Below are 114,184 nucleotides of genomic sequence, written 5' to 3'. Positions count from 1 at the left end.
TTGAAGCGCGGACCACATAATGTTTTTCACATTCAATATTCTCATCAAACTCATAATTACCGTTGGATTCTGTAACCAATTGTGAAATAATATTGTTGTCTTCGTCCAAAAGGTACACCATTGAGCCTTGGAGTGGATCACCGGTATTTGCATCGGTTATCGCTCCATAGATGATTGGATTACAATTCTCTGATATGGCGTAGATATCATCCGAACTGCTGCCACTGTTTCCTTCCCTGTTTGAAGAAAAGTACCCCAGTTTTTCATTTTCTTTTACAATGATTCCAAAATCATCTTGGTTAGAGTTAATAGGTTGCCCCAAATTCACAATACCTCCTGAATCGATGTCATTGGCACTGGAAACCTTGTAAATGTCCAATCCTCCAAGTCCAAGATGGCCGTCACTGGAAAAGAACAGTGTATTTCTGTCGCTTATAAATGGGAATGTCTCCCGTTGTTCGGTGTTAATATTGGGACCCAAGTTGATGGGTTCACCATACTCATTGGCGTTAAGAATGTCCACATACCATAAATCGGATTCACCAATGGACCCCGGTCGGTTGGAGGAAAAATACAATCGGGTTTCCTCGATGTTCAAGGCGGGGTGGGCGGTAGAGTAGGAGTCATCATTAAATGGAAGTTCTTGTACGTTGCCCCAAGTTCCATCATCATTCTTTGTGGCTTTATAGATTTTTAAGCTCACCAAACGTTTTTTGCCCCTTTTCTTTTTACCATCGATAAAATTATTTCTCGTAAAGTATACCGTTTTCCCATTTTTGGTAAATACGGCAGAGGATTCGTGGTAAGGTGAATTGATATCCCCTTTCAATGATTTAACATTGGTCAGTTTTCCATTTTCATTGATTTCAGCTTCAAACAGATCTAAATAGGGAAGACCGTTCCAATCATGCACCTTATTTCCTTCCGTATTGATGGATGAGGATGCAAAGACAATTTTATTTCCATAAAATGAAGGGCCAAAGTCCGAACCCGTCAAATCCGTTGTAATATTGGTTACTTTAAATTTTTTGTTTTGATGTTCTTTAAGCTCTTCAAAGGACTTCCAGTTATCCATTTGCCCATTCGCTATATTGGAAGGTGAAGATTTCCAGAACTTTTCCATCATCGCCTTGGACCTATCATATTCCCCAACACTTTTCAGCGTTCGTGCTGTGCGGTAATAGTATTCGGGCTTAATATTATTTGGGTATTTTTCCATGAGTTTACCGTACCATTGGTTGGCCTCGGCATATTCACTATTGAAGTAGTAGGTATCTCCCAATTTTTCGAATACTTGTACAGATTCATAACCATCCTCCACCACGCTTAGATATATTTTTCGGGCATCTATGAAGTCGTAACTATCGAACTCTTCATTGGCTTTTTTTATTTTGGTCTCTTGTGCGAATGTGTTCCCAACCAATAAAAAGATGGAAAACACATGTATTAGAATACTTCTTTTCATGGTGATTGTATTAAAAGAATCTTGGGGTTATAATTCGGTCTGACTTTTTGAAAATGTCGAAACGAAGGAATACTTCGTAGGACCCATCGCTGTACATTTCAATATCGGTAGTTTGATAATCGTAGGCTATACCTGCGAAGAAGTTCGGTGATATTTGAAATCCGGCCAACGCACTTAACGAAGCAGTCCATCGATAAGATGCCCCCAAAGTAAACTTTTCATTGATCAGAAAATTTGCGGATACATCCCATTGCAATGGAGAACCACTTACGTATTTTACCAAGGTTGCAGGTTTAAACTTCAGGTTTTCGTTTAAATCAAAAACATAACCGGTAATGAAGAAATAGTGCAAGCGTTCGATAGCTATGTCATTAGTGTCCGCATTTTCCAATGCACTTTCATCATAATGTCGGGAATTCAAAAAATTGGGAACGGAAAGACCAGCGTAGAATTTATCTGTGTTTAAATATAAACCAGCACCGATTTGCGGTCTCAGTTCATTATCCACATTGGTCTGAAAGTAAGCATCGTTCGGATTAAAAATGTTCAATTTACTATAGTCCACATCCAACATATCCAACCCTGCTTTTACACCAAAGGCCAGTTTTGTTTCGTAAGAAAGATTAATGGAGTATGAGTAATCCACTACCACGTTGGATTCCATTGCCGGACCTATTCGATCATAAACAATGGATAATCCAAGACCCATATTATCGTATAACCCTATAGGGGAGTTGACCGTGAATGTTCCGGTTTCTGGAGACCCCTCGAGACTTACCCATTGTGTTCTACCCAAAAGGCCAAAACTCAATACTTCCCTGTTGCCGGCATATGCCGGGTTTACCACCTGGGTATTGTACATATATTGAGTGTACTGTGGATCCTGCTGGGCCTTTGTTGTCACTGTTGCGGATAGAAACAGGAGTGCCAGAAGCCCAAAGTTTCTATAATTTTTAAGATGTATCATCCTCTTGATAAAATTCTAGATTTGTGATTTTTTTATTTGGTCGGCCGTATTAATTCCTGTTGATATATAGGTAGCCCGAATAGCTTTCTTTCCCAGGATTATCTTCAGCGGTAAATGTTAGTATGTAGAAATAGGTTCCACTGGGCAACTCCCTATCTTGCTGGAGCGTAGCTCTACCTTCGGAAATTCCGTAGAATAGGTTGTTCCCTTGTCCATAACCATTGACTTCATAGACTTGAACCCCCCAACGATTAAATATTTTCACATTGTTGTCCGGATAGTTTTCTATACCCAGAATTCGAAAATAATCATTGATGCCATCCCCATTGGGCGTAATTCCGTTGAAAATTTCAAAACCAATACCTCCTCCGGAATATTCACAAAAGCCGCTTACATTTATGGAAGTAATGTCGTTTTCTTCATAACTGTTATCATCGGAATTATCAAAAACGGAATCCGTGGTATCAATTATATCTGCGGTTACCACGGCTTGGTTATCCACGAAGATGCCATCGATATCCACTTGTGCAAGATTATATATTGCAGTATACAACCATTCCTCACCAGGCTCCAATATGCCATCTTGCGATTCTTCGGTAACTTCCAATCCATTTACGGTTCCACCTAGTAGCTGGTCTGTAAGGACTACATTTTCCAAGTTGATCGTACCTGTATTTATTACGGTAAAGTCATACCTTATACTATCATCGCAACCATCGTTGTCCAAGTCAATGCCAGTTCCAATTTTGATTACTGCGATTCCGAACAGTGGAGTATCGTTACCCCCTCCGTCACCAGGGCATGCATCGTTGGGAATTTCTGTTCTAGTTGGGGTATCCTCGAAGTTGCTATCATCATCGGATAAATCAAAGACAATGAAATTTGAGTCTATTAACTCTGCGTAGACAATGGCTTGGTTGATTACAAAACCATTGTCAATATCTTCTTGTGTGATAGGGTAAATAGCAGTGTATACCCATACTTCATCGACTTGAAGTATTCCATTTTCGCTGATACTCTCAGAATCTGGACCTGGTATTTCTTCTTGTCCAAAGAGTACTTCGTCTTTTAGTGAAACATTTTCCAAGTCGATCCCTCCAACATTTGTAATAGTGAAGGTATAACGGATACTTTCTATACAACCATCCTGGTCAATATCGATGAATTCAGCTTCTTTAATCAATCCAATACCTCCTCCATCAGTACAAGAATCGTCCGGTACGGCCGTCCTTGTGGGCTCATTCTCAAAAAGACTATCCTCATCGGACAAATCGGATACTACAATTTCTGTGTCAATGATCTCTCCGTTCACCTCTGCTTGGTTGACCACTGCGGCATTGTCTATGTCTTCTTGGGTAATGGCATAAATGGCCTCATAGGTCCAAGTTTCGCCTACGGATAGGATACTGTCATCATTGATGTCGGATCCATCTACAGGGCCGGACACCTCGCCGCCAAGGAGTTCGTCTTCCAACATGATTTCATCAATATCTACATCACCGATATTGGTCAAAGTGAAGGTATATAGGATGCTTTCCTGACAACCATCACCATCAACATCAATTACTGTACCTTCTTTAATAAGCCCAATGCCTGGTGCTCCTTCGGTACAGGCATCATCTGGTACTTCTGTGCGAGTTGGACTATCTTGAAAATTACTGTCATCATCCGACAGGTCGGATATTTGATTTTCTGTATCCACCACTTCTGCCGTTACTGTAGCTTGGTTGATTACCAGAGTGGCATCAATATCTTCTTGCGTAATAGCATATATTGCAGTATACACCCTTACTTCACCTACTTCGAGGATTCCATTTTCTAGAATGCTTTCCGAGTCCGGGCCTGCAATGGCCCCATTGAACAAGGGGTCTTCGAGTATGACTTCATCTAAGTCCACATCGCCCAAGTTGGTAACGGTAAAAATATATAGGATACTCTCAATACATCCATCGGCATCAATGTCCAACAGAGTACCTTGTTTTATCAGTCCTATATCCGGTACTGCGCAAAAAGACAGATCTACAACTGTTGGGTCGTTTTCAAGTACGCTATCATCGTCTGAAAGGTCGATAGCCAGCTCATTGGGCAACCCTAGAAGATTGGCGGAGACAGTTGCTTGGTTTTCAAAATAGCCATTGATCAGATCTTGTTGGGTAGTTAAGTAGACCGCAGAATAGATCCAAACTTCATCTACATCCAAGAGACCATCATTATTTTCATCACCTGTTAATGGTCCGGCTATATCACCTCCGAGCAAAGGGTCATTTAAAACCACATTCTCCAGAATATCCACACCTTGATTGGTTACGGTAAACTCATATAAAATCAAGTTACATCCAGGACCTGCCTCTACATCTTCCAAAGCAACCCCTTGCTTAACAACGGCAATATCTGTTTTTGATGGACAGGATGGTAAAATCGTAACGGTCTCGTCATTTTCCAAAACGCTGTCATCATCGGATAAGTCGAGAACTATGGCATTTAAATCTCCCTCAATATTTGCTGTTGCCGTTGCTTGATTGACGACCTCTTCTGCAAATTTATCCTGAACCGATGTTATGTATGGTACGGTATATATCCATGTTTCACCGGGTTCTAATATGTTATTGTTGTTATCGTCGCCACCATCAGGACCAACTAAATCCCCACCCAGTAAAGGGTCATTTAGCACTACATTTTCCAAATTGTTTCCTCCCTCACTGGTAACACTAATTTGATACAGTACCAAATTACATCCGGGGCCTCCTTCTAGCGCATTCAAGGGTACGCCTACCTTGACAACGGCAATATCTGTATTTGAAGGACATGCAGGTAGTACAATTACCGTGGAATCATTATCATTGACCATTTGATCGGGCTGTCCTTGAACATTTGCTGTAACCACAGTAGCAGTTTCCACTTGTTGGGCCACTTTTTCCTGTACCGTTGTTACATGGGCGACAGTATATGTCCATTCCTCACCAACCTCCAAGATATTGTCTTCTGTTAAACTTTCCGTTGGACCAACAAGATTTCCATCAAATAAATCATCGAATATTTCTATGTTCACAAGATTGTCGTCACCCGTATTGGTTACTGTTATCTCATATAAAATCAGATTACAGCCTGGATTTCCCTCAATAGCATCCAAGGGATTGCCACCAACGGTTATGGAGATATCGGGAACAAATGGTTGATCGGTATTTACAAGGACAGGGTTCTTTCTTGATTCGGCTTCATTTGCCAGGATGAATACTTTGTCAGTGATTATGGCAAAACCAAATTGTAATGTTAATAAGGTTAGAACGAGTGTTGCTAAAATCAAAATAGGTTTGATAAATACCTTGGAGTAAGTAGTATTGTTCATGCTGAATGGTTTAATACTCTTGCAATAAAAGTGGTTGTGTTTTTAGGTGTGTAAACCTATCGACCCTAGTTTATAGGCTGATCGTAAAACATGTACAAACCAATATTATTAGGTTGACTAGAACACACAATTTGAGGGCAAATATCTTCTTTACCAAGCAGTTTTTAGGTAACGAATTGACGTGTCATGCGGCTCAATTGACGTATGGCCGTTTTGAGTTTATAAATGACATTATATGCTTAGGAGAACAGGCAGATATCAATAGCAAATCCTGATCAAGTAAGTAATATGATCAGTTAATTATTGTAAAGGATATTAAATAATGTTATGTGGTTTTAATACAGACTCTTCTTTAAATAATGTGCCGTATAGGACCCGACATGGTTAACAATTTCCTCCGGAGTGCCTTCGACTACCAAGTTCCCACCTTTTTCACCGCCTTCGGGGCCTAGGTCTATAATGTAATCAGCACATTTTATGAGCTCCATATTGTGTTCGATAACAATAATGGAATGTCCTTTGTCCAAAAGTTCTTCAAAGGATTTGAGCAGTTTCTTGATATCGTGAAAATGAAGACCCGTAGTGGGTTCATCAAAAATGAACAAGGCTTTTTCCTTGGTATGACCTTTCACCAGGAATGATGCAAGTTTTATACGTTGTGCCTCGCCGCCAGATAGGGTGGAAGAGGATTGCCCCAAGGTAACATAACCCAATCCTACATCTTGCAACGGTTTTAGCTTGGTTACGATCTTGTTCTGATTGTACTTGGTAAAGTGATCAATGGCATCGTCAATGGTCATGTTCAAGATATCATCTATGTTCTTACCTTCGAACTGTACTTCCAGGATTTCCTTTTTAAAACGTTTGCCGCTACATACATCACACTCCAAATGTACATCGGCCATAAACTGCATCTCTACGGTAATCTCTCCCTCTCCCTTACATTTTTCGCAACGACCACCATCTACATTAAAGGAAAAGTGTTTGGCCTTATAACCACGTAGCTTGCTCAGTTTTTGCGAAGCGAGCAGACTTCTTATATCATCGTAGGCTTTAATATAAGTGACCGGATTGGAGCGCGAGGAACGGCCAATCGGGTTTTGATCTACAAATTCCACATGTTTGATATGGGCATACTTGCCATACATTTCCGAGAACTGTCCGGCCTTTTCACCATACCCCCCTGTTTCCTTCAAAATAGAAGGATACAGAATTTTACGGACCAAGGTACTTTTTCCACTTCCCGACACTCCGGTGACCACTGTGAGTACATTCAAAGGAAAAGTAACATCTATGTTTTTGAGATTGTTCTCTCTCGCTCCTTTAATTTGAATGTAATGCTTTGAGTTTCTCCGTTCTGAAGGAACAGGGATTTCCATGGTTCCATTAAGATAGTTTGCCGTTAACGAATCGGCCTGTAAGATGGTTTCCCAATCCCCGGTAGCCACTACGTTTCCGCCCAGGGTCCCCGCTTCTGGGCCAATATCGATAATTTCATCGGCAGCCTTCATAATGTCTTCATCGTGTTCTACTACAATAACGGTATTCCCCAGATCACGAAGTGATTTTAATACTTCGATCAAATTTTCGGTGTCCCTGGGATGAAGTCCAATGCTGGGTTCGTCCAAAATATACATGGACCCCACTAAACTGCTTCCCAAGGATGTGGCAAGATTGATCCGTTGACTTTCCCCTCCGGAAAGGGTGTTGGATTTTCGATTTAATGTAAGATAACCTAGACCGACCTTGTCCAAAAACTCCAATCGGGTGGTAATTTCCTTGAGCAATCGTTTGGATATTGCCGTGTCGTGCTCGGACAGCTGTAAGCCGTTAAAAAACGGCATTAATTGTTTAATGGGCAGCTCTATTAGATCTGAAATGGATTTATTGTCCACTTTTACAAAGTTCGCTTCTTTGCGCAGGCGTTTTCCTTTACATACGGAGCATTTGGTTTTACCTCGGTATCTGGACAACATTACCCTGTTCTGGATTTTATAGCTTTTCTCCTCCAGTTGCTCAAAAAATTTATGTATACCAATAAAATGTTCGTTGCCGTCCCAAACCAATTGTTTTTGGGAATCCGAAAGTTCGAACCAAGGTTTATGTATGGGAAAGTCGAACTTGTATGCCGAATTTACCAATTGATCCCTGTACCAGCCCATACTTTCGCCACGCCAAGGGAAGATTGCATTTTCATAAACGGATAAAGAGGTGTTGGGAATTACCAGGTATTCATCAATACCTATTACATCACCATATCCTTCGCACTTTGGGCATGCACCGTAGGGATTGTTAAAACTGAACAAGTGTACATTGGGTTCCAAAAACTTCATTCCGTCCAACTCAAACTGGTTGCTGAATGTTTTGATCTCGCCAGTCTGAAGGTTTTCTATGGCACAGGTTCCCTTACCTTCAAAAAACGCATTGTCCACTGCATTGGCCAAACGGTTCCAGAAATCCTCATCATTCTTCACTATAATACGATCTACTACAAGATCGAATTCCCTACCGATATCTTCCGGGGCTTGATCAATACGGATGACTTCTCCCTTATATTTTATCCTGGCATACCCTTGTTTGGAAAAAAGCTCCAACGATTTTAGCGGTTCTCGTTCGTCGGATATGGTTATGGGGGACAACAAAAGAAGTTTGTCCCTTTCGTTCAACTGCTTTATGTAGTCGATAACATCGGTTACGGTATGCTTTTTAACCACTTTGCCAGAAATAGGGGAAATGGTTTTCCCAATACGTGCGTAAAGCAGTTTTAGGTAATCGTATATTTCCGTGGTAGTGCCCACCGTAGATCTTGGGTTGGTGGAATTTACTTTTTGTTCTATGGCAATGGCAGGGGCTATACCTTTAATATAGTCCACTTTGGGTTTGTCCAATTTTCCCAAGAACTGTCGTGCATAGGAGGAAAGACTTTCCACATATCTACGCTGTCCTTCGGCATAAAGTGTATCAAAAGCCAAACTCGATTTTCCAGAACCGGATAATCCTGTGATAACCACCAACTTATTTCTTGGTATCACAACATCGATATTCTTTAGGTTATGCAGTTTGGCACCTTTGATTATAATATTCTGCTTAGGATCTACGTTGATATTGATTGCCATATGTTAAAATTAGGGTTCCAAAGATACGATACACTGCACTTTATACGTATATTGTATCAGTTAACATATAAAAATCGTCAACTCACAACATAGATTTTTAGGTCGCCTCCCTATTTATCTATATTTGAAGTGTAATTAAAATCCTGATAGGCCTATACAGAATAATTACTTTTTAAAGATTAAAAACTGAATAACTAAAGTCTTTCTTGACAAAGGAAGGGCTGTGATTTTAACCCAAAAAAGTAATTTGTATGGAACAGCTACAGATTAATGACTCGATTTTAGTAAAGAACTACATTAACGGAGACGAAAAGGCTCTTGAAATCCTGATCAACAGACACAACCAAAGAATCACCAGCTTTATATACAGCAAAGTTTTGGATAGAGATGTGGCAGAGGACATCTTCCAGGACACTTTTATTAAGGTGATCAAAACCTTGAAAAAAGGAAGCTACAGCGAAGAGGGTAAATTTTTACCTTGGGTAATGCGAATTGCCCACAATTTGGTGATAGACCATTTCCGTAAAAACAAGAGAATGCCCAAATTTGAGGGAAGCGACGATTTCAACATCTTCTCCGTAATCCACGACGAGAAATTGAACGCCGAAAAACAGATCATTAAAGATCAAATAGAAAGTGATCTTACCCTTTTGATCGATGAGTTACCGGACGACCAGCGCGAAGTACTTATCATGCGAATCTACAAGGACATGAGTTTCAAAGAGATATCCGAAAACACCAACGTTAGTATTAACACGGCTTTGGGCAGAATGCGATACGCTCTTATTAACCTTAGAAAAATAGTTGAGCGTAAGAACATCGTTTTAACGAATTAATCGGCATTACGTCGAACGCTGCAATATTTCCAATCTAGCGCCGTTATATAATGGAAACAATTACTTACGCTAGAATATGGAAAACATTTACTCTGAAGAACAAAAATCCGTAAAAACGGTAAAAGCGAGCCAGAAAACTGTTGATTTCTTACTTAGCTTTTCAAAATCGATTCATGTAGTTGACTACAAAAAACACCAGTTTGAAGTAACATTGAATTAATTTAAGGATCAAACTGACGAAAAGAGCCGCAATTAGCGGCTCTTTTTGTTTTTATAGTATTCGTTGATCACCGATTTGCGCCCAATAGTCTTGGTGATAATATCCTTTTCCAAGTCCCAGCCCCTGGCAGGCGAATATTCCCGGCCATACCAAATTATTTGAAGATGCAACCTGTTCCAGATTTCTTTTGGAAATAAACGTTTGGCATCACGTTCGGTCTGTACCACATTTTTGCCATTGCTAAAACCCCAACGGTACATCAACCTATGAATATGGGTGTCCACAGGAAAGGCTGGAATCCCAAAGGCTTGTGAAACCACTACACTTGCGGTTTTATGTCCCACTGCAGGCAATTCTTCCAACAAAGCAATATCCCTGGGTACCTTGCCATTGTACTTTTCTATCAGTATTTTGGAAAGTCCATAAATACCTTTTGCTTTCATAGGGGATAGACCCACTGGCTTAATGATCTCCCGAATCTCTTCCTCCGATAACTTTACCATATCGTATGGATTATCGGCCTTTTCAAATAAAAGAGGGGTAATTTGATTGACACGAACATCGGTACTTTGTGCGGATAGCAAAACTGCAATCAACAAGGTATAGGGATCCTTATGATCTAAAGGTATGGGAATGGTAGGATAAAGTTCATCCAAGGTTTTTACGGCGAAATCAACCTTTTCTTGTTTGGTCATATTTGTTTAACTTTGCTTGTATAAATATTAAACAATAAATTCAATCACAAAGATCATGAATATGTTAAAAATAGGAGATAAAGTACCTGATTTTTCAGCAAAAGACCAAGACGGCAATACAATTAATCTTAGTGATTACAAAGGCAAGAAGTTAGTGGTATTTTTCTACCCTAAAGCAAGTACTCCTGGATGTACGGCCGAAGCCTGTAATTTACGGGACAATTATAAGGAATTGCAAGATCAAGGTTTTGAGCTTTTGGGCGTTAGTGCAGATTCAGAAAAAAGACAATCCAATTTTAGGAACAAATACGAGTTTCCTTTTCCCTTATTGGCAGACGAAGACCATACCGTAATCAACACCTTTGGTGTTTGGGGGCCAAAAAAATTTATGGGAAAAGAATACGACGGTATCCATCGTACCACTTTTATTATTGATGGGGATGGAGTGGTAGAAAACGTTATCAGTAAAGTAAAAACCAAAGACCACGCTGCGCAGATATTGTCTTAAAATACTTTTTTTCTCATCGAGCGTAGTCGAGATGTCAATAAACAGGAGGCATTTTAAAGTTCTCGATTTCGCTCGAACGGACAACAAAAACGTAATAAAGTAAAAAAGGCACTGAAATCAGTGCCTTTTTGCTTATTCTTTTTTCTCAAGAACCTTTCTGGTAAATAAGTTTTTTTCTTTGATTATTTCAGCAATACCCTCCGGTAATTCTTCTTCCCATCCATCATCCTTGTTAATGATTCTTTTAAGAACATCCCTGGAGAAAATATGGAGCACATCCGGGTCATAATCAATAATGTCCATCACCTTTCCGTTATATTTAAAGAATTTGTACAATTCTTTCATTCTTGGATGAACCTTTACATTGTTGCTGGTAAGCACCTGTCCCGTTTCTGGATCTTTCATAGGGTAGAGGTACACTTTTAAATCCTTAAAGAACAGTTTGCCGAACGCTTCAAGAATACCACCGCTCAAGTGACGATAGTATTTTTCATCAAAAACATCTACCAAGTTGTTCACGCCCATGGTCAATCCAATTTTGGCCTTGGTGTAGCTGTTAAAGTATTCCACCAACTTATAATATTCCTGAAATTTGGAAATAAGCACCGTATGCCCCAGGGAACAAAGAAGCTCCGCACGATCCATAAAGTCTTGCTCATCTATTTCACCCGAAGCTTTTAGGTTGGACAAGGTAATTTCGAAAACTACAATGGCATTGTCCATATCTACTGTTTGCTCCCGAATAAAAATATCGTACGATTTCTGGAACATATCCATATTCACCTTGGTCACCGGTCTAAAACTACCGCGAAGAGCCAAAATGTTTTTCTTGTAAAGCACGGCCGCAGGCAAAAGGTTGTGCCCATCGGGGCCGAACATTACCGCATCCGTCATATCGTTTTTAATAAGTTGAAGACTCATTAAACGGTTGTCGACCTCGGAAAAATTAGGCCCGGTAAAGTTGATCATATCAATCTCCAAAGTATCGTGGTCGATATGGTCGTATAGATATTTTAAGAGCTTTTTGGGCTTATGGAACTTAAAAAAGGCGCCGTAAATTAAATTAACACCTAAAATACCGAGGGTTTCCTGTTGTAATCTGGCCTCGTTTTGTTTAAATCGAATATGGAGAATAATTTCGTCGTACTCCTTTTGGTCCGGGTCTAATTGAAAACGAAGACCGACCCAACCATGCCCTTTGTATCTTTTTGAAAAATCGATGGTGGCCACAGTATTGGCATAACTAAAGAACAGGTAATCGGGGTTGTTGTCCCTACTGATCCGTTCTTCCACCAAACGCATTTCGTGGTCCAACATCTTTTTTAATCGGGATTGTGTAACGTAACGGCCATCCTCTTCGATTCCATAAATGGCATCACTAAAAGATTTGTCGTAGGCGCTCATTGCCTTTGCAATAGTTCCGGACGCGCCACCAGCTCTAAAAAAATGTCTGGCGGTTTCTTGTCCCGCTCCAATCTCGGCAAAAGTTCCGTAAATATCTCGATTCAAATTTATCCTTAAGGTTTTCGCCTTTATGGAAGGAATATTTTCAAAAGAATTTTCTTTGCTTGGTACGCTGGGCATTTCCAAATTTTTAAACTACAGCAAAGTTACACTCTTCGGGCAATCTATTAAATAAATAAGTTATAATTTTGGTTTTAATGGATGATAAGATGACCATTACTTTTTTAGGCACGGGCACTTCGCAGGGCATACCCGTGATCGGAAGCAACCATCCCGTTTGTCTTAGTACAGACCCTAAGGATAAAAGACTGCGTGTATCGGTATTGATTTCTTGGGAAAAATATAATTATGTTATTGATTGTGGCCCTGATTTTCGACAGCAAATGTTGACCAATCCCATTGAAAGACTGGATGGCATTCTTTTTACCCACGAGCATGCCGATCATACTGCGGGCATCGATGATATTCGCCCATTTTTCTTTAGGCAGGGAGATATTCCCGTTTATGCCCATCCACGGGTTTTGGATTCGCTCCGTAGGCGGTTTGATTATATTTTTGCCGATGAGGACCGATACCCCGGAGCCCCGGCGGTAGAAGTGCACGAAGTCTTTAAAAATAAGAATATCCCATTGGGCGATTTAGACGTGGTACCTATTGAAGCCTACCATAACCGTTTACAGGTTTTTGGTTATCGCTTTGGAGAGTTTGTTTACATGACCGATGTTAAAAGAGTGGAGGAGGAGGAAATCAAAAAAATAAAAGGGGCAAAAATTTTAGTGGTCAATGCACTGCGTATTGAGCCCCACCATTCCCATTTTAATTTGGAAGAAGCATTGGAATTTGCAGAAAAAGTAGGCGCGGAACAAACCTATTTTACCCATATTAGCGCTTTGTTGGGTTTTCATGAAGAAGTTGAAAAAAAACTGCCAGAAAATGTACATTTGGCCTACGATAACCTAAAGATAAAAATATAGAAGTTCTTAATTCGTTATCATGGCAGGATTATAAAATAACAGATTGTCATTTTGAGTCCGACTTAATACTGGACGCAACATCTCGACTGTGTTCCATGTGACATTAATTGGAATTAAGGATTCATATAATTTTCAAATACATGAAGAAAAACATATTTCTATACCTATTTGTTTTTGCCGCTCTGTTGGCACTTTTTCAATACGTTACTGGTAGTAACATGCAAAAAGCATTGAGCTCTGATGTGGAAAAATTGGAAAACCAGGTAGTAAAACTCGAAGATTCCCTACAAACCATGCATCTAAAGGTACTGGATATGCAATACTTTACCTTGGAGAACAACGACGATGCCTTGGCCTATTACGACCACATGAAACTGGAGAACCCATCGCTCTACATCCAGGATAAATTACTGGAAACCAACGAACAAAAAGGAGACAATCCTTTAATTCCCTACGAAGGGATGGAAAGTGATTTTAAGATAAACAAAATCAAAGTACTAAACCATAAATGGATTTTGGCCGATTTCTCAGATGGAAAATACTGGGGGGATATGATTATCAAATATGAGCTAAAAGATGATCTAAGCGTAGATTTTACTTTGGCCGAACATTTACTTTACGCACCACAGGACTATTAATTTGCCTCAAGTCAGTACTAAGCTCGGCATGCAAAAAATATATCATCTGTAACGCATTTCTGAATTCTTAAGTTTTCTTCTCAAAATTGCTCAAATCTGTTGTTGCAACCACTTTTTAAAGGAAAAAAAGTTTTGCTGGGAAACCCCGTGCCCCACCGGAAACTCTTCGTAAGTAGTTGGGATATTTAAGTTTTTGAGGAATTCAGGGGATTTTTGGGCCCATTCCAAAGGGATAACTTGGTCCACTTGACCGTGTGAAGCATAAAAACTCAACTTACTATGGTCTTTTTGTCCATAATCTTCCACCAATATATTTTCATTGATGTAACCGCTGAGCGCAACAACATTCTTTATTTTTTCGGGATACGATAATGCTACCGAATAACTCAAAATTGTGCCTTGGCTAAAGCCCAGAAGAGAAATATTATCCTCATCCAGGTCATAAGCTTCGATGGCCTCATCAATAAAGGCTACTATCTTTTCCCTAGATTCCTTCGCTTGCTCATCGTCGCTCCATTTGCCTTGTTCTGCATCAAAATTGATGGCATACCAAGCATGCCCAAAAGGTTCTAGATCATACGGGGCCTTTACGGAAAAAACCATTAATTCTTCTGGTAATTCCGAAGCAAAAGAAAATAAATCCTCCTCGTTGCTTCCATAGCCGTGGAACATAAACAGCGCCGGTATTTTGCCGGATTGTATAGAGGAAGGGCGTAATAAATATGTTAAGGATAGGGGTTTAGGAGACATTTTTCTATTTTATGATATGAAAGTAAACCATTGTTGAAAATACTTGCCCAAAACCGGCAAAGGCTTTGTGTTCTCGTTTAAAACCTGTAAAAAACCAAAAACCCAAATAACCAAATAAAAAAGATAGATGGGTATGGACAAATAAGCTAATCCGGTATAGGTCAATAATATGGCGAGGGCATGGAAAAGTATGTGAATTCCAAAGGCTTGCCTAATGTGGAAACGGGCAAATGTATTTTTTGGTTCCATGTTCATTGTTATTGCGATCAAACAACCCACAATGGTAAAGTAAGATACTATTGCGGCGGTTTTTCCAGGTTGGGGCTTACTCATTATAAATTGCTTTGGCCGTTGTTAATGATTCCGTAAACTTTTCCTTTTAAAGAAGTACCGATAAACATACTGTTCTTTGAAGTGGATAAAATATCCTTTACTTCAAAAGTGTAGGTCTGTTCTGGGTCGAACAAGGTAAAACAGGCTTTGCTCCCTTCTGTAAATTGTGGTTCCTCGATAAGATATCTGTCCCGTCCTTTGGTCAATAACCTAATGGTTTCCTCGATTTCGAACAGGGTGTTCAAAGCGCCAAAAGCAGATTCCAGACCAATACTGCCGCTTTTCGCATTATCAAATTCAACTCGTTTGTGTTCTACATCCAACGGTATATGATCTGAGGTCACAAAATCTATGGTTCCATTTTTAACCCCCTTGATCAATGCCTTACAATCGGATTTTGCACGAAGGGGAGGGGACACTTTAAAATTGGAATCAAAGCCCTTTAGGGTCTCATCCGAAAAAAATAGATTATGTACGGCAGTACTGCAGGTGACGTCCAAGCCTTTTTTCTTGGCTTCTGCTATTAGTTTTACCGACCCGGCCGAGGAAATGGTCGGAATATGCAATTTTCCACCGGCGTATTCCAGAATAAACAAGTCCCGGGCCACCTGAAGCTCCTCCGCCAATGCGGGAATTCCTTTTAGGCCCAACATGGTGGATATTTCTCCTTCGTTTACCACTCCTTTGCCCTTAATGTTGTTATCCTGAGGAAAGGAATGAACCAAACCATTAAAATTTTGCGCATACAGCAGGGCAATTTTCAGTAGATTGGGATTGGCTATCTGCTTTTTAAAATCATAAAAAGCCACTGCACCTGCATTTTTCATATCGTATAGCTCTGCAAGGTCTACACCGTCGGAATTTTTGGTCAGGGAGCCAATGGGATGAACTTGTGTAGCTTTTCCCTGTCCTCTTTCTTTTAAAAAAACTATATCGGAACTGGTATCGGGAACTGGGTTCGTATTTGGATTTAATACAATATCCGTAAATCCGCTCTTCCCCGCAGTAAAAAGTCCATTGGCAATGGTTTCACGTTCTTCAAAGCCAGGCTCACCAAAACTTACACTGCTATCGAACCAACCTAAGGACACGTGTAGATTATCTTTTTCCACAACTTTTGCATTCGAAGGGGCTTCCAAGGACACACCGATCTTATCAATTATACCTTTTTTAATGAGAATATCACGCTTTTTTAAATGCAGACCCTTGTTATCCGGACACACAATTTTTGCAGACTTCAGCAGAATGTTCATGTAACAAATTTTTGAATGAGTACCTCTATAAGTGCCAGAAGCAACGCTAAAATAACAAACCATTTCCAATAAGCGTAAATGTTATTCTCCGCTTTTAGCTGTTTAAAAAGTTCTGGAATTGAATCCAGGGTGTTTATGTTTTGCAATGTCCCCAAATCCAGGTATTTGAGCTGACTTTCCGTTCTTGGGTAATTAAAGCTGATATTTTGTAAAATCTCATTATCCCGTACTATGGAATAAACCCCATCTTCTGTTGGATTCTGATCGAAGGTGAGCTGAACCCTCGCGGGAAAACTCTGTTGTAACGGGATAAACTCGTACCCTTCCTTGGTCACTTTTAAAATATCATCATTGTCCAATTCTACAACAACATCCACGGTAGATGCACTGCCCAATGTGTTAAACAACTTTGGCAATCGTAAGCTCGATTGTGCCATATTATAAAAAGTGGGCACGATCAAAGGTGAATTAACAAAATTGGAGTTTGCCAGCTCCAAAGGCGCCGTAAATACATATAATCTATTGTCACCAATTAAAAAAGGGTTTCCTCCGTCCATGGCCAAAGCCGTAGCAAGGTTGGTCCGTACATTAAAATATACACTTGTGGTGGGGTATTGAAAATTGGTCACTTGTTGTTCAAAGACATTTTGGTACAAAGGATGATCGAACGAAATCGTGGTCAACTGGGCTTCCGATGAGACTTTTTCTATAAAACGCGTAGAGGATAAACTGGATAGTAAGGAATTGTATGAAGATAGATCACTGTTAATGGAGGGAACAATGATCACGGTGCCTCCAGTATTGAAAAACGACCGCAGCACAGTCTGCAAACTACTCGGAATAGCGTTCAAATTATCCAATACTATAACGTTTTTATCATCCAAAACACTATAATCGAGTCGATCTGGTGAGAACTTGTTAAAATCGAACTCATCGCCTCGGAACAGACGGTTCAAATAATCACTTTCCGATTCGCTTACGGCCAACACTTTTATTTTTTCCCTGGCATTGATATTGAAATAAAATCGGTTATCGTAGGCCAAAGCATTGTCCATAATACTCAAGTGGCCATCTAATTTTTGATGGACAGGGATGGAGAATTCAACTTCGGCATTTCCGTTCGATGTAAATTTTGCTGCCGTTTTGGCGATTAGTTCCCCATTGTTGTACAACGAAATCGGCATGGGGTCATCCTCGTTTCCTCCTGAAAGCAGCACTTTAAGACGCCCCTGATCGTTTACACTATCATCCATAAAAACCGAATCTATGGACACGTTTGGGACTTGCCGTGGTCGTACGGGAACAAAATGGGCATTCATGGTAGAATCCAAAACGTTGTTTTGCGAAGCTAATCTTTCTTGAAAATCAGAAATTACGATCAAATCCTTAATCGATGTTTTGCTTGTAGAAAACAAACTATTGGCCTTTAAACCAATCTCATTCAGGTTGAGCTGTTTATAAGAGTAGGGTAGTGCCAGCAGGGTATTCTGAATATCTCCTATTCGGATGTTGGTATAGGTTTTATCGTTGGTGAACAAGCTGAATTCCGTGTCACTCCCCACATTTTTGATAAAATCCTGAACAGCCTTTTCCAAAACTGGAATCCCATTTTGCTTGCCTTGCATACTAAAGGAATCATCCAAATAAACCACGATCTCTTTTTCTTGAAGAGCGGTGCTCGAGGAACTGAAAGGTTGTGCAAAGGCAATTATTATAGCTGCCAGTAGCAACAACCGTGTAAACAATAACAACCATTTTTTAAGGCTGTTGCTTTTTCTGGATTCGGAAACTACCTTTTGTAGCATTGCCACATTGGTAAAAGGTGTTTTGGTAAATCGACGTAATTGAAATAAATGGATCAATATGGGTATTACGAGAAGAAAAAGTGCCCAAAAAATTTCTGGATGTTTAAACTGCATTCCCAATTTTGCTTGATCAAAGATAGGGATTAAAATATTTGGATTTTAGTATTGATTTGCCAATTGTCCGTAATCCTTGGGCAAAACAGTAAAAGTGTAATCATTTTTGGCCATGGGGAACCATCTTTTCAACACTGATCGCACCGTTTTTATACTCTATTTTTGTATTTGGTATGTAAACGATACCTTTTACCGTTTCAATTTTAAATCAACAGAAAAAGAAATAATCCTGCATCGGGGATTGGCCCAATTCAGTAAAATAACTTCGAATTTCCTCTTGTGCTTCCTCGTTGGCAACAGTTATGATGCTTTGTGGATTTTTTAATTTCTTCAATGCATTAAAATGTACCAATTCTTTACCATAAATGTTTTTTCCGATTTTTTTGGGATTATCGCACAGCCAAACAAAATCCAAGTTTTGTTTTTTAAGGCCCTTCGCAATCTTTTTTCCCTTAAATCCCGCACCCCAGATCACTAGGGGTCTATTGGGTGTACGATTCAACTTTAAAAAATAATGGAGCTTGATCTCCAAAAAATAATTTTGTGCGTAGTGCTCATGCGTTCGAGAAGTTCGTGTATCATAGTCTCTCCATAAATGGAGTATTTGGTTACATGGGATTATTTGCAAACCGTTTTCGTAAAATCGGAACGTAAGGTCGTAGTCTTCCGGATATCTGTCCGGTATAAATCCTTGGCATATTTCAAAATCTTGGCGATGGACCATCCAGCATGGGGAAGGAATTGAGCATTCTTTGTAAATCTCTTCAAAATTGGCCCCTCTTTCCGTAAGATGATTAAGCCATTGTTCGTATCTAGCGTAGCCATTACTAATTCCCCTATGTGAAAAATATTTTACCTGCCCTACGGCCACGTGCCCCATTCCTTGTTTTTTCAATGATGAAACCATTACCTCCAATCGTTCTGGCTTCATTATGTCGTCGGAATCCATGCGGGTTACATATGCGCCAATACTGTGGGCATATCCCGTACGTAACGCTGGTATTATTCCCTGCCCCTTATTTTCAAAAACCTTGATGCGTGAATCTTTTGTAGAATAGGCGGTTAAGAGCTCTAAACCAGTATCGGTGGAATGATCGTTTACTGCTAAGATTTCCCAATCCGGATATGTTTGGTTTAAAATGGAATCTAGGCATTCGGGCAGATAGTGTGCAGTGTTTTTAAAGGGTATTATAATGCTGACCTTGCCGTTTTGCATAAAATTAAGGACTAGTTCTTTTATTGATATTGCAAGACCTGATCTATGGTTTCCTTGACCATTTGCTCCATAATTTTGTAGCCAGCCTTGGTTACATGTACCTCGTCCGTAGTCAATTCGGGTGGCAATCCATTTCTGTCATCTGCCATTTTAGAAAAATAATCCAAATATACGGCACCCTTGTCACTAGCCATATTTTTGAGCATTCTGTTAAGTTTTGGGATTTTAATATTGGGCTGCAAACCGGGGCTCCACGGATAATCAAAAGCAGGAAGAACTGAACATACAATGGGTATGATCTGGTTGGCTTGGGCCAGTTCCACCATGGATAGGATGTTGTCGTGAATTTGTTTCAAAGTCATAGGACCTGTGTTGCCGGCAATATCGTTCGTACCGGCTAAAATTACCACCGCTTTTGGGTTCAGGTCAATTACATCTTGCCTAAAGCGCAATAACATTTGAGGCGTTGTTTGTCCACCGATACCACGGTTTATGTACGGGTTTCTATCAAAAAAATCCGGATTGGCGCCCTTCCACATCTCGGTAATGGAATTACCCATAAAAACTACACGGTTTTCGGTTCCGTTGGAAGTCGAAATACAAGTATTCTCCTTTTTATATTTTTCCAAATTGGGCCAATCCTGAGCATTTATTTTTGATGAAATGGATAATCCTAAAAATGAAAACATGATCCAATAAATGGTTAGATTCTTCACAAGGGATGGTTTTGGTTAAAAATAGAAAAATATCAGGGTATTAAAAGTAAATACAGAATAAAAAAGAAGATAATAGTGGCTATAACAGCATAGATCATATGCCTTTTCTCTTTTTCTTTTTGAATAAACATTTTTTTACGAATACGAGCTATATCCCTTTGGGTGGTTTTGTTACATCATAATTTAATCCACAGAGAATTATTCAATAAAAAAGCGATATAACTAAAAATGTTATACCGCCTAATTTTGGTTTAATAGTATTGGGATTAATATTTTGCGCTCTTGCCTTTTGCCTGTGTTCTTAAAATAAAAGCCCGTATGTCTTCATTTGCGGCCTTTAGGTCTTCTCTCCTCAAATACATCATGTGGCCGGAACGGTACCCTTTAAATTCAAAACGATCTTTCATTCTACCACTTGGATCAACTTGGGACATGGTGTATTTAGCTGCAAAATAGGTGCAAGCACCATCGTAATATCCCGATTGCACCAAAACATTCAAGTACGGGTTTTGTGCCATGGCCTGTCTTAGATTGTCACGCACATTGTCGTTTTCATTGTCCCATGGGTGTACAGGACCGAACATATTGTATTTTATATCGGTCTTGAAGTTTAGCTCTTCCTGCAAATAATAGTTAATTGCTGGGGTGAAGCTATGCAACCAAGAAGTCAGTTCTGGAGAGTAATCCGGGCGCGTACCTGCCAATGTTTTATCTATTCCCAAATAGCGGCTATCCAATCGGCCAACGGTATATCCTCCTTTTTCCCTTAAAAGGGCCTTCCAAAAAAACTGTGTGGGAACATCCAAATTATGGTCTAGGATATCTTTTGCTTTTAAACCTGAGTAGCGGGCCATTTTATCGGCGATGGAATTCCGTTCCGCATCTGCAATAAACCCACCCTTGGCAATGGCCGGTAATAATTCGTTTATGGTGAACGCTTCAACTTCTGGCAAAACTTCCAACAAATCCTTGCTTTGCAAATCGGAGGGCAAAGCTTTGTGGTGCCATGCCGCAGCTGCAAAGTATGGCAAGTTCAAAGCACTGGAAACAGGATCATTGTCGCGGAACACCTTGTAATCCGCAGGTGAAACCATGATTACACCGTTCAAGTACATCCACTGTTGGTTTTGCAATGCCAAGGACAATCCCATAACACGTGTTCCACCATAGCTTTCACCCACAATATATTTTGGGGAGTTCCATCTATTGTTCCGTGTTACAAAAGTATTCAGCCATTCTGCCAAATATTTAGTATCGGCATTGATCCCAAAGAATTTTTTTCGGTCTACTTCCTTTCCGGTTTCCGGTATGGTTCTGGAATAACCTGTGTTTACCGGGTTTACGTAAACAATATCGGTAACATCCAAAACAGAATATGGATTTTCCTTTACGCCATAGGGCTGAACAGGGTAACCTTCGTCATCAATTTTTAGGATTCTTGGACCGGTGTAGGCCAAATGCATCCAAACGGAACCAGAGCCCGGACCTCCATTGAACGAAATCAACAATGGACGGGAAGATCTGTCTTTTACCCCATTTTTGGTATAATAGGTATAATGTAAGGATGCAACGGGCTCTCCCATTTCGTCCCAAACAGGTTGTGTGCCCGTAGTAGCTGAATAATCGATTCGTGCACCATTTATGGTAACGGAGTGCTGGGTAGTAATGGTAGTGTCTACAGGAAGTTTTCTTTCTTGGGCAAAGGTGATGGTCGCACAGAACGCCATACCCAATAATAAGAGTTTTTTCATTTTATATGGTTGAATTAGTCTAGTTCATAAAAATAAGGAATTTGATAATGGTTTCCTTAAATCTAGGTTTGAAAAAAATCACCTATCGTATTTATATCTCTCTTTGGATTTAATAAATACAAGATATAAATATGTACAATTAGCTTTTTGATAGGTATAATCAGAATTAACTGATGATAGTTTCTTAAGGGTTTAGAATCTCTCAAAAACTCCCAACCCAAATAGGGCAAAATCATATTTTACAGGGTCGACGGAATCCAGTTTTCTCAGGTTTTTGTCCAGTTCCTGTAATGCCTTGGCATCGTTCTGTTTACGCTTTAGTAATTTGAGTTTGCGGGCCACATTGCCAGAATGCACATCCAACGGGCAGGATAATTTGGAAGGGGCAATGCCTTTCCATAAGCCAAAATCAACTCCCGTACTGCTATCACGGACCATCCATCGTAAAAACATATTGATGCGTTTTGCCGCGGATCCCTTTTTGGGGTCGGACACATGTTTTTGGGTGCGATTTTGATGAGGGAGTTCAAAAAATAGTTGTTTGAACTCCGAAATTGCGGGCTGCATGGAATCCTTGGTCTGGTATTGGGTAAAAATCGTCTCCAAACCTCCATGTTCTAGGTAGATGTTTTGGAGACTGGTTACAAAGTAACCAAGATCAATACCATTAAAAGTGCGGTGTACAAATGTCGAGAGTTCACTAAGGTCCTCCTCGGTATGGGTCATCACAAAATCGTAGGGCGAGTTGCCCATTAATTCCATAAGTTTGTTTGCATTGTTTATAATGCTCTTACGGTTGCCCCAGGCTATGGTAGCCGTTAAAAAAGCGCTGATCTCAATATCCTCTTTTAATGCAAACTTGTGCGGGATCTGTAAAGGGTCGTCCTCTAAAAACTTGGGATGATTGTATTCCTCTACCTTGGCATCGAGAAATTCCTTGAGTTCTGCTTTGGTCATACTAATTCTTGGAGACAATCCGCCCATCTACCATGGTTAGTTTTCGGTCCGCCATATCGGCAAGGTCCAGATTATGCGTTACTAGAACAAAGGTTTGTCCAAACTCTTCCCGTAGTTGAAAAAACAGTTTGTGTAGATTGTCGGCACTTTCAGAATCCAAATTACCACTGGGCTCATCTGCCAAAACCACCGATGGTTTGTTCATTAAAGAACGGGCAACTGCCACTCGTTGCTGTTCCCCACCGGACAGTGCGTTGGGTTTGTGGTCGTAACGGTCCTTTAATCCCAGAAAATCCAAAAGCTCTTTGGCGCGTTGTTCAGCTTCGGTACGGGATGTTTTTTTAATAAAGGCAGGTATGCATACATTTTCCAATGCGGTAAACTCGGGCAATAATTGATGAAACTGAAAAATAAACCCGATATGCTCGTTGCGAAATTGGGCCAAGTTTTTGTCATTCAATTGGTTTACGTCCGTGTCATTGATCAAAAGAGCACTTTCTTCCTTGTTGGTAGGGGTGTCCAAGGTTCCCAGAATTTGTAGCAGGGTCGTTTTTCCTGCTCCGGAGGCGCCAACAATGGAAACAACTTCACCTTTTTTAATATCGAGGTCAACTCCCTGCAATACCTTGAGGTCTCCGTAACTTTTTTGAATATTTGTAGCCTTGATCATAACTAATTGTTCGGTGTTCGAAGATAATGATTACTGTTGTATTGTAAAGTTTGATCGAAGTGGGATTTTTTTTGCAAATACCATTTAAAAGTAATGGCCGGGCAACCCAGTTCGACTAAGTTGCATATAAATATTTGTTATAAATCGTAATACAATATAAATATTGTTTAACTTTGGAAAGAAATGAATAAACAAAATGATTCAATATTGGAAACTGCAATTTTAGCAGGAGGTTGTTTTTGGTGTACCGAAGCCGTATTCCAAAGGCTAAACGGAGTAGTGGAAGTAGTTTCCGGATATACAGGCGGGACTATAAAAAACCCAGCGTACCGCGAAATTTGTACCGGTCGTACGGGCCATGCCGAAGGTGTAAAAATAACATTTGATCCATCGATAATATCCTATGCCGAACTTTTGGAGGTGTTTTTTGCTACACATGACCCCACCACGCTAAACCGACAGGGAAACGATGTTGGCACGCAATACCGAAGCGAGATTTTCTATACTTCGCCCGAGCAAAAACAAATTGCCGAGGATTTTATCAACTTGTTGGATAACGAAAGTATCTTTGAATCTCCTATTGTAACCCAAATATCCGAGGAAAGACCTTTTTATTTGGCAGAAGAAGAGCATCACGATTATTACAACGGACATAGAGAGCAACCGTATTGTCAAATTATAATAGATCCCAAGATCAAAAAATTAAACAATTATTTTTCAAAAAAGCTAAAACATGGCACCATATAGAAACCTCGAAGAATATAACATAGAGATTACCAATGAGGTAAAAGACCATTTTTCCAAAATTGTGGACGATATCGGGGAAGATGTAACCAGGGAAGGTTTGATCAAAACACCAGAACGTGCGGCGAAGGCCATGCTTTTCTTAACACAGGGGTACAAGCAGAATGCAGAAGAAATATTAAAAGGGGCCATGTTCGCGGAAGAATATGACGACATGGTAATTATAAAGGATATCGAATTGTATTCCTTGTGCGAACACCATATGTTGCCTTTTTTCGGGAAAGCCCATGTTGCTTATATTCCCAACGGCCACATTGTAGGATTGAGCAAAATTCCCCGCGTTGTGGATGTTTTTGCGCGCAGGTTACAGGTTCAAGAACGGTTGACCCACGATATCCTGGAGTGTATCAATTCTACTCTAAAACCTAAAGGTGTCGCTGTGGTAATTGAGGCTTCCCATATGTGTATGATGATGCGTGGGGTGCAAAAGCAAAACTCTGTTACCACAACTTCGGGTTTTAGAGGACAGTTCGAGAAAATTGAGACCCGTAACGAGTTTTTGAAACTTATTAGTGCCGATTTGTCCTAATCCCTTTTCAAATTAATCGGGAATTGCTATTTTTCCCATATGGCAGAAGAAAAGGACAAAAAATACCGTAATCTACTTTTAGGTTTACTTTTTGATGGCATTGGTATGCTATCTTTTGCAATTCCGGGAATAGGAGAGTTTTCCGATGTAATTTGGGCGCCCATTGCTGGTTGGCTGATGACGCGTTTGTATAAAGGCAGGGTCGGTCAAGCTGCCGGTCTGATTACCTTTGCGGAAGAGTTGATCCCAGGGTTGGATGTTATTCCGACCTTTACCTTAACATGGATATATACCTATTTGTTGGGCAAAAAAAGGGTCGACCCTAAAAAGATTGACCCTTAATTCTTGAAAACTTATGTCCTGCACGCTACAAGGGCAAATGCAAACTGAAAGAGATATTTCTTCCCATATTGGCTATACCGTCAGCTTTTAATCTGGATAGGTGAGAAATATAATCCTTGTTGAACAGGTTGTTTGCTGTAATCGAATACCCAACTTTTTGATTGAAAATATTCAAGTCTCCTCCGATGCCCGCATTGAACAAATTATATCGGGGCGTTCTTGTTTCAAAATCAGCAACCTTGTTCTGATCAAAAAATGTTTGAAGCGTTACAAAAGCATAGCATTTGTAGTTCTGATTTCTTTTGTTCCATTCCACTCTAAAGGTATTGGTCCAGCGATTGGCAGGTATTAGCGGCAAATTGGATTTATCATCCAATTGCCCATATACAATATCGTAACTGCTTTCCAGGTGCAGCCAATCAATAGGGTGGGGGTGTAGGTGGAACCCAAACTCGCCTCCATACAAAATGGCATCTTGTTGTTGGAAATTATAAATGGGATCCAGTTCCCTAAATTCACCGGTAGGCTCCAAATAAATATAGTCGTTTACAATATTATAAAACGAATTAATATAGGCTTCCACATGTTTGTTCCCGTACTCTAGGGCAAGATCTATCTGAAAGTTTTGTTCGCTATCTAGGTCCGGATTTCCTATTTCTACTCGATTGGCGCCACTGTGCAGGCCATTGGAAGACAGTTCGGATAGGTTGGGGGCCCTAAAACCGGTCGCCAAGTTTAAACGTCCTATAATAGTTTTGGCAAGGTCCGTTCGGTAGCCCAAGGCCGCATTAAAATTATTAAAATTTCTGTCCAGTGCCGGAATATATTCCTCATCGCCCTCAATGCCACTTGCTTCACCGTTTATAGACCTTAGATCATAACGCAATCCAATTTGCAGATCACTTTTATCAAAATGAATGTGAGAAGTGGCCAAAACCCCAAAATCGTTGGTCACGGCATCGGGAACCAAGATTTCCTCCCCAAAGTTTTCGTTGGTTTGATGCATGCCCTGCACCCCAAAAATAGTTGTTATATTTCCCCACTGCGGGTTAAACTGTATGTTGTAGTTAAAGGTTTTCAGCTTCATGTCCAGGGCAGCGCCTTCTTCCTCTTCTTCATGTTCTTCTTCGTGTTCTTCTTCATGTTCCTCGCCTTCTTCGTGCTCATGTTCGTGCCCATCTTCCTCGTGGTGATGCTCTTCAAACTCCTTTCTGTTGTTTATAGTGTACCCGAACGTAGCCTCCAAGCTCGATTTTTTAAAAAACAAATTGTTTTTGGAGCTTAATATATGTGTGGAGAGCTCTTGGTAGGGCAACAAAGGGTCGCGATCGTTGTTTTGAACCCCGATTTCTTCGGGAATGCCCAATTCCGTAGTATTGTAGTTATACCTTAATTCTGTTTTAAATTTGGACGCTTGGTAGGCAAGTCCCGTTTTTAAATCGGCTTCATTAAACCTCGAATTGGTAACGCTTGTGCCATCGCCCGTTTCGTAATCGGCATTGGATGCGTATGCACCTCTTACCAAGAATTTTAATTTTTCCCCTGACGTTTTAAAACCTGCGTTTGCATTATAACCCAAAGTATTGGTAAAATACCTCATGTTTATATCTCCAGAGCTTTCACCTGCTATTTCAAATTTCTCGGGATTTAAGTACAAAACACCTCCTAGGGCATCCGAACCATATAGTAATGAGGCAGGACCTTTTATAACTTCTACACTTGAAATTCCGGCGTCGTTGAGTCCCAGCCCGTGCTCACCGCCAAACTGCTGGTTCTCCAATCTAACCCCTTGGGTATACACCAAAACCCGGTTAAAACTTAAGCCACGTATTACAGGTTTTCCAATACCGACACCGGTCGATACCGAGGAAACCCCTGGAATGTTCGTTATTCCTTCTGAAAGGGTAATTCCTCCTTGTTGTTTGAGCTCCTCCATGGACTTTTGCTCCACTTTCATTACATTTTCGCGCTGTAATTTGTGAAAAGGCGTGGAGAGCACCACTTCGTCCATTTCTATGGCCGATGGTTCCATTTTATAATCGAACCGGTTATTTCCTTCACTGATCTCAATGGATGTGGAATAGGTTTCAAAACCTATATAGGAAACAACCAACTTATAGATACCTTCTGGCAAGTTTTTTAAGGAAAAGTCCCCATTTTTATCGGTTACAGTACCGTTTTCAAGTTGTGGAACATATACGGATACTTGTTCCAAGGGCGCTCCCGTTTCCATATCTGATATATTTCCGGAGAGTGTATGTTGTGAATAACTACAAACTACCGTAAATATCATTAATAGAGTGATGTATAGTTGTTTCATTTTAAACTAATAAAGGTTGAACATATGGTTCCGTACATTTCAAAATTTGTCGTGAACGAACCAAAAACTTATCTAGCTCTTAAAAATTTAATTTTCCCCGGTTATCGCAAAAATGAGCCCAAGCCCATGCGTTTCAGCATTTTTTTTTCAAAATTCCAGAAAAATTGATATTGTCCAAACAGCCAACCGATCAAAACAAGTAAGATTTGATAGATAGGAAATATCAATAGGATCCGAAGGGTCCAATATAAGGCACCAGGTATATTCTCCGCATCCAATCCAAGCCAATGAATCAGAGGGCCGGCCAATTTACCGGATAAACTACCTGTTATGGCAAAAACAATAAATATGGCGATCATTTCCCATTTGTAGTCCACTCTCCATTTATTCTCCAGTTTTTTGAAACACCATAGAAAAAACTTGATTAGTACCAGATGAATGGCAAGCATAACCCCTAGGGTAAAAAACCATTCGTAAATAGTATTGTTCAAATTAAAAATATGAAGCAGACTTCGAGAAATAAGATAAGCTGTAAGTAAATTTAGGAATGTACCCAAGATCGGAAACAAGAACTGCCAATTCTTTTGGATTTCCCAACGCTGTTTTATTTTTTGCATTTTTAATCTCGTAATTGATGCAAAAATAGCACTTTAAATCCGTGGTAGAAAAGGGCCTAGCCTTTGATTGTACTTTCTTTGAAAATAAATGAAGTAATTGTACAATTTATAGTTCACCTCGTATCCATAATCAATACTTGGGTCGTAGTTGATCTGCAATTCGTACAAATTTGGGTTGAACCTGTTGGGTTGCAATACTCTCTGGTTCCAGGTAATTACCATAATGGCATTTCTATTTTCCAAAAAAGATTGGGAATAGTAGCCTTCCGGCCTGGCAATGGAGTTTAGCCATGTATAAAACCCTGGCTCAATAATAATGATCTCGTATTCGGATTCTGCATCCTTGATTTCTACCGGTTCCTCATCATCAGAATCAAAAAGGGTTTGTTCCTCGTTGGACACATCCAATGTAGCCTTTTGAGAAGTACACGAAACAAACGCGATACAAAACGTCAAACCAAAAAGTAATATTCTCTTTTTCATGATATTAATTTACAAAAAAAGCCACTTGAATATTCAAATGGCTTTGTTAAATATTGATCGATTTGACCTTTATTTTCCAAAAAGTCCTCCCAGCATACCGCCGAGTCCACTTTTTTTGCTGCTTCCACTGTTAAGCACCATACCTGCTAGATCATCGATGACACTACCGTCACCATCGCTGTCCAAAAAGCTTTCTACTAAAGATTGTTGCTTGGATGCCGCGGCACCTCCGCCCATTAAGCCGCCCAATAGACCGTTGAGTCCTTCAGGGCTGCTTACGTTTTGTTGTCTGGTCTGTTTTCCCAAATATCCCAAAAGGATTGGTGCTGCTATTTTCAATATTTGGGCAATCGACCCCGCATCGATCCCTGATTTAGAACTTAGCGCATTCTCTACCTGTGGTTGTTTGGCCCCAAGGATATGGCCCAATATCCCGGCACCATCATCCATTACATTCTGATCTACACCTCCACCGAAAAGACTTCCTAAATCATCCAAAATACCACCATCGTGCTTGGAGGATAGTGCATTCATCAATCCTTGGGCTCCACCTGGTGTGGATGCATTCTTTTTCATGGCTCCCATAAGCAATGGCATGGCCATACTCAATACTTCTGCCGTCTTATTTTCCGATTGCCCTGTTTGTCCGGCAACCCCGCTGACCAACTGTTTTCCCATTGGGCTGTTGATCATGTCTAGTAATCCTGTCATTATGTTAGTGTTAAGGTTAAAGGTGGCAATGTACAAAAAAGCAGGTTTTGTCTTCTTTCACAAGCCTATAAAAGTTGTTATTTAAGCAGGTCAATTACGTTTTGTGCCAGTTCTTTGCCTATTCGCTGTTGCGCCTCCAATGTAGAACCGCCAATATGGGGACTAAGGGATATCTTCGGATTCATAAGTATCTTGATTTCTGGAGTGGGCTCGGATTCAAAAACATCCAATCCTGCGAATGCCAGGTGATTGTTTTCCAAGGCCTCTACCAAAGCTACTTCGTCCAGTACTCCACCTCGTGAGGTATTGATTATTCCCGCTCCGGGTTTCATTAGGCCCAATTCTTTTTTCCCGATCAGGTAGGTGTCCTGTGAAGGTACGTGTAGACTCACAAAGTCTGAATTGGCCAGAACATCTTTCAATTCACTTTTTTGAAGGGAAAAGTCTATAGTCTGTCCGTTGTAAAAAGAAAGGGTCAAGGTTGTTTCGTCTGCATGATGGTCGGTGTACAAGACCCCCATGCCCAAAGCAAGTGCCATTTTTGCAGTAGCTTGTCCAATTCTTCCAAAACCAACGATACCCAAGGTTTTGCCTTTGAGCTCGACACCGGCAGAATAACTTTTTTTAAGTTGTTTGAACTGGCTATCGCCATCCAAAGGCATATTACGATTGGAATCGTGCAAAAACCGGACACCGTTCAACAAGTGGGCAAAAACCAACTCTGCAACGGATTCGGAGGACGCTTCTGGTGTATTGAATACCTTAATTCCTTTTGATTCGGCATATTTTACATCGATATTGTCCAAGCCTACGCCACCACGACCGATCAACTTTAGATCGGGGCATGCATCGATAAGTTTTTTATCCACTCTGGTAGCACTGCGTACCAAAAGGGCATCGACTTTATTTGTGTTGATATAGTTTGCCAACTGTTCTTCGGCAACCCTGGTATTTTTGACTTGGAATCCTTCCTTTTCCAGTAGAACAATTCCTTCCTGGGCAATTCCATCATTCGCCAATATGACCTTCATAAATGTTTTTATTTAAAAATTTGAGTACTGCATTTCTTTTTGGGTATTGTCCTCTGGGGCCCATCACCATCAATATGGCAAGTACTGGTAAGTGAAGACGTCCGAACTCGAACAACGTCCAAAATTAAGTACAGTTATCCTTTCTTTTCGAGTTCGCTCATTATATCGACCAATACGCCGACACTTTCCATTGGCAGTGCGTTGTACATGGAGGCTCTGTAGCCGCCAACCGATCTATGTCCATTGATACCGCTTATTCCAGCTTCTTTGCACATTTCGTCGAACACATCCTTTAACTCATCATCTGTAATATTAAAAGTAGCGTTCATACTAGAGCGATCCTCTTTGGCGGCAATGCCAGAAAAAACTGGGTTCAGTTCTATTTCTGAATAAATAAGGTTGGCTTTACGCTCGTTAATTTCTTCTATGGCGGCTATACCTCCCAAATCTTTTAACCACTGCATGGTAAGCATGGATACATACACCGCAAAAACAGGTGGCGTGTTGAACATGCTGTCCTTGGCAATATGTACCGAGTAATCCATCATAGAGGGGATTTTGCGCGATACTTTTCCCAAGATATCTTCTTTTACCACCACCAGCGTTGTTCCGGCAGGCCCCATATTCTTTTGCGCTCCGGCATAGATCAAATCGAACTGGGAAAAGTCCATTTGTCTGGAAAATATGTCGGAACTCATATCACAGACTAATGGAACAGCTGTTTTTGGAAACTCCTTAAACTGCGTTCCATAGATGGTATTGTTGGAGGTTAAATGAAGATAATCCAGATCAGTTGGGATCTCGAATCCCTTTGGTATGTACCTAAAATTATCTTCTTGAGACGAAGCCACTTCTACAATATCTCCGAACATTCGGGCTTCCTTGATCGCCTTCTGACTCCATGTTCCCGTGTTCACATACCCGGCTTTTGCATCCAAAAGGTTAAAGGCGGTCATTAAAAATTGCATACTGGCCCCACCTTGTAAGAACAAGGCATGGTATCCTTTGCCCTGCAGTCCCAAAAGCTCTAGGGCCAGGGAACGGGCTTTTTCCATTATTTCAACAAATTCTTTGCTGCGATGGGATATTTCAATCAGTGAAAGTCCAATGCCATCCAATTCCAGAACGGCTTCGGAAGCCTTCTGCATTACCTCTGCGGGCAGAATGCAGGGGCCGGCGCTAAAATTATGCTTTTTCATTTCCTAGGTTTAAGGGGTAAAGGTCTTAAAAATTGTTGTATCTAAAAATGGCTCCAACGGTTGGGGACTTTCTTAAAGTCCCAATAAAAATTCCATGGTATCAATTCCGTCGGCGTAGTCGCTCAAGCTTGGTTTTTGGGTTTGTCCAAAATTTATGTCTCCTTCCTTTTTGGAGACCACACATTGAATTTGCTTTTCCATCCTCCGTAAATCCAATTCCAAGCTGACTTCATCATCATAAAATGAATAGAACAATGCGGAAATGGGAGAGGAAAGACTTTGATCCTCTTTTAAGATCAAAAAACCGTTATCCAAAATCTTGAACTCACTCATCAAATAAACAGCTTTGTTGTAATCGTAGTTATTGGCATATTTATGTTGGTGGATAATATCTTTATAAGTGTAGAGTGCTTGGAACAGCCTGTCAAAATTGTATCCCTTGGGTACAAATATTTTGGATACGTTGCGGCAACCCAGCCCATAATATCTAAAAATATCCTCGCCAAGTGCCTCTAGCTCTTCTTCGGTTTCATCTCCGGTGAGCACTGCCACCGAATTTCTATTTTTTCTGATGATATTCGGCTTCTTTCCAAAATAATATTCAAAATAACGACTTGTATTATTGCTCCCTGTAGCGATCACTGCATCGAAATTTTCTAGTTTTTCGTCTACAAATTCGATTTTATCTGCGAGCGAGGGCTCTTGTTCCATTAAGTAATCGGAGAGAAATGGGAGAAGCACTTTGTCATTGGAGGACTGCTTAATCAATACAGAATTACCGGAAAGCAATACACATAAAAAATCGTGAAAACCTACCAATGGTATATTGCCCGCCATTACTACCCCCACTTTTTTAATGTTTTCTCCACTTTTAAAGGAGTATTGGGACAACCAATCGTTTATATGCGGCCTGGACAGGATATTTCCCCATTGTTCCAGGGAAAATAAAATGTTTTCCTCCGTAAACCATCCGTTATGATGACCTGCTCTTGCCACGACCTCTTTTAGTCCCGGGTCGGTTTTTGGGCTTTTTTGAGAACAATCTTGACAAAATTCCGTTAGGTATTTTCCAAGTTTAACAAAAGCATCTATGGTATTTGTATCTGGTGCCATTAAATTTGTACACTAATTAACTAGGGTTTATTTTTGTCAAAAGTAAGCATGCTGATCAGAATCAACCCAAAAGGAAAAGAAAATTATGGCAATAATAATTACGGATGAATGCATAAATTGTGGTGCTTGCGAGCCAGAATGCCCAAATACAGCAATTTACGAGGGAGCGGACGAATGGAGATATAGCGATGGAACTTCTCTTAGCGGTGATGTGGTTTTGCCAGATGGTAAAGAAGTCAATGCCGATGAAGTTCAAGAACCGGTCAGCGATGAACTGTATTATATTGTACCCGATAAATGTACGGAATGCAAAGGCTTCCACGAAGAGCCACAGTGCGCGGCCGTATGTCCGGTAGACTGTTGTGTGCCCGATGACGATCATGTAGAAACAGAGGAGGAGCTTTTGGGCAAGCAAAAGTTTATGCACCCAGAAGGTTAAGATGTAAAAAACTTATAATTTTGCCCCGGACCAAGGTTCGGGGTTTTTTATGCAGGAAAAAGAAAAGGAATATAACGGTTTTTGGAAACAGCTCGGCTGTATATTGTCTCTTGTAGCCATTTTTGGAATTATAGCATTGCTAATTATTGGCTTCTATCTACTGATTGGCAATTATTAGGTCGCAGTACCAAAACTTCAACTTATATTTGCACCCTCAAATCGGTATTTGGTAGGTTATCGGTGTTTTATATTGACAGCACCATACCTAAAATACTGTTTTGTAATCTGAACTCTTAAATCTAATTTCTAGCGAATGAAAGCAGGTATCGTAGGATTGCCGAATGTAGGAAAATCAACGCTGTTCAATTGTTTGTCCAATGCAAAGGCACAAAGTGCCAACTTTCCTTTTTGTACCATTGAGCCCAATATTGGAGTTGTAAATGTGCCCGACCAACGATTGGAGAAGTTGGAAGAGTTGGTCAATCCTGAACGCGTAATTCCGGCCACCGTGGAAATTGTGGACATTGCCGGTCTGGTAAAAGGCGCCAGTAAGGGAGAAGGGTTGGGAAACCAGTTCTTGGGAAACATCCGAGAAACCGATGCTATTCTGCACGTGCTACGCTGTTTTGACAATGACAATGTAGTTCACGTTGACGGCTCCGTAGACCCGATAAGGGACAAGGAAACCATTGATATGGAATTGCAGTTGAAGGATTTGGAAAGTGTAGAAAAAAAGCTTGACAAAGTAAAACGTGCCGCTAAAACTGGAAACAAAGAAGCCCAAAAAGAAGAAGCGGTTCTGATTAAATTGAAAGATGGTTTGGAAGCTGGAACTTCCGTACGTGCCATTGAATTTTCAGACGATGAACGCCTTGAGTTCGTGAAACCCTTGCAACTGATTACGGACAAACCCGTAATGTACGTTTGCAATGTAGACGAAGCTGCCGCCGTAGAGGGCAATGCCTACGTGGAGAAAGTAAAAGAAGCAGTAGCCCACGAAAATGCCGAGGTCATTTTTTTGGCCGTCGGTACAGAAGCAGATATTACCGAATTGGAAACCTACGAAGAACGTCAAATGTTTTTGGAAGATCTTGGACTATCCGAACCAGGTTCCGCCAAATTGATTCGTGGGGCATATAAACTTCTGGACCTGGAAACATATTTCACCGCAGGTGTAAAAGAAGTGCGGGCCTGGACCATACCTGTTGGTGCCACCGCACCACAAGCCGCAGGAGTAATCCATACGGATTTTGAAAAAGGATTTATCCGAGCAGAAGTAATTGCCTACGATGATTATGTGCAATTTGGAAGCGAAGCCAAAGTTAAAGAAGCTGGTCGTATGCGCGTAGAAGGCAAAGAATATATCGTAAAAGATGGTGATGTTATGCATTTTAGGTTCAATGTGTAAGCACTGGCTGTTGTAATCCATAAAATTTCCGCCACAGTAGTTTCCGGACGCAGAATAACTTTGCTGTATGTCCAGTAAAAGTTTAGGGGTTTTATACGGGGTCTTGGGAGTTGTGCTGTTTTCCTCCAAAGCTGTATTGGTAAAGTTGGCCTATCGGTACCATGTCGACACACTCGACCTTTTATTGTTTCGGATGTTGTTCTCATTGCCCTTTTACATCCTTATTTTATTTTTGATTCGCAAAAAATCAGCAGAAACAAAAGTTTTGCCCAAAGATTATGTTTGGTTGTTTCTTTTTGGGTTTGTTGGTTACTATTTGGCCAGTTATTTCGATTTCTTGGGCCTCAATTACATCAAAGCCGGCCTGGAACGTATTATTCTTTTTGTGTACCCGACCATAGTGGTGTTTCTTAGTTGGCTGATTTTTAGACAGAAAATTACACGCGTACAGCTCACTGCAATACTTATCACATATTTAGGTGTGCTGATCACGTTCTGGGAAGAATTGGATATGTCCGGTAACAAAGTGCTCATGGGTGGTTTTTTGGTTTTATTGAGTGCAATTACCTATGCTTCGTATTTGGTGGGCAGTGGATGGTTGATTCCAAAATTTGGGGTCTTACGGTTTACATGCAATGCCATGATCGTATCCACCCTTTGTATTATGGTCCACTATTCAATAGCCGGTAATTGGACATTTATGGATTACCCATGGCCCGTGTATGCATATGGTGTGGCCATGGCCATTTTCGCCACATTGATTCCTTCTTTTTTGGTTTCCGCGGCAATAAAGCGATTGGGCGCCTCCAACTTTTCAATTTTGGGAAGCTTGGGCCCCATTTCCACAATTTTGCTCGCTTTTCTGTTTTTGGACGAAAAACTCACTCTCGGACAACTGATCGGAATGCTTGTGGTAATATTCGGGGTAACATACCTCTCCATCCAAAGCAAAAAGAGGGCTAAGGACTAATATATATTAACAATTATTATTTTTCATTGTTGATTACTTTCTAGCGTTCACCCTTTTATTTTTGCCCCGAAATTTTATATTGCAATGATTAACCCTTAACTAATGGCAGATACCCAATATACTGAGGATAACATCCGTTCGCTTGACTGGAAGGAGCATATTCGAATGCGTCCGGGAATGTACATTGGAAAATTGGGAGATGGTTCCTCCGCGGACGACGGAATTTATATTCTTCTAAAAGAAGTCCTCGACAACTCCATTGACGAATTTGTGATGGGGGCAGGAAAAACCATTGAAATCAATATTAAGGAAAACACCGTTCACGTTCGAGATTATGGTCGTGGTATTCCACTTGGTAAAGTGGTAGATGTAGTTTCCAAAATGAATACCGGGGGAAAATACGATACCCGGGCCTTTAAAAAATCCGTAGGCCTTAACGGGGTAGGGACCAAAGCGGTCAATGCGTTATCCACCTATTTTAGAGTGGAATCCAACAGGGACGGCCAATCCAAGTCTGCAGAATTTGAGACCGGTAACTTGGTGAACGAGGAACTTTTGGAAGAATCATCCAGGAGAAAGGGAACCAAAGTAAGTTTCACTCCAGATGAAACTATTTTCAAAAAATACAAATACCGTAACGAGTATGTGGAACGCATGCTCAAGAATTATGTATATCTAAATCCTGGATTGACCATTGTTTTTAACGGGGAAAAATTCTATTCCGATAACGGATTAAAGGATTTGCTCGAGGACAACAATAACCAAGAGGATTTTCTGTACCCGGTGATCCACTTAAAAGGGGATGATATCGAGGTGGCCATGACCCATAGCAAAACCCAATATAGCGAAGAGTACCACTCTTTTGTCAATGGACAACACACCACACAGGGCGGAACTCACCAGGCTGCTTTTAGGGAAGCCATTGTTAAGACCATACGTGATTTTTACGGAAAAAACTACGATGCTTCAGATATACGAAAATCCATTATCTCGGCAATTTCCATTAAAGTGATGGAGCCCGTTTTCGAGAGCCAGACCAAGACCAAATTGGGTTCCACCGATATGGGGGGCGATCTACCAACAGTGCGCACCTATGTCAATGATTTTATTGGCACCCATCTGGACAACTACCTCCATAAGAATCAGGCAACGGCAGATGCGCTCCAAAAGAAAATTGTACAGGCCGAGAAAGAGCGCAAGGAACTTTCAGGCATACGGAAATTAGCCAGAGATCGTGCCAAAAAAGCGAGCCTTCACAATAAAAAACTACGGGATTGCCGAATTCATTTGCAGGATATGAAAAAGGACCGACGCTTGGAAACCACCCTTTTTATTACCGAGGGAGATTCCGCATCTGGTTCCATAACAAAATCCAGGGACGTGAACACACAGGCCGTATTCAGCTTACGGGGAAAACCGTTGAACTCCTACGGCATGTCCAAAAAAATCGTTTACGAGAACGAAGAGTTCAATCTCCTGCAAGCCGCGCTCAACATTGAGGACTCTATGGAGGACTTGCGCTACAACAATATCGTAATAGCTACCGATGCCGATGTGGATGGGATGCACATTCGTTTATTACTGATTACGTTCTTTTTACAATTTTTCCCAGAATTGATCAAAGAGAATCACTTATACATTTTACAAACCCCGTTATTTCGGGTACGCAATAAAAAAGAAACCATTTATTGCTACAGTGAAGAGGAAAGAAGACAAGCCATTGAAAAATTGTCCGGTAAACCGGAAATTACCCGATTTAAGGGATTGGGCGAAATTTCCCCGGACGAGTTCAAAAACTTTATCGGCGATGATATCCGTTTGGAACCTGTGATGCTGGACAAAGCCATGAGCATAGACGCCCTATTGAAATTTTATATGGGCAAAAACACACCGGACCGTCAGGAATTCATCATCAACAACCTTAAAGTAGAGCTTGACCTTGTTCAAGAAAACCAACTACAACCCAAATAAATGCCACCTTTCTAAATGGAAGAGAACGAAGAACTGAACGATGAAAGTTTAGAAAACCAAGAAGAGTCCCAAGATAGCCTGGTCAAGGTGACCGGAATGTACAAGGATTGGTTTTTGGATTACGCTTCGTATGTAATATTGGAGCGAGCAGTACCCGCCATCGAAGATGGATTTAAGCCAGTGCAAAGAAGAATTATGCACTCGCTCAAAGAATTGGACGACGGTCGCTACAACAAGGTCGCGAACGTAGTGGGGCACACCATGCAATACCACCCTCATGGCGATGCCAGTATTGCAGATGCCATGGTACAGATCGGACAAAAAGATCTGCTGATAGACACTCAAGGTAACTGGGGCAATATTTTGACCGGCGATGGAGCAGCCGCACCACGTTATATCGAAGCAAGACTTTCCAAGTTCGCCCTTGAAGTAATTTATAGCCCAAAAATTACCGAATGGCAGCTAAGTTATGACGGCAGAAAAAAAGAACCCGTTAATTTACCGGTAAAGTTCCCGCTTTTGCTCGCGCAAGGGGCGGAAGGAATTGCAGTGGGCCTTTCCACCAAGATACTGCCACACAACTTTAACGAGCTTATCGATGCCTCGATAAAACACTTGCAGGGCAAGCGGTTCACCATTGTTCCAGATTTCCCTACAGCAGGGATTATTGATGTGACGAATTACAACGATGGTATGCGAGGCGGCAAGATCAGGGTAAGGGCCAAAATTTCGACTTTGGACAAGAATACCTTGGTCATCAACGAAATACCTTACGGCACCAACACATCCTCTTTAATTGACTCCATCTTAAAGGCTAACGATAAGGGGAAAATCAAAATAAAAAAGATTGAGGACAATACCGCAGCAGAGGTAGAAATCTTGGTGCATTTACCAAACGGTATCTCACCGGATAAAACCATCGACGCACTTTACGCCTTTACCGCTTGCGAATCCTCCATCTCACCATTAGGTTGTGTTATCGAGGACAACAAGCCCTTGTTTATTGGAGTAAAAGAAATGCTTCAAAGATCTACGGACAACACGGTAGAGTTGCTCAAAGCCGAGCTCCAAATTCAATTGGATGAACTGGAAGAACAGTGGCACTTTTCTTCATTGGAACGCATTTTTATCGAGAATAGGATTTATCGGGAAATTGAAGAAGAGGAGACATGGGAAGGTGTTATCGATGCCATAGACAAAGGTCTAAAGCCGCATATAGCCCATTTGAAAAGAGCCGTGACCAAAGATGACATTGTGAGATTGACGGAAATCCGAATCAAGCGTATTTCAAAGTTTGATTTAGATAAGGCACAGCAACTCATTGAAAGTCTTGAAGATAGGATAAAAGAAACCAAACACCATCTAGAGCATTTGGTGGACTATGCCATTGCGTATTTTAAAGAGCTCAAAAAGAAATATGGAGCAGGCCGGGAACGGAAATCAGAGGTCAAGATTTTTGACGACATCGAAGCCACCAAAGTGGTTATCCGCAACACAAAGCTCTACGTAAACCGTGAAGAAGGCTTTATTGGCACCTCCCTTAAACGCGACGAATACGTTACGGATTGCAGCGATATTGATGACATTATCGTTTTTACCCAAAAAGGGGATATGATGATTACCAAGGTGGATTCCAAAGTATTTATCGGAAAGAATATTATACATGTTGCCGTTTTTAAAAAGAAGGACAAGCGAACCACCTACAACATGATCTATAAAAGCATGAAAGGTGGCCCGAGCTATGTAAAGCGGTTTAATGTAACCAGCATTACCCGGGATAAACTTTACCCCCTGGCCGGTGACAAAACCTCTTCCGAAGTACTTTATTTTTCCGCCAATCCAAACGGTGAAGCCGAAGTTGTTACCGTAATGCTACGGCAGTCCGGCAGTATTAAAAAGCTGAAATGGGACCTTGACTTTTCCGATGTGTTGATCAAGGGGCGCAGTTCCAAAGGAAATTTGGTTACAAAATATGCCATTAAACGCATTGAACTCAAAGAAAAAGGAGTGTCAACCCTGAAACCAAGGAAAATTTGGTTCGATGATGTTGTGAACAGATTGAACGTTGACGGTAGAGGAGAACTACTCGGTGAATTTAAAGGAGATGATCTTCTTTTGGTGATCGACCAAAAAGGCATTGTAAAAACCATCCCACCGGATATGCTCACTCGTTTTAATGACGACATGATCGTACTGGAAAAATGGAATCCAGAAAAACCCATTTCCGTTGTACACTATGTTGGGGACAAAGAACGTTTTTACTTAAAAAGATTTCTGATAGAAAATCCAAACAGGGAAGAAGTGGTGATCGATGAAGATCCCAAATCGTATTTGGAGCTTGCATCAACCGATTGGAGGCCCAGACTGGAAATTGAATTTGTTAAGCCCCGCGGAAAAGACCCGAAGCCAAATCTTGAGGTTAACGTAGAGGATTTCATTGCGATAAAAGGAATTAAAGCCCTCGGAAATCAGCTTACTCCAGAGAAAGTGAAAAATATAAACACCATGGAACCATTGCCCTTCGAGGAACCCGAAGAGCAAAAAACCGAAGAAATCGAAGTAGTGGACGAAGAACAGATAGAAACCGATGATAACGATATAGGCACAAAGAATGATAGTTCCGATCAAACCTCTTTGTTTTAATTCTTTTTATGTCTAATTTTCCGAACAACACACACCTAGAGCTTAAAGCTTAATATTGCTATATGGATTTTACAAACCCCCTGGTATATGGAGTACCAGTTTTTATTGCCTTTATTTTACTCGAATTAACTTACAGCAAAACTCACGACGACGACCATCTTTACAACTGGAAAGATCTCGCCGCCAGTAGTTTTATGGGCATAGGCTCCGCCATTTTGGGACCTTTGTTCAAAGTTGCCTTCGCCATCCTCCTTTTTGAAGGGACCTATGAGCTTTTTAATCCCGAGATAGACGGGGTCAGAACCAACATTATGGGATACCAATCCTTCGGGTATGCTTGGTATATTTGGATTTTATGTCAATTGGCCGACGATTTTACCTATTATTGGTTTCATAGGGCCAATCACGAGGTCCGTATTCTTTGGGCGGCCCATATCGTACACCACTCTTCGGACAATTTTAATTTAGGTACCGCAATTCGCAATGGATGGTTCACCATATTGTACAAACCTTTCTTTTATATTTGGATGCCAGCTATTGGTTTTCCACCGGAAATGGTGGTGGTCTGTTTGGGCATTGAAGCATTGTGGCAGTTCCAGCTACACACTGTTTATGTGCCTAAACTCGGCTTTTTGGAGAAAATATTCAACACCCATACCATGCACCAAGTGCACCACGCTCAAAATGTGGAGTATTTGGATAAGAACCATGGGGGCTTCTTAAATATTTTCGATAAAATGTTTGGGACCTGGAAAGAACTTGATGATAATATTGATGTAAAGTACGGCGTAATCCACGCCCCTAATTCCTATAATCCAGTGGTTATCCTAACCCATGAATTCAAAGATATTTGGAACGACGTTAAAAAAGTGGACAAACTATCGCACAAGCTGATGTATATTTTTGGACCTCCGGGATGGAGCCACGACGGAAGCACATTGACCGTTAAACAGCAACAACGATTGTTCAAAAAACACAAAGAGTCCAGTCCGGAACTGGCATATCAAAGACCCAATTAATAGAAAAGCAAGGATTTAACCCTTATTTTAACCTTCGAAGAAATCATTTCTGTCGGAGGTTTTTTTTAAACAACATAAGCGAAAGACGGTCAATCAATCAAATTGAAAAAGGTCGTATTTCAATTACAATACAAACTGATTGTCATACGTCAATCTATTTTATGGGCAGTACCTTTGAACTTTTTGCTTTCACTGACAATATTGTATTCAAAAGTGTAGGAAGACCCTGAGGTCGTCAAGATCTTAATGTGAATAGGTTTTTCTTCTGCCTTGCTTTTTGGATTCAGATTTTTTAAAACATATTCGCAGTCATTTATCCAGCGGACCGAAGAAGAATCTGTTTTACCCTCGAACTCATCAACTTCCAAATCCATTGTTCTTCGGAAAATCGTCTCTTTTTCCTCCCCATTTATGGTAGCTTTAAAAGAAAATGTTCCCGTTTTAAAATCTTCGCAATTCCGCTCCGGTGGTTGACCACAAGAGAAACACAATAGAATAACGGCAGTTGTAAGTAGAAATCTTGTCATAAGTGCAAAGAAACGGAAACTAGTCGAAAGGTTCAATCCTTTTTTGGATCAAAAGTCTTAAAGCTACCATCCCTGTAGAGCAATATAATTTGAGCAGGGTTCTCTTTCCTTGAGCTGGATTTTTCAATTTGCGCTGAAGACATAGCTTCCGTGTATTTTGCATCTGTACTTTCAACAATAGATTGTCCTTCTCTGACCCGGACAGGATCCTCCGTATCGCTCTCTATTGGAAAGGAACCCTTACCTTTCAACAACCAATATAGGTCAACCTCAGGGTAGGTATCGACCAACTTCATAACAAAGTCCAAGCTGGGTTTGTTTCTACCGCTCAACAAATGGGATATACTGGATCTTTGCACGCCAATAGCATCGGCAAAAGCGGAAACGGACAACCCAAAATGATCTATGACCTGTTGTATGCGCAATATTAAATCGGAATTCACATCTGTAAATTTATATAAAACAAAAGTAATACAAGTAAAATTCCCCACAATGATATTCACTTAAAAATCACCTTTATACTTGTACTATAGATTTAAATAAATAATATTACACATCTGATATAAAGAGATATAACCTAATTAAAATACATTCTGTTTACATTTGTATAAAAAGCACTGTTATTAGTAAATTTTACAGTTTACAAATGTGTAATTATTTTACAGGCATACATTACATTTGTAAACTCATCCTATGGTATTTTTGTACGCTTTAATTAACGGTATACATGATTCACTATTCAAAGTTTAAAGAAGGCTCTATTCAAGGCAGGTGCATAAACATGGACTCTATCCAAAAATGCTTTTCCAAACTTTCGGAGCCTCTTATTGAAATCGGCAAATCGGTCAACCAAGTTCAAATTCATGCTTTTCAATTGGGGAATGGCCCTATCAAGGTACTCTTGTGGTCTCAAATGCACGGTAACGAATCCACGACCACTAAAGCGTTATGGGATTTGGTGAATTTTTTACGGTCTAACGACCCCTTGGCCTATACTATATTAAAGGAATGCAGTTTAATGGTCGTACCCATGTTAAATCCAGATGGGGCAAATGTTTATACTCGAGAAAATAGTAATGGTGTGGATTTGAATAGGGACGCCAAGATGCAATCACAACCCGAAAGCGTTGCGCTTCGTAGATTGTTCAATTCTTTTCAACCAGATTTCTGTTTTAATTTACACGATCAACGCACACTGTTCAGTGCCGGGAACACCAACAAACCTGCAACAGTGTCGTTTTTATCTCCTGCGAGTAATAAAGAACGTGAGATTACCCCAACACGAGAAACAGCAATGAAATTAATAGCTGGGATGAATGTAATGCTGCAAGAACACATTCCCGGTCAAGTTGGGCGGTACGATGATGGTTTTAACGATAACTGCGTAGGGGATACGTTCCAAATGCTCGGTGTACCAACTGTATTGTTCGAGTCTGGACACTATCCGGGGGATTATGATCGGGAGATTACCCGGAAATACATGTTTCTTTCCTTACTGGAAGCTTTTAAAATTATTGCCCAGCATCAGGTAGATGAGTTTTCTGTTGGAGATTATTTTTCTATTCCCGGAAACCGTAAATTATTTTTTGACATCATCATTGAAAATGCCGGAATAGTCAATCCAACAATTTCTGACATTCACAAAGTTGGTGTCCGATACAAAGAAGTTTTGGTCGACGGCACTGTAGTTTTTGAGCCTCAAATAACGGAAGTTGGCACGCTAAATGGATTTTACGGTCATAGAACCATTGAATGTATTGATACCAAGGGATTTGGATTTACATACGCCGATACACCCTTACTGGATTTACTTAAAAACACCAAGGAATAACCGTTAATACGAACCTGTTCTTGCATTTTATTTAAAAAAAAACCATTTTTATTACGTAAATTTCCTTTTTTAACTAATTTTGCTGCAAAATCAATGTAATGAATAAAGTCAAATTAGACGAAATAGACCACCAGATATTGGACATGTTAATCGACAATACCCGTACACCGTTCACGGATATTGCCAAAAAATTGCTGATTTCTGCGGGTACTGTACATGTACGCGTTAAAAAAATGGAAGAATCCGGAATCATCAAAGGATCTTCTTTAACCTTGGATTATGTGAAGTTGGGCTATTCCTTTATCGCATATGTGGGTATATTTTTGGAAAAAACCCATCAAACCAAATTCGTGCTCGAACGTCTAAGTCAAATACCTTACGTGACCGTGGCCCATATTACCACCGGGAAATTCAATATTTTCTGTAAAATTAGGGCCAGGGATACAACACACGCAAAAAACATCATTTTTAAAATAGATGATATTGACGGTATCAGTAGAACGGAAACTATGATTTCTCTTGAAGAAAGCATCAACGATAAAAGACGACTGATGCACACCATCTTCAACGAGCTGTAATCCAAACCTCTTATATGTTGCTTTCGGAACTGCCTTCTTCTGAATACAATCCATTTTACCGAACCTATATTATGGCTTTGGGAAACGTGGATCTCTTGGAGGAGCTAAAAATGGGCAGAACCGCTTTTTTGTCTCTTTTTGATGAAATTACAGACAAAAAATTGAGTTTTGCCTATGCCGAGGGCAAATGGACGTTGGCAGAGTCGATTGTCCATATGATCGATACGGAAAGAATCTTTCAATATAGGGCACTATGTTTTGCCAGAAAAGACAAAACACCGTTGCCCGGGTTCGATCAAGATGATTATGTCCCAAACTCCAATGCCCATCTGAGGACGAAGCAAAGTCTGATTGAAGAATATGCGGCTGTAAGAGCTGCAACCATCACCCTGTTTTCCTCTTTTGATGATGAGGCGATGAACCAAATAGGTGTTGCCAGCGATTCCAAAATGAGTGTAAGGGCATTAGGGTTTATCATTAGTGGCCACCAGGCCCATCACCTAAAAATTATCCAAGAAAGGTACTTGGTGTAGATCAATAGTCGGTTTCACCATCCAATTCGTCGGAAGCGGATTCCATACCATCCAAACCATCTTCCTCAAATTCAGAAGCAACCAAGTCGTTATCCAACTCCTTTTCAATGGCTTCCTCGAAATTGGCTATAAAATTGGAAAGGCTTTTGCTGATTTTTACCATATAAATAGTGTCGTCCGTTTTAACTTCCACTGCCTCGATCACTTCCCCATTCGGTTTTTTTATGGTAATTATGTCATCGTCGCCATAACCGTCGGGATAGGAATCGATCAAAGTGGCCGCAACGTGGTGGTCCAACTTTTTGTAGTCTATCAAAATTCGTTTCATAATGGTTAGTTATAAATTCCAATCCTAAACTAGAAATTTTTAAACTTGATAGGTACAGAGAGTTGCGTAAATTAAAAAAAAGTAGGTGAACGGCTTATTCGCTGTAGTATGCAAATGCTTTGTGGAACAATTCCTCGGGCACTTTTATATCGGTCACTGCCTCGCCAATCGCCTGCAACAGCACAAAATTGACATTCCCGTGAGAGTTTTTCTTGTCATATTTTAGCAATTGTAGAATGGCGTCAATATCATCTTCGGTAAACTCTACACGGTCAAAATGCTGCAAAAACCCCATTTTTATCTCGTCCAGGTCTAACTTGGAGAGACCTCGAAGTTCGTGAGACAAGTATCCTTCCAAGATCATACCAACGGCAATCGCCTCACCATGTAGCAAGGTTGTTCTATTTGGGTTGTCCAAACAATACGACTCAATGGCATGCCCCAAGGTGTGACCGTAATTCAATATTTTACGGAGTCCCTGTTCTGTGGGGTCCTGCATAACCACTTCATTTTTAATGGCTATGGATTTTTGAATACAGCTAGCTTCGGCAAAATTACCTTCTAAGGTGAGTTCTTTCCAATATTCCTTGTTTTGAATAAGCCCGTGCTTCAACATCTCGGCATAGCCACTTTTGATCTGCCTTGAATCTAATGTTTTAAGAAATTCAGGAAAAATCAATACCATTTGTGGCTGGTTGATCACCCCGATCTGGTTTTTCAAAGAACCTAGGTCTACCCCCGTTTTACCTCCAATAGAGGCATCTACCATAGAAAGCAGGGTAGTGGGTATATTAATAAAATCTATCCCTCTTTTAAAGGTAGAAGCAACAAATCCACCCATGTCGGTCAAAACGCCACCTCCCAAATTGATCAAAAGGCTTTTTCTGTCTCCATCCAACTGCGAAAGCTCCTCCCAAAGTTGTAAACAAGTCCTAATGTGCTTATTTTCTTCACCGGATGCTATTTCCAATATGGCATCCACCGGTCCATCAAAAATATTTTTAAGGACAGGCAAACAATGTTCCTTGGTATTTTCATCTACCAAAAGAAATATTTTTGAATATTTTTTTTGGGCAACATGTTGATTGAGAGCAGCTTTTGCCAATTCGTTGATGTGTACCTCGTAGGATTGTGATTTAACCGACTCCATAATTTTATTTACACCGCTAAATAAAGACTAATTTTAATTATATGGTTATAGATTCCGTACTTATCTTTGAATCTTTAATGTATTGTAAATAATGCGACCAAATTTTGAGAATACTGCAATAGCATTCGAGCTAAAGTCGGACTCCCAGCTGGAGCGAGCTTATTTTCTTTTTAAAATGATTTCCAAAGAACCCCTGGTACGAATCGGTACTGCGGTCACGAATTTTGCCATAAAGGCGCATCTTCCCGTAGAAGGGTTGATTCGGGCAACGGTATTCGACCATTTTTGTGGTGGGGTAAGCGAAAAAGACTGTCTGCCGATCATAGATAATATGTACGGTAACGGGGTATATTCCATTTTGGATTATTCCGCCGAGGGCAAGGAGGTGGACAATCAGTTCGATTTTACCATGGAAAAAACCTTGGAGATCCTAGATTTTGTAAAAGAAAAAGACGCCATGCCCTTTGCCGTGTTCAAACCCACGGGTTTTGGTCGTTTTAAGCTTTTTGAAAAAGTATCTGCACGAAAGGAACTTACGGAATCTGAGCAAGCAGAGTGGGGGAGAATTGTACAGAGGTTTGAGAAAGTATGCCAAAAAGCATACAATTTGGATGTTGCCCTTTTGATAGATGCAGAAGAAAGTTGGATGCAAGATGCCGCGGATGACCTGATTTTGGACCTAATGCGCAAATACAACAAAAAGAAGGCCGTTGTATTCAATACCTTTCAAATGTACCGTTGGGACCGCATGGAGTATATTAAAAAAATATATGGACTGGCCTCCTCGGAAGGATTTAAAATTGGGGCCAAGGTAGTGCGCGGCGCTTACATGGAAAAGGAAAACGATCGTGCCCATGAAAACGGATATGAAAGCCCGATCTGCAAGTCCAAAAAGGACACGGACGAAAATTATGATGCTGCCATTGCATTTATGATGGAGCATTTAGAACATTTTATCATCTTCGCAGGTACTCATAACGAGCAGAGTAGCCTTAAACTGGTAGATCTTATGGAAAAGAATGGAGTTCCATCGAACGATGAACATATTTGGTTTGGGCAGTTGTTTGGCATGAGCGACCATATTACCTATAATTTGGCCGCAGAAGGTTATAACTCTGTAAAATACTTGCCCTACGGTCCTGTTCGCGACGTAATGCCCTATCTGATCAGAAGAGCAGAGGAAAACACTTCGGTTGCCGGGCAAACCTCTAGGGAATTGGCCCTGATTACCAAAGAACGGAAGCGGAGGAAGTTGGGGGATCAGTAACCAAACTGTAACAATTCTCTACTTTTGGACACTTATAGGTCAAATCCCATTTTTATGGAACTGGACCTACTAAAAAAGAGTTGGGAAAAATTAAACTTTGAAACAGGTGAAGATGCAGTGCCCGATTTTTCTATTATCAGAAAAAAAGAGTCTGTTTTAGCTTTAAATACCGCCCGAAAGCTATTTGTTTTTTCAATGTTAGAGTTCGCTCTTTGGGGTGTTCTGGGAATAGTACTTCAAGTTTATTTTCAAAAAGACATCCCTGAATCTTTCTTGCAGTTTAAGCCATTGATTATTTTGGAAAAAATAAATTACTTGGTCTTGGCTGTTTTTATTGCTGCATTTTTATGGTCTTACAATACAATTAAAACAAATATCGGGGTTAGAGAGATGCTATCCCGAATATTGCAAAGCAAACAACTTGTCACGTACTATGTAAACTATAACATCATAGTGTTTGGTTTAACGTTTTTAACAAGTTTTGTTTGGGAGCTTTTTAACAATGAACAGCTTGTAATGTTGTTGCAAAACAAGCATGGGCTGGTGATTCCCGGGCTTATAGTTTTTGGTACTGCATTGACCCTTATCCTTACCGTGCTGGTTCATAAGGCCTACATGTTTTTTTATGAAAGATTCATTCTAAGCTTTAATACGCTACTGAAAAACCTTAAAGAACTGGAAGGATAATAGAATTTTTAGTCAATAGTCGGTTTTACTGCCTGAACTTCAATGTCTTTATCACAATTCTTTACTTTTAGTTCCAATTCTTCCCCATTGTAATCGTGTGAGATAAAATAGGTTTTGCATGGCTTGGATTTAGTGTCGCTTTTACTAAAATCCACATCGCCATCCTTAAAGAAAGATTGGATAAGCAGAGTGTCTCGGTACTGCTCGGGTAGGGATTCAGAAAAAGTCAAGGGTTTAGATCGCAAGTCCTTGAGCACCCTGCAATTGGGTAAATAGCAGAAATCGATTCCCCCTTCACCTGATTTTTTCTTCAAAAAGAATACTAAAAATATCAATCCAATGGACAGCCCTACCAAGTACCACCCCAATCGTTTCAAAAAACCCATCTACATTAAAAAATAAGAAAATTAATATCGTTGTAATTTAACCCAAACCAATCCCCGACCGATTTATTGGTCAAAATACCGTGGTACATATAAAGTCCGTTGCGCAACCCTTTGTCGAACCTAAGGGAATGTTCCAATCCCCCTTCTTCACCAATTTTTAATAAATACGGCGTAAATATATTGCTAATGGAAATCGAAGAGGTACGAGGATATCTTGATGGAATATTGGGAACACCGTAATGGATCACGCCGTATTTTTCGAAGGTTGGTTTCCGATGTGTGGTCACTTCGGAAGTTTCAAAACAACCGCCCATATCAATACTGACATCTATAACTACTGCGCCTTTTTTCATGTTTTCCACCATGGAACTGGATACAACAACCGGCGAACGGTCCTTGCCTCGGGTCGCACCAATGGCAACATCGCAACGTTTTAAGGATTTTATCAGGTTCTTGGGCTGCACGGTAGAGGTGTACAGGGTCTGGTTCAGGTTGGTCTGTAATTTTCGCAGTTTACTGATGGAATTATCAAAAACTTTTACATTGGCGCCCAAACCCAAGGCCGAACGTGCTGCGAATTCACCTACGGTTCCAGCGCCTATAATCACAACTTCTACAGGCGGCACACCACTTATGTTACCGAACATTAAACCGTTCCCCTCGCTGGGCATGGCCATTAACTCCGCAGCTATTAAAATAGAGGAAATCCCAGCGATCTCGCTTAGGGATCGAACTGCAGGATAATTACCATCGTCGTCCCGAATGTATTCAAATGCGATGGCCGTCAATCGCTTTTTGGCCATAACCTCAAAATATTCCTTGTTCTGCGTCTTGATCTGCAAGGCAGAAATAATAATGGTCTGCGGATTCAGGTAATCAATTTCGGTAAGGGTAGGTGGCTCAACTTTTAAGATTATAGGGCAAGAAAACACTTTTTTGGTATCGCGGGTAATTTCTGCGCCTGCGTTGGTATAATCTATATCCAAAAAATTGGCCCCTTCACCGGCCCCGGATTCAATTAAGACCCTATGCCCATGTGCCGTGATGGCATTAACGGCATCTGGTGTAAGGCACACCCGCTTTTCTTGATATTGATTTTCTTTTGGGATACCTATAAAAAGCTCACCTTTTTGTTTATCGATCTCTAAAGTTTCTTCTTGTGGAAGTAACTGTTGTTTGCTAAATGGAGAGGAAGCTTGGCTCATATAGGGTAAATCTATTCTAAACGCCCCAAGGGCATTTGAGCAAATTTACATTTTTTTTGAAGTAGTCTTTTGGCGTTGCTCCAATTTCTCACGTTCCTTGCGCAATTCCTCTTTTTCCTTAAGAATTTGAAGTTCGGTATCCATAGCCTCCAGATCGATGCCATGTACGTGTTTATCCACCAACTTGACCCTAATAAAATAAACAACGGGAATCACTACCATGGTTACGGCAATTATGTACAAGATTTCATTTTCATCCACAATACCCGATTCAAAGGTTAAGACAGAAAACAATTGAAAGCTGTACATGGCAATCGGAATCAAGATGGTGTAATACCACCATTCTTTTGAGGTAATAAACCAAATTATCAACAACAGCAATGGTACAATTTTACCAAAATAGTAATAAAAGGAATCTGCTACATCATTAAAACCATTGTTTCCAAATTCAATTCCTAAAAACGAATATGACGTACTACCTACGGGAATGTATTTATACCAATAAAACATAATAGGGGTTATAGCAATTAAGATTGCAAATATTCCCTCCAAAATGAATTTTTTTCTGATACTTTTTTTGCTGCTCATTACTGGTGATAACATAAAAAAGTTCAAATTATTGTAAAAAAAATGACCCTATTTAAAAAACAGGGTCATCTCATTCTTACAAGGATATCAAAATTATAATTTTTTGATATCCTTTTTCTTGATGCTAGTAGTTTGATCTTTGTCAACTTTAACAACATCTGTAGAAACAGCTGTCATTGCCAAAAATGCAACAGCTAGCAATCCAAAAAAAACTTTTTTAGTGTTCATCGTAAAAGAGTTTTTGGTTAATAAATGAATTCATTCTTCAGAACAAATGTAGGAAAATATTTCAACCTTCCATGCCATTTATCGATAAAATTGGTTTTTAAACGCAAAAAAACAACACTTTGTCGAAAATGACCCGTCCAGAACAATAATTTGTTTGAATATAGACCTATTGCGTTTTAAGAAATATTTAACTCGATTGAACGTGTGTTTTCATCGATAAAATGCAAGAATACCCCCACAGCATCTTCCGGTAGTAGGGACGATATTTTATCGGGCCATTCTATAAATAGCCAAGCATCCGAGTTCAAGTAATCATCAAACCCCATATCCAACGCCTCCATTTCATCGTTGAGTCGATAAAAATCGAAATGATAGGCCAGGGGAGTGTTATTTTTATCCGAATATTCGTTAACCAAACCGAATGTAGGGCTGTTGGCCACATCGGCCGCGCCAAGTTCCTTTACCATGGCCTTTACCAAAGTGGTTTTGCCCACGCCCATTTCGCCATAGAGGCACAGCACTTTGTTCTGGGCTTTTTGCAAAACTGTCTTGGCAATTTCATGGATCTCCTTCAATTGAAACGTTCTCTTCGACATAACTTTATTTTGGGTCCAAAACTACAAAAGGAACGATCATTTCTTCCAATGAAACCCCACCATGTTGATAAGTGTTGCGGTAGTAACTTACGTAATGATTATAATTATTGGGATAGGCAAAAAAGAGGTCGTTCTTGGCAAAAATAAAGCTGCTGCTCAGGTTAATGTTGGGCAAATGTATTTCTTGTGGGTTCTTTGTTGCCAGCACTTCTTTTTCTTGATAAGTTAGGCTTCGCCCGGTTTTGTAGCGCAGATTTAAGCTAGTTTCTCTATCGCCGATAACTTTGGAAGGTTGCTTTACATTAATGGTACCATGATCAGTGGTCAGGATCAGTTTCATTCCCAAGTCTTGTGCTTGTTGAATGATTTCCAGCAAAGGGGAATTTTTAAACCAGCTTAGGGTAAGGGAACGATAAGCCTTGTCATTCGAAGCAAGTTCCTTTACCACTTCCATTTCGGTTTTGGAGTGGGAGAGCATATCCACAAAATTATATACCACCACGGTTAAGTCGTTGTCTTTTTGACATTTAAAATTTTGGGCCAATTGTTTTCCTTGCTTTAGGTTGATAATTTTATGGTATTCCCAATTTAAATCCAGCCCCAAACGCTGTAATTGTTCGCCCAAAAACTCTGCTTCAAAAAGATTTTTCCCTCCTTCGTCCGTATCATTTTTCCACCAATCCGGATAACGCCTTTCCATTTCCGAGGGCATTAGGCCAGAAAAAAGGGCGTTACGGGCATACTGCGTAGCCGTTGGCAAAATGCTGAAATACGCGCATTCCTGTTTTTTCTTGTAATGCACGGATAAAGATTTCTCAAATGCCAACCATTGATCGTATCTTAAGTTATCTATGACCACCAAAAGGGTTTTACTGCCTTCCAGCTCCGGTTGTATTTTATTTTTGAACAAGGTATGCGACATAATGGGAGCGTTATCGCCCTTGAACCATTCCTTATAGTTTTTGTCCACAAATTTTCCGAATTGCGAGTTGGCTTCCACTTTTTGGGATTCCAGTATTTCGAACATTCCGGAATCCTCGATCTGTTCCAGTTCCAATTCCCAATAAATCAATTTTTTGTACAGCTCCATCCACTCCTCATATGTATTGATCATGGAAAGGTCCATAGCAATCTTTCGAAATTCCTGTTGATAATTGGCTGTAGTTTTTTCCGATACCAATCGGGAGTTGTCCAAACTCTTTTTTAGGGACAATAAAATTTGGTTGGGATTTACGGGTTTTATAAGATAGTCGGCGATTTTGGATCCGATCGCCTCGTCCATGATGTATTCTTCCTCACTTTTGGTGATCATCACCACAGGAATGGAACCATCGTATTTTTTTATTTCGGTCAAGGTTTCCAAACCAGAAAGACCTGGCATATTTTCATCCAAAAACACAATATCAAAAAAGGTCTCCTTGATCTCCTCGATGGCATCTTGTCCACTCTGGCTCGTAACTACATTGTACCCTTTACTTTGTAAAAATAATATGTGTGGTTTTAACAGGTCTATTTCATCATCGACCCATAGAATTGTAATCTTGTTCATATAGTAGTTATCTTTGTGGGAAATAAAACAAAAAACTTTGGTAAAAACCAATAAGCTTAATGTTTTCAACGATCCAATTTACGGTTTTATTGGAACTCCCAACGAACTAATTTTTAGTCTGATCGCACACCCTTACTTTCAAAGGCTGAGGCGAATATCCCAAATGGGACTTTCTTATTTGGTTTACCCGGGAGCACACCACACTCGGTTTTCACATGCCTTGGGCAGTATGCATTTAATGACGAAGGCCATCCAGGTACTAAAAATAAAAAACGTTCCCATAACCGAAGAGGAAGAAAAAGGCCTTCTGTGCGCCATATTGCTTCACGATATTGGTCATGGACCATTTTCCCACGCCTTGGAGGGCTTTGTTGCCAAGGAAATTAGCCATGAGCAGATTTCCTTAAAATTTATGCAGGAGCTCAACAAAGAGTTCAATGGACAATTGGATACGGCCATTGCCATTTTTAAGGGGAATTACCCAAAAACCTTTCTAAACCAATTAGTATCCAGTCAACTGGATATGGACCGATTGGATTATTTAAAGCGGGACAGTTTTTATTCTGGGGTAACGGAAGGCAACATAAATTCTGAAAGGCTTATTTCCATGCTCAATGTAGTGGAAGGAAACTTAGTGTTGGAAGAGAAAGCCATATATGCGGTGGAAAAATTTTTGATGGCCCGTAGATTTATGTACTGGCAAGTGTATTTGCACAAAACTGGATTGGTAGCGGAACAATTATTGGTCCGGGTCATGCAACGCGCCCGCCTTCTCTTGAGTAAAAACACCGAACTTACCTGCAGCAAGCCCTTATTGTTTTTTTTAAAGAACAATGGCACGTTGAAATTTAATGCCGAAATTTTAAAGTCCTTTGCCGATCTTGATGATATGGATATCCTGGGAGCTCTGAAAACTTGGCAATTCCATGAAGATTTTGTCCTATCCAAACTTTGCAAAATGCTATTGGAAAGAAGACTGCTCCATGTTAAGGTAAAGAAAAGGGCCCTTTCCACAGAAAAAATGGAAGAGAAATTGAATTGGATCATGGAAAAACACGATCTTTCCATAGAAGAAGCTTCCAATTTTGTGTTTCAAGGGGAGATATCCAACAAGGCCTATAGCAAAGATGAAGCCATCAAAATTTTAAAGAGTAACGGCAAAATATCGGATGTTCTCAAGGAATCGGACCAACTCAGCTTAAAAGCACTGGCAAAAACCGTGACCAAATATTATAGCTGTTATCCTAAGAAAGCCGTTTAACAAATTTTGTTACTTTTGCACCAATGAAATTTACAGCTACCCAAATTGCCGGAATCCTAGAGGGGGAAGTTGAGGGAAATCCTCAAATCGCTGTCCATAAATTATCTAAGATCGAAGAGGGTGAAAAAGGGTCGTTGACCTTTTTGGCCAATCCTAAATACACCTCTTATATTTATTCCACCAAGGCATCCATTACCATAGTAAATAAGGATTTTGTTCCAGAGCAGTCCATTACAACAACATTGATCAAAGTTGATGATGCGTACAAATCCTTTTCCAAATTATTGGAATACTATAATCAGGTTAAAAATAACAAAGTGGGTATAGAAAACCCCTGTTATATTTCGGAAACCGCAAAGTACGGCGAAGAATTTTACCTGGGAGCGTTTGCTTACCTCGGAAACAATGTGAACATTGGCAATAATGTAAAAGTCTATCCCAATGCCTACATTGGCGATAACGTGACCATTGGAAACAATGTAATCGTTTTTGCAGGAGCCAAAGTCTATTCCGAAACCATAATCGGCAACAACTGTGTAATCCATGGTGGTGCCATTATCGGTGCGGACGGATTTGGATTTACGCCCAATGCCAACGGAGAATATAGTAAAGTGCCCCAAACAGGCAACGTTATTATAGAGGACAACGTTGATATTGGTGCAGGAACTACAATAGACCGAGCAACCCTAGGGTCCACTATATTAAGGAAGGGAGTAAAACTGGACAATCAAATCCAGATTGCCCATAACGTGGAAATTGGTGAACATACAGCCATTGCGGCCCAAACAGGTGTGGCTGGTTCCACCAAAATTGGCAAAAACTGTTTGATCGGCGGCCAGGTAGGTATCGTAGGGCATATTACCATTGGCGATAGGGTTCGTATACAGGCACAATCCGGAATAGGCAGAAATGTAAAGGACGATGAAGTACTCCAAGGATCTCCTGCCTTAAATTATGGTGATTTCAACAAATCGTACGTACACTTTAAGAATTTGCCAAAATTGGCAAATCAAATCTCCAACATAGAAAAAAAAGTTGAAGGTGAGCAAAACAAGTAACAAACAACGCACAATAGCCAAAAAAGTAACCCTACAAGGTGTAGGTTTGCACACTGGGGAAAATGTAACAATGAGTTTTCTTCCTGCTGACGAAAACCATGGTTTTGCGTTTAAAAGAATAGATCTCGAAGGTGAACCCATAATAGAGGCCGATGCCAATTATGTGGTAAACACCCAACGTGGGACCAATCTGGAAAAGAACGGTGTCAAGATCCACACATCGGAGCATGTTTTAGCAGCTTTGGTAGGTTTGGATATAGACAATGTTCTCATAGAGTTGGATGCACCGGAACCTCCGATCATGGACGGTTCTTCCAAATTTTTTGTCGAAGCTTTGGAAGAGGCCGGAATTGTGGAACAAGAGCAGGAACGTGAAGAGTATGTGGTAAAAGATGTGATTTCTTATAAAGATGAGACCACGGGAAGCGAAATCACCATTATTCCCGCAGAAGAATACCAAGTAACCACCATGGTAGACTTTGGCACTAAAGTTTTGGGAACACAGAATGCCACATTGGAAAAAATGTCGGATTTTAAAGAAGAAATAGCCGATGCCCGCACATTTAGCTTTCTACATGAACTCGAAATGTTGTTGGAGCATGGACTAATAAAAGGTGGAGACCTAAACAATGCCATTGTGTATGTGGACAAGGAAATCTCCGAATCCACCATGAAAAAATTGGAAAAGGCCTTCAATAAAGAAAAACTCTCCGTTAAGCCCAACGGTATTTTGGATAACCTGACTTTGCACCACCCAAATGAAGCTGCACGTCATAAGTTATTGGATGTGATCGGCGATTTGGCACTTGCCGGAACCCGGATCAGAGGAAAAGTAATCGCCAACAAACCCGGGCATTTTGTGAACACCCAGTTTGCAAAAAAACTCTCCAAAATCATAAAGATCGAGAAAAGGAACAAAGTTCCCACATACGACCTGAACCAAGAACCATTGATGGATGTGAACGAAATTATGGCAAGACTGCCGCACAGACCTCCATTTTTATTGGTCGATAAGATTTTGGAACTATCCGACACACATGTGGTGGGCGTAAAAAACGTGACCATGAACGAGCCGTTCTTTGTGGGCCATTTTCCTGGTGCACCGGTAATGCCAGGGGTATTGCAAGTGGAAGCAATGGCTCAAACAGGAGGAATTCTTGTATTGAGCACTGTTCCCGACCCTGAGAACTACCTCACATTCTTTATGAAGATCGATAAGGTAAAATTTAAGCAACAAGTAGTTCCGGGAGATACCTTAATTTTTAAATGTGATCTAATTTCGCCCATCCGAAGAGGAATTTGCCATATGCAGGCCTATGCCTATGCCAACGGGAAGTTGGTTTCGGAAGCAGAACTAATGGCGCAGATCGTAAAAACAAAAAACACAGATTCGTAGATGAACCAACCTTTAGCATATGTTCACCCCGGGGCCAAAATTGCCAAAAACGTGGTAATTGAACCCTTTACCACCATACACAACAATGTTACCATAGGTGAAGGCACATGGATAGGCTCCAATGTGACCATTATGGAGGGCGCCCGTATCGGGAAAAACTGTAATATATTCCCCGGTGCCGTAATTTCGGCCATGCCCCAGGACTTAAAATATCAAGGAGAAGATACCACGGTCCAGATTGGCGACAATACCACCATTCGTGAATGCGCCACTATCAACAAGGGAACATCCGATCGGATGAAGACTGTAATCGGCAACAATTGTCTAATTATGGCCTATTGCCATATTGCACACGATTGTTTGGTGGGCGACGGTTGTATATTTAGCAATAATTCCACTTTGGCAGGACACGTCACCATAGGTCAAAATGTAGTTCTGGCAGGTATGGTGGCAGTTCACCAATTTGTATCCATTGGAAACCACGCATTTGTAACAGGTGGTTCCTTGGTTCGTAAAGATGTACCTCCTTATGTAAAGGCTGCGAGAGAACCACTTTCCTATGTTGGCATCAATTCCATTGGATTGCGAAGAAGAGGTTTCGAATCCGATAAGATTCGTGAGATTCAAAATATTTACAGACTACTTTATCAACAAAACTATAACAATTCCCAAGCTGCGTCCATTATAGAAGCAGAAATGGAGGCAACCCCGGAAAGGGATGAGATTCTTCAATTCATTAGAGATTCGCAGAGAGGAATTATGAAAGGATATTTCAGTTCAAACTAAAATTTATGGCAAGTACTTCAGATATAAGAAAAGGATTGTGCATCAAGTACAACAACGACATCTACAAAATTGTGGAGTTTCTTCATGTTAAACCAGGTAAAGGGCCTGCATTTGTCCGTACCAAATTAAAGAGCGTAACCACCGGAAAAGTAATCGACAACACTTTTTCCGCCGGTCATAAAATTGAAGACGTCCGTGTAGAAACACGCAGCTATCAATTTTTATACAACGAAGGTGAAACATATCATTTTATGAACACCGACGATTACACTCAGATCGCATTGCAAAGAGACGCATTGGATGCTTACGATCTTTTGAAAGAAAGTGAAGTGGTAACCATTATTTTCAATGCTGAGGACAACATGCCGCTTTCCGTTGAAATGCCCGCAAGTGTAGTTTTGGAAGTTACCCACACCGAGCCAGGTGTGAAGGGAAACACGGCTACAAACGCAACAAAACCGGCAACGGTAGAAACTGGGGCCACGATCAATGTTCCTCTTTTTATCAACGAAGGCGATAAGATAAAAATCGATACGGAGAAAGCTTCCTATTTGGAGCGCTCCAAAGAATAAGGCTGAATGAAATTCCCAAAAACCTATACCTTAAAAGAAATTTCGGAACTTATTGATGCCGATTTTGTGGGGAATAAGGATTTTCCTGTTTTAGGCATGAACGAGATCCATGTGGTGGAAGAAGGTGACATTGTATTTGTGGACCATCCCAAGTATTATGACAAAGCACTGCAGTCAAAGGCTACAGTAGTTCTCATCAATAAAGAGGTGGAATGTCCAGAAGGCAAAGCATTGCTGGTCTCGGATGATCCCTTTAGGGATTTCAATAAGTTAACGCGTCATTTCAAACCTTTTGAAAGTGCTGTAGTATCCATAGCGGAATCTGCAAAAATAGGGGAGGGAACGATCGTACAGCCCAACGTATTTATCGGCAACCATGTAGAAATTGGTAAAAATTGCGTAATTCATCCCAACGTAACCATTTACGATGGATGCAAATTGGGCAATAACGTAACCATACATGCAGGAACCGTGTTGGGGGCCGATGCGTTCTACTATAAAAACAGGCCCGAAGGTTTTGACAAATTGCTTTCCGGTGGGAATGTCGTGATAGAGAACAATGTGGATATTGGAGCCGGATGCACAATTGACCGTGGCGTAACAGGCTCAACTACCATAAAAGAAGGGGCTAAATTGGATAACCAAATCCAAGTGGGGCACGATACCGTTATCGGAAAAAAATGTTTGATCGCATCCCATGTAGGTATCGCTGGTTGTTGCATTATTGATGACGAAGTGACACTGTGGGGCCAGGTGGGTATCACCAGTGGTGCCACCATTGGGAAAAAGGCGGTAATATTGGCCCAATCGGGTATATCCAAATCCCTGGAAGGCGGTAAAACCTATTTTGGTTACCCGGCCGAGGAAGCTCGGGAAAAACTCAAACAAATTGCATACATCAAAAAGATTCCAGAAATCTTGAAAAAACTAAAAAAGATTTAAGAAATCAATAGAAAAAAACTTTAGTAAACCATATTTTTGTATCTACATTAAGTTAAATATATGAGCGTCTTAGTAAACAAGGATTCAAACATAATTGTACAAGGATTTACCGGTAGTGAAGGAACTTTCCATGCCGAACAAATGATTGAATACGGAACCAACGTAGTCGGTGGTGTGACCCCAGGAAAAGGTGGTCAGGAACATTTGGGAAAACCAGTTTTCAACACCGTTGAGGAAGCTGTAAAAGAAGTTGGTGCCGATACCACGATTATTTTTGTTCCACCCGCATTTGCTGCGGATGCCATTATGGAAGCTGCCGATGCAGGAATCAAGGTGATCATTACCATTACCGAAGGTATTCCCGTAGCGGATATGGTAAAAGCCAACGATTACATCAAGGATATGGACTGTACGTTGATCGGTCCAAACTGCCCAGGAGTAATTACTCCGGGTGAGGCAAAAGTTGGTATTATGCCAGGATTTGTCTTCAAAAAAGGAAAAGTAGGCATTGTGTCCAAATCGGGAACATTGACTTATGAAGCTGCCGATCAAGTTGTTCGCCAGGGATTGGGAATCACAACAGCCATTGGAATTGGTGGTGACCCTATTATCGGGACCACGACAAAACAAGCTGTTGAATTGTTGATCAACGATCCGGAAACCGAATGTGTGGTAATGATCGGTGAAATTGGTGGCCAATTGGAGGCCGAAGCGGCAAGATGGTACAAAGAAAGCGGTAGCAAAAAGCCTGTTGTAGGTTTTATTGCTGGTGAAACTGCTCCTGCCGGACGTACCATGGGACACGCCGGAGCTATTGTAGGCGGTAGTGATGATACCGCACAGGCCAAGAAAAAAATCATGCGCGACTGTGGTATCCATGTTGTGGATTCTCCCGCAGAAATTGGCGTAAAAGTGAAAGAAGTGGTTGGATAATCAACCGTTAAATCCATACTAAATCCCGTTTTATGCGGGATTTTTTTTCGTCTAAACATAAAACAACGACTATATTTGGTTAATAACCATTCAAACACCATCGATTTATGAAACTTTTGGAAGGGAAAAACGTAATTATAACAGGAGCAAGTAGGGGCATTGGAAAAGGAATCGCAGAAGTATTTGCCAAACATGGAGCAAATGTGGCGTTTACTTACAGCTCTAGTGAAGCTCCAGCATTGGAACTGGAACAAGAATTGACCAAACTTGGCGTCAAAGCCAAAGCCTATAAAAGTAACGCCGCAAGTTTCGAAGAGTCCGAAGCACTTGTTGCCAAGGTCTTAGAGGATTTTGATGGCAGGATTGATGTACTCATCAACAATGCAGGCATTACCAAAGACAATTTATTGATGCGAATGGGAGAGGACGATTTTGATAAAGTAATCGAAATCAACCTAAAATCAGTTTTCAATATGACCAAAGCAGTGCAACGTACTATGTTGAAGCAACGTAAAGGCTCTATAATCAATATGAGCAGTGTGGTTGGAGTAAAAGGCAATGCGGGTCAGACCAATTACGCAGCTTCCAAAGCAGGAATGATCGGGTTTACAAAATCCGTTGCCTTGGAACTAGGGTCTAGGAATATACGTTGCAATGCCATTGCGCCAGGTTTTATCGAAACTGAAATGACCGAAAAGTTGGACGAAAAAACAGTTCAAGGTTGGAGGGAAGGTATTCCTTTAAAACGAGGTGGTAGCCCCGAGGATGTTGCCAACGCCTGTGTTTTCTTGGCATCGGACTTATCTGATTATGTCACCGGACAGGTATTGAACGTTGATGGAGGAATGTTAACATAAGTGAATGGAACTGAGCACGGTACTTCTTATTGTTTTAGCAGTTGCTGCCGCGCTTGCCCTTGTCTATTTTCAATATTACCATAAAGACTCGAGAAAGGGTTCACTTAAATTTATATTGGCCGCACTGAGGTTTGTCACCTTGTTTTGCGGCCTTTTACTTTTGGTAAATCCAAAGTTTGTCAATAGGGATTATTTTATCGAAAAAGCCAATTTGATTCTATTGGTGGACCATTCCGAATCCATGCAAGAAGCCTCATCAGAGGGCGAAATTTACCAAGCCATACAACAAATAAAGCAGGATGAAGCCATAAACGAAAGGTTTGCTGTGCATCAATATGGTTTTGGCGATATTGTTTCAGTAACCGATTCCATTCGTTTTGATCAAGGAAATACGGATCTTTCCAAAGCGTTGACTACCGTAAATGATGTATTTGTAAACGGAAACAATGTTATTGCATTATTTTCTGATGGGAACCAGACCTTGGGCAAGGATTTCGAATACATCAACTTAAAGGACAATTTAACTGTAAATCCCGTAGTTGTAGGTGACACCACTCAATACGAGGATATCGCCGTAGACTTTATCAACGTAAATAAATACGCATTTTTACGTAATACCTTTCCGATCGAGACCTCTGTCCGTTATCAAGGAAACAGTTCAGCATCCAGTACCATTTCTATTTATCTAGATGGCAGTAGGGTTCACCAGGAACGTATTGAACTGAGCGCGGAAAATAATAGCCGGACGATTACAACTTTGGTCGAGGCAAAAAGTGTAGGGGTTAAAACCATAAAAATAGAAATCAGACCTTTGGACAGTGAACGAAATGTTACCAATAACTCCAAAGAAACGGCCATAGAGGTCATCGATGAAAAAACCAATATTGCGATTGTTTCGGATATACTTCATCCGGATATCGGTGCGCTCAAAAAATCCATTGAATCCAACGAACAACGCTCCGTAATCCTTCTAAAGCCAGATGCCACCCCATCCGAGTTGGAAGAAATAGGTTTGTTCATCCTATATCAGCCTAACAGGAATTTTAAAACTATATACGATTATTTGGAAAAATATGGGGGAAACTATCTCACTATTGTAGGGACAAAAACAGATTGGAATTTTGTGAATGCCTCGCAAAATAGCTTTACGGTATCCGGCAGTAGGCAGCAAGAGGATGTTTTACCCGTTTTAAACAATGCATTTGGGTTGTTTGGATTGGGCGAATTTTCGGTTGACGACTTTCCGCCCCTGCAAGGAACCCTGGGTGAAATAGAACTTAACAAGGAGAGCGAAACCTTAATGTACCAACAGTTACAAGGTGTAAATTTGGATAAACCCCTATTCACCATTCTTACTGAGCGCAATAAAAAGGAAGCGATATTGTTCGGGGAAGATATTTGGAGATGGAGGGCCCAAACGTACAGAAACGAGCAAAATTTTAAAAAGTTTGATGACTTTATAGGGAATTTAATGATCTATCTAGTTTCCAATAAACAACGGAATCGACTGGAACTGGACTACGAACTTGTATTTGACAATGCCAATATGGCCAAGATCAGAGCTACCTATTTTGATGAAAGCTACCAGTTTAATGCCAACGCAAGTATTTCTATCAAAATAGAAGGAGAAGACAATGGTTTTACCAGAGTATCTCCATTACTTCTTAAAGGGGGCTTTTACGAAATCGATCTGAGCAACTTAGAGGCTGGCACCTATAAATTTACCGTCATGGTGGAAGATGAAAACTTGAATAGGTCCGGGACATTTAGAATCTTGGACTTTAATCCCGAGAAGCAATTAATCTCCGCCAACTATAAAAAAATGGGTCGTTTGGCATCCAAAAGTAACGGACACCTTTACTTTTTGAACAATCTGGACGATTTACAATCGGAATTGACCACTTCCGGAAAATTCTTGCCCGTACAAAAGACCAAGGAGAATGTCGTATCTTTAATAGATTTCCGTATTTTATTGGGATTGATTGCTCTATCCCTAACGTCGGAGTGGTTCATCAGAAAATATAATGGATTAATATAAATAGAAGTAAAAATGGACAAATTGCCCAAGATTGCGTTGCCTGCACTGGCAACGGTTATTTTCTTAATTATCATCATTTCAAAATCTGCAGTGACCATAGGTTCCGGTGAAGCAGGTGTATTGTATAAAACCTTTGGTGGCGGTGTTGTTACGGATGCCCCACCCTTGGGAGAAGGCTTTCATTTAGTAGCGCCCTGGAACAGGGTATATATTTACGAAGTAAGACAGCAGGAAAAAACCGAAAAAATGAATGTGCTATCGTCGAATGGACTGGATATTAAATTGGAAGCTTCCGTATGGTTCCAGCCTAAATACGATGAATTGGGAAAACTACACCAAGAAAAGAGCGAACAGTACATCGACCGAGTACTTCTTCCCGCTATACGCTCTGCGGCAAGAAGTGTTGTTGGAAGATATACGCCCGAACAACTTTATTCGAGCAAAAGGGATGCCATACAACAAGAGATATTTGAAGAAACCCAAAAAATAGTTGAGGATCAATACATCCAATTGAACGAAGTATTGGTAAGGGATGTAACATTGCCTCCCACTATTAAAGATGCCATTGAACGCAAATTAAAACAAGAACAGGAATCTTTGGAGTACGAATTTAGATTGGTCACAGCAGAAAAAGAAGCTGAAAAAGTTAGGATAGAAGCACAAGGTAAGGCAGATGCCAACCGTATTTTAAGTGCTTCACTTACCGATAAAATATTGCAGGACAAAGGCATAGACGCAACAATAAAACTATCCGAATCACCAAATACCAAAGTAATCGTGGTAGGATCGGGAGACGACGGCCTACCATTAATTTTGGGAAATAACTAAATAACTCTTTTTTGATATAAAAATATATCCTACTTTTGACGTATAATGAAAACGAATAACATACATCATCATCATTTTTATACTTGCTCTCAAGCGAGATAGGAATGTATTGCTGTATTTAAAATATATTCTAACCCGTTTGAGAAATCAAACGGGTTTGTTTTTTGTACCCCTTTGGTTTTTCGGACAAAAACTTGAAAAATGACAAAAATTAGAATTGCTGTTCAAAAGAGTGGGCGTTTAAACGAAGATTCGCTCAAAATTTTAAAAGATTGCGGTATTTCCATAGACAACGGGAAAGATCAATTAAAAGCTACTTCCCGCAATTTTCCCTTGGAAGTATTTTATCTAAGAAATGGGGATATTCCACAGTACCTGCGAGATGGGGTAGTGGACATAGCCATTATTGGTGAAAACGTCCTTATAGAAAAAGGGAAGGACATTTCCATAGCCGAACGTTTGGGTTTTTCCAAATGTCGGGTTTCCCTGGCAGTTCCAAAAAGCGAGAGTTACAATTCCATTAAGGATTTCGAAGGGAAGAAAATCGCAACTTCCTACCCAAACACGGTCAAGGAGTATCTGGCCGCCAGAGGGGTAAACGCAGAACTTCATATTATAAATGGTTCCGTGGAAATTGCTCCCAATATCGGTTTGGCTTATGGAATCTGTGATATTGTTTCGAGCGGTAGTACGTTGTTCAAAAACAACTTAAAGGAAGTCGAGGTAATGCTAAAAAGTGAAGCGGTGCTCGCTGTTTCGCCTACCATTTCCGAAGAGCGCAAAGAACTCTTAAAAAAAATACAGTTCAGGATCAAATCGGTTTTGCAGGCACGTCAGAACAAATATGTACTCATGAATGCACCAAACGAGAAACTGGACGAGATTATTTCCATTCTCCCCGGAATGCGGAGCCCCACGGTATTGCCCTTGGCTGAAGAAGGATGGAGCTCTGTGCACACGGTAATAAATCGAGAGACTTTTTGGGAAGTAATCGATGAACTGAAACAAGCGGGAGCAGAAGGTATCTTGGTTTGTCCAATCGAAAAAATGGTCCTTTAAAATTAGGTAGAATGATAGGTGAGTTCAACATAAAATGGATTCCCGAAGAGAATCTGTCCTCAATTTTACCTTTGGCATTTGTGCTGAACAACAAAAAGGTTTCCATGGATATCTTACAGCAACGATTGGCCGCTATGATTCCCATGGGATATAAATGTATCGGGGTTTATGATCAAGAAAGATTAGTGGGAATATGTGGGGTATGGGAACTGAACAAACTCTATGCGGGAAAGCATTTGGAACCGGATAATGTGATTATTGATCCCGAATATCAAGGAAAGAAAATCGGCGACTTAATGATGTCCTTTTTAACGGATTATGCAAAATCCATAGGTTGCGAAACCATGGAACTTAACTGTTATGCCAATAATAACAGAGGTAAACAATTCTGGAAAAACCAAGGTTACGAAGCCTTGGGCTTTCACATGATCAAAAGACTAAAACCATGAAAAAGTATATATATCCAGATAAAGACACTTGGCCAAAACTACTTCAAAGGCCAACACAGACTGTTTCCGACATAGAGGAAACGGTGAACGATATTTTTAAGGCTGTACAGACCGGTGGTGATGGGGTCATCAAAAAGTACACTGCGCAATTCGATAAGGTAGAATTGGACTCTGTTTTAGTGACTGCTTCAGAAATTGAAACTGCCAACAACAACGTTTCAGATGCTTTAAAGCAAGCTATCAATTTGGCCAAATCCAATATTGAAAAGTTCCACGCAGCCCAAAAAACTGATAAAGTTGAAGTCGAGACCATGCCTGGTGTGGAATGTTGGCAGGAAAAACGTCCTATTCAAAAAGTGGGGTTGTACATTCCAGGCGGAACAGCACCTCTATTTTCAACCATTTTGATGCTGGCCATTCCAGCGAAGCTTGCTGGGTGCAAAGAAATAGTACTATCCAGCCCGCCAGATAAAAATGGTAAAATCAATCCTGCCATTTTATATGCCGCCCAACTTTGTGGCGTTACACAAATTTTTAAGGTTGGAGGTATTCAGGCCATTGCAGGGATGACCTTTGGCACGGAGAGTATTCCGAAAGTGTACAAAATATTTGGTCCAGGTAACCAATATGTAACCGTTGCAAAGCAATTGGCCACCAAGTATGGTGTGGCAATCGACATGCCTGCGGGTCCAAGTGAGTTGTTGGTGGTTGCTGATGATTCTGCCAATGCTGCATTTGTTGCTTCGGATTTATTGAGTCAGGCCGAACACGGAGTAGACAGTCAGGTAATTTTGGTTTCTACTTCTGAGAAAATGATTGAAGCTGTTGAAAAGGAAGTTGAAATTCAGCTTGAACAACTACCAAGGGTCGATATTGCTCGAAAATCTATCGGCAATAGTAGATTGATTTTGGTCAAAGACGATAAAGAAGCCATAGAGCTCATCAACGAATATGGTCCGGAGCACTTTATTGTTTGTGTGGAAAACGAGGAATTTTATTTGGATAATATCCAGAATGCTGGTTCGGTTTTCATAGGAAATTACACCCCAGAAAGTGCGGGTGATTATGCTTCCGGCACCAACCACACCTTGCCGACCAATGGTTATGCCAAACAATACAGCGGTGTAAACCTGGATAGTTTTATGAAGAGCATGACCTTTCAGAAGATTTCAGAAAAGGGAATTCAAGGAATCGGGACTGCCATAGAATTAATGGCCGAAGCAGAAGGATTACAAGCACACAAAAACGCAGTAACCCTTAGATTAAATAGTTTGAAACAATGAAAGGGTTTGATTTAAATACATTGGTTAGGGAGTCCGTACAAAAACTACAGCCATACTCTTCGGCACGAGACGAATATGTCTCCGATGGTTCCGAAATGCTATTCTTGGACGCAAACGAGAACCCGTTCGATAATGGGGTAAATCGGTACCCCGACCCATATCAACGTAGCTTAAAATTATTATTGGCCGAACAAAAAGGAGTATCAGAAAGTCAAATTTTGTTAGGTAATGGAAGCGACGAAGTATTGGATTTAATTTACAGGGCGTTTTGCGAACCAAATCAGGATAACATCATCTCTTTGCCACCAACTTATGGCATGTACAAGGTGTTGTCGGGTATTAATGCGGTGGAAAACAGGGAAGTGTTACTGACTGACGATTTTGAACCGAATGTGGAAGAAATTTTAGGCGTAGTGGATGCCAAATCCAAGCTACTTTTTATTTGTTCGCCGAACAATCCCACAGGAAATTCCTTTAAAAAAGAAAGAATCGAACAATTATTGGCATCTTTCAGTGGATTGGTTGTTATCGATGAAGCCTACATCGACTTTTCAAAAGATGAAAGTTGGTTGTCTCAATTAGACTCTTATCCAAACTTAATCGTTACGCAAACCTTGTCAAAAGCCTATGGTTTGGCAGGTATCCGGTTGGGCATATGCTATGCATCCGAAGAAATAATTAAGGTTTTGAACAAAATCAAACCACCGTACAATGTTAATCAATTAACTCAGCAAAGTGCACTCGAGCGTGTTTTAAACCAAGATTTAGTCAATAAAGAAATACTACAAATACTACAGGAGCGAGATCAACTGATCACTGCTTTAAAGAACTTGGGATTTGTAAAAAAAATATACCCCACCGACGCCAATTTTGTGTTGGCCAAGGTCGATAATGCCAACAAACGCTACCAACAACTTTTGGAAAAGCAAGTAGTGGTGCGAAACCGCAGTACGCAGCCGCTTTGTGAAAACACTTTGCGCTTTACCGTTGGTACACCAGAAGAAAACAAAAAATTGATAGCCACTTTAAAAGAATTGAACTAATGGCCAAAAAAGTACTATTTATTGATCGTGATGGAACCATCATCAAAGAAACTGTCGATGAGCAGATAGATGCCTTTGAAAAAATGATTTTCTATCCCAAGGCATTTACGTATTTAGGAAAAATTGCAAAGGAATTGGACTATGAATTGGTGATGATCACCAACCAAGATGGGTTGGGAACCGATATTTTTCCCGAAGATACCTTTTGGCCCGTACATAATTTTATCATCAAATCTTTTGAAAATGAAGGTGTGGTTTTCGATGCCGTTTACATCGATAAAACCTTTCCAAAGGACAATGCCAACACTCGTAAACCTGGCACTGGCATGTTGACTTCCTATTTTTCCGAGGAATATGATTTGGAAAATTCATTTGTGATCGGTGACCGTTTGACAGATGTGGAGTTGGCCAAGAATCTTGGAGCCAAAGGCATCTTCATCAATGACAATACCCATTTAGGAACAGGAGAAATCACAGTAAAACGTGAAGAATTGGATGACTTCATCGCTCTGGAAAGTAATGATTGGGAGAAAATCTACGAGTTCTTGAAATTGGAAAATCGTGTTGCTGAAATCTCACGTAAAACCAATGAGACTGATATTCAAATCAAAATAAACCTCGACGGAACTGGAAAAAGCAATATCAACACAGGATTGGCATTTTTTGACCATATGTTGGATCAATTGGCCAGACATGGACAAATGGATTTAAATATTAAAGTAGATGGTGATTTAGAGGTAGATGAACACCATACCATTGAAGACACAGCAATTGCATTGGGTGAGTTGTTCTCCAAAGCTTTGGGCAATAAATTGGGTATTGAACGCTATGGCTTTGCATTGCCCATGGATGATTGCTTGGCACAAGTGGCCATTGATTTTGGAGGCAGAAACTGGTTAGTTTGGGATACCGATTTCAAGCGAGAGAAAGTAGGGGACATGCCTACCGAAATGTTCATGCACTTTTTTAAATCGTTCACTGATGGAGCCAAGGCGAACTTGAACATTAAAGCCGAAGGTACCAACGAACACCATAAAATTGAAGCGATATTCAAGGCCTTTGCCAAATCCATTAAAATGGCAGTAAAACGAGATGCTGAAAAAATGGTGTTGCCATCAACTAAAGGAATGCTGTAAAAGTCAGAAGTACAAAGTCAGAAGTACAAAATAAAAAGTTAGGAAGAGTCCAATGAGAAGGGATTTGAAGGAAAGAACAAAGACATTTGCCATTAGAACATGGAACTTATGTTCAAATATTCCAAAATCTAGAGAGTTTAATGCCTATGTTAATCAATTGATTAGGTGTTCGAGTTCCGTTGGAGCAAATTACAGGGCTTCACAACGAGCAAAATCTCGCGCTGATTTTATCAACAAACTCAAAATAGTAGAGGAAGAAATAGATGAAAGCATGTACTTTTTAGAACTTCTAATGGAAATAAGCGAAAATAAACTGACAGAAATGAAATCATTGCACACCGAAGCAACTGAAATTTTAGCCATTGTTGTTTCATCTATTAAAACCGCACGAGAAAATGGGAAATAGAATAGAACTTCGTACTTCTAACTTCAAACCTTGTACTTTTCTATGAAAATTGTAATTATCGATTACGGCGCAGGAAACATTCAAAGCATCATATTTGCCATAAAACGGTTAGGATATGAAGCCGTTTTGAGTCATGATGCCGAAGAAATCCGAAATGCCGATAAAGTGATTTTTCCTGGAGTTGGCGAGGCAAGTTCCGCTATGGTAAAATTAAGAGCCACAGGTTTGGATACGCTTATTCCAACGCTCAAGAAACCTGTTTTGGGCATCTGTTTGGGCATGCAGCTTATGTGTCGTTCATCCGAAGAAGGCAACACCGAAGGATTAGGAATTTTTGATTTGGATGTGGTTAAATTTTCTAACAAAGTAAAGGTTCCTCAAATAGGATGGAACCAGATTTCAGATTTAAAAAGTGAGCTTTTTGCCAATGTTCCTGATAAATCATACATCTATTTAGTGCACAGTTTTTATGCACCTATCGGTAAAGAATCCATTGCTATATCTGAATATGAGGTCGAATATAGCGCTGCTTTGCAGAAAGATAATTTTTATGGGGTACAGTTTCATCCAGAAAAAAGTAGTGAAGTAGGAAGTGGAATTTTGCAAAATTTCTTAAATCTATAAGTATGAGGGTAATACCAGCCATAGATATCATTGACGGTAAATGCGTTCGTCTTTCCAAAGGCGATTACAATACCAAAAAAGTCTATAACGAAAACCCTTTGGAAGTAGCCAAGGAGTTTGAGGAACATGGTATTCAACATCTTCATTTGGTGGATTTGGATGGCGCAAAATCCAAACATATTGTCAACCATAAAGTTTTGGAGTCCATTGCATCAAAAACCAATCTTCAAATTGATTTTGGTGGAGGGTTAAAATCCAATGAAGATCTGCACATTGCTTTTGAAAGTGGTGCAAAACAAATCACAGGTGGTAGTATCGCTGTAAAAGACCGAGACACGTTTTTGGGTTGGTTGGAAAAATATGGGCCGGAAAAAATTATTCTGGGTGCAGATGCCAATAATGAAAAGGTGGCCGTTTCTGGCTGGCAAGAAGAATCAGATTTACAACTTATTCCTTTTGTTCAACAATACCAATCGGAAGGCATAACCTATGTGATTTGTACAGATATAAGTAAGGATGGTATGTTACAAGGACCATCATTCCAGTTATACAAAAAAATGCTGTCCCAAACCAAAAAAGGATTACATTTAATTGCCAGTGGTGGAATCTCCACTTTTGACGAACTCCCCAAACTTGCCGAAATTGGTTGTGAGGGCACAATCATAGGCAAAGCCATTTATGAAGGTAAGATCAATTTAAAGCAATTGGAAAACTACATACTCGAAAATGGATAAAGAAAAAGAACTCCAAGAAGAATTGGTTTGGAATGCAGGGTATCGTATGAACGAAAACCTCCGTATGATCAAAATTTGTTTAGATCAATTGTCTGAAGAACAAGTTTGGCAGAAGCCGAACAGCTCGTGCAACAGCATTGCAAATCTTATTCTTCATTTATGCGGAAACATCACCCAATATGGGATTGCTTCCATTCAAAACTTGGAGGATGAACGTAAAAGGGATGAAGAATTTGCCACCGAATCTGGCTACACCAAAGCTGAGTTAATCAAAAAACTAGAAGATACGGTCGATGAAGCTAAAAGAGCATTTTATGATGCTCCCTTACATGAGCTTTTGCGCAAACGTTATGTTCAAGGGTTTAATTTTTCTGGGGTGGGCAATATTATCCATGTAACAGAGCATTTATCTTACCATACGGGTCAGATTGCACTGTACACTAAAATGTTGAACGATCAGGATCTTGAATTTTATTCTGGTGTAAACTTGAATGTGAAGAACGAGTAAATTAATAGTATACGTCATGCTGAACTTGTTTCAGCATCTCATCAATAGTTCCAATGAGACCCTGAAATAAATTCAGGGTGACGACGAATAATAATAGAAACCTAAACGTCATGCTGAACTTGTTTCAGCATCCTATCAATGCAAGAAAGTTTTGTTTACATAATGACCAACAAGCATAGGACAACATTTTATGTTGGTGTGACAAACAATTTAGAAAAAAGAGTAATTCAACATTCAAATGGATAGGTTCAAGTTTCACTAAAAAATATAATCTTCTTGATTTAGTATATTTTGAAACCTTTACTGATATTCAAGAAGCAATTGCTCGGGAAAAACAAATTAAAAATTGGCATCGTGAATGGAAAATGAATTTGATAAAAGAACAGAATCCAACTTTAAAAACGTTGGAATATTAAAAACACGTCATGCTGAACTTGTTTCAGCATCTCATCAATAGTTCCAGTGAGACCCTGAAATGAATTCAGGGTGACGACGAATAATAATAGAAACCAAAACGTCATGCTGAACTTGTTTAGCATCTCATCAATAATACAAGTGAGACCCTGAAATGAATTCAGGGTGACGACGAATAATAAAAGAAACCAAAACGTCATGCTGAACTCGTTTCAGCATCCTATCAATGCAAGAAAGTTTTGTTTACATAATGACCAACAAGCATAGGACAACATTTTATGTTGGTGTGACAAATAATTTAGAAAAAAGAGTAATTCAACATTCAAATGGAATAGGTTCAAGTTTTACTAAAAAATATAATCTTCTTGATTTAGTATATTTTGAAACCTTTACTGACATTCATGAAGCAATTGCTCGGGAAAAACAAATTAAAAATTGGCATCGTGAATGGAAAATGAATTTGATAAAAGAACAGAATCCAACTTTAAAAACGTTGGAACATTAAAAAACACGTCATGCTGAACTTGTTTCAGCATCTCATCAATAGTTCCAGTGAGACCCTGAAATGAATTCAGGGTGACGACGAATAATAATAGAAACCAAAACGCCATACTGAACTTATTTCAGCATCTCATCAATAATACAAGTGAGACCCCTTAACCAAGTTCTGGATGACGATAAATAATTATTGATGATTCAATAAAAAAATATGCTGACAAAAAGAATAATTCCCTGCCTCGACATAAAAGATGGTAGAACCGTTAAAGGTGTCAATTTTGTGGATTTACGTGATGCTGGTGACCCCGTAGAATTGGCACAACGGTATGCTGATGAAGGTGCAGATGAACTTGTTTTCTTAGATATTTCTGCCACCGAGCAAAAGCGTAAAACGCTAGCGGAGTTGGTGTATCACGTAGCAGAGAAATTAAATATACCATTTACAGTAGGTGGTGGAATCTCTTCTGTGGAAGATGTAGATATCTTACTTAAAAATGGAGCAGATAAAGTTTCCATCAATTCTTCAGCGGTTAAAAATCCAGAATTAATCAACGAATTGGTGGCCAAATTTGGTTCGCAATGTATAGTTGTGGCCATAGATGCTCGTAAAACTACCGATGGCTGGAAAGTGCATTTGGTGGGAGGCAAAGTGCCTACGGAATTGGATTTATTTGATTGGGCAAAAGAGGTAGAGCAGCGTGGTGCTGGTGAAATTTTATTTACATCAATGGACCATGACGGCACCAAAAATGGCTTTGCTGACGAGGAATTGGCTAAACTATCGAGTTTGGTAAACATTCCCATAATTGCCTCTGGTGGAGCGGGAGCGGTGTCTCATTTCACAGATACTTTTAAATATGGTAAGGCAGATGCAGCTTTAGCGGCTAGCGTTTTTCATTTTAAGGAAATCGAAATCAATTCACTCAAAAAAGAATTAAAGGAAAAAGGAATTCCTGTAAGATTATAATAATGCAAATAGACTTCAATAAAAATTCAGACGGACTAGTTCCTGCAATAATTCAAGATGCAACAACCAAAAATGTGTTGATGCTAGGGTACATGAATCAGGAAGCATACAACAAAACCCAAGAAACGGGTAAAGTCACTTTTTTTAGTCGTTCTAAAAATAGGTTGTGGACAAAAGGTGAGGAAAGTGGCAACTTTTTGGAATTGGTTTCTATGAAGGCAGATTGCGATAAGGATACCTTATTGGTCCAAGTGAAGCCAGCTGGGCCCACCTGTCATACGGGTACAGATACCTGTTGGGATGAAGAAAACACACCCAACTTTAGCTTTTTATCAGAATTAGAGAATGTAATCGCTTCCCGAAAAGAAAACAAAGAGGATGAAAAAAGCTATGTAGCTTCACTTTTTAGAAAGGGAATCAATAAAATTGCCCAAAAAGTAGGGGAAGAGGCCGTGGAAACGGTAATTGAAGCCAAAGACGATAACGAAGAATTGTTCTTAAACGAAAGTGCAGATCTTTTATTCCATTACTTGATTTTACTCCAAGCCAAAGGATACACTTTAAAAGATATTGAAAAAGTATTGATAGAAAGGCATTAAAAAAGGCTTTTTTATAAGGTAACGGGAGACCAAGTAAATTGGATTGGTTTTATAATCTTGTCCTGATTACAAATATAAACGGTATTGTTTTTAACAAATACTCTAGTCACAGGTATAGTTATTTTACTAGGTGCTTCTCCCTTCATCCTAATCTATTTGTTTCTTATAACGGTTTTTACCCATGTTAAATATACCTACTTTAATACCCAAACCAGCAGAGAAGCCGTTAATGCGATCCAGTGCTTGTTGCTCCAATTCAATTTTACTAGAAAACCGGTATTTACCAGTAGCTTCTAACTGTACGTACCTATTGATATTAAATAATAAACTTACTCCTGGTTCGTAAACAAATATGTAGTCCGAAGTGTCAAAATCCTCATTATCAAAATCGTTGTCATCGTTCTCAAAGGTGTCGCCATCTACATAACCAATAGCTCCGCCACCTATAAATTGAGGAAAGGACAGGCTAATTGTTCTTTTACCAAAAAGAATTGGTTCCAAGTGTAAGCCTACATAACCACCTATTAAATCTTCATTATCTATAGATAATTCGCCAGATAAGTTTTGTTGCGAATAAAACCCATAGGTTGCTAAGCCTATTTCTAATTTACGGTTAGCAACGTAAGCGAGTTTTAGACCGGCAAAAAAAGTGTCCTTTCCATCAATTTCGCCAATAGCCAATGGAATACCGAGATATATACCATGGACTACATTGTTACGGTCGTTAAAGGTGATGTATTCGTCATTACTTTTTTGTTGCGCATGCGTGGTGATTATACTAACTAATGCTATAAATAATACTGTCGTTTTTTGATTGAACATTATTCTAATTTTGATTGATATAATTTAAAGACAACCCAATTTTAAAAAGGTTGCATGTGTAAGACTATTTTAATCATTTATGGTTACAATTCCTTTAACTCCAGAAATAGTAATTTTTCCCAGGGCATTATTACCGTAGGTAGCTTCTATTTTTCTAAGTTTTTTACCCTTATCCAACATTTTGGAAGCAACATTATCAAAGGTTTTAGGTAGTCTTACAACTCCTTGTTCCAGTGTAGCTATAAAGCGATGGGGGAAATTTGTGGTTTTGATGGTAATATCAGAGGATTCTTGGGTGAGCGTTATAGCAGCATCGGGATTACCTATTTTAGCAACTACAAAATCTACAATCTTTAATTCGCTATCTATATCCTTTTGCAATTGCTCTATTCTAATGGAAGAGAATTTAAGACTTCCAAAAAGGTGTTTAACTTCTTCTACATGTATTTCATCCTTGTTTGAATACAACTCAAGTGTGGCTATAGCATTCAATTGTATTTCGCTCCCTTCCGTTGTTAATTGCAAGTTTTTGGCGTCATCCATGCTTAACTCGCCATTTTTTAGGACTATTCTGGCATAATTGATGTTTTTAGCACGTATTTTTCCAAATTTTAATTGAATAGTAGCTTTGCTGATCATTTCTCCTAACCATAAGTCACCATGTTCTAAGTTGGCCTCTAATTGCCCTTGCCATTCTTCTATAAGAATATCCCCAAATTTGTTGGTAACATTCAATTTGGCATCCCTAGGTAAAAACACTTCATAGTCTATTTGTACTCTACTCCGGTCTGAATCTATTGGGTTTGTCTTATTAAAAAAATCTGCAAACCATCCGGTATTTCTATTGGCTATAACAGATGTTATGGAAACATAGCTTTGATTGGCACGTATTTCTGGTTGCACTCTATGAAGCAAATCCTTGGCATTTTCTTCTTTTTTATGATTTACTTTTACAGTAATAACCACTTTTACTTTTGGCTGTTCCCAACCGGTGAAGGTTATATTTCCATATTTGTTGTCGATGTGTAGCTCTCCGTTAGCCTCTAATTTAAATTGCTTTTCTATTGTTTTTTCAACGTGCTCTTGTGCTGCCACAGTAGCTGAAGTTAGTAATAAGAGCAATCCTAGGTAAGTTTTATAAAGTGTACTCATAATTCTGCTCAAATTTTTTGGTTTCATTAAGTCGTTCTAAAAGCTTCTCTATAAGCTCAATGCGTTTTTTGTAGTTGGCAACAATAGCTTCCAGGACCTGCTCATTGTCTAAATTGGTCTCCATTTCTTTTTTTAGCGCCAGGTATTCCGCATCTAACTCGTCCATAAAAGACAAAAATTCATTTTTATCGGCTGTACTAAGTTTTGGATTTTTCTGTACCAACGCTACTTGGTAATTAACCAAACTTTTATAATGCATGTCTATTTCCAGCAACTCTTTTGATGCCAGCTGGTTCTCTGTAGCTATGCTAGGTTTAAAATGTGTGTAGAAAAATGTAATTACCATCAGAGCGATCAAACTAGCAGCAATTTTTAAGAACAGTTTCCTTTTATAAAGCGGCACAACTTTAGTTTTACCTGCTTCTAAAACGGTATTGATCTGCAGCCACATGTTATCTCGATCCGCTCTTTCTGTGTTAAAAGCTTCTGCATTGTCGCTTATGTATTTTTCAAAATCATCCATCATAATTCACTTACAATTTGCATTAACTTCTTTTTGGCTCTGTGGTATTGGGATTTCGAGGTACTTACTGTTATTTCTAAGATTGTTGCAATTTCTACATGATCATATCCTTCTACTAGATATAGATTTATAATTTGCTTGTAGCCATCTGGTAATAACGCAATGCCACGTTTAATTTTACTAATATCTTTTACATCCGGTATCACAGTCTCCGTGGTTTGGGTCATCTGATATTCGCTTTCCTCCATAGGTACTAAATCTACCTTTTTAGCTTTAAGATGGTTAATACTTTTATTAATCACAATCCGCTTTAACCAAGCTCCAAAACTGCTTTGGTATTTAAAAGAGTGTAATTGTTTAAAAGCATCTATAAAGCTGTCTTGTACAATATCTTCAGCATCTTCTTTATTTCCTAAAAACCTAAAACCAACATTATACATGGCATCCACATAGTAACTATAGAGCTCGTATTGAGAACTACTATGGCCTGCTTTGCACTGTTCTACTAATGATTGATGTGTAAAACGAATGTCCGTTTTCAATGGTTCGGTTTGATGCTTATTGCTCTAAAGACAAAGGAAATACTAAAGGGTTGCACCTAGAGTAAAAAAAGTGTGAAGTTTTTTTAATTAGGTGAAGAAACTGCATTTTTTTTAGAAGCAATGCAACCTTGTCTTTTTTGAATTGTCTATTGGTGGTATACATTTTAATTCAAACATCAAAAAACAAATCAGAAAATGAATTCAAAAAAAATACCATGGGTAATGGTAGTTTTAGTATTAAACTCTTTTTGGAGTTTTAGCCAAACCAATTACACTCTAAGTGGCACTATCAGAGATAATAATAATGGAGAAACACTTTATGGTGCTTCTATTTTCCTTGCCGGCACAACAATAGGAACTACCACAAATGAATACGGTTTTTATTCTATTACCGCACCAGAAGGCATCTATGAACTAAATGTCTCTTACATGGGTTTTACCGATGTTAAAATAAAAGTGAATTTACACGCAGATGTAAAAAAGGATATAGAAATTGAACAATTATCTACTGAGCTGAACGAGGTTGTCGTAACTGCCGAAGAACCAGAAAAAGCCTTGCTTCGGAAACCAGAAATGAGTGTGCTAAAAATGAATATTGGAACTGTTAAAAAGATGCCTGTTGTATTAGGCGAGGTAGATATTTTAAAATCGTTACAATTGCTTCCCGGGGTCACTAACAATGGAGAAGGCACTGGAGGTTTTCATGTACGGGGTGGAGCCCAGGACCAAAATTTAGTTTTGTTAGATGAGGCTATCATTTACAACACCTCTCATATGTTTGGCTTCTTTTCTGTTTTTAATGCAGATGCCATTAAAGACTTAAAACTGTATAAAGGTGGTATTCCGGCCCGGTTTGGAGGTAGGGTTTCTTCTGTTTTGGATATAAGACAAAAAGACGGGAACAATAAAAATTTTGCACTTACTGGTGGTATCGGTGCAATTTCTAGTAGGTTAACAGCAGAAGGGCCAATGTTCAAAAACAAGGGCTCTTTTTTGGTTGCTGGTAGACGTTCCTATCTAGATCTTTTTCTTAAAGCTGCGGGTGAAGAGAATTCCGTAATGTTCTATGATTTAAACCTTAAAACCAATTACAGCATTAATCCAAATAATAGAATATACCTGAGTGGTTATTTTGGAAGAGATGCATTTGAAATCGGTCAAAGCTTTGCCAGTAGTTATGGCAATGCCTCTGGCAATTTACGATGGAACCATATTTTCAACGATAAATTATTCTCTAATCTTTCCGCAATTGTCAGTAGGTATGATTATGATTTAGACTTGGATTTTGAAGAGTTTGAGTGGATGTCCTCCATAAACAACTACAATCTTAAGTATGATTTTAAATATTACTTAAATGATGGTTTTACTTTGGGTTTTGGGGCCAGCAGTCTGCTCTATGAGTTTGACCCTGGCCAGATAAAACCAACATCAGAAACATCTGCCATAAATCCCTTGGCATTAGATAAAAAGAGAGCTTTAGAAAGTGCGGTTTATGTAAATGCTGAGCATAAATTAAGCAATAGACTAACGGCACAATACGGATTACGTTTAAGTGGATTTTCCAGATTGGGCGGGCAACCTATTTCGATATATCAAAACAACCAGCCGGTTGTATATAATTCGGATTTAGAAATCTATGAGAGAGGGGAGGTAATTGATGAAACTACGTATAAAAAGAGTGACGTTATTACTTCTTTTCGCAATCTAGAACCTAGAGCATCTTTGGCCTACTTAATTAATGATAACAGTTCTTTAAAGGCAGGGTTTTCAAGAACAGCCCAGTATATTCATCTTTTATCAAACACCTCTTCTGTAACACCTTTAGACGTTTGGACTCCAAGCGGGCCCTTTATAAAGCCGCAATTGTCCAATCAATATGCGCTTGGTTACTTTTATGACTTTAAGGATAAGAAATATTCCTTGGAGGTAGAAGGTTACTTTAAAACCGTGGCAAATCGGATAGATTATATAGATGGTTCTGACCTTATAGGCCAAAATACCATAGAAACCGAAATATTGAATGGAGAAATGCGTGCCTACGGTTTAGAGCTCTTGCTACGCAAAAACACAGGGAATTTTACGGGCTGGTTAGCTTATACGTTGTCAAAATCTGAACAACGTACCCTCGGTGATACAGCTGGCGGACCTGGAATTGCCAACGGTAATTGGTATCCTACTTTTTTTGATAGAACCCATGATATATCCATTTCTGGCGCATACCGATTAAACGATCATTGGAGCTTTGGAACAAACCTAGTATATCAAACAGGGAGACCAGTGACTTACCCCAATGGGCAGTATAGTTACGAGGGGGTGTCCATTGCAAGTTATGCAAGTCGAAATTCAGACCGTTTACCAGCGTATCACCGTTTGGATGCATCCATAACTTACACGCCCAAAAAATCTTTAAATAAGCGATTTAAGGGAGAATGGGTTTTAAGCATTTACAACCTCTATCACCGTAAAAATGCGGCCAGTATTTCTTTTGGACAAAACTTTGAAACAGGAGCCAATGAGGCTACAAGAACCGCCATATTTGGCATATTACCATCCATCACTTATAATTTTAAATTCTAATCATGAAAACCATTATAAAATATATATCGTTAGTAATTTTTTTGGTTCTAACCGCCTGTGAAGACGTAGTAGATATAGATGTGCAAGAAGGACCAACAAGACTTGTAATAGAAGCTTCTTTAGATTGGGAAAAAGGAACAGAAGGTAATTATCAAACTATAAAACTATCCACCTCTACACCTTATTTTGATACAAGTTTTCAGCCTGCAATAGGAGCTACAGTTAGCGTTCTAAATGTAAATAGCGGAACAGAAGTTTTATTTGTAGACCAAAATGATGGAAACTATACTACAACTGATTTTGAGCCGGTAATTGGCGACACCTATGCATTGACCGTAAACTATAAAAACGAAGTATTTACCGCTACAGAGAAAATGACTCCCGTGCCAGAAATCAAGGAAGTTTTTCAGTCTAGGGATGATGGTTTTAATGATGAAGATCTAGAAGTTCATTTGGTTTTTACGGACCCCGAAGCGGAAGAAAATTATTACCTGTTCAAATTTTTAAAAGAGGGAGAATTGTTTCCAGCATTTGAAGATGCAAAGGACGAATTTATAAACGGAAATGAGATCGATTGGTGGTACGAAATTGAAGAAGATGAGATGGATGGCTTAACGCCTTTTGAGCCAGGTGATACGGTTTACATTAGCATGCACGGTATTTCTAAAAGCTATTATGAATACATAAAGATCTTAATTGAACAAATGGGCGGTGCTGGCTTGTTCTCTTCAACTCCTGTTGCTTTAAAAGGAAACTGTGTGAACCAAACCAAACCAGAAAATCAACCATTAGGATATTTTAGACTTACAGAGGTAAACAAGGTTACCTATACATTTACAGCAGAATAAAAGGTGATTGATGTGGTAGCGCTGGGTTCCTAGGTCCTGGCGCTATTTTTCTGCTTTACCACCATACCACAAACAGCTTAAATAATTCTCCTTCTGTAGTACGTACCCATAGCATTGGTGCGTACTGCTTAAGGTGTTTTAGATTGATGTCTAGCAGCGTGTTGTAATGGTTGTTCCACAAAACTTGATTATCGGGTGGCAACGGCCATTCTTTTTTAGCCGGAATGTAGAACTGATATTCTTTAAATAGATTAGTATTGAATTGCTCAAAACGCACCCAATAGCCCGCATGGCAAGATGTATTTAGTGGTCGTATAGCTAGTTTTTCCTCCTTAAAAGGTGTAAAAAGTTGTGCCTTAAAACAGCATTGCTGTTCCATTTCTAATGGGTCAATCCCTAAGGCATCCCATTTTTGTTTAAGACTGGTATGATGTAGAAGAGGAAATTGTTTTTCTTTGAGCTTATCCAATTTGGTATAAAACATATCCCGCTTATTAGGCCCCATCAGTCGGTGTATAGGTTCCGATATGTTAGGATTTATGATATAGAATTTGTAGGCTAGTTCTACGTGTAGATAGTTATTGGTAAGGTTGTTTTTTAAGATAAAATCCAATTCGCCCAAACGTACTTTTCCTTCATCTATCAAAACATTTGCTAATACAACCTCATACGCTTCAGAAGTTGTTATCAGGTGCCTAAACACGTATTCCATTTGGTGACCTAAACGCAGTTTTTCTGGAATGGCAACATTTTTTACAGAATCCATGTCTATGGATGGAAATTCAAATTGTGGTAATCCATATTGTTCTCGGGTCCAAAGTGGCGCAGTATTGTAAAATGCTTCTAACAGTGCTTTCATCTTTAAACAAACTTACGGAAAGCGTTAAGTTTTTTCTAAAGCTTTAGTCATTACCTCAATTTGCCGTAAATTTATGTAATGGCTATGAACACAAGAAAAGGGTTTCGTTTTACCAATTACGAAGCACCCGACCAAACTCCGTTCGAAAAACTCTTCGAAATTTTTCAAGAACTCGTCACTCATACCTCGGGCGATGTGGAGGAAGCGTTGGACTGGTTACGTGAATTGGATAAAGAATACAACCTTACCGACGACGATTACACTATTGATGACTTTATCGAGGACCTAAAGGCAAAAGGTTATATCCGCGAAGAGTTTGATATTGATAATCCCCAAGGTGGAGAAGGTGAGGAGGGTAATGAAAACGGTGGTGGTATACTCTCTTTGACCGCTAAACTAGAGCGCATGCTGCGTCAACGGGCTTTAGACCAAATTTTCGGTAAAATAAAGCGTAGTGGTTCGGGTAACCATAAGACCGGAAAATCAGGAAAAGGAGACGAGCATACCGGGGAGTTCCGTGAATACCGTTTTGGAGATTCGTTGGAGCACATCAATATGACGGAAAGCCTCAAAAATGCCCAAGTAAACCATGGGTTGGACAATTTTTCCCTAAATGAAGGAGATTTAGTCGTAGAGGATACAATGCACAAAGCTCAGATGAGCACCGTGTTGATGATAGACATTAGCCATAGCATGATTTTATATGGCGAGGACCGAATCACACCCGCCAAAAAAGTGGCCATGGCTCTGGCAGAATTGATCACCACCCGTTATCCAAAAGATACCTTGGATATTTTGGTATTCGGAAACGATGCCTGGCCAATCCCAATCAAGGACTTACCTTATTTAAAAGTAGGGCCGTATCACACCAATACCGTAGCTGGACTACAATTGGCAATGGATATGCTCCGCCGAAAGCGGAACACCAACAAACAAATTTTCATGATTACCGATGGAAAGCCATCCTGTTTGCGATTACCAAACGGAGATTACTATAAAAACAGTGTAGGCTTGGACGAATACATTGTTGAAAAATGCTACGCCATGGCGCAACAAGCCAGAAAACTTCATATACCTATTACCACATTTATGATTGCAGAAGACCCTTATTTGATGCAATTCGTTCGTGAATTCACAAAGGCTAACAAGGGGAAGGCCTTCTACACAGGACTTAAAGGATTGGGTGAAATGATTTTTGAGGACTACGAACAAAACAGAAAAAGAAGAATTAAAGGATAACCGACATATGAATTTAGATCACACCAACATTTCAACTCTAGGCGAACTTAAAGCCGCAGGATATAAAAGCAAAAGCATAAAAGATGAACTCCGAGATAACCTTTTGGAAAAAATTTCGAAGGGAGAACAGGTCTTTGATGGAGTTTGGGGTTACGAAAATTCGGTGATTCCTGAATTGGAAAGAGCTATTTTATCTCGCCACAATATAAATTTATTGGGGTTGAGAGGTCAGGCAAAAACACGCTTGGCCCGTTTGATGGTGCAATTGCTGGATGAATATATCCCAATTGTAGAGGGCTCGGAAATTCATGACGATCCAATGCATCCCATCTCCCGATATGCCATAGAGCTGGTCAAGGAAAAAGGTGATAATACACCTATCGGTTGGGTGCACAGGGATGAGCGATTTTACGAAAAACTGGCCACTCCAGATGTTACCGTAGCCGACCTTATAGGAGATGTAGATCCCATAAAAGCAGCAAATCTTAAATTATCCTATGCCGATGATCGAGTAATTCATTTCGGGATGATACCCAGAGCAAACCGCTGTATTTTTGTGATCAACGAACTTCCCGATCTTCAAGCAAGAATTCAAGTAGCGTTGTTTAATATTCTGCAAGAGGGAGACATACAAATTAGAGGATTTAAACTTAGACTCCATTTGGATATGCAATTTGTTTTTACCGCCAACCCAGAAGATTACACCAATAGGGGAAGTATCGTTACACCTTTAAAAGATAGGATAGGTTCGCAAATTTTGACCCATTATCCTGAAAATATTGAGATTGCAAAGCAAATTACCAAACAAGAAGCCAGATTGGACAAACGCCAATCTGATTTTGTATATGTACCTGAAATCGCCATGGATTTGTTGGAGCAAATCAGTTTTGAAGCCAGAAACAGTGAGTTTGTAGATGCCAAAAGTGGCGTAAGTGCGCGTATGAGCATCACCGCTTTTGAAAACTTATTGAGCACCGCAGAACGTAGGGCCATTATTGCAGGTGATACTAAAACTACCGTTCGATTGAGTGATTTTATGGGAGTGGTGCCCTCCATTACCGGAAAAATTGAGTTGGTGTACGAAGGAGAGCAGGAGGGAGCTGGTTATGTGGCCGAAACATTGATAGAAGAGGCTGTAAAAAGTTTGTTCCCTAATTATTTTCCCAAGATAGAAAAGCTGCAGCGCCGAGAAGAGGAAAACGAATATGATGAACTCGTGAGTTGGTTCTTTGATGGTGAAGGATTTGATTTATTGGACGACGAAAAAGATGAAAATTATAAATCCAAACTGGATGCCATTGGTCCCTTGAACCATTTAATCAGAGAATATCAGCCAGAAATTTCTATGGAGGATTCCTATTTTCTTAAAGAACTTCTGCTTTGGGGGCTAGTGGCCCACAAGAAATTGAGCAAACACCGGTTTCAGCAGGGTTATCAATTTAAAGATCTATACGGGAGCTACATTAGTGGGTTATAGCCCATTGATGGTCCTACTGCCAAATATTTAGATTATCGTTGTAGTTTTCGAAATTATAGATTCCTATGTAACGCTTTCTTAACCAAAAGGTGTAAAGCGTTAAAATAGGTAGTATACTATACAAAACCAAGGTAAGTGTGGCCATGGGCTTAAATGTTGCAGGGATTACATGTTCATTAAACCCACCAATTGAGTATAATACCATGGCGCTGTCATAGATTTTAAACAAGTATATGATCATCACAACGTACAGAACATACTCTATATTTCTCATTTTGGGGTCTGGCAATTCATCTTCAGTAATCTTGAACCAAACCACGTACAAATAAAGCAAATGTACAACGGATAGAATCGGGAATATATAATTGTCCGGTTTTAAAAAATAGAACTGATCGGTGTAAATACCATAAAAACTCAATACCGACAAGGTTAATAGAACTACTACGCTTGCTAGGATATTCCTTTTCCAGGTAATGATTTTTGACAAGGTATTCATGTTGATTTCAGATTTGGGATAATACTTGCTGTAAAGAACGGGGTTTTGTCACCACTATTTTAACAAAATCGTTGAGTGGCAAACAATGTTGGATAATGGGAAAAAACCGACATGAAACCCAAATTTTAGATGGTAAAAACAACTAGTCAAATAGATCTGAAGAGAGATAACGGTCCCCCCGGTCGCACACAATCGAAACAATAGTGCCGCTCTCCAAGGTTTCTGCCAAGCGCAAGGCCACTGTTGCGGCACCACCACTGCTCATTCCTGCGAAGATACCTTCCTCTTTGGCCAACTGTTTTGCCATAGTTCTGGCATCTTCCTCGCTCACCTCCATTACAGTGTCCACTTTTGCGGGGTCAAAAATTTTTGGTAGATACTCTTGCGGCCATTTTCGAATTCCCGGTATTTTGGAATTATCCGTAGGCTGTACACCTACAATCTGAATATTGGGGTTTTGTTCCTTTAAAAAAGTTGATGTGCCCATAATTGTCCCTGTGGTACCCATACTGGAAACGAAATGTGTGATTTCCTCTTGTGTATCTCGCCAAATTTCCGGTCCGGTAGTTTTGTAATGTGCCAACCAATTATCATTATTGGCAAATTGGTTCAGCATTCTAAAACCTTCTTGGGCAACTTTGGCTTCAGCATAATCTCGTGCGCCCTCTATCCCAACATCGGCAGGGGTCAAGGTAACTTTTGCTCCGTAGGCCTGCATGGTCTGCACTCGTTCCTTGGTAGAGTTTTCCGGCATCACCAATTCAATATTCAATCCAAAAAGACCGGCGATCATGGCCAATCCAATCCCGGTGTTACCGCTTGTAGCTTCAATAAGTTTGGTGTCTTTCGTAAAGTCGCCTCGATCCAGACCACTTTTGATCATATTGTACGCAGGTCTGTCCTTAACACTTCCGCCAGGATTATTTCCTTCTAGCTTAAAAAGGACTTTTACTTTTTTATTGGTGTTCAATACTTTGGATTCCACCAATGGGGTGTTTCCTATTAAATCGAGTATACTGTTAGACATTTGGGCTCGTCTTAATTTTAATTTCTGGGGTATGGTACACTTTGGAGTTTGGTGGTACCGATTCGGTTATCCAGGCATTTCCGCCTATAATGGAATTTTTACCAATAACGGTGTCGCCACCTAAAATGGTAGCGTTGGCGTAAATCGTCACATTGTTTTTAATAGTTGGGTGTCGCTTTGTTTTTTCCAAGCTCTTGGATACATACAATGCACCCAGAGTAACTCCCTGGTATACCTTAACGTTGTCTTCTATAACTGCCGTCTCACCTATAACTACACCGGTAGCATGATCGATAAAAAAAGATTTTCCGATTTTGGCCCCAGGGTTAATGTCCACTCCCGTTTGTCTATGGGCATACTCCGTCATCAAACGGGGAATCAAAGGAATGCCTTCCACATATAGCTCATGTGCCAATCTATAAATGGCAATCGCATAAAATCCCGGGTAAGCCAGGTATATTTCTTGCAACGAAGAAGATGCGGGGTCACATTCTAGGATAGCTTCGGCATCCAGGTTTAAAAATTCCAGTATTTCGGGAAGATGGGAAACATATTCTCCCCATAGCTCATCATGTGGCTTTTTCAATTCACAACACGCCATGTCCATAAGCTTGTTGAACTGTTTTTCCAATAGCTCAAGGTTTACGGCCACAGGGGTATTGGTGTCAAATAAGGTATAAAAGAGCGTGTTCGTAAAATCCTCGGTAAGTTGCTTTAATTTAAAATCCAAGCAGGGCATTTTTTTATGCCTAATAAGCTCTTCGATTATTTTTTCCTTATCCATAGTGCAATTTGTCGCTCTAAAATTAGTCAAAACCTTACCGCAAGTGGGCACAAAAGGGTAACTTTAGATTAAAAATAACATATTATAATTTTATGAGCTCGAACATAACGATTTCCAAGGATTCCCTTGACTTTTTAAATGAATTGAAAAAAAACAACAACCGCGAATGGTTCGAGGCCAACAAGACTACTTTTAAAAAGCATGAAGCTCAGGTAAAGGCATTTTTTGAAGCCGTTAAAGACAATCTGAACCAGCACGACGAAATCGAGAAAATGAAGATGTTCCGAATTTATAGGGATGTTCGCTTTTCTAAGGACAAAACTCCATATAAGAGTCATTTTGCAGGCTCTTTTTCCCGTTTGGGCGCTCATTTAAGGGGCGGTTATTATCTACATATAAAACCAGGGGAATCACTCATGGCCGCAGGTTTTTGGGCCCCCAACAAAGAAGATCTATTTCGCATACGGAAAGAACTGGAATTGGATGCCTCGGAATTTAGGGACACCATAAACCAAAAACAATTGAAAACCGTTTGGGGAGACCTAAGTGGGGACGAGTTAAAAACTGCCCCAAAAGGTTTCGAAAAGGAACACCCCGACATAGACCTAATTAGAAAAAAGCAATTTGTTTTTGTGCGAAATCTATCGGACAGTGAAGTTTTATCCGCGTCATTTATGGAAGAAGTGGACAATTCCTTTAGGGCCATTAGACCCTATTTTGATTTAATGAGCGATATCCTCACTACCAACTTGAACGGAGAATCAATCTTGTAACAGCGTCTCCGCCTCCAAAAGTTGGATTTGATCCTTAAGACGTTCCACCACCATATGCATCATTCGCTTGTTCAAGGCAGAGGAATTGGTAATATAGTCCCTGTATTCTTCTACCGTGAACTGACCTATTATCATACCTTTTAGGGAATTCCTGAACTTGATGTCCTTTTGGATGGCCCGCTCAATGTATTGAAGTTTTTTCTCTAAGGAAAGATCGTAAAAAACACCTTTGTGCTTGTTCGCATAATTCTTGAACGCTTCTACCAATAAATAGTTCTGGAGTTTTAAAACAGGGCGGAGGGTCTTGTTCTGGAAATGCTCATCAAAACCCATTTGATTGTTAAAATGTGACTCGGAAATACTCGGACGAATGTCCAATCGGCGGTCGGATTCTAAATCCATGGCTGTGATTTTTAATAAAATTACAGAATGAATCGCCCTGCACATTTAATAATCGCAATAGTTGTCAACGATGTTATGAACAGCCCGGCTTGGGCACAGATTCATGGTCTTAGTAACCTGGAAAACAATGCTTTCAGCATTTAAAACATGATTGAATCCAATCCGAATTTCATATTCACACGAAAAATAAGGTTAAACTAGTTAGATTGATCAAGTTTAAAATCTTTGGGTACAATATTTAGTTACTCATTACCAGGGTCGATCAAATTATTTCAATTTCGTAATTCGCATCAATTAAAGAAGTTAAGAGTACCTTTCTTAGGGCTATTGCCCTAACTTTGTGGTCTAAAACATTAAATTCATTGCTATGCGATTTCACACTAGAAAATGGGTCAAGCCAGAGGATTTAAATGCCAACGGAACACTTTTCGGAGGAAAGGTGCTAGCCTGGGTAGATGAAGAAGCTGCGCTTTACAGTATAATTCAGCTCGAAAACAAAAAAGTAGTCACCAAGTACATGTCCGAAATTAACTTTATGAGCACGGCACGGGAAGGTGACATTGTAGAAATAGGGATAGAAGTAATAAAATTCGGGGTCACCTCGATTTCTTTAAACTGCGAAGTTAGAAACAAGATGACCCACGAAAGTATTGTTACGGTCGACAATATAATTATGGTCAACCTGGATGAAAACGGCAATCCCAAACCCCATGGCAAAACAAAGATTGAATATGTAAAAGATCGTTTGGCCAAAAAGGAAAAGGAAGAACAAAATGCCGCTTCTTAGTTCATTGATTCGGCTACTGCTTGCACCTCGTCCAGCACCCTTAGCAGATTTCCACCCCACAATTGGGCTATCTCTGCTTCGGTATAACCTCTTTTGACCAATTCAAGGGTTACATTAAAGGTTTCAGAGGCATCTGACCAGCCTTCGATACCACCACCACCATCAAAATCGGAACTAATGCCCACATGGTCTATTCCGATAAGATCGACCATATAATCTATGTGGTCCACAAAATCTGAAACGTTAACGGCCGGTGGGGCGTTGGAATCGTCTTTTGCCAATTCTTCCCCAATATTCATCACTTTCCTGTAGTTGGCAAAGAATTCTTTACGTTGATCGGGAGTCAATGTAGAAAATTGGGAACGTTCGTACCAGGCAATTTCCAAGGAATCCGCCACTTTTTTGTAAACGTCCTTCATATATGCGGCACGAGCTTCGTGTTTTTCTGTATTTAAATAAGAGCTAAATGCAACGGTCTGCACCACACCTCCGTTTTCCTTCATCAGCATTAGCTGCTCGTCGTCCAAGTTACGGCTATGATCGCACAACGCTCTTGCAGACGAATGCGAAGCTATGATGGGAGCTTTGGTCAACTCGATCATTTGTTTCATGGCCTCTTTGGAAGGGTGGGACACATCGATCATAATGCCCACGCGGTTCATTTCGGCAACGGCTTGTTTACCGAGTTCACTTAATCCATTGTGGAGCCATACACTATCTTTTTCTCCTGTATTGGAATCGCTGAACTGGCTGTGCCCATTATGCGAAAGGGAAATATAACGTGCTCCACGCTTTTGATATTCTTCGATCAAGGCAAGGTCCTCACCGATCGGGTAGGCATTCTCTACGCCGATCATGGCCACTTTTTTACCGGACGCTACAATTCTCCTTACATCGTCGGAGTTTAAGGCCAATTCTATTTGGTCCGGGGCAATATCTTCACAAAGCCTATGTATGGCATCAAATTTGGCCATGGCATTGTCCGCCGCCTTCGCATAGCCATCAGATGTCAGTTCGTCCTGCCCGGTATACACGATCAAGAAAACGGCATCCAATCCACCTTCTTCCATTTTTGGAAGGTTTATCTGGGTCTCCAGTCGTTGTGTGTAATTAATACTATCGGTAAAGTTTTGGACGTTTATGTCGTCATGGGTGTCGATTGTAATTACTGAATCGTGGATTCTCTGTGCTTTTTCTTCCAAAGTTTCAGTTTTTTCGGTTTTCTGATTTTTTTTCTCTCCGCAAGAGATCAATAAGGTAATACTAAGGAATAGATAAAAATATTTCATGGTCGGTTAATTTATACATACAAATAACGCAATTTGACAACAAAATCCGAATACTACGGAACAATTAATTGTATTCCCTTGGTTTTATCAAGATTTTTAGAAGGATTAATAACCACTTTTACATCAGTACTTTGGGAACACGGGAATTGTTAACGTATTTGGAAAAACTTGAAATAGGATTAAGCTCTTTTTCTTACGAAGAGCTAGGTGTTGTTGAAGCGGGCGAACTCAAAAAATCTTTTGAGATGTTCAAATTTGGACTGGAAAGCAAAGTTTTTGGTATTTCCGAAATGAGACAGCTCGAGAACATCTACAAAAAGGTTGGAATCCAAAGTGTTGATACCAGAGAAGCCGAAAGCTATGATAAAAGTAAATTTTTAAAGCTAATGGCGGCCTTGGAAGGTACAAGTTTGACCGAGGAACAACTTCAAATTATAAATGACCTTAAAGTTATGATGAAAATTGAGCAGGATGGATCCCCCCGAAATACAGGGGAAGCTCCTAACCAAGTATCCCGCGACTTTGAATTCATAGAGAAAAGCCTGAAAGCAGGATTTGCCTCCCAAAATATAGACTTAAAACCCGTTTTGGAGGATTGTATGGGCCAAATGGAACTATTGGAAGAACTGGTCCGTATGTTCAAGCTCAATATTTTGGAGTTTATCGGCAGCGCCAAAACCAATTTAATGTGCGAAAACTTTAATGCACTGGAACTGACCTGCCAAAAAATTATGCCTTCGTTGCGTATGATGCAGACAACCGGACTTTTGGAGGTCACACAACAAATTTCCAGGCTTTGCAAAACAGACCAAGACAAAAAACACCTTTCGTTTCTATATGATCAATTTTTGAAAGAATACCCCAATGTACAGGAACAAATAGATTTTGAAATGGAACTGTTCCGTACAATGTAACATGGACAAAAATGGAAAGCAAAGATCTTCCAAAATATTTACAAAGTATTTTTTATCCTTTGTTCAAACACGCAAAGGATTTGGAATGTAAGCTTATGCTTTTGGACGAAATGTTGGAAATAGGGGACAAAAAGGAAATTCCATTGCTCACAGAGCTGGAATCCCACAAAAACCCCCAGATAAGCAATAAAGCATTTGAAATAAAGGTCGCCCTCCAATCCAAGTTGGGCCTAATGACAGATACTGAACGCAGGAGATTGCCCATGAACCTTTGTTTTATTTATGATGAATTCAACATAAGACCCAGTAAAGTGGACAAGGAACTGGACTTTGAAATTGAACTCGACTTATTGAATATGAAGAAAGAATAGGGTTTCACCACCCAATGTGGAATTTTCACCACATTCTATCTTTTATAAATAATCTTTAAAATGATTTAACGTTATACTTAAAACCCCGACAAATTAACCAAAGATTACCATGTTATACGATACCTACGGAGAAGAATACTTGGCATTTTTACAAGAACTCAACGAAATTTTGAGCGTAAACCAACTTGCCGAACTGGATTACCTATAAACCAATACCCCAAAACTGTTCAAAATGAAGAACCACAACAAAGAAAACACCGCTTACTTGAATTTTATTCAAGATTTGAAAGACATGCTCACTGATTTTGATATTAGTCTATTAAGCAAATCCTAAAAGTTTAAGTAAATATCATAAAAAAGGGGATGTACAAAAACATCCCCTTTTTTATTTATAACATATACCTACCTATCCCAAATAAGATTTTAAAATTTTGCTTTTGGAAGTATGTCTTAATTTTCTAATGGCCTTTTCCCGGATTTGCCGCACACGTTCTCGGGTAAGGTCAAACGTGCTGCCTATTTCCTCCAAGGTCATGGAAGGTTGGTCTCCAATACCGTAGTACAACCTCACCACATCCGCCTCTCTTGGCGAAAGTGTATCCAATGCCCTGTTGATCTCTGTATTTAGACTTTGGTGCATTAGGCTCCTGTCCGGTTTAGGAGAATCACCGGCATTGAGCACATCATATAAATTTGAGGTTTCACCTTCCTTAAGGGGAGCATCCATGGAAACATGGCGTCCAGTATTTTTTAACGACTGTTTTACCTCGGATACCGTCATGTCCAGCTCCTTGGCAATTTCTTCTGGAGATGGTGGCCGCTCATGTGCCTGCTCCAGATAGGAAAACGTTTTTTTTATCTTGTTGATCGACCCAATTTTGTTCAATGGCAAACGAACCACTCGAGATTGTTCGGCCAAAGCTTGTAAAATAGACTGCCTGATCCACCATACCGCGTAGGAAATAAATTTAAAGCCGCGGGTCTCATCAAAACGCTTGGCTGCTTTAACGAGCCCAACATTACCTTCGTTGATCAGGTCGGGCAGTTTAAGACCTTGGTTTTGGTATTGCTTGGCCACAGAAACAACAAACCTAAGGTTGGCATTGGTCAGTTTTTCTAAAGCAGCTTGGTCTCCGGCCCTTATCTTTTGTGCCAACTCAACTTCTTCCTGTGCAGTTATAAGATCAATCTTACTAATGTCCTGCAAGTATTTGTCAAGTGATTTGGATTCCCGGTTCGTGACCTGCTTAATGATTTTTAGCTGCCTCATTCGTATTTATGGTTTTGTAAGTGTTATAAGCTTTCATTATACGTTTTTATGTCCGATTTTCCAAGTACAAAATGTTATTGTTATCAAAATGTTATCAGTCAACAGGAGTAACAATGTAGAAAGTTCCCTAAAACTTGATTGTTGATACTATTTTGATAGAAAAGCACCCAAGTGTTGGTCTCAAGCACAAAAAACCCCTAATTTTGTAGGGTTTTTTATTTAAGAATCCCTAATGCCCTTTTCCCTTTGGAAGTAAACAAAACCATCAAGAAGAAAACTTTATACGGATACCAGGAAGAAGACCTGAACAAAATATTCACACAATTGGACAAGCTTCCGGAAGGCACCAATATCCTCTATCAATTGCCCACCGGGGGTGGTAAGACCGTTGTGTTTTCCGAAATTACACGCCGATTTATCCAACAGACCGGTAAAAAAGTAATGGTTCTTACCCATCGAATAGAACTGAGCAAGCAAACTTCCAAAATGCTAAAAGGCTTTGGTGTGGCCAATAAAGTCATCAACAGTGAGGTAAAGGAGCTTTACGACCAAGACGACTACATGTGCTTTGTGGCCATGGTGGAGACTTTGAACAATCGTTTGCAAGAGGAAAAGGTAAAGATCAACAATATCGGCCTGGTAATTATAGACGAGGCCCATTACAATTCGTTTAGAAAACTCTTCAAATATTTTGAAAAGTCCACCATTTTGGGAGTTACCGCAACACCGCTCAGTTCCAACATAAAACTCCCCATGAAGGACAATTACAAACATTTGATCATTGGGGAATCCATACAATCGCTGATCAGTAAAAATTTCTTGGCCAAAGCCAATCTCTACAATTACGATGTTAGTCTAAAAACATTGAAACTGGGTATCAACGGGGACTATACCGTAAAATCTTCGGACGAGTTCTATAGTGCTCACAGCATGCTGGGCAAATTGCTTACGGCATACGAAGAAATTGCCAAGGGCACCAAGACCCTGATTTTCAACAATGGTATCAATACATCGCTTTATGTGTACGAAACTTTTAAAAAGGCAGGATATAATGTAAGGCATTTGGACAATAAAAATACGGCTACCGAACGAAAAGAAATTCTGGAATGGTTCGCTGAGACCCCAGATGCCATATTGACCTCGGTGAGTATTTTGACCACAGGTTTTGATGAGCCTACGGTAGAGAGCATTATTCTGAACAGGGCCACACGTTCGCTTACCCTTTATTTTCAAATGATCGGAAGAGGTTCCAGGGTACTCCCCAACAAGAGCGAGTTCAACGTAATCGACATGGGTAACAATATTGCTCGTTTTGGACCTTGGGATGCGCCTGTGGATTGGCAAGAAATCTTCCACTTCCCAGATTTCTATTTGGAGAACATAAAAAATGATGAAGAAATAGAACGGGATTTTGTTTATGAAATGCCAGATGATCTTCGAGCCAAATTCAGCAAATCCGATAATATTACCTTCAATGTAAAAGAAGAGTATAAAAAAATATTTGCGCAAGGCAAAAAATCCAAACTTGTACTGGAAAAAAGTATCGAACAACATGCCCAGATCTGTGTAGAGAACAGCGAAGATGTTTTCGATGCACGGATTTTGGCCAAAGAGTTGAAAGACGAGATCCAGTATCGCGTAAAGCAATATTCGTATTGCATTATGAACAATACCAAAAACTACAAAGAGTGGTTGGAGGAAGATTATGAGCGTAAACTGCGTTCCAGCATTTCTAAAATGTTCGCCGCAAAAATGTAAGGGCAGGGTATTGGCCGGATTGTTTGGCCCTGTTTGCAATATCTGGGCCCTTGTGATCCTAACGTAATACATTTATTATATGCCCAAAAAGCTCCTAGTTATTGGTTATGTATGGCCCGAACCGAACACCACGGCGGCCGGATGCCGTATGCAGCAATTGCTGAATGCCTTTTTGGAGCTTGGATACCGGATTACCTTTGCGAGCACTGCTGTAAAAACCGAGTATAGCTTGGACCTGAAGCCATGGGGCATTAAAGAAGCAACTATTGCCCTGAACCATTCCAGTTTCGATGATTTTGTAAAACAGCTTGCGCCCGATCTGGTAATGTTCGATCGTTTTATGGTGGAAGAACAATTTGGTTGGCGCGTAGCGGAATTTGCCCCGAATGCCGTCCGAATTTTGAACACCGAAGACTTACATGGACTTCGAAAGGCCAGGGAAGAGGCCCATAAAAAGGATGTACGGTTTAAACTACTCGACTGGAAAAACCACCCGGTCACTTTACGAGAATTGGCCAGTATGTACCGGTGCGACCTTAGTTTGATTATCTCCACCTTCGAAATGCGAATTTTGCGGGAGCATATTAAGTTTCCAGCAGAGCTGCTGTTCCATTTACCGTTTATGGTCGAAGTTTCCAAAAACCATAAAGACACATTGCCCACATTTGCCGAGAGAAATGACTTTGTTAGTATCGGGAACGGAAAACATGCCCCTAATGTTGATGCCATAAAACTGTTGAAACAGGAAATATGGCCACACATCCGCAAAAATTTACCAGAAGCTCAATTACGGGTCTATGGTGCTTATTTGCCACAGCAAATTAAGGAGATGCACCATCCCAAATCTGGTTTTTTTATTGATGGGTGGGTAGAGAATGCCGACTTGGTTCTAGAAAATTCTAGGATATTATTGGCACCGCTCCGCTTTGGCGCAGGTATTAAAGGAAAACTTTTGGATGGCATGAAAACGGGAACCCCTACGGTTACCACAACTATAGGTGCCGAAGGCATGTATGGCGACCAGCATTGGAACGGGGTTATTTCCGACAACTGGAACGATTTTGCAAATGCTGCCGTGAAATTATACCAAAACAAATTAGAGTGGGAAAGGGCCCAAAAAAATGGATTTGCCTTACTGGAATCCAACTACAATAAAACTAAATCAACCAAACAGTTTAAAGCCCTATTGGATAATCTGATTCATAATCTGGAAAATCATCGAACCGAAAATTTTATAGGGAGGTTACTTCAGCATCAAACTTTAACGAGCTCCAAATACATGGCTAAATGGATAGAGGAGAAGAATAAGAAAGTTTGACCTTTATTCTTTACATCCACAACCTGGTTAGATAAAAAAGTACATTTCTGTAAACGCCATCAAACCGAAAATCATATTGTTAAAGTATTGTTTACGGCCGTTAAAGTACGTTAATCCCCATGGTCGGTTGCCCAGTATTTTTATTTTATGGGTATGGAAAAAATATTAGTAGCAGGTGCGACCGGCACCACTGGAGAAAAAATCATAAAATTATTGAAATCGAACGAAAAATATCAACCTATCGCCATGGTTCGTAATGAGGATCAAAGAATGCGATTTGAATCCCAGGGCATTGAGACCGTAATGGGTGATTTGGCCAAGGATGTCTCCAAAACGACCAAGGAAATCGATAAAGTTATTTTTGCTGCAGGCTCCAAAGGAAAGGATGTGGTAAATGTAGATCAAGAGGGAGCAAAGAGACTGATCGATGCCGCAAAAAAGGAGCGAGTGAACAAATTTGTAATGCTGAGTTCCATGGGCGTGGACAATCCTCGTGGAGACCTTAAAGAATATTTGCAGGCCAAACAGAATGCTGACCAGTATCTGGATATAAGCGGTCTGACCTTTACCATTGTTAGACCTGGTTCGCTAACCAATAATGAGGGTATCGGAAAAATAAAACTCGCAAACAAACTACAGGAACATGGCACTATTCCACGATGGGATGTCGCCAGGACCTTGGTACAAAGTCTGGATGACAAAATTGCCAAAAATCAAGCCTTTGAGATTTTAACCGGTGAAACCCGTATTGAGGAAGCCGTTGAACAGCTCGAAATGGCATAATTTACTTGCTTGTAGGTTTTGTAAATGTTAGTTCCCGGTATATCCCGGGCCACGAACTACCATTCCTGGCAATTCACCGGTATGTTCGCCATCTTTAAGAACCTGGGTGCCATTTACAAACACATGTTTTACACCTTCAGCATATTGATGGGGGTCTTCGAATGTGGCTTTATCGTTTATGGCCTCCGGGTCGAACAAAACCACATCGGCATAATTGCCGCGTTCAAGACTTCCCCTTTTCTCTATTTTTAAATTGCCCGCTGGGTATTTGGATAATTTATGCACTGCTTCTTCCAAGGGAATCACTTTTTCATCACGTACATATTTACCCAACAATCGGGCTACATTTCCATAGGCCCTGGGATGGGTGCTCGATCTTAAGAACACTCCTTCTGTGGCCATTGACCGTGCATCGGAACCAAAGCTCATCCAAGGTAGGGCTATTTGTTTTTTTACATTTTCTTCCGACATTAGAAAATAAATGGTGCTAACGCTACTGCCATCTTCCACCACTAAATCCATTGCGGTCTCCTCGGGCGATGTACCTCTCATTTCTGCAACTTCTTTAAGTGATTTTCCAGTTAAGTATTTTAGGGAATCCGCATTGAACCCGACCAAGAGAATTTTTGAGGGATCTCCCGCAGCCTGCATTAGACTCTCCCATTTGTCCGTAGGTTCGATCATTTCTTGTTTTACCCTTTTTCTTATCTCGGGGTCCTGTAACCTTTCGGCCCATTTATCATAACCTCCTTCTTGCACCCATGGTGGCATGGAGGCATCCAGTCCTGTAGATCCGGCTATATAATTGTACATATTGGCGGTAATATGCAATCCCGCTGCATTAGCGGAATCCACTTTGGCCACTACCTCATCAAATTTATGCCAGTTATCCTTGCCACTTTGTTTAAGATGATAAATTTCGGCCCTGATACCTGCTTCATCCGCTATTCGAATCAATTCATCCAAACTTTCCAACAAACGTGGTCCTTCGCTTCGCATATGGCTAATGTACATACCATCATATTCTGCAGCTACTTTGGAGAGTTCTATCAATTCTTCGGTACTGGAATAAAAGGCTGGGGCATAGATCAGTGAAGTGCCAACACCCAAAGCACCTTCTTCCATGGCTTGCCCGACCATAAGTTTCATATTATCAAGTTCTTGCGGGGTAGGAGCACGGTCCTCATATCCAACCGTATGAATTCGCAAAGTAGTTGCCCCGACAAAGGAGGCCACGTTAGGTGATACCCCTTTGTTTGTCAAAAATTCCAAATACTCGCCCAAGGTGTTCCATTCAATGTCATATTTAATGTCGCCTTGTTTTTCCTCTTCCTGTTTCTTCATGGATTCGGAAAGTGGTCCCATAGACCAACCTTCTCCAAATATTTCCAAGGTCACGCCTTGCTTAATTCCTCCCATTGACCGTCCATCCTCAATCAATGTTTCGCCTGCCCAGCTCAGCATATTTATAAACCCTGGGGCAACGGCCAGTCCTGTTGCATCGATTTCCTGAGTTCCTTTGGCAGAGCTTAAATTACCTATTGCGGCAATGGTGTCTGCATTAATGCCAAGGTCACCAATATATGATGGCTTACCTGAACCGTCCACGATTTGTCCGTTTTTAATTAAAACATCAAAGTTTTGAGGCTGCGAACATTGGGTGAAGAGAAAAATAAGCGGTAAAAATGTAAAATACTTGAGGTTTTTCATGGTTTGGTGGATTAATAAGCTAACCAAGTTAGGCTATTTTATACCGCAAACCAAAACAGCTGGTTTGTTGCAAGATATAGTAAAAAAGACATGCGTTTCGGAGATTATCGCTTTCTTCCCAAAAAACGTATTACGGAACCTGTGCCCACATGGCTGTCACCTTCGTTAAGTTCGATAGTTGTTTTTTTAAGTTCCAAAATTTCATAGTCCTGAAAATCGGATGTTAACTCTTCCAGTGAAAATAAGGAATCCAAGTCCATTGGTCCGCCTACGTGAGGGTTTTTATTTCTGAATTTTAGGTGGTCCTTGCTAAAGGCTTCAAAAATGATCGTTCCTCCTTTTTTTAGATATGTGTGCAATAATCTGTGGTAATTGGAACGGATATTGGGCGGGAAGTGTGCATATATCAACGCTATGGCATCAAATTGTTCCGGTTTATAGTCCAACACTTCCAATTCTCCAATTTTATAGTCAATGGAAACTTGCTTTTGTTCAGCCAGTTGGGTCGCTTTTTGTTTTCCCACCTCACTTATATCAAAAGCGAAAACATCCCAGCCCAATTGTGCAGCATACACTGCATTGCGGCCTTCTCCCTCGGCAGGGAAAAGTATGGTTCCTGTATTAAGTTGATCGAGCTTATTTTTAAGGTATAGGTTTGGTTCTGTTCCATAGGCATAGCTTTTTTTGCTGTAGCGTGAATTCCATTTATTAAGCCATTGGTTTTCCATAAGTAATTTTATCTATCCATGATAAAATTACACCAATTGAACAATCTTTGGAAGTACGGCTAGTTGCTATTTCTAATCCCTGTTTTCTCTCGGGGCGTTATGTGGCCCGAACTTGTGTATAAGATTAGGCTATCCCCTAAAGGGGATAAAACTTTTGTTATGGTTTCCGAGCTATATTTCATGCCACCGCTGGTCATCATGGTAAATTGAACGGGGACATAGTATGGAAATATGCCGCGAGCATACTCGTGGGTTGCGGTATAACTATCGGGTATTCGGATTTTATAGAGATAAGAATTGGAATACTCCAAAAACGTTTTTTCTATTACAGTTCCTAGTGCCAAGGATTTCCCATCTCGTAGCTGTATCAATTTAAAAGTATCTTTTGAATCAAGTTCAAAATTATATTCATCGTTGTAAAGCGAATATCCATTGTTTATAGAGTATTGTATTTTACGATTGGATGTTGGCCTAAAATTATTTTCCAATTCTGGTGAAATACGCAAACCGCCGCTGGAATGCCCCACATAAACATGGGTCACATCAATAGGACCTATATATTGTAAAAAATAGGCATCTGGATTTATTTTTCGGGTCAACACCATATACCATAAACCGACTACACCTATAAAAAGTAAACCTAAATAAACCAACATTCTCCTAAACCGTTTCATGGAATCAAGATAGCTGGAAGTTTCTTGTTGTGACAATACAAATTGACGAATGCCAGGTTTGATCTTACGGATTAGTGTATTTGATTATTACGTTACTTTTTCCAACATTACACGTTCACTACGAGAAAACCAATCCAAGTACATCGGTTGGTGGATTGTTTCGATTCGGTTTCGCCTAATTTTCATAGAGGGTGTCAAAAGATTTCATAATTAAATTGAGTCGTATTTAAAGATAGGTTGTTTTGTTCTAACTAACTGAATATGAATCCATTTAGACAGAACAATCATTTAATATAAATAGGATGACCCAACTGATGATAATCATTTAATACACAAATGAAAACAAATAACTTTATAATCCGCTTTAAACATTAAGTCATGGAAAATCAAAATAAAAAATCAAAAAAACGGGTGTTCTGGGCATTGATCGTGCTTGCCTTAATAGTCGGTTTTATCGTTTACGGAATATTGAAGGATCAATTGGATCTAAAATTCTTGGTGTTCTTCTCAGGTGCGCCTTTTCTTTTGTTTATTACAGGGGTTTTTGGTGTATTATGGCCAAAAATCAAACCCGAGGGGGACGAAGTTTATATAAGTCATGCACTTATAATAGGACTACTTTTTATTGTGATGTTCTTTATCCATGTATGGATATTACTGCCTTTAATTTGTCCAAGATTTGCAGAGTGTCTGTCGATGTAGATGGTTTTTTCAACTCTAATAAAATGGTTTCAGTATAAATAAGTTGATTATTCTATTTTATAACTCATCGAACAAAATCACTTTAATATCCGGAAACTGCTCATTTAACTCCTTTTTTAATCCAACAATGTGAGCCGCACCAACAAAAAGTATACTTTTTCGAAAATTGTGTTCTTTTATCTGACTGCCCAAGTTATTGGCAAAACGTTTATTTCTTTGGTTGAAATAATCAATTGCCTTTTTGCATTTACAATTCTGCTGGTCTGCATATTTAAGGCCACTTAGACTATCGAGTAATTGTAAATGCTTCCATTTGTTGTTGACTCTTCCATATCTACCTACAATGGAGGGGAAAATTTCACGAGACACCAATTTCACGCCTATTCTTTTGCCCCGTTTTTCAAACCTGGTTCCCATAATTTCCTCCTCACATTTTTTCCAGTATTTATGAAATTCGCCATTAGTTTGCTGATCATCGGCAGCATAAACTTTTTTATGGTTTAATTTAAGTGCTAGTTTTCTTGTTAGTTCAGTATTTTCATGTCTCATTGATTTTTTATTACCGTTGGGGTAGTACTTTTCGAGATAATCATAATAGTAATAATTGGGAGAGTCAAGGTTATATAGAAAGTATTGTTTGATTTTCCTGAAATCCATATCGGATAATTCCCCAAAATCCTTTGAAATAAGAAAATTCAAGGAGTCCTTGTCGTAGTTGAAAGTTTCTCTTAATTTTCGGGAAGCACTAAAAAACTTTTGATGGTTCTTACTATATCCCTTTTGTAAATAGGCCCAGCTTAAGGAATCATTGGGCATTACTGTCTCCACAAATATAGCTTCGGGACCGTATTGGTAGGCTTCTTTAAAAAGGGGCCTGTAACTGTTCTTTACAATTTTTGGCACCACGTGCATAGTGCCCACCAAAACAATTTCTTGTTCTTGGGCATAGACGTTGAAAAAATTAAACAGTACTATAAAAAGTATTATATGTTTCATTTTATATTGAGGTAAAATAGATCAAAGAGTAAAAAACATGGACATTGCTCAAGAAATCCAAAAGAAATAAGATTTCATGATTATTGTTTGTGAATTTCGAGGATTTCTAAGAAAAATCAAAAAGAAAAAAATTGTGCTATCTACATTTTTATCAACGCTAAAGTATTGTTTATGTTCACTTTTCGACTACCCAAATCACATCAATGGCCATAAGCTATATTTTCCGTTATTTTGTGATACATAAAAAATACCACTATGGAATCACCCAACTGGCAGACCGCCATGGAATTTGATGATATCACCTATAAAAAAAGTAACGGGGTTGCACGTATCGCTTTCAACCGTCCTGATGTTCGGAACGCCTTCCGCCCTAAAACCACGAGCGAGCTCTACAGGGCTTTTTACGATGCACAGGAAGATACCTCAATCGGGGTGGTATTGCTTTCTGGCGAAGGACCCTCATCCAAAGATGGTAAATGGGCCTTTTGCAGCGGTGGGGACCAAAAGGCCAGGGGACACAAAGGTTATGTGGGCGAAGATGGTTATCATCGTTTAAATATTTTGGAAGTACAGCGCCTAATTCGGTTTATGCCCAAAGTGGTAATTGCCGTTGTGCCCGGTTGGGCCGTTGGCGGTGGGCATAGCCTGCATGTAGTATGTGATATGACCTTGGCCAGTAAGGAGCATGCCATTTTTAAGCAAACGGATGCCGATGTGACCAGTTTTGATGGCGGCTATGGTTCTGCTTATCTGGCAAAAATGGTCGGACAAAAAAAGGCTCGCGAAATTTTCTTTTTAGGTAGAAATTATTCAGCACAAGAAGCCTATGAAATGGGCATGGTGAATGCTGTGGTTCCCCACGAGGAACTCGAAGATACAGCCTACCAATGGGCTCAGGAAATCCTGGCAAAATCACCAACATCCATAAAAATGCTAAAATTTGCCATGAACCTTACCGATGACGGTATGGTAGGGCAACAAGTTTTTGCCGGTGAAGCTACTCGATTGGCCTATATGACCGATGAAGCTATAGAGGGAAGAAATGCGTTTTTGGAAAAACGTAAGCCAGATTTTGGTAAGGACAAGTGGATTCCGTAAACCATTCTGTTGTTCAGACAGAAACATAATTTAAGGATTTCCATAAATTGAAAAGAGCCCTGCCGCTAGGTCAGGACTCTTTTACGAGAACACTATATGAAAATGAAAAAATTACTTTCGTTTTTTATTACATAGTAAAAGTACCGCCAAAGTTTTTGTGGGCGAAATTATTGTTGTGAAGCCAGGTCTGGCTGTTGTCATTCTATGGATTTTGTAATTATAGGTCGATGAAACCTATATTTTCATACGCTGGAAAAAGGGGAAGATGGGGCAGATGTTCCAAAAAGTATATTGTAAATCTCTTTTTTAAATCACTGCAGAAGTTTACTCAATGGAGGTAAGCTTCAAAATGTATTCCTGACCAAACAATATTTTGGTTAGGGTATAAATTGAAAAGAGCCCTGCCGCTAGGTCAGGACTCTTTTACGAGAACACTATATGAAAATGAAAAAATTACTTTCGTTTTTTATTACATGGTAAATGTACCACTAGAGTTCTCGTAAGCGAAATTATTGTTGTGAAGTATCAAAATATTGTGGTCATAGCTTAAGATCAATATATCTCATCGATTTACGGTAACGCTTTTACGATGTTCGACAGCACCCCGTTTACATCAAAATGGGGCTCTTCGGCCAAACCGGTCCTTACAACGACTAGATCCTTGGAAGGAATCATAAATACATATTGGCCTTCGAAACCATTGCACGAAAAAAGGTCTTTTGGAACATCGGGATATTTACCTTCGGCATTCAACCAAAAATGAGCACCATAGGTTCCATTGGAATGTGCAGTTGGTGTGGTTATATAATCTACCCATGTTGAATCGAACAATTGTTCACCGTTCCAATTTCCTTTGTTTAAATACAATTGGCCAAATCGGGCCCAATCACGTGTGTTGGCCCATGCATAGGAAGACCCCACATAATTTCCAGCGATATCGGCCTCCATGACCATGGAGTACATACCGATCTTATCTATTAAGGATGCATAAGGAAAATCCAAATATTCTTGGTGGCTTCTAAACTGTTGCCTTAATATTCCGGACAAAAGGTTGGTAGTTCCCGAAGAGTAGTTCCAAATTTCCGTAGGTTCGGCGATTGCTTCTTTATTTTTTTGTGCCACCGTCATATCACTATCCAAAAAAAGCATACGGGTCACATCCGAAATACCTGTATAATCTTCTTCCCAAGCCAATCCGCTTTGCATACGGAGCAAATGATCCAGAGTAATGTTCTTTCGCTCATCATCTTTCCATTCCACTATGGGAGCAGGCCAATCCATTTCCAATTTTCCTTGATGTTCCAATATTCCATAATACGTAGCAAGCACGCTTTTGGTCATGGACCAACCTAAAATTGGGGTGTCCTTATCAAATCCATCAATATATTTTTCTGCCAACAAATGCCCTTTGTACAGTATGAGCAGGGTCCTGGTTTTTTGAGTTTCCGGCTCGGCAAATGCCATCGCAACAGCTTTATTGATCAAATTCATGTCCACCTCGGAAAAAATGGTGTCCACAGGTTCGGCCTGACCAAAAGGATAAGGTAAAGTATCGATGGGTTGGTTCCTACGTGGCCTGATCTTCAATGCTTCTGGATCGTAATCATCGTTTATTAAAACAGCACCCAATCCATCTCGGTACACCGCTTTACGCTCCATTAGGCCGTAAACAGTGGACGCAGCGGAAGATTCTGTCTTATTGACCTTGGTGGATGCCAATTCTATTAACGGCGCACTGTTATCGTATTGGTTTATACTGGCGGCAGAACGATGCGCCACATAAACACCAGAGGCCATATTTTTGGCTGCATAACCGGAAATAATGTTCAATTTGGGATAATTAAGATATATGACCACTCCAATTACGATAAGGAGGAGTAACAGAACGCGCTTAAGTAGTTTCATTATAAAAGGATGTATTTGTAACTTTCTGCAACCAAATATAAACAATTAAACATGTCGAACATTGGATTGATCATAGAAGAAAGGAGCCGTGACATAGGTGATTTTTTAGTGGGCAGGTTGATACCGTTTCGCAAAAAACGCATGATCGGCCCTTTTATATTTATAGATCACATGGGACCTACCAAATTGGGGCCAAATAAATATATGGATGTGGACCAGCATCCCCATACGGGACTTTCTACTTTGACTTTTATGCTGGAAGGCGAAATAATGCACGAGGACAGCCTTGGGACCAAACAAAGAATAAAACCGGGCTCAGTAAATTGGATGACGGCAGGGAAGGGGGTAACCCATACAGAAAGAACCCCGAAAGATCTAAGGAATGGAAATACATTTGTGGCACACGGCTATCAAATATGGGTAGCTTTGCCCAAAGAGCTGGAAGGTATGGCGCCAGAGTTTCATCATATAGAAGAAAAAGATATTCCCAGATGGAGAGACGAAAGTGCCGAATTTAAATTGGTTGCGGGACAAGGATATGGAAAAGAATCCCCCGTACCCGTGCATTCCAACTTGTTTATGGTAGAGGTGAAGAACACAGAAGCCTATGCTCTAAATGTAAACAGGAATTTGAGCGGCGAAATAGGTGTCTGTATCGTAAAGGGAAGTATTGAATCCTGTGGTGAAACCGTAGGGGAGGGCAATATTTTAGTGTCCAAGGTAGAGGACACCTGTAACATAAAACTACAGCCCAATACACATTTATTGTTATTTGGTGGCGAACCTTTTCCAGAGGAACGCTATATTTATTGGAATTTTGTTGCATCTAGTCAAGAAAAGCTGGATCAGGCCAAAAAAGCATGGAGCGATAAAAATTTTCCGATGATGAAAAATGATAGTTCTTACGTACCCTTACCAGGGTAAGAAAACATAAACCAACCAATGCCATATCAACCGAAAAGTACCCCCACATGCGTTTTACTTGCTATTGTTTTGACGTTAGTTTCGTGCAGTAACAAAAAACCACAACAAACTGAAGAAGTACAACTGTACAACAAGTATTGCGCTAGTTGCCATGTTGCCCCTAAAATTAATGAACTTACCAAAGAAATCTGGGAAACCTCAGTTTTGCCGGCTATGGTAAATCGTATGGATGTAGAAGGTATGTACCAGGATCCGAACGAGGTAATTAAAGGCTATAGGCCAAAAATTACACTAAAGGATTGGGCCAAACTGGAAAATTATATAATTTCCAACGCGCCCAAACTTTTTAAACCAATAAATGTTCCGCAAGCGGACACCCTAACACAATTTGCCTATAAGCCTTTTGCTTTGGATGATAAAAATGGTGCCATGATCACCTACTTGGAGTTTACGAACCAAGGGAGCACACTATTTTATGGAGATCTTACAGGAAAGTTAAGCTCATTCGACTATTCACAGGAAAAGAGTCTTCAAATTTTTCAAGGTAATACCCCAATTACGTGGTACAGCAAAAAAGATTCAATAGAATGGATCAGCGAAGTGGGCATTCTAGGTCCATCAGAACTGGAAAAAGGGAAACTCACCCGTAAGATAGGAAATGATACCCTTGCACTGGAAAACCCTTTTCATAGGCCGGTGCATACACTGCTGGAAGATTTTGACGGAGATGGTAAAAATGAAATAGTGGTGAGCGAATTTGGTAACCAATCCGGCAGATTATCATTATTGACAGAGAATAATCAAGGTACTTTCACTAAAAAAGTCTTGCTCAATCTCCCTGGAGCCATAAGAACGGTGGCGCGGGACATGGACAATGATGGTAAAAAGGACATTGTTGCCTTAGTAACACAGAGCAACGAGAGTATAACCATCTTTTATCAAAAAGAAGATTTGGAATTTGAACCCATGAAAGTAATCGAATTCAGTCCTGTTTTTGGAACAAGCTGGTTTGAACTGGTCGATTATAATGGTGATGGGTTGGACGATATTGTTACGGTACAAGGGGACAATGCCGATGTATCCTATATCAACAAGCCCTACCATGGCATGCGAATCCATTTAAATCAGGGAAACGATCATTTTAAGGAATCTTACTTTTATCCCATGTACGGGGCAACTAGGGTAGTTGCTCGGGACTTTGATCAAGATGGTGATTTGGATTTTGGATTGGTAAGCACCTTTCCCAACTACCAGGAATTTCCCGAACGTACCTTTGTATATTTGGAAAACATAAACCCCGAAAGCTATACCTTTAATACCAATATTTTGGAAGATCCCGTTATGGCACGCTGGTTTTTAATGGATGCTGCGGATATCGATAACGATGGGGATGAGGATATTGTACTGAGTTCGTTGACCTTGGGCTTTACACCGGTACCCAAAGTTCTATCCGACCGCTGGACCAATAGTAACGTCGACATTACCGTTTTGGAAAATTTGTTGCATTGAAAATCCCGATGATCATAGTAGTTTTGATCCTGTTGGGTTGTTCACAGAAAAAAGTGGGCCCGCAGAGTAAACCTGCGCCAAAATACGAATGGTACGGTCACGAGGTCATAGCTTCGGCATACAATTCGGTGTTCTGGCAAACAGACAGCATTAGTCCGTCCGTTGCCGCTTGGGGAGACACCCTAAAACCGGGAATGAAATCCATTGCAGTATCCAGGGACCTTATAAAAATGGGACTAAGGCATAACACCATGGTAAAAATAGATACCTTTCCGGATACATTTCTGGTAAAAGATAAAATGCACTGGAAATGGAAAAACCGTATAGACATATATATGGGCAAAAACATAAAAAAAGCAAGGGAATGGGGCAAAAAGAAATTGATGATTTGCTACGCAGTTCCCTTGGATACAATTATAAATACAATTGAATGAGAAAAACAAGTCTGATTGCCCTAATGGCAATAGCCTTAGGAGGATGCTCCGTAAAAAAGGAAATCGTGGATATCCCTATTATTTTTGATGATCAACGGATCGAACTGACAAAAGAATATCTGCTGACCCGATATGAGCTGGATCAAAAAACACCAGAAATAACGCCAAAAATGGTGGTGTTGCACTGGACGGCCATACCATCGTTGGCAAAATCCTTTACCGCTTTTAACCGTCCCACACTGCCCAATTGGCGTCCAGATCTGGAAAACGTGAGCGGGCTTAACGTTTCTGCCCATTTTTTGGTAGATCAAGATGGCACTATTTATCGCTTAATGCCAGAAACAACCATGGCACGTCACGTAATCGGGTTAAACCATTGTGCCATTGGTATAGAGAATGTTGGTGGCACCACAGATATGCCCATGACCAAACAACAACTAAAGGCCAATATATTTTTGGTGGAATATTTAGCTTCCAAATATGACATTGACTATGTAATAGGACATCAAGAGTACACCAATTTCGAAGACCACCCACTCTGGTTGGAAGTAGATGATGGGTATAGGACCGTAAAAAACGACCCTGGAATGGATTTCGTAGAAAAGGTAAGAAACGCCACCAAAAAATTTAATTTTAAACCTGTTCCAACAAAAAAATAATCCATATGAAACAGTTATTGTCGTTATTAACCATCTTGTTGGCCGTTTGTGTACACGCACAAGACGAACTGACTTCCCAATTGTACAAAACATACGACACATACAAGGAAACCAGTATCGGCAAAAGAAGAATTAAACATGCCGATATACAGCCATTAATTCAGAAAACGGCCGCCAATCCCAAGTTCAAGGTCCAAAAAGTTGGAGAATCCATACAAGGAAGAGACTTAAACTTGATCAGTATTGGTTCTGGGGACATCAATATTTTTTTGTGGTCGCAAATGCACGGAGACGAGCCCACGGCAACGCAAGCAATTTTTGATATCATCAATTTTTTGGATGCGCCTGAATTCAAGACTGAGAAAGAAGAAATACTCTCCAAGTTAAAGTTGCATTTTTTACCGATGCTTAATCCCGATGGGGCGGAGGTATATACCAGAAGGAATGCATTGGGAATCGACATCAACCGGGATGCTTTGCGATTACAGTCCCCCGAGGGTCGAACCTTAAAAAGAATCCGTGACAGTTTGGACGCCGATTTTGGATTTAATCTGCACGATCAAAGTTCGTACTACAATGCCGAACGCACAGAAAAACCAGCCACTATTTCGTACTTGGCAACTGCTTATAACTACGAAAAGGATATCAACGAACTACGCGCCAATGCGATGAAGGTAATCGTATACATGGACAAAATCATCCAAAACTATGCACCGGGGCAGGTTGGGCGCTATAGCGACGATTTTGAACCCCGTGCATTTGGCGACAATATTGCAAAATGGGGCACAAGCTTAATTTTAATCGAATCCGGAGGCTATACCAACGATCCCGAAAAGCAAGAAATTAGAAAACTAAATTATGTATCAATTCTTTCTGCTTTGTACACTATTGCCAAAGGGACATATAAGAACATCCCTATTGAGGATTACGAAAAAATACCACGTAACGACCGTAAGCTTTTCGATTTAAAGATTGAAAACGTGACCTACGAACTATTGGGAAATGATTACACCCTCGATTTAGGAATTTTTAACCACGAAATCGATTTGGAAGACCATGAGCAATTTTATTATCGAGGTTCGGTCGGTGATCAAGGTGACCTTTCCACCTTTTATGGGTACAAGACCTTTGATGCCAAAGGGTACAAAATTGTGCCACCTAAAGTAGCTAAGGTAGATCGTATTACCAACGCCATGGATCTATTAAAAAATGGAGTGGCTTATGTAAAAACCGAAATGCCGGAAAAAAGTAGATTTGTTCATTTACCTTTAATGCTGGTCCATGAGGAGTTTGAAATGAAGGATTTTAGTATTCGACCTGGCATTAATCCAACTTTCTTTTTAAAGAAAGACGGAATATTGACACATGCAGTAATCAACGGATTCTTAATTGACCTATCCCAACCCTTGGATGGCCAAAATACAGGAAACGGATTGATTTTTCGCTAAACAAGAATCATAAAAAATAACCCCTGCGTGTTGACAGGGGTTATTTTTTTATTTTTTCAATGGGGTCACTTCAAAACTTCGGTATTCAATAGGTCCATGATCACCTTGGATCATAAAAGGGCCCGGTTCTCCTTCTTTACTGTCCAAAGCACCTCCCGTTATACCGGGAATGGTGGCATCGGATATTACCGTTTTCCCATTCAATACCACAGTAACACGTCTTCCGATTAAGGTAATGTCATAAGTTTGCCATTCTCCTGCAGGTTTGGAAGCATTCTCATTGGGCTCCAAAAATCCATATACACCACCTAAATAGATGTCGGAAGGCTCAAAGCCTTGGCTGTCCACTATCTGTACCTCATACCGACCACGCAAATAGATTCCACTATTGCTTCCTTCGGGATACCTAAACTCTACATGTAGCTTAAAATCTTGAAATTTTTCATCCGTGATCAGATTTGATCCAGACTCTGGGCTGGTCAAAATACCATCCTTGACCTGCCATTGGTTCTTTTCTCCATCAATATGCCAGCCCGATAGGTCCTTACCGTTAAAAACACTTATGGTTTTATCCCATTTAGGGTTTTCGGTATATGTCAATTTTGGGGCTTTTACCCCGGTCCAATCAATAATAGATCCATCGGTATAGATCAGGGTGCCTTTTAGTTTATCGTTTTCCAGCACTCCATGAAAAATCATGTCGCTGCCTTTAGGCTCCCATTGGTTGGGAATACTAAAGGTAAACTTGTTGTCACCATATGTTTCTACTTCGGAAATGGGCCTGGCGCTACCAAAGGCAAATACAAAACGGCCGATCAACGTAGCATGGCCCGAATGCCTGATCTCCAACCAGGAAGGCGCGGTCTTGTCCATAAAATCCATTTCCAAGTCCCATCGGCCTTCCAACGGGCTTATATTTTGGGAATACATACTTGTTGTACAGGCGAGCAGAAAGCTACAAATAAAGGTGTAAATAGTTCTCTTTTGGGTCATCATATGTTTGTTGAGTTTTATTGCTGACCCAAGATACGTATAATCCAAAAAATGTTTCTGCTTTTATGTTCGGTCTACTCGCAGCCACCGGTAAATCCGTTGGCGCTAAATTTGGTCTGCACTGCCCCTTGAAGACTGTTGTGGGTAAGCTGGATCACCAAGTTGCTTTCGCCGCTTCCATCTCTCTTTGGTGTGCAATATTCGAACAAATAAAAACTATTCGCCTGTTCGGCAACTCTTTGGGAAATATCGTTAAAGGTATTTTCCAGCTCTTGGGAATTGCTCGCAAAAACACTGGCCGTTTTTCCAATTTCCGTAAGGACTTCGGTATCGATTTCCGCACCGAGTCCTATTGTAAAAAATGAAATATTCCTATCGGCATCGTTTACAGCTCGCAAGGCATCCGATTCGCTATAACGGGATGCTTGATCGGTTCCATCGGTAAACAATACCACGGAAGCTGCGCCGATCACATCGGAATTTTCGGTGAGCAGATCTTCCGCTATTTCGGTGGATTTTATCACTGCTCCATAAAGATCAGTGGACGGGTCGTTACTGATATCGGTGGTAATACCCTCAATAGAAGCGGTCAATTCGGTCGCAGAAGATGATAATGGGTTCAATAAATGAAGTTCGTCCTCACCATCAAACCAATATATGGCCATTTTAAACGAATCGGTAGCAGGACTCGGCATTACATTATTGATAAAGCTTGTCGATGCTGCCTTTAATTCATCCAGACTACTTTGCAGAACACTATTGCTCAGGTCCAAGACCAGAACAGTGTTGTTGTTGAATACTTGGGAGTTGGGGGATATACGTGCAAAAGATTCCGATGACGAAATGGAATTGAAACAATCATCGTTCCTGCCTTGCTCATAAATGGCAAACTGTTCGGCGGTCAGTCCAGAAATGGGATTGCCCAAAAGATCGGATACTTTAAATAGTATGGAAACTTTTCCGGGTAGGGTAGTAAACTCATCCTGAATGGACAATAGAAGATCGTTCTCTTCAAAACCAAGGCAGTCGTCCGGTTCTTCGCCAAGGCCCAATTCCCTGTCGTTGATGTTGAAACTAACATCGTCGTCCGCATTGCCACAAGAAAAAAGGATTAGGCTAAACGCCAAAATAAAGTTGAGCTGAAGTGTATTTTTCATTTTCAAATTAGTTAAGGTCCTTTCTGCACAACGTTGAAATCGATTGAAAAGTATCTGGATTTCGTGGAATTGAATTAAAGAAAAGTTAAAAGAATACCGGGGCTGTTAAAATGATTCAGAGCCAGTTAATTTTTAATATTTTCACATCCGTTGCAAAGCAAAACAAACCTACCAACCTACCTGACCAAAATCAAAAGAACACTAACACTATTAGGTTGAACTGTATGACCATATTATTATTCGGGGCTACCAAAGATATTGTAGGAACCCCATCTTTATCTGTACCAACGGCAAGCCTCTCCGGAAAAAAAATCCCAAATACGGTAGGCGAGCTCAAGAAATTTTTGGAAAGTCGTTATCCTGAACTCAAAAAAATTGCTAGGGTAACCGTGGCCGTCAACCAGAATTTTGCCAAAGATCATGAGAGAATCAATTCTTATGACGAAATTGCACTTATTCCATCACCAGAGGAGTAGTGGAAGCTTTCATATTAAAAAGAACAGTTTGAGCAATGTGGCCCAAAAACCTGCCCATCTTTACGGCCTTGTACTTTCTGGCGGCAAGAGCGAGCGCATGGGCAAGGACAAGGGGTTAATAAAATACCATAAGGTTCCACAGCGCGAACATTTGTACCGTTTATTGGACCAATTATGTGAGATGACTTTTTTGAGCGTAAGCCCATCCCAATATTCAAATATTCCAAAAGGAGCAAGGGCCATAGTGGATCAAAATCGGTACAACGGACCATTCAACGGGATTATGAGTGCACACAACACCCATAAAAACGCAGCTTGGTTGGTCTTGGCCTGTGATCTGCCTTTTATGGACTTGGCAACACTACAACAATTAATAAACGCAAGAGACCCAAAAAAAACGGCAACCGCATTCCTTGGTCCAAAAACAGAAAAGCCCGAACCATTGGCCTGTATTTGGGAGCCTGGGGGATTGGAAAAAGCGGTACACTTTTTAAAAAAGGCTGAACAATCTGGCCCCAGAAAGTTTTTAATGGATTCCGAAATTACATTGGTAACACCAAAAAACGAACAGGCGTTGTTCAATGCAAATACGGATTTAGATTATACGTATGCTAAAGATATGTTGAGAGGGTAGTGCCCTTATTTCTGGAATGTTTTTCTTTTGACCTGATTCTGTTCCAGCGTATCCAAATCTTGGAAAATGCCACAAGAAATTTGCTTTTTGATCAATGATCTAGATTTTTTCCGTTTGGCAAGCAATTCTATTTCCTTATTTAAATATTGCATAATGAAGCATTTTTTATAGAACGGACAGGGCTTCTTTTTATTTTGAAAACCAATAGGTTATCCATTTTTTGAGATTTGCGTTTCAATATGATCCAAAACAGACATCCAGTGCATACGTAAAATTAATGCGGCTGTGGGAAGATTGTTTTCTTGTATGGTTTCCAAAACGGATCGGGCCTGTACTTTTATGTTTTCGAAAAAATCATGGTCTTGGATAAAATCATGCTCATAAAAATGAAGCCGGAGCTTAAGGTCTTTTAAAATTTGAAGCAAGATTTTATTGGTACAGTGCTGCACCAATCTATTGTGAAAATTGAACCGATGTACCAAGCCCTTTTCCAAGGTCTTGGCCTCTTCCATTTTTTTCTGTAGGATTGCCAATGATTCTATTTGATTAGGGTGGAAAACGGAATTTTCCAGAGCCATTACCTCCAATTGGGCAACGATCTCGATAAGGTTTTTAACTTCATGTTGGGACAGTCGGGCCACGATGAATCCCCGATTGGGAACAGCCTGTAGCACCTGGGCCTGCTCTAATTGACTCAAAGCCTCTCGGATAGGGGTAACGCTTATCCCCATGTCCCTGGAAAGGGCGGCCAAATTAATTGTTTTTCCTACAATTAATTGCCCTGTTTGGATTTGAAGCAGTAAATGGTCCTTTACTTCGTCCCGTAATGCATGCGTTTTACCCATGTTGTATTGGATGGACAGCTCCTATTTTAAGGATTGCCTACCTCCGTTCATAAATGAACGAGGAAATACCTGGCAAATCCTCGCCAACGGTTTTGATAATCCTATTATTGCTCAGTTGCAAGGTTCCAAGTACAGTGCTGCCCTGAAAAGCCACCTCGGACCCGTTGCTGGCCCATACGCCTGTGGCCAAATTGCTGCCATTACAGCTGGCCACGTACAAGTTATTGGTGATAGGGGTAAGTATAAAATTGGACTCCTCGAACTGGTAAGTGGAATCATCCCTAAGTGTTATGGTGCCCGCAATACAATTTTCCTCATCCAACAAATTATTGGATGATGACCCATCTCCGTCAAGATCTATCGGCGAACTGACGTTAACCTCCACCAGTTCCCATGTACCCACAAGTTCCGCACTTGAAAATCCACCATCGTTTCCATCATCATCACTACAAGAGATTACACAGATAAGTGGGAGTAAAAGCAGTAAAATATTTCCGAATTTTTTCATGGGACCTATGTATTGTTTGGTTGAAAATAAGACAATTTAGATAAAAAAGTCCAACCCATATGGGTATTTCATCGATCTAAAACTGATAAATACACTAAAAAAATACGCGTCACGTTCTTGCTAAGTAAATACATAACCATATATAATGAAGAAACTTAGCTCTAAAATCTTAACCTTTTCTTTAGTTGCCATAGCGTTGGCAGGTTTTCAATCCTGTAGTGAGGATGCCATGCCAGGTGAGGGCGAAAAGCTTACACAAGCGGAGTTACAGACCATTTTAAATACCGATGAGATCGCTGGTGCCGCAGATACCGCATTGGCCGATCTTTTTGCAGGAAATACGGCAAAAACAGCTACCGCGAAAGATGGGGAGTGTTATTCTGCCGAGTATACCGAAACGGGATTTGTGGCCACTTTTAACAATTGTTTGCTCAACGGAACCGATAATGCAAACGGTACCGTTACCGTAACGTATGAAGTAGGGGAGGAAGAATCGTCCTTTACGGCCACGTACCAAGATTTTTATGTGGGCAACATTAAGATCAATGGAACAAGAACTTACGAAATTTCGGCCGGAAGCCAAGAAAATTCGGTTTCTTTCACCGTGGAGAGCGACATGACCATTGAGATGGAAGACGAATCGGTAATTTCGGAAAATGGAACCAAAACTTTTGGAATCACCTTTGGTGATGAATTGGAAAGTACGGTATTCAGCCTTTCGGGCAACTGGACCGTGGAAACCGAAGGAAACACCTATTCCGTGCAAACCCTCGAAGATCTTCAAGGGAATGCCACTTGTGAATACCTGACCACGGGCAGCATGACCATCTCCAAAAACGGATTGGCCGTTACGGTGGATTTTGGAAACGGAGAATGCGATGACGTAGCCACCATAATTTATCCAAACGGAGCTACTGAGGAGATTACATTATAAATCACCCCAACAATATAAATGGAAAGCACCGATAACAGTCGGTGCTTTTTTGTTTTAATAGGTTACTGTTCTTTGTTTGGTTATATTTAAAGAAACGTTTCTCATATGGTTAAGCAATTGGTAACGGCCCAAAATGATTTTTTTGCCACTCACAAATCAAAAGATGTTGCTTTTAGAAAAAAATATCTGAAAAAATTGCTACAAGAAATTGAGGATCAAGAAGATGCCGTGTGCGATGCCTTGTACGCCGATTTTAAAAAGCCAAAGTTCGAAAGCCTGGCCACCGAGACCCAGTTGACCTTGGCTGAGTTAAAGCATGCCATTAAAAATATAAAGGAGTGGAGCGAACCCAATAGTGTTGGACCATCCTTGCTAAATTTTCCGTCCAAAGAGTGGATACAACCGGAACCCTATGGCAAAGTGCTCATCATTTCACCCTGGAACTATCCCTTTTTGCTCACCATGTCGCCCTTAATAGGAGCTTTGTCCGCCGGAAACACGGCGATTCTTAAACCATCGGAATTTAGCCCGAACACCTCTAAGATCATCGCAAGGATAGTACGAAAGGTATTCCCGCCAGAGTATGTTACCGTTGTTGAGGG

General features: G+C 40.1%; 117 protein-coding genes (2 of these 117 running past the window's edge). 64 read left to right on the top strand and 53 right to left on the bottom strand.

Going from position 1 to position 114,184, the window contains the following annotated elements; genetic code table 11:
* The 4 genes from ACXAFK_RS09635 to uvrA all read right to left on the bottom strand — a co-directional run.
* A protein-coding gene (locus ACXAFK_RS09635) for an OmpA family protein (protein WP_474957593.1) crosses the window boundary here: on the bottom strand, positions 1–1,465 show its 5' portion. It extends 467 nt beyond the left edge of the window; only the first 1,465 of its 1,932 coding nucleotides appear in the window; it begins with the start codon at positions 1,463–1,465; its stop codon lies off the left edge, out of view.
* A 10-nt stretch (positions 1,466–1,475) separates the two neighbouring features.
* Positions 1,476–2,432 (bottom strand): PorP/SprF family type IX secretion system membrane protein, encoded by a 957-nt coding sequence (locus tag ACXAFK_RS09630; protein ID WP_474957592.1) that lies wholly within the window; start codon positions 2,430–2,432, stop codon positions 1,476–1,478.
* 49 nt (positions 2,433–2,481) lie between these two features.
* The gene (locus ACXAFK_RS09625; RefSeq protein WP_474957591.1) at positions 2,482–5,778 is read right to left on the bottom strand and encodes a gliding motility-associated C-terminal domain-containing protein; all 3,297 of its coding nucleotides are present in this window, start codon (positions 5,776–5,778) and stop codon (positions 2,482–2,484) included.
* A 335-nt stretch (positions 5,779–6,113) separates the two neighbouring features.
* The gene (uvrA, locus tag ACXAFK_RS09620; RefSeq protein ID WP_474957590.1) at positions 6,114–8,894 is read right to left on the bottom strand and encodes an excinuclease ABC subunit UvrA; all 2,781 of its coding nucleotides are present in this window, start codon (positions 8,892–8,894) and stop codon (positions 6,114–6,116) included.
* Between the two features lie 251 nt (positions 8,895–9,145).
* On the opposite strand from uvrA, the gene ACXAFK_RS09615 reads away from it, so the two are divergent.
* Positions 9,146–9,730: an RNA polymerase sigma factor gene (locus tag ACXAFK_RS09615; protein WP_293295291.1), complete on the top strand. Its 585-nt coding sequence runs from the start codon at positions 9,146–9,148 to the stop codon at positions 9,728–9,730.
* Between the two features lie 252 nt (positions 9,731–9,982).
* Here ACXAFK_RS09615 and ACXAFK_RS09610 read toward each other — a convergent pair whose 3' ends face one another.
* Positions 9,983–10,645: an endonuclease III domain-containing protein gene (locus ACXAFK_RS09610; protein WP_252079694.1), complete on the bottom strand. Its 663-nt coding sequence runs from the start codon at positions 10,643–10,645 to the stop codon at positions 9,983–9,985.
* A 55-nt stretch (positions 10,646–10,700) separates the two neighbouring features.
* On the opposite strand from ACXAFK_RS09610, the gene bcp reads away from it, so the two are divergent.
* A complete protein-coding gene (gene bcp / locus ACXAFK_RS09605) occupies positions 10,701–11,153 on the top strand; it encodes a thioredoxin-dependent thiol peroxidase (RefSeq protein ID WP_224837005.1) in 453 nt (150 codons plus the stop codon).
* A 132-nt stretch (positions 11,154–11,285) separates the two neighbouring features.
* Here bcp and ACXAFK_RS09600 read toward each other — a convergent pair whose 3' ends face one another.
* Positions 11,286–12,737 (bottom strand): nucleotidyl transferase family protein, encoded by a 1,452-nt coding sequence (locus ACXAFK_RS09600; RefSeq protein ID WP_224837004.1) that lies wholly within the window; start codon positions 12,735–12,737, stop codon positions 11,286–11,288.
* Between the two features lie 89 nt (positions 12,738–12,826).
* Here ACXAFK_RS09600 and ACXAFK_RS09595 point away from each other — a divergent pair, with 89 nt between their 5' ends.
* Both ACXAFK_RS09595 and ACXAFK_RS09590 read left to right on the top strand, forming a co-directional pair.
* Entirely contained in the window at positions 12,827–13,591 is a 765-nt protein-coding gene (locus tag ACXAFK_RS09595; protein ID WP_474958161.1) for an MBL fold metallo-hydrolase, read from the top strand.
* Positions 13,592–13,731: 140 nt separating this feature from the next.
* Complete coding sequence (locus tag ACXAFK_RS09590) at positions 13,732–14,229, top strand: hydrolase (protein WP_474957589.1); 498 nt, start codon at positions 13,732–13,734, stop codon at positions 14,227–14,229.
* Positions 14,230–14,319: 90 nt separating this feature from the next.
* Here ACXAFK_RS09590 and ACXAFK_RS09585 read toward each other — a convergent pair whose 3' ends face one another.
* The 9 genes from ACXAFK_RS09585 to ACXAFK_RS09545 all read right to left on the bottom strand — a co-directional run bounded on the left by ACXAFK_RS09585 (position 14,320) and on the right by ACXAFK_RS09545 (position 23,794).
* The gene (locus ACXAFK_RS09585; RefSeq protein ID WP_474957588.1) at positions 14,320–14,979 is read right to left on the bottom strand and encodes an alpha/beta hydrolase; all 660 of its coding nucleotides are present in this window, start codon (positions 14,977–14,979) and stop codon (positions 14,320–14,322) included.
* 9 nt (positions 14,980–14,988) lie between these two features.
* Positions 14,989–15,312, bottom strand: coding sequence for a hypothetical protein (locus ACXAFK_RS09580; protein ID WP_474957587.1), 324 nt, complete (start codon positions 15,310–15,312; stop codon positions 14,989–14,991).
* Positions 15,312–16,565: a dihydroorotase gene (locus ACXAFK_RS09575; protein WP_474957586.1), complete on the bottom strand. Its 1,254-nt coding sequence runs from the start codon at positions 16,563–16,565 to the stop codon at positions 15,312–15,314. The genes ACXAFK_RS09580 and ACXAFK_RS09575 overlap by 1 nt, the downstream gene beginning before the upstream one ends.
* On the bottom strand, positions 16,562–18,484 hold the full coding sequence (locus ACXAFK_RS09570; protein WP_474957585.1) for a BatA domain-containing protein: 1,923 nt from the start codon (positions 18,482–18,484) through the stop codon (positions 16,562–16,564). Before ACXAFK_RS09570 ends, ACXAFK_RS09575 begins: the two co-directional genes overlap by 4 nt.
* 208 nt (positions 18,485–18,692) lie before the next feature.
* Positions 18,693–19,700: a glycosyltransferase gene (locus ACXAFK_RS09565; protein ID WP_474957584.1), complete on the bottom strand. Its 1,008-nt coding sequence runs from the start codon at positions 19,698–19,700 to the stop codon at positions 18,693–18,695.
* A gap of 20 nt (positions 19,701–19,720) precedes the next feature.
* On the bottom strand, positions 19,721–20,416 hold the full coding sequence (locus ACXAFK_RS09560) for an SGNH/GDSL hydrolase family protein (protein ID WP_474957583.1): 696 nt from the start codon (positions 20,414–20,416) through the stop codon (positions 19,721–19,723).
* A 266-nt stretch (positions 20,417–20,682) separates the two neighbouring features.
* Positions 20,683–22,167 carry a S10 family peptidase gene (locus ACXAFK_RS09555; RefSeq protein WP_474957582.1) on the bottom strand — a complete coding sequence of 495 codons (1,485 nt, stop codon included), beginning with the start codon at positions 22,165–22,167 and terminating at the stop codon, positions 20,683–20,685.
* Between the two features lie 192 nt (positions 22,168–22,359).
* Positions 22,360–23,124 (bottom strand): TIGR02757 family protein, encoded by a 765-nt coding sequence (locus tag ACXAFK_RS09550; RefSeq protein ID WP_474958160.1) that lies wholly within the window; start codon positions 23,122–23,124, stop codon positions 22,360–22,362.
* 1 nt (position 23,125) lies between these two features.
* Complete coding sequence (locus ACXAFK_RS09545) at positions 23,126–23,794, bottom strand: ABC transporter ATP-binding protein (RefSeq protein ID WP_293295282.1); 669 nt, start codon at positions 23,792–23,794, stop codon at positions 23,126–23,128.
* A gap of 183 nt (positions 23,795–23,977) precedes the next feature.
* Here ACXAFK_RS09545 and msrA point away from each other — a divergent pair, with 183 nt between their 5' ends.
* Genes msrA through ACXAFK_RS09530 form a run of 3 tightly spaced genes read left to right on the top strand, consistent with a single transcriptional unit; the run spans position 23,978 to position 25,469 of the window.
* Positions 23,978–24,541 (top strand): peptide-methionine (S)-S-oxide reductase MsrA, encoded by a 564-nt coding sequence (gene msrA / locus ACXAFK_RS09540; protein WP_474957581.1) that lies wholly within the window; start codon positions 23,978–23,980, stop codon positions 24,539–24,541.
* Positions 24,528–25,127 carry a GTP cyclohydrolase I FolE gene (gene folE / locus ACXAFK_RS09535; protein WP_224836992.1) on the top strand — a complete coding sequence of 200 codons (600 nt, stop codon included), beginning with the start codon at positions 24,528–24,530 and terminating at the stop codon, positions 25,125–25,127. The genes msrA and folE overlap by 14 nt, the downstream gene beginning before the upstream one ends.
* A gap of 39 nt (positions 25,128–25,166) precedes the next feature.
* Positions 25,167–25,469, top strand: a complete 303-nt coding sequence (locus tag ACXAFK_RS09530; RefSeq protein ID WP_252079705.1) for a hypothetical protein — start codon at positions 25,167–25,169, stop codon at positions 25,467–25,469.
* A 25-nt stretch (positions 25,470–25,494) separates the two neighbouring features.
* Here the strand turns inward: ACXAFK_RS09530 and ACXAFK_RS09525 are convergent, their stop codons facing one another.
* The 7 genes from ACXAFK_RS09525 to ACXAFK_RS09495 form a co-directional block, all read right to left on the bottom strand.
* The gene (locus ACXAFK_RS09525; RefSeq protein ID WP_474957580.1) at positions 25,495–27,789 is read right to left on the bottom strand and encodes a TonB-dependent receptor; all 2,295 of its coding nucleotides are present in this window, start codon (positions 27,787–27,789) and stop codon (positions 25,495–25,497) included.
* Between the two features lie 101 nt (positions 27,790–27,890).
* Entirely contained in the window at positions 27,891–28,406 is a 516-nt protein-coding gene (locus ACXAFK_RS09520; protein ID WP_338195013.1) for a DUF6787 family protein, read from the bottom strand.
* Between the two features lie 33 nt (positions 28,407–28,439).
* On the bottom strand, positions 28,440–28,889 hold the full coding sequence (locus ACXAFK_RS09515; protein ID WP_224836988.1) for a DUF6146 family protein: 450 nt from the start codon (positions 28,887–28,889) through the stop codon (positions 28,440–28,442).
* Between the two features lie 69 nt (positions 28,890–28,958).
* Positions 28,959–29,600 carry a DUF937 domain-containing protein gene (locus ACXAFK_RS09510; protein ID WP_224836987.1) on the bottom strand — a complete coding sequence of 214 codons (642 nt, stop codon included), beginning with the start codon at positions 29,598–29,600 and terminating at the stop codon, positions 28,959–28,961.
* 77 nt (positions 29,601–29,677) lie between these two features.
* Positions 29,678–30,631: a D-2-hydroxyacid dehydrogenase gene (locus ACXAFK_RS09505; protein WP_474957579.1), complete on the bottom strand. Its 954-nt coding sequence runs from the start codon at positions 30,629–30,631 to the stop codon at positions 29,678–29,680.
* Between the two features lie 134 nt (positions 30,632–30,765).
* Positions 30,766–31,830, bottom strand: a complete 1,065-nt coding sequence (gene serC, locus ACXAFK_RS09500) for a 3-phosphoserine/phosphohydroxythreonine transaminase (protein WP_474957578.1) — start codon at positions 31,828–31,830, stop codon at positions 30,766–30,768.
* 72 nt (positions 31,831–31,902) lie between these two features.
* Positions 31,903–32,943: an acyl-CoA reductase gene (locus tag ACXAFK_RS09495; protein ID WP_474957577.1), complete on the bottom strand. Its 1,041-nt coding sequence runs from the start codon at positions 32,941–32,943 to the stop codon at positions 31,903–31,905.
* Between the two features lie 85 nt (positions 32,944–33,028).
* Here ACXAFK_RS09495 and ACXAFK_RS09490 point away from each other — a divergent pair, with 85 nt between their 5' ends.
* The 6 genes from ACXAFK_RS09490 to ACXAFK_RS09465 all read left to right on the top strand — a co-directional run bounded on the left by ACXAFK_RS09490 (position 33,029) and on the right by ACXAFK_RS09465 (position 41,393).
* Positions 33,029–33,382 (top strand): 4Fe-4S dicluster domain-containing protein, encoded by a 354-nt coding sequence (locus ACXAFK_RS09490; protein ID WP_224836983.1) that lies wholly within the window; start codon positions 33,029–33,031, stop codon positions 33,380–33,382.
* A 313-nt stretch (positions 33,383–33,695) separates the two neighbouring features.
* Positions 33,696–34,790, top strand: coding sequence for a redox-regulated ATPase YchF (ychF, locus tag ACXAFK_RS09485; RefSeq protein WP_224836982.1), 1,095 nt, complete (start codon positions 33,696–33,698; stop codon positions 34,788–34,790).
* Positions 34,791–34,857: 67 nt separating this feature from the next.
* Entirely contained in the window at positions 34,858–35,760 is a 903-nt protein-coding gene (locus tag ACXAFK_RS09480) for a DMT family transporter (RefSeq protein ID WP_474957576.1), read from the top strand.
* 102 nt (positions 35,761–35,862) lie between these two features.
* On the top strand, positions 35,863–37,731 hold the full coding sequence (locus ACXAFK_RS09475) for a DNA topoisomerase IV subunit B (protein ID WP_474957575.1): 1,869 nt from the start codon (positions 35,863–35,865) through the stop codon (positions 37,729–37,731).
* Between the two features lie 15 nt (positions 37,732–37,746).
* Positions 37,747–40,374 (top strand): DNA gyrase/topoisomerase IV subunit A, encoded by a 2,628-nt coding sequence (locus ACXAFK_RS09470; RefSeq protein WP_474957574.1) that lies wholly within the window; start codon positions 37,747–37,749, stop codon positions 40,372–40,374.
* Positions 40,375–40,436: 62 nt separating this feature from the next.
* The gene (locus tag ACXAFK_RS09465; RefSeq protein WP_293295271.1) at positions 40,437–41,393 is read left to right on the top strand and encodes a sterol desaturase family protein; all 957 of its coding nucleotides are present in this window, start codon (positions 40,437–40,439) and stop codon (positions 41,391–41,393) included.
* Between the two features lie 149 nt (positions 41,394–41,542).
* On the opposite strand, the gene ACXAFK_RS09460 is transcribed toward ACXAFK_RS09465, so the two are convergent.
* Positions 41,543–41,920 carry a DNA topoisomerase IV gene (locus ACXAFK_RS09460; RefSeq protein WP_474957573.1) on the bottom strand — a complete coding sequence of 126 codons (378 nt, stop codon included), beginning with the start codon at positions 41,918–41,920 and terminating at the stop codon, positions 41,543–41,545.
* Positions 41,921–41,952: 32 nt separating this feature from the next.
* A complete protein-coding gene (locus ACXAFK_RS09455) occupies positions 41,953–42,363 on the bottom strand; it encodes a helix-turn-helix domain-containing protein (RefSeq protein ID WP_474957572.1) in 411 nt (136 codons plus the stop codon).
* A 338-nt stretch (positions 42,364–42,701) separates the two neighbouring features.
* Between ACXAFK_RS09455 and ACXAFK_RS09450 the strand changes: the two genes are divergently transcribed.
* The 3 genes from ACXAFK_RS09450 (at position 42,702) to ACXAFK_RS09440 (ending at position 44,862) form a co-directional block, all read left to right on the top strand.
* Positions 42,702–43,751 carry a M14 family metallopeptidase gene (locus ACXAFK_RS09450; protein WP_474957571.1) on the top strand — a complete coding sequence of 350 codons (1,050 nt, stop codon included), beginning with the start codon at positions 42,702–42,704 and terminating at the stop codon, positions 43,749–43,751.
* 98 nt (positions 43,752–43,849) lie between these two features.
* Positions 43,850–44,329, top strand: coding sequence for an Lrp/AsnC family transcriptional regulator (locus tag ACXAFK_RS09445; protein ID WP_127141951.1), 480 nt, complete (start codon positions 43,850–43,852; stop codon positions 44,327–44,329).
* Between the two features lie 14 nt (positions 44,330–44,343).
* Positions 44,344–44,862, top strand: a complete 519-nt coding sequence (locus ACXAFK_RS09440) for a DinB family protein (protein WP_338195039.1) — start codon at positions 44,344–44,346, stop codon at positions 44,860–44,862.
* Between the two features lies 1 nt (position 44,863).
* Here ACXAFK_RS09440 and ACXAFK_RS09435 read toward each other — a convergent pair whose 3' ends face one another.
* Together ACXAFK_RS09435 and aroB are read right to left on the bottom strand one after the other, a co-directional pair.
* Positions 44,864–45,190 carry a hypothetical protein gene (locus tag ACXAFK_RS09435; protein WP_224836973.1) on the bottom strand — a complete coding sequence of 109 codons (327 nt, stop codon included), beginning with the start codon at positions 45,188–45,190 and terminating at the stop codon, positions 44,864–44,866.
* Positions 45,191–45,284: 94 nt separating this feature from the next.
* Positions 45,285–46,340, bottom strand: a complete 1,056-nt coding sequence (gene aroB, locus ACXAFK_RS09430; RefSeq protein WP_474957570.1) for a 3-dehydroquinate synthase — start codon at positions 46,338–46,340, stop codon at positions 45,285–45,287.
* Between the two features lie 91 nt (positions 46,341–46,431).
* Between aroB and ACXAFK_RS09425 the strand changes: the two genes are divergently transcribed.
* Together ACXAFK_RS09425 and ACXAFK_RS09420 are read left to right on the top strand one after the other, a co-directional pair.
* Positions 46,432–47,607: a proline dehydrogenase family protein gene (locus ACXAFK_RS09425; RefSeq protein ID WP_474957569.1), complete on the top strand. Its 1,176-nt coding sequence runs from the start codon at positions 46,432–46,434 to the stop codon at positions 47,605–47,607.
* 54 nt (positions 47,608–47,661) lie between these two features.
* On the top strand, positions 47,662–48,294 hold the full coding sequence (locus ACXAFK_RS09420) for a hypothetical protein (protein ID WP_474957568.1): 633 nt from the start codon (positions 47,662–47,664) through the stop codon (positions 48,292–48,294).
* 8 nt (positions 48,295–48,302) lie between these two features.
* Here the strand turns inward: ACXAFK_RS09420 and ACXAFK_RS09415 are convergent, their stop codons facing one another.
* The 6 genes from ACXAFK_RS09415 to porX form a co-directional block, all read right to left on the bottom strand.
* Positions 48,303–48,680, bottom strand: coding sequence for a DUF4258 domain-containing protein (locus ACXAFK_RS09415; RefSeq protein WP_474957567.1), 378 nt, complete (start codon positions 48,678–48,680; stop codon positions 48,303–48,305).
* Positions 48,681–48,685: 5 nt separating this feature from the next.
* Positions 48,686–49,885, bottom strand: coding sequence for an alanine dehydrogenase (locus tag ACXAFK_RS09410; protein WP_252079723.1), 1,200 nt, complete (start codon positions 49,883–49,885; stop codon positions 48,686–48,688).
* Positions 49,886–49,930: 45 nt separating this feature from the next.
* Positions 49,931–50,395, bottom strand: coding sequence for a hypothetical protein (locus ACXAFK_RS09405; protein ID WP_293295264.1), 465 nt, complete (start codon positions 50,393–50,395; stop codon positions 49,931–49,933).
* A 171-nt stretch (positions 50,396–50,566) separates the two neighbouring features.
* On the bottom strand, positions 50,567–50,701 hold the full coding sequence (locus ACXAFK_RS09400) for a hypothetical protein (RefSeq protein WP_293295263.1): 135 nt from the start codon (positions 50,699–50,701) through the stop codon (positions 50,567–50,569).
* 176 nt (positions 50,702–50,877) lie between these two features.
* Complete coding sequence (gene tsaE / locus ACXAFK_RS09395; protein WP_474957566.1) at positions 50,878–51,297, bottom strand: tRNA (adenosine(37)-N6)-threonylcarbamoyltransferase complex ATPase subunit type 1 TsaE; 420 nt, start codon at positions 51,295–51,297, stop codon at positions 50,878–50,880.
* A 4-nt stretch (positions 51,298–51,301) separates the two neighbouring features.
* Positions 51,302–52,846 (bottom strand): T9SS response regulator signal transducer PorX, encoded by a 1,545-nt coding sequence (gene porX / locus ACXAFK_RS09390; RefSeq protein WP_224836959.1) that lies wholly within the window; start codon positions 52,844–52,846, stop codon positions 51,302–51,304.
* A gap of 37 nt (positions 52,847–52,883) precedes the next feature.
* On the opposite strand from porX, the gene ACXAFK_RS09385 reads away from it, so the two are divergent.
* From ACXAFK_RS09385 to hisIE, 24 genes are all read left to right on the top strand, one after another.
* On the top strand, positions 52,884–54,107 hold the full coding sequence (locus ACXAFK_RS09385) for an HD domain-containing protein (protein WP_474957565.1): 1,224 nt from the start codon (positions 52,884–52,886) through the stop codon (positions 54,105–54,107).
* A gap of 23 nt (positions 54,108–54,130) precedes the next feature.
* Positions 54,131–55,165, top strand: a complete 1,035-nt coding sequence (gene lpxD / locus ACXAFK_RS09380; RefSeq protein ID WP_224836957.1) for a UDP-3-O-(3-hydroxymyristoyl)glucosamine N-acyltransferase — start codon at positions 54,131–54,133, stop codon at positions 55,163–55,165.
* Positions 55,149–56,561, top strand: a complete 1,413-nt coding sequence (locus ACXAFK_RS09375; protein WP_338195071.1) for a bifunctional UDP-3-O-[3-hydroxymyristoyl] N-acetylglucosamine deacetylase/3-hydroxyacyl-ACP dehydratase — start codon at positions 55,149–55,151, stop codon at positions 56,559–56,561. Before lpxD ends, ACXAFK_RS09375 begins: the two co-directional genes overlap by 17 nt.
* Positions 56,562–57,347 carry an acyl-ACP--UDP-N-acetylglucosamine O-acyltransferase gene (gene lpxA, locus ACXAFK_RS09370; protein ID WP_224836955.1) on the top strand — a complete coding sequence of 262 codons (786 nt, stop codon included), beginning with the start codon at positions 56,562–56,564 and terminating at the stop codon, positions 57,345–57,347.
* A gap of 5 nt (positions 57,348–57,352) precedes the next feature.
* Positions 57,353–57,919 (top strand): elongation factor P, encoded by a 567-nt coding sequence (gene efp / locus ACXAFK_RS09365; protein ID WP_224836954.1) that lies wholly within the window; start codon positions 57,353–57,355, stop codon positions 57,917–57,919.
* A gap of 6 nt (positions 57,920–57,925) precedes the next feature.
* Positions 57,926–58,861 carry a UDP-3-O-(3-hydroxymyristoyl)glucosamine N-acyltransferase gene (locus ACXAFK_RS09360; RefSeq protein ID WP_474957564.1) on the top strand — a complete coding sequence of 312 codons (936 nt, stop codon included), beginning with the start codon at positions 57,926–57,928 and terminating at the stop codon, positions 58,859–58,861.
* Positions 58,862–58,921: 60 nt separating this feature from the next.
* Positions 58,922–59,794, top strand: coding sequence for a succinate--CoA ligase subunit alpha (gene sucD, locus ACXAFK_RS09355; protein ID WP_293295259.1), 873 nt, complete (start codon positions 58,922–58,924; stop codon positions 59,792–59,794).
* A gap of 107 nt (positions 59,795–59,901) precedes the next feature.
* On the top strand, positions 59,902–60,651 hold the full coding sequence (fabG, locus tag ACXAFK_RS09350; RefSeq protein WP_293295258.1) for a 3-oxoacyl-[acyl-carrier-protein] reductase: 750 nt from the start codon (positions 59,902–59,904) through the stop codon (positions 60,649–60,651).
* A 4-nt stretch (positions 60,652–60,655) separates the two neighbouring features.
* Entirely contained in the window at positions 60,656–62,689 is a 2,034-nt protein-coding gene (locus ACXAFK_RS09345; protein ID WP_474957563.1) for a vWA domain-containing protein, read from the top strand.
* Positions 62,690–62,701: 12 nt separating this feature from the next.
* On the top strand, positions 62,702–63,517 hold the full coding sequence (locus tag ACXAFK_RS09340) for a prohibitin family protein (protein WP_224836949.1): 816 nt from the start codon (positions 62,702–62,704) through the stop codon (positions 63,515–63,517).
* Positions 63,518–63,718: 201 nt separating this feature from the next.
* On the top strand, positions 63,719–64,576 hold the full coding sequence (hisG, locus tag ACXAFK_RS09335; protein ID WP_224836948.1) for an ATP phosphoribosyltransferase: 858 nt from the start codon (positions 63,719–63,721) through the stop codon (positions 64,574–64,576).
* Positions 64,577–64,587: 11 nt separating this feature from the next.
* Positions 64,588–65,025, top strand: a complete 438-nt coding sequence (locus ACXAFK_RS09330) for a GNAT family N-acetyltransferase (protein ID WP_474957562.1) — start codon at positions 64,588–64,590, stop codon at positions 65,023–65,025.
* Positions 65,022–66,308: a histidinol dehydrogenase gene (hisD, locus tag ACXAFK_RS09325; RefSeq protein WP_474957561.1), complete on the top strand. Its 1,287-nt coding sequence runs from the start codon at positions 65,022–65,024 to the stop codon at positions 66,306–66,308. The genes ACXAFK_RS09330 and hisD overlap by 4 nt, the downstream gene beginning before the upstream one ends.
* On the top strand, positions 66,305–67,351 hold the full coding sequence (hisC, locus tag ACXAFK_RS09320) for a histidinol-phosphate transaminase (protein ID WP_474957560.1): 1,047 nt from the start codon (positions 66,305–66,307) through the stop codon (positions 67,349–67,351). Before hisD ends, hisC begins: the two co-directional genes overlap by 4 nt.
* Positions 67,351–68,487, top strand: a complete 1,137-nt coding sequence (gene hisB / locus ACXAFK_RS09315) for a bifunctional histidinol-phosphatase/imidazoleglycerol-phosphate dehydratase HisB (protein ID WP_474957559.1) — start codon at positions 67,351–67,353, stop codon at positions 68,485–68,487. The genes hisC and hisB overlap by 1 nt, the downstream gene beginning before the upstream one ends.
* A gap of 64 nt (positions 68,488–68,551) precedes the next feature.
* Positions 68,552–68,893: a four helix bundle protein gene (locus ACXAFK_RS09310; protein ID WP_474957558.1), complete on the top strand. Its 342-nt coding sequence runs from the start codon at positions 68,552–68,554 to the stop codon at positions 68,891–68,893.
* A 42-nt stretch (positions 68,894–68,935) separates the two neighbouring features.
* On the top strand, positions 68,936–69,517 hold the full coding sequence (hisH, locus tag ACXAFK_RS09305) for an imidazole glycerol phosphate synthase subunit HisH (RefSeq protein ID WP_474957557.1): 582 nt from the start codon (positions 68,936–68,938) through the stop codon (positions 69,515–69,517).
* A 2-nt stretch (positions 69,518–69,519) separates the two neighbouring features.
* Positions 69,520–70,251: a 1-(5-phosphoribosyl)-5-[(5-phosphoribosylamino)methylideneamino]imidazole-4-carboxamide isomerase gene (gene hisA / locus ACXAFK_RS09300; RefSeq protein ID WP_474957556.1), complete on the top strand. Its 732-nt coding sequence runs from the start codon at positions 69,520–69,522 to the stop codon at positions 70,249–70,251.
* Positions 70,244–70,759, top strand: coding sequence for a DinB family protein (locus ACXAFK_RS09295; protein WP_474957555.1), 516 nt, complete (start codon positions 70,244–70,246; stop codon positions 70,757–70,759). The genes hisA and ACXAFK_RS09295 overlap by 8 nt, the downstream gene beginning before the upstream one ends.
* A gap of 138 nt (positions 70,760–70,897) precedes the next feature.
* A complete protein-coding gene (locus ACXAFK_RS09290) occupies positions 70,898–71,005 on the top strand; it encodes a GIY-YIG nuclease family protein (protein ID WP_474957554.1) in 108 nt (35 codons plus the stop codon).
* Complete coding sequence (locus tag ACXAFK_RS09285) at positions 71,002–71,175, top strand: GIY-YIG nuclease family protein (protein ID WP_474958159.1); 174 nt, start codon at positions 71,002–71,004, stop codon at positions 71,173–71,175. Before ACXAFK_RS09290 ends, ACXAFK_RS09285 begins: the two co-directional genes overlap by 4 nt.
* A 248-nt stretch (positions 71,176–71,423) precedes the next feature.
* Positions 71,424–71,678, top strand: coding sequence for a GIY-YIG nuclease family protein (locus tag ACXAFK_RS09280; protein WP_474957553.1), 255 nt, complete (start codon positions 71,424–71,426; stop codon positions 71,676–71,678).
* Between the two features lie 204 nt (positions 71,679–71,882).
* Entirely contained in the window at positions 71,883–72,638 is a 756-nt protein-coding gene (gene hisF, locus ACXAFK_RS09275) for an imidazole glycerol phosphate synthase subunit HisF (RefSeq protein WP_224836940.1), read from the top strand.
* Positions 72,639–72,640: 2 nt separating this feature from the next.
* Positions 72,641–73,237: a bifunctional phosphoribosyl-AMP cyclohydrolase/phosphoribosyl-ATP diphosphatase HisIE gene (gene hisIE, locus ACXAFK_RS09270; protein WP_474957552.1), complete on the top strand. Its 597-nt coding sequence runs from the start codon at positions 72,641–72,643 to the stop codon at positions 73,235–73,237.
* A gap of 147 nt (positions 73,238–73,384) precedes the next feature.
* On the opposite strand, the gene ACXAFK_RS09265 is transcribed toward hisIE, so the two are convergent.
* From ACXAFK_RS09265 to ACXAFK_RS09250, 4 genes are all read right to left on the bottom strand, one after another.
* Positions 73,385–74,059, bottom strand: a complete 675-nt coding sequence (locus ACXAFK_RS09265) for a hypothetical protein (protein ID WP_252079738.1) — start codon at positions 74,057–74,059, stop codon at positions 73,385–73,387.
* 69 nt (positions 74,060–74,128) lie between these two features.
* Positions 74,129–75,211 (bottom strand): hypothetical protein, encoded by a 1,083-nt coding sequence (locus ACXAFK_RS09260; RefSeq protein ID WP_474957551.1) that lies wholly within the window; start codon positions 75,209–75,211, stop codon positions 74,129–74,131.
* A complete protein-coding gene (locus ACXAFK_RS09255; protein WP_474957550.1) occupies positions 75,195–75,737 on the bottom strand; it encodes a hypothetical protein in 543 nt (180 codons plus the stop codon). The genes ACXAFK_RS09260 and ACXAFK_RS09255 overlap by 17 nt, the downstream gene beginning before the upstream one ends.
* Complete coding sequence (locus tag ACXAFK_RS09250; RefSeq protein WP_252079741.1) at positions 75,734–76,276, bottom strand: RNA polymerase sigma factor; 543 nt, start codon at positions 76,274–76,276, stop codon at positions 75,734–75,736. Before ACXAFK_RS09250 ends, ACXAFK_RS09255 begins: the two co-directional genes overlap by 4 nt.
* A 195-nt stretch (positions 76,277–76,471) precedes the next feature.
* Here ACXAFK_RS09250 and ACXAFK_RS09245 point away from each other — a divergent pair, with 195 nt between their 5' ends.
* Both ACXAFK_RS09245 and ACXAFK_RS09240 read left to right on the top strand, forming a co-directional pair.
* The gene (locus ACXAFK_RS09245; protein WP_474957549.1) at positions 76,472–78,853 is read left to right on the top strand and encodes a TonB-dependent receptor; all 2,382 of its coding nucleotides are present in this window, start codon (positions 76,472–76,474) and stop codon (positions 78,851–78,853) included.
* Positions 78,854–78,855: 2 nt separating this feature from the next.
* Complete coding sequence (locus ACXAFK_RS09240; protein WP_224836933.1) at positions 78,856–79,701, top strand: DUF4249 domain-containing protein; 846 nt, start codon at positions 78,856–78,858, stop codon at positions 79,699–79,701.
* A 55-nt stretch (positions 79,702–79,756) separates the two neighbouring features.
* Here the strand turns inward: ACXAFK_RS09240 and ACXAFK_RS09235 are convergent, their stop codons facing one another.
* The gene (locus ACXAFK_RS09235; RefSeq protein WP_474957548.1) at positions 79,757–80,560 is read right to left on the bottom strand and encodes a DUF1853 family protein; all 804 of its coding nucleotides are present in this window, start codon (positions 80,558–80,560) and stop codon (positions 79,757–79,759) included.
* Between the two features lie 78 nt (positions 80,561–80,638).
* Here ACXAFK_RS09235 and ACXAFK_RS09230 point away from each other — a divergent pair, with 78 nt between their 5' ends.
* Together ACXAFK_RS09230 and ACXAFK_RS09225 are read left to right on the top strand one after the other, a co-directional pair.
* Complete coding sequence (locus ACXAFK_RS09230; protein ID WP_474957547.1) at positions 80,639–81,799, top strand: vWA domain-containing protein; 1,161 nt, start codon at positions 80,639–80,641, stop codon at positions 81,797–81,799.
* A 7-nt stretch (positions 81,800–81,806) separates the two neighbouring features.
* Positions 81,807–83,276 (top strand): magnesium chelatase, encoded by a 1,470-nt coding sequence (locus tag ACXAFK_RS09225; protein ID WP_474957546.1) that lies wholly within the window; start codon positions 81,807–81,809, stop codon positions 83,274–83,276.
* A 13-nt stretch (positions 83,277–83,289) separates the two neighbouring features.
* On the opposite strand, the gene ACXAFK_RS09220 is transcribed toward ACXAFK_RS09225, so the two are convergent.
* The 3 genes from ACXAFK_RS09220 to epsC form a co-directional block, all read right to left on the bottom strand.
* Positions 83,290–83,772: a hypothetical protein gene (locus ACXAFK_RS09220; protein WP_474957545.1), complete on the bottom strand. Its 483-nt coding sequence runs from the start codon at positions 83,770–83,772 to the stop codon at positions 83,290–83,292.
* 142 nt (positions 83,773–83,914) lie between these two features.
* Complete coding sequence (gene cysM, locus ACXAFK_RS09215) at positions 83,915–84,799, bottom strand: cysteine synthase CysM (RefSeq protein ID WP_474957544.1); 885 nt, start codon at positions 84,797–84,799, stop codon at positions 83,915–83,917.
* Positions 84,792–85,583 (bottom strand): serine O-acetyltransferase EpsC, encoded by a 792-nt coding sequence (epsC, locus tag ACXAFK_RS09210; RefSeq protein ID WP_252079746.1) that lies wholly within the window; start codon positions 85,581–85,583, stop codon positions 84,792–84,794. Before epsC ends, cysM begins: the two co-directional genes overlap by 8 nt.
* 92 nt (positions 85,584–85,675) lie before the next feature.
* Between epsC and ACXAFK_RS09205 the strand changes: the two genes are divergently transcribed.
* Positions 85,676–86,356 (top strand): DUF2461 domain-containing protein, encoded by a 681-nt coding sequence (locus tag ACXAFK_RS09205; protein ID WP_474957543.1) that lies wholly within the window; start codon positions 85,676–85,678, stop codon positions 86,354–86,356.
* On the opposite strand, the gene ACXAFK_RS09200 is transcribed toward ACXAFK_RS09205, so the two are convergent.
* On the bottom strand, positions 86,345–86,758 hold the full coding sequence (locus ACXAFK_RS09200) for a glyoxalase (protein WP_474957542.1): 414 nt from the start codon (positions 86,756–86,758) through the stop codon (positions 86,345–86,347). The two genes, ACXAFK_RS09205 and ACXAFK_RS09200, sit on opposite strands and share 12 nt — an antisense overlap.
* 367 nt (positions 86,759–87,125) lie before the next feature.
* Here ACXAFK_RS09200 and ACXAFK_RS09195 point away from each other — a divergent pair, with 367 nt between their 5' ends.
* Complete coding sequence (locus tag ACXAFK_RS09195) at positions 87,126–87,545, top strand: acyl-CoA thioesterase (RefSeq protein ID WP_224836922.1); 420 nt, start codon at positions 87,126–87,128, stop codon at positions 87,543–87,545.
* On the opposite strand, the gene ACXAFK_RS09190 is transcribed toward ACXAFK_RS09195, so the two are convergent.
* Positions 87,542–88,834 carry a dipeptidase gene (locus ACXAFK_RS09190; protein ID WP_338195137.1) on the bottom strand — a complete coding sequence of 431 codons (1,293 nt, stop codon included), beginning with the start codon at positions 88,832–88,834 and terminating at the stop codon, positions 87,542–87,544. The genes ACXAFK_RS09195 and ACXAFK_RS09190 overlap by 4 nt on opposite strands.
* A 131-nt stretch (positions 88,835–88,965) precedes the next feature.
* Between ACXAFK_RS09190 and ACXAFK_RS09185 the strand changes: the two genes are divergently transcribed.
* The gene (locus ACXAFK_RS09185; protein ID WP_474957541.1) at positions 88,966–89,748 is read left to right on the top strand and encodes a hypothetical protein; all 783 of its coding nucleotides are present in this window, start codon (positions 88,966–88,968) and stop codon (positions 89,746–89,748) included.
* A gap of 11 nt (positions 89,749–89,759) precedes the next feature.
* A complete protein-coding gene (locus ACXAFK_RS09180; RefSeq protein ID WP_474957540.1) occupies positions 89,760–90,119 on the top strand; it encodes a hypothetical protein in 360 nt (119 codons plus the stop codon).
* Between the two features lie 406 nt (positions 90,120–90,525).
* Here ACXAFK_RS09180 and ACXAFK_RS09175 read toward each other — a convergent pair whose 3' ends face one another.
* The gene (locus ACXAFK_RS09175; RefSeq protein WP_224836918.1) at positions 90,526–91,389 is read right to left on the bottom strand and encodes a sigma-70 family RNA polymerase sigma factor; all 864 of its coding nucleotides are present in this window, start codon (positions 91,387–91,389) and stop codon (positions 90,526–90,528) included.
* Between the two features lie 246 nt (positions 91,390–91,635).
* On the opposite strand from ACXAFK_RS09175, the gene ACXAFK_RS09170 reads away from it, so the two are divergent.
* The 3 genes from ACXAFK_RS09170 to ACXAFK_RS09160 all read left to right on the top strand — a co-directional run bounded on the left by ACXAFK_RS09170 (position 91,636) and on the right by ACXAFK_RS09160 (position 95,248).
* On the top strand, positions 91,636–93,147 hold the full coding sequence (locus ACXAFK_RS09170; RefSeq protein WP_338195144.1) for a DEAD/DEAH box helicase: 1,512 nt from the start codon (positions 91,636–91,638) through the stop codon (positions 93,145–93,147).
* A 79-nt stretch (positions 93,148–93,226) separates the two neighbouring features.
* Complete coding sequence (locus ACXAFK_RS09165; protein ID WP_474957539.1) at positions 93,227–94,465, top strand: glycosyltransferase; 1,239 nt, start codon at positions 93,227–93,229, stop codon at positions 94,463–94,465.
* A gap of 153 nt (positions 94,466–94,618) precedes the next feature.
* The gene (locus ACXAFK_RS09160) at positions 94,619–95,248 is read left to right on the top strand and encodes an SDR family oxidoreductase (RefSeq protein ID WP_474957538.1); all 630 of its coding nucleotides are present in this window, start codon (positions 94,619–94,621) and stop codon (positions 95,246–95,248) included.
* Between the two features lie 27 nt (positions 95,249–95,275).
* Here ACXAFK_RS09160 and ACXAFK_RS09155 read toward each other — a convergent pair whose 3' ends face one another.
* From ACXAFK_RS09155 to ACXAFK_RS09145, 3 genes are all read right to left on the bottom strand, one after another.
* Positions 95,276–96,958 carry an N-acyl-D-amino-acid deacylase family protein gene (locus tag ACXAFK_RS09155; RefSeq protein WP_474957537.1) on the bottom strand — a complete coding sequence of 561 codons (1,683 nt, stop codon included), beginning with the start codon at positions 96,956–96,958 and terminating at the stop codon, positions 95,276–95,278.
* A 104-nt stretch (positions 96,959–97,062) separates the two neighbouring features.
* Entirely contained in the window at positions 97,063–97,686 is a 624-nt protein-coding gene (locus ACXAFK_RS09150) for a class I SAM-dependent methyltransferase (protein ID WP_474957536.1), read from the bottom strand.
* A gap of 59 nt (positions 97,687–97,745) precedes the next feature.
* Entirely contained in the window at positions 97,746–98,360 is a 615-nt protein-coding gene (locus ACXAFK_RS09145; protein ID WP_293295228.1) for a hypothetical protein, read from the bottom strand.
* Positions 98,361–98,738: 378 nt separating this feature from the next.
* On the opposite strand from ACXAFK_RS09145, the gene ACXAFK_RS09140 reads away from it, so the two are divergent.
* Entirely contained in the window at positions 98,739–99,062 is a 324-nt protein-coding gene (locus ACXAFK_RS09140; RefSeq protein ID WP_474957535.1) for a hypothetical protein, read from the top strand.
* 57 nt (positions 99,063–99,119) lie between these two features.
* Here ACXAFK_RS09140 and ACXAFK_RS09135 read toward each other — a convergent pair whose 3' ends face one another.
* Positions 99,120–100,058, bottom strand: coding sequence for a DUF5694 domain-containing protein (locus ACXAFK_RS09135; protein ID WP_474957534.1), 939 nt, complete (start codon positions 100,056–100,058; stop codon positions 99,120–99,122).
* A gap of 255 nt (positions 100,059–100,313) precedes the next feature.
* Between ACXAFK_RS09135 and ACXAFK_RS09130 the strand changes: the two genes are divergently transcribed.
* Complete coding sequence (locus tag ACXAFK_RS09130) at positions 100,314–101,156, top strand: 1,4-dihydroxy-2-naphthoyl-CoA synthase (protein ID WP_293295227.1); 843 nt, start codon at positions 100,314–100,316, stop codon at positions 101,154–101,156.
* A gap of 570 nt (positions 101,157–101,726) precedes the next feature.
* Here the strand turns inward: ACXAFK_RS09130 and ACXAFK_RS09125 are convergent.
* Complete coding sequence (locus ACXAFK_RS09125) at positions 101,727–103,061, bottom strand: serine hydrolase domain-containing protein (protein WP_474957533.1); 1,335 nt, start codon at positions 103,059–103,061, stop codon at positions 101,727–101,729.
* A gap of 51 nt (positions 103,062–103,112) precedes the next feature.
* On the opposite strand from ACXAFK_RS09125, the gene ACXAFK_RS09120 reads away from it, so the two are divergent.
* The 5 genes from ACXAFK_RS09120 to ACXAFK_RS09100 all read left to right on the top strand — a co-directional run bounded on the left by ACXAFK_RS09120 (position 103,113) and on the right by ACXAFK_RS09100 (position 108,035).
* A complete protein-coding gene (locus tag ACXAFK_RS09120) occupies positions 103,113–103,985 on the top strand; it encodes a pirin family protein (protein ID WP_474957532.1) in 873 nt (290 codons plus the stop codon).
* Between the two features lie 69 nt (positions 103,986–104,054).
* Positions 104,055–105,494 (top strand): FG-GAP repeat domain-containing protein, encoded by a 1,440-nt coding sequence (locus ACXAFK_RS09115; RefSeq protein ID WP_474957531.1) that lies wholly within the window; start codon positions 104,055–104,057, stop codon positions 105,492–105,494.
* Between the two features lie 8 nt (positions 105,495–105,502).
* Positions 105,503–105,928 (top strand): 3D domain-containing protein, encoded by a 426-nt coding sequence (locus tag ACXAFK_RS09110; RefSeq protein WP_474957530.1) that lies wholly within the window; start codon positions 105,503–105,505, stop codon positions 105,926–105,928.
* Positions 105,925–106,587, top strand: a complete 663-nt coding sequence (locus ACXAFK_RS09105) for an N-acetylmuramoyl-L-alanine amidase (protein WP_252079761.1) — start codon at positions 105,925–105,927, stop codon at positions 106,585–106,587. The genes ACXAFK_RS09110 and ACXAFK_RS09105 overlap by 4 nt, the downstream gene beginning before the upstream one ends.
* Before the next feature lie 5 nt (positions 106,588–106,592).
* Complete coding sequence (locus ACXAFK_RS09100) at positions 106,593–108,035, top strand: M14 family zinc carboxypeptidase (RefSeq protein WP_474957529.1); 1,443 nt, start codon at positions 106,593–106,595, stop codon at positions 108,033–108,035.
* Between the two features lie 48 nt (positions 108,036–108,083).
* Here ACXAFK_RS09100 and ACXAFK_RS09095 read toward each other — a convergent pair whose 3' ends face one another.
* Together ACXAFK_RS09095 and ACXAFK_RS09090 are read right to left on the bottom strand one after the other, a co-directional pair.
* A complete protein-coding gene (locus ACXAFK_RS09095; protein WP_474957528.1) occupies positions 108,084–109,031 on the bottom strand; it encodes a 3-keto-disaccharide hydrolase in 948 nt (315 codons plus the stop codon).
* Positions 109,032–109,102: 71 nt separating this feature from the next.
* Complete coding sequence (locus ACXAFK_RS09090; protein ID WP_474957527.1) at positions 109,103–110,185, bottom strand: vWA domain-containing protein; 1,083 nt, start codon at positions 110,183–110,185, stop codon at positions 109,103–109,105.
* Positions 110,186–110,409: 224 nt separating this feature from the next.
* Between ACXAFK_RS09090 and ACXAFK_RS09085 the strand changes: the two genes are divergently transcribed.
* Positions 110,410–110,661, top strand: coding sequence for a MoaD/ThiS family protein (locus tag ACXAFK_RS09085; RefSeq protein WP_224836903.1), 252 nt, complete (start codon positions 110,410–110,412; stop codon positions 110,659–110,661).
* Complete coding sequence (locus ACXAFK_RS09080; protein ID WP_474957526.1) at positions 110,624–111,295, top strand: NTP transferase domain-containing protein; 672 nt, start codon at positions 110,624–110,626, stop codon at positions 111,293–111,295. The genes ACXAFK_RS09085 and ACXAFK_RS09080 overlap by 38 nt, the downstream gene beginning before the upstream one ends.
* 5 nt (positions 111,296–111,300) lie before the next feature.
* On the opposite strand, the gene ACXAFK_RS09075 is transcribed toward ACXAFK_RS09080, so the two are convergent.
* From ACXAFK_RS09075 to ACXAFK_RS09065, 3 genes are read right to left on the bottom strand one after another with little or no spacing between them, the layout of a single operon-like run.
* Positions 111,301–111,447: a hypothetical protein gene (locus tag ACXAFK_RS09075; RefSeq protein ID WP_252079766.1), complete on the bottom strand. Its 147-nt coding sequence runs from the start codon at positions 111,445–111,447 to the stop codon at positions 111,301–111,303.
* Positions 111,448–111,504: 57 nt separating this feature from the next.
* Entirely contained in the window at positions 111,505–112,140 is a 636-nt protein-coding gene (locus ACXAFK_RS09070) for a GntR family transcriptional regulator (protein ID WP_474957525.1), read from the bottom strand.
* A 37-nt stretch (positions 112,141–112,177) separates the two neighbouring features.
* Positions 112,178–112,648, bottom strand: coding sequence for a hypothetical protein (locus ACXAFK_RS09065; protein WP_474957524.1), 471 nt, complete (start codon positions 112,646–112,648; stop codon positions 112,178–112,180).
* A 145-nt stretch (positions 112,649–112,793) separates the two neighbouring features.
* Here ACXAFK_RS09065 and ACXAFK_RS09060 point away from each other — a divergent pair, with 145 nt between their 5' ends.
* Positions 112,794–113,582, top strand: a complete 789-nt coding sequence (locus ACXAFK_RS09060) for a hypothetical protein (protein WP_474957523.1) — start codon at positions 112,794–112,796, stop codon at positions 113,580–113,582.
* 105 nt (positions 113,583–113,687) lie between these two features.
* Positions 113,688–114,184 carry the start of an aldehyde dehydrogenase gene (locus ACXAFK_RS09055; protein ID WP_474957522.1) on the top strand. 874 nt of this gene lie beyond the right edge of the window, so only the first 497 of its 1,371 coding nucleotides appear in the window; its start codon is at positions 113,688–113,690; its stop codon lies beyond the right edge, outside the window.

The sequence above is a fragment of the Flagellimonas sp. ABD4_174 genome, assembly GCF_056160185.1.
Note: the sequence above shows the minus strand (reverse complement) of the source record. Positions and strands in the feature narration are given on the sequence as shown.

What these genes read in the sequence shown, in the direction of transcription:
- ACXAFK_RS09145 (WP_293295228.1), bottom strand. Translation starts at nt 98,360, where the DNA reads ATGAAACGGTTTAGGAGAATGTTGGTTTATTTAGGTTTACTTTTTATA.
- ACXAFK_RS09435 (WP_224836973.1), bottom strand. Translation starts at nt 45,190, where the DNA reads ATGAAACGAATTTTGATAGACTACAAAAAGTTGGACCACCACGTTGCG.
- ACXAFK_RS09575 (WP_474957586.1), bottom strand. Translation starts at nt 16,565, where the DNA reads ATGAACATTCTGCTGAAGTCTGCAAAAATTGTGTGTCCGGATAACAAG.
- ACXAFK_RS09590 (WP_474957589.1), top strand. Translation starts at nt 13,732, where the DNA reads ATGAAGAAAAACATATTTCTATACCTATTTGTTTTTGCCGCTCTGTTG.
- ACXAFK_RS09400 (WP_293295263.1), bottom strand. Translation starts at nt 50,701, where the DNA reads ATGAACACTAAAAAAGTTTTTTTTGGATTGCTAGCTGTTGCATTTTTG.
- lpxD (WP_224836957.1), top strand. Translation starts at nt 54,131, where the DNA reads ATGAAATTTACAGCTACCCAAATTGCCGGAATCCTAGAGGGGGAAGTT.
- ACXAFK_RS09265 (WP_252079738.1), bottom strand. Translation starts at nt 74,059, where the DNA reads ATGTTCAATCAAAAAACGACAGTATTATTTATAGCATTAGTTAGTATA.
- ACXAFK_RS09460 (WP_474957573.1), bottom strand. Translation starts at nt 41,920, where the DNA reads ATGACAAGATTTCTACTTACAACTGCCGTTATTCTATTGTGTTTCTCT.
- ACXAFK_RS09095 (WP_474957528.1), bottom strand. Translation starts at nt 109,031, where the DNA reads ATGATGACCCAAAAGAGAACTATTTACACCTTTATTTGTAGCTTTCTG.
- ACXAFK_RS09515 (WP_224836988.1), bottom strand. Translation starts at nt 28,889, where the DNA reads ATGAAAAAGAGAATATTACTTTTTGGTTTGACGTTTTGTATCGCGTTT.
- ACXAFK_RS09280 (WP_474957553.1), top strand. Translation starts at nt 71,424, where the DNA reads ATGACCAACAAGCATAGGACAACATTTTATGTTGGTGTGACAAATAAT.
- ACXAFK_RS09530 (WP_252079705.1), top strand. Translation starts at nt 25,167, where the DNA reads ATGGCAGAAGAAAAGGACAAAAAATACCGTAATCTACTTTTAGGTTTA.
- ACXAFK_RS09110 (WP_474957530.1), top strand. Translation starts at nt 105,503, where the DNA reads ATGATCATAGTAGTTTTGATCCTGTTGGGTTGTTCACAGAAAAAAGTG.
- ACXAFK_RS09360 (WP_474957564.1), top strand. Translation starts at nt 57,926, where the DNA reads ATGAAATTCCCAAAAACCTATACCTTAAAAGAAATTTCGGAACTTATT.
- ACXAFK_RS09260 (WP_474957551.1), bottom strand. Translation starts at nt 75,211, where the DNA reads ATGAGTACACTTTATAAAACTTACCTAGGATTGCTCTTATTACTAACT.
- ACXAFK_RS09555 (WP_474957582.1), bottom strand. Translation starts at nt 22,167, where the DNA reads ATGAAAAAACTCTTATTATTGGGTATGGCGTTCTGTGCGACCATCACC.
- hisF (WP_224836940.1), top strand. Translation starts at nt 71,883, where the DNA reads ATGCTGACAAAAAGAATAATTCCCTGCCTCGACATAAAAGATGGTAGA.
- ACXAFK_RS09205 (WP_474957543.1), top strand. Translation starts at nt 85,676, where the DNA reads ATGAGCTCGAACATAACGATTTCCAAGGATTCCCTTGACTTTTTAAAT.
- serC (WP_474957578.1), bottom strand. Translation starts at nt 31,830, where the DNA reads ATGAAAAAGCATAATTTTAGCGCCGGCCCCTGCATTCTGCCCGCAGAG.
- hisC (WP_474957560.1), top strand. Translation starts at nt 66,305, where the DNA reads ATGAAAGGGTTTGATTTAAATACATTGGTTAGGGAGTCCGTACAAAAA.
- ACXAFK_RS09470 (WP_474957574.1), top strand. Translation starts at nt 37,747, where the DNA reads ATGGAAGAGAACGAAGAACTGAACGATGAAAGTTTAGAAAACCAAGAA.
- ACXAFK_RS09340 (WP_224836949.1), top strand. Translation starts at nt 62,702, where the DNA reads ATGGACAAATTGCCCAAGATTGCGTTGCCTGCACTGGCAACGGTTATT.
- ACXAFK_RS09075 (WP_252079766.1), bottom strand. Translation starts at nt 111,447, where the DNA reads ATGCAATATTTAAATAAGGAAATAGAATTGCTTGCCAAACGGAAAAAA.
- sucD (WP_293295259.1), top strand. Translation starts at nt 58,922, where the DNA reads ATGAGCGTCTTAGTAAACAAGGATTCAAACATAATTGTACAAGGATTT.
- ACXAFK_RS09480 (WP_474957576.1), top strand. Translation starts at nt 34,858, where the DNA reads ATGTCCAGTAAAAGTTTAGGGGTTTTATACGGGGTCTTGGGAGTTGTG.
- ACXAFK_RS09595 (WP_474958161.1), top strand. Translation starts at nt 12,827, where the DNA reads ATGACCATTACTTTTTTAGGCACGGGCACTTCGCAGGGCATACCCGTG.
- ACXAFK_RS09195 (WP_224836922.1), top strand. Translation starts at nt 87,126, where the DNA reads ATGCGATTTCACACTAGAAAATGGGTCAAGCCAGAGGATTTAAATGCC.
- ACXAFK_RS09440 (WP_338195039.1), top strand. Translation starts at nt 44,344, where the DNA reads ATGTTGCTTTCGGAACTGCCTTCTTCTGAATACAATCCATTTTACCGA.
- ACXAFK_RS09565 (WP_474957584.1), bottom strand. Translation starts at nt 19,700, where the DNA reads ATGCAAAACGGCAAGGTCAGCATTATAATACCCTTTAAAAACACTGCA.
- ACXAFK_RS09150 (WP_474957536.1), bottom strand. Translation starts at nt 97,686, where the DNA reads ATGGAAAACCAATGGCTTAATAAATGGAATTCACGCTACAGCAAAAAA.
- hisG (WP_224836948.1), top strand. Translation starts at nt 63,719, where the DNA reads ATGACAAAAATTAGAATTGCTGTTCAAAAGAGTGGGCGTTTAAACGAA.
- ACXAFK_RS09290 (WP_474957554.1), top strand. Translation starts at nt 70,898, where the DNA reads ATGCAAGAAAGTTTTGTTTACATAATGACCAACAAGCATAGGACAACA.
- ACXAFK_RS09550 (WP_474958160.1), bottom strand. Translation starts at nt 23,124, where the DNA reads ATGACCAAAGCAGAACTCAAGGAATTTCTCGATGCCAAGGTAGAGGAA.
- ACXAFK_RS09495 (WP_474957577.1), bottom strand. Translation starts at nt 32,943, where the DNA reads ATGGCACCAGATACAAATACCATAGATGCTTTTGTTAAACTTGGAAAA.
- ACXAFK_RS09600 (WP_224837004.1), bottom strand. Translation starts at nt 12,737, where the DNA reads ATGCCCAGCGTACCAAGCAAAGAAAATTCTTTTGAAAATATTCCTTCC.
- ACXAFK_RS09070 (WP_474957525.1), bottom strand. Translation starts at nt 112,140, where the DNA reads ATGGGTAAAACGCATGCATTACGGGACGAAGTAAAGGACCATTTACTG.
- ACXAFK_RS09085 (WP_224836903.1), top strand. Translation starts at nt 110,410, where the DNA reads ATGACCATATTATTATTCGGGGCTACCAAAGATATTGTAGGAACCCCA.
- ACXAFK_RS09490 (WP_224836983.1), top strand. Translation starts at nt 33,029, where the DNA reads ATGGCAATAATAATTACGGATGAATGCATAAATTGTGGTGCTTGCGAG.
- ACXAFK_RS09130 (WP_293295227.1), top strand. Translation starts at nt 100,314, where the DNA reads ATGGAATCACCCAACTGGCAGACCGCCATGGAATTTGATGATATCACC.
- ACXAFK_RS09505 (WP_474957579.1), bottom strand. Translation starts at nt 30,631, where the DNA reads ATGAAGGTCATATTGGCGAATGATGGAATTGCCCAGGAAGGAATTGTT.
- ACXAFK_RS09090 (WP_474957527.1), bottom strand. Translation starts at nt 110,185, where the DNA reads ATGAAAAATACACTTCAGCTCAACTTTATTTTGGCGTTTAGCCTAATC.
- ACXAFK_RS09450 (WP_474957571.1), top strand. Translation starts at nt 42,702, where the DNA reads ATGGACTCTATCCAAAAATGCTTTTCCAAACTTTCGGAGCCTCTTATT.
- ACXAFK_RS09465 (WP_293295271.1), top strand. Translation starts at nt 40,437, where the DNA reads ATGGATTTTACAAACCCCCTGGTATATGGAGTACCAGTTTTTATTGCC.
- ACXAFK_RS09405 (WP_293295264.1), bottom strand. Translation starts at nt 50,395, where the DNA reads ATGTTTTATTGGTATAAATACATTCCCGTAGGTAGTACGTCATATTCG.
- ACXAFK_RS09545 (WP_293295282.1), bottom strand. Translation starts at nt 23,794, where the DNA reads ATGATCAAGGCTACAAATATTCAAAAAAGTTACGGAGACCTCAAGGTA.
- hisD (WP_474957561.1), top strand. Translation starts at nt 65,022, where the DNA reads ATGAAAAAGTATATATATCCAGATAAAGACACTTGGCCAAAACTACTT.
- hisIE (WP_474957552.1), top strand. Translation starts at nt 72,641, where the DNA reads ATGCAAATAGACTTCAATAAAAATTCAGACGGACTAGTTCCTGCAATA.
- ACXAFK_RS09585 (WP_474957588.1), bottom strand. Translation starts at nt 14,979, where the DNA reads ATGTCTCCTAAACCCCTATCCTTAACATATTTATTACGCCCTTCCTCT.
- aroB (WP_474957570.1), bottom strand. Translation starts at nt 46,340, where the DNA reads ATGGAGTCGGTTAAATCACAATCCTACGAGGTACACATCAACGAATTG.
- ACXAFK_RS09125 (WP_474957533.1), bottom strand. Translation starts at nt 103,061, where the DNA reads ATGAAACTACTTAAGCGCGTTCTGTTACTCCTCCTTATCGTAATTGGA.
- msrA (WP_474957581.1), top strand. Translation starts at nt 23,978, where the DNA reads ATGAATAAACAAAATGATTCAATATTGGAAACTGCAATTTTAGCAGGA.
- ACXAFK_RS09240 (WP_224836933.1), top strand. Translation starts at nt 78,856, where the DNA reads ATGAAAACCATTATAAAATATATATCGTTAGTAATTTTTTTGGTTCTA.
- ACXAFK_RS09570 (WP_474957585.1), bottom strand. Translation starts at nt 18,484, where the DNA reads ATGCAGTTTAAACATCCAGAAATTTTTTGGGCACTTTTTCTTCTCGTA.
- ACXAFK_RS09615 (WP_293295291.1), top strand. Translation starts at nt 9,146, where the DNA reads ATGGAACAGCTACAGATTAATGACTCGATTTTAGTAAAGAACTACATT.
- ACXAFK_RS09120 (WP_474957532.1), top strand. Translation starts at nt 103,113, where the DNA reads ATGTCGAACATTGGATTGATCATAGAAGAAAGGAGCCGTGACATAGGT.
- ACXAFK_RS09135 (WP_474957534.1), bottom strand. Translation starts at nt 100,058, where the DNA reads ATGAAACATATAATACTTTTTATAGTACTGTTTAATTTTTTCAACGTC.
- folE (WP_224836992.1), top strand. Translation starts at nt 24,528, where the DNA reads ATGGCACCATATAGAAACCTCGAAGAATATAACATAGAGATTACCAAT.
- ACXAFK_RS09345 (WP_474957563.1), top strand. Translation starts at nt 60,656, where the DNA reads ATGGAACTGAGCACGGTACTTCTTATTGTTTTAGCAGTTGCTGCCGCG.
- porX (WP_224836959.1), bottom strand. Translation starts at nt 52,846, where the DNA reads ATGAACAAGATTACAATTCTATGGGTCGATGATGAAATAGACCTGTTA.
- ACXAFK_RS09235 (WP_474957548.1), bottom strand. Translation starts at nt 80,560, where the DNA reads ATGAAAGCACTGTTAGAAGCATTTTACAATACTGCGCCACTTTGGACC.
- tsaE (WP_474957566.1), bottom strand. Translation starts at nt 51,297, where the DNA reads ATGTCGAAGAGAACGTTTCAATTGAAGGAGATCCATGAAATTGCCAAG.
- ACXAFK_RS09445 (WP_127141951.1), top strand. Translation starts at nt 43,850, where the DNA reads ATGAATAAAGTCAAATTAGACGAAATAGACCACCAGATATTGGACATG.
- uvrA (WP_474957590.1), bottom strand. Translation starts at nt 8,894, where the DNA reads ATGGCAATCAATATCAACGTAGATCCTAAGCAGAATATTATAATCAAA.
- ACXAFK_RS09295 (WP_474957555.1), top strand. Translation starts at nt 70,244, where the DNA reads ATGGATAAAGAAAAAGAACTCCAAGAAGAATTGGTTTGGAATGCAGGG.
- hisA (WP_474957556.1), top strand. Translation starts at nt 69,520, where the DNA reads ATGAGGGTAATACCAGCCATAGATATCATTGACGGTAAATGCGTTCGT.
- ACXAFK_RS09105 (WP_252079761.1), top strand. Translation starts at nt 105,925, where the DNA reads ATGAGAAAAACAAGTCTGATTGCCCTAATGGCAATAGCCTTAGGAGGA.
- cysM (WP_474957544.1), bottom strand. Translation starts at nt 84,799, where the DNA reads ATGTCTAACAGTATACTCGATTTAATAGGAAACACCCCATTGGTGGAA.
- ACXAFK_RS09625 (WP_474957591.1), bottom strand. Translation starts at nt 5,778, where the DNA reads ATGAACAATACTACTTACTCCAAGGTATTTATCAAACCTATTTTGATT.
- ACXAFK_RS09520 (WP_338195013.1), bottom strand. Translation starts at nt 28,406, where the DNA reads ATGCAAAAAATAAAACAGCGTTGGGAAATCCAAAAGAATTGGCAGTTC.
- ACXAFK_RS09140 (WP_474957535.1), top strand. Translation starts at nt 98,739, where the DNA reads ATGGAAAATCAAAATAAAAAATCAAAAAAACGGGTGTTCTGGGCATTG.
- ACXAFK_RS09420 (WP_474957568.1), top strand. Translation starts at nt 47,662, where the DNA reads ATGGAACTGGACCTACTAAAAAAGAGTTGGGAAAAATTAAACTTTGAA.
- ychF (WP_224836982.1), top strand. Translation starts at nt 33,696, where the DNA reads ATGAAAGCAGGTATCGTAGGATTGCCGAATGTAGGAAAATCAACGCTG.
- ACXAFK_RS09525 (WP_474957580.1), bottom strand. Translation starts at nt 27,789, where the DNA reads ATGAAACAACTATACATCACTCTATTAATGATATTTACGGTAGTTTGT.
- ACXAFK_RS09220 (WP_474957545.1), bottom strand. Translation starts at nt 83,772, where the DNA reads ATGAATACCTTGTCAAAAATCATTACCTGGAAAAGGAATATCCTAGCA.
- bcp (WP_224837005.1), top strand. Translation starts at nt 10,701, where the DNA reads ATGAATATGTTAAAAATAGGAGATAAAGTACCTGATTTTTCAGCAAAA.
- ACXAFK_RS09510 (WP_224836987.1), bottom strand. Translation starts at nt 29,600, where the DNA reads ATGACAGGATTACTAGACATGATCAACAGCCCAATGGGAAAACAGTTG.
- ACXAFK_RS09330 (WP_474957562.1), top strand. Translation starts at nt 64,588, where the DNA reads ATGATAGGTGAGTTCAACATAAAATGGATTCCCGAAGAGAATCTGTCC.
- ACXAFK_RS09160 (WP_474957538.1), top strand. Translation starts at nt 94,619, where the DNA reads ATGGAAAAAATATTAGTAGCAGGTGCGACCGGCACCACTGGAGAAAAA.
- ACXAFK_RS09190 (WP_338195137.1), bottom strand. Translation starts at nt 88,834, where the DNA reads ATGAAATATTTTTATCTATTCCTTAGTATTACCTTATTGATCTCTTGC.
- ACXAFK_RS09425 (WP_474957569.1), top strand. Translation starts at nt 46,432, where the DNA reads ATGCGACCAAATTTTGAGAATACTGCAATAGCATTCGAGCTAAAGTCG.
- ACXAFK_RS09225 (WP_474957546.1), top strand. Translation starts at nt 81,807, where the DNA reads ATGAATTTAGATCACACCAACATTTCAACTCTAGGCGAACTTAAAGCC.
- ACXAFK_RS09180 (WP_474957540.1), top strand. Translation starts at nt 89,760, where the DNA reads ATGGAAAGCAAAGATCTTCCAAAATATTTACAAAGTATTTTTTATCCT.
- ACXAFK_RS09080 (WP_474957526.1), top strand. Translation starts at nt 110,624, where the DNA reads ATGACGAAATTGCACTTATTCCATCACCAGAGGAGTAGTGGAAGCTTT.
- ACXAFK_RS09255 (WP_474957550.1), bottom strand. Translation starts at nt 75,737, where the DNA reads ATGATGGATGATTTTGAAAAATACATAAGCGACAATGCAGAAGCTTTT.
- ACXAFK_RS09175 (WP_224836918.1), bottom strand. Translation starts at nt 91,389, where the DNA reads ATGAGGCAGCTAAAAATCATTAAGCAGGTCACGAACCGGGAATCCAAA.
- ACXAFK_RS09165 (WP_474957539.1), top strand. Translation starts at nt 93,227, where the DNA reads ATGCCCAAAAAGCTCCTAGTTATTGGTTATGTATGGCCCGAACCGAAC.
- ACXAFK_RS09155 (WP_474957537.1), bottom strand. Translation starts at nt 96,958, where the DNA reads ATGAAAAACCTCAAGTATTTTACATTTTTACCGCTTATTTTTCTCTTC.
- ACXAFK_RS09410 (WP_252079723.1), bottom strand. Translation starts at nt 49,885, where the DNA reads ATGAGCCAAGCTTCCTCTCCATTTAGCAAACAACAGTTACTTCCACAA.
- efp (WP_224836954.1), top strand. Translation starts at nt 57,353, where the DNA reads ATGGCAAGTACTTCAGATATAAGAAAAGGATTGTGCATCAAGTACAAC.
- ACXAFK_RS09610 (WP_252079694.1), bottom strand. Translation starts at nt 10,645, where the DNA reads ATGACCAAACAAGAAAAGGTTGATTTCGCCGTAAAAACCTTGGATGAA.
- hisH (WP_474957557.1), top strand. Translation starts at nt 68,936, where the DNA reads ATGAAAATTGTAATTATCGATTACGGCGCAGGAAACATTCAAAGCATC.
- ACXAFK_RS09415 (WP_474957567.1), bottom strand. Translation starts at nt 48,680, where the DNA reads ATGGGTTTTTTGAAACGATTGGGGTGGTACTTGGTAGGGCTGTCCATT.
- ACXAFK_RS09100 (WP_474957529.1), top strand. Translation starts at nt 106,593, where the DNA reads ATGAAACAGTTATTGTCGTTATTAACCATCTTGTTGGCCGTTTGTGTA.
- hisB (WP_474957559.1), top strand. Translation starts at nt 67,351, where the DNA reads ATGGCCAAAAAAGTACTATTTATTGATCGTGATGGAACCATCATCAAA.
- ACXAFK_RS09630 (WP_474957592.1), bottom strand. Translation starts at nt 2,432, where the DNA reads ATGATACATCTTAAAAATTATAGAAACTTTGGGCTTCTGGCACTCCTG.
- ACXAFK_RS09230 (WP_474957547.1), top strand. Translation starts at nt 80,639, where the DNA reads ATGGCTATGAACACAAGAAAAGGGTTTCGTTTTACCAATTACGAAGCA.
- ACXAFK_RS09245 (WP_474957549.1), top strand. Translation starts at nt 76,472, where the DNA reads ATGAATTCAAAAAAAATACCATGGGTAATGGTAGTTTTAGTATTAAAC.
- lpxA (WP_224836955.1), top strand. Translation starts at nt 56,562, where the DNA reads ATGAACCAACCTTTAGCATATGTTCACCCCGGGGCCAAAATTGCCAAA.
- ACXAFK_RS09580 (WP_474957587.1), bottom strand. Translation starts at nt 15,312, where the DNA reads ATGAGTAAGCCCCAACCTGGAAAAACCGCCGCAATAGTATCTTACTTT.
- fabG (WP_293295258.1), top strand. Translation starts at nt 59,902, where the DNA reads ATGAAACTTTTGGAAGGGAAAAACGTAATTATAACAGGAGCAAGTAGG.
- epsC (WP_252079746.1), bottom strand. Translation starts at nt 85,583, where the DNA reads ATGGATAAGGAAAAAATAATCGAAGAGCTTATTAGGCATAAAAAAATG.
- ACXAFK_RS09060 (WP_474957523.1), top strand. Translation starts at nt 112,794, where the DNA reads ATGAAGAAACTTAGCTCTAAAATCTTAACCTTTTCTTTAGTTGCCATA.
- ACXAFK_RS09475 (WP_474957575.1), top strand. Translation starts at nt 35,863, where the DNA reads ATGGCAGATACCCAATATACTGAGGATAACATCCGTTCGCTTGACTGG.
- ACXAFK_RS09200 (WP_474957542.1), bottom strand. Translation starts at nt 86,758, where the DNA reads ATGGATTTAGAATCCGACCGCCGATTGGACATTCGTCCGAGTATTTCC.
- ACXAFK_RS09065 (WP_474957524.1), bottom strand. Translation starts at nt 112,648, where the DNA reads ATGAAAAAATTCGGAAATATTTTACTGCTTTTACTCCCACTTATCTGT.